This is a genomic window from Devosia marina, assembly GCF_009758415.1.
GTDB lineage: Bacteria > Pseudomonadota > Alphaproteobacteria > Rhizobiales > Devosiaceae > Devosia > Devosia marina.
The window spans coordinates 1-113388 of the sequence record NZ_WQRF01000001.1 but is presented as its reverse complement, the minus strand read 5'-3'; the positions used below and the strand labels follow the sequence as shown (position 1 = coordinate 113388).

113 protein-coding genes and 3 pseudogenes (1 of these 116 only partly in view) are annotated in these 113388 nt (G+C 61.0%); 61 read left to right on the top strand and 55 right to left on the bottom strand.

Features of this window, described 5'->3' with window-relative positions; translation table 11 throughout:
* The 8 genes in view from cobF to GO014_RS00545 are tightly spaced (at most 33 nt apart) and all read left to right on the top strand, a layout consistent with a single transcriptional unit that may run on beyond the window.
* Positions 1-673, top strand: partial view of a precorrin-6A synthase (deacetylating) gene (gene cobF, locus GO014_RS00580; protein ID WP_157288704.1) — the 3' portion only. The gene continues 56 nt to the left of window position 1, outside the view; the window shows 673 of its 729 coding nt (coding positions 57-729); its start codon lies off the left edge, out of view; it ends in the stop codon at positions 671-673.
* Between the two features lie 33 nt (positions 674-706).
* Entirely contained in the window at positions 707-1924 is a 1218-nt protein-coding gene (cobG, locus tag GO014_RS00575; protein WP_157288703.1) for a precorrin-3B synthase, read from the top strand.
* Entirely contained in the window at positions 1921-2553 is a 633-nt protein-coding gene (locus GO014_RS00570; RefSeq protein ID WP_157288702.1) for a precorrin-8X methylmutase, read from the top strand. Before cobG ends, GO014_RS00570 begins: the two co-directional genes overlap by 4 nt.
* The gene (locus tag GO014_RS00565) at positions 2550-3275 is read left to right on the top strand and encodes a precorrin-2 C(20)-methyltransferase (RefSeq protein WP_343030689.1); all 726 of its coding nucleotides are present in this window, start codon (positions 2550-2552) and stop codon (positions 3273-3275) included. Before GO014_RS00570 ends, GO014_RS00565 begins: the two co-directional genes overlap by 4 nt.
* Positions 3272-4027 (top strand): precorrin-3B C(17)-methyltransferase, encoded by a 756-nt coding sequence (locus GO014_RS00560; RefSeq protein WP_157288701.1) that lies wholly within the window; start codon positions 3272-3274, stop codon positions 4025-4027. The genes GO014_RS00565 and GO014_RS00560 overlap by 4 nt, the downstream gene beginning before the upstream one ends.
* Positions 4024-5235 (top strand): precorrin-6y C5,15-methyltransferase (decarboxylating) subunit CbiE, encoded by a 1212-nt coding sequence (cbiE, locus tag GO014_RS00555; RefSeq protein ID WP_157288700.1) that lies wholly within the window; start codon positions 4024-4026, stop codon positions 5233-5235. Before GO014_RS00560 ends, cbiE begins: the two co-directional genes overlap by 4 nt.
* Positions 5232-5993, top strand: a complete 762-nt coding sequence (cobM, locus tag GO014_RS00550) for a precorrin-4 C(11)-methyltransferase (protein WP_157288699.1) — start codon at positions 5232-5234, stop codon at positions 5991-5993. Before cbiE ends, cobM begins: the two co-directional genes overlap by 4 nt.
* Before the next feature lie 12 nt (positions 5994-6005).
* Positions 6006-6782, top strand: coding sequence for an SDR family NAD(P)-dependent oxidoreductase (locus tag GO014_RS00545; RefSeq protein WP_157288698.1), 777 nt, complete (start codon positions 6006-6008; stop codon positions 6780-6782).
* Between the two features lie 7 nt (positions 6783-6789).
* Here GO014_RS00545 and GO014_RS00540 read toward each other — a convergent pair whose 3' ends face one another.
* The 8 genes from GO014_RS00540 to GO014_RS00505 form a co-directional block, all read right to left on the bottom strand.
* Positions 6790-7605: an inositol monophosphatase family protein gene (locus GO014_RS00540; protein ID WP_157288697.1), complete on the bottom strand. Its 816-nt coding sequence runs from the start codon at positions 7603-7605 to the stop codon at positions 6790-6792.
* Positions 7602-8438, bottom strand: a complete 837-nt coding sequence (locus tag GO014_RS00535) for a glycerophosphodiester phosphodiesterase (RefSeq protein WP_157288696.1) — start codon at positions 8436-8438, stop codon at positions 7602-7604. Before GO014_RS00535 ends, GO014_RS00540 begins: the two co-directional genes overlap by 4 nt.
* A 1-nt stretch (position 8439) precedes the next feature.
* Entirely contained in the window at positions 8440-9474 is a 1035-nt protein-coding gene (locus GO014_RS00530) for an ABC transporter ATP-binding protein (protein ID WP_157288695.1), read from the bottom strand.
* 10 nt (positions 9475-9484) lie between these two features.
* Positions 9485-10321, bottom strand: coding sequence for an ABC transporter permease (locus tag GO014_RS00525; RefSeq protein WP_157289750.1), 837 nt, complete (start codon positions 10319-10321; stop codon positions 9485-9487).
* 28 nt (positions 10322-10349) lie between these two features.
* Positions 10350-11234 (bottom strand): ABC transporter permease, encoded by an 885-nt coding sequence (locus GO014_RS00520; protein ID WP_116589620.1) that lies wholly within the window; start codon positions 11232-11234, stop codon positions 10350-10352.
* Positions 11231-12382 carry an extracellular solute-binding protein gene (locus GO014_RS00515; protein ID WP_116589619.1) on the bottom strand — a complete coding sequence of 384 codons (1152 nt, stop codon included), beginning with the start codon at positions 12380-12382 and terminating at the stop codon, positions 11231-11233. The genes GO014_RS00520 and GO014_RS00515 overlap by 4 nt, the downstream gene beginning before the upstream one ends.
* Before the next feature lie 451 nt (positions 12383-12833).
* Entirely contained in the window at positions 12834-13847 is a 1014-nt protein-coding gene (locus GO014_RS00510) for a LacI family DNA-binding transcriptional regulator (RefSeq protein WP_157288694.1), read from the bottom strand.
* A gap of 66 nt (positions 13848-13913) precedes the next feature.
* A complete protein-coding gene (locus GO014_RS00505) occupies positions 13914-14402 on the bottom strand; it encodes an Lrp/AsnC family transcriptional regulator (RefSeq protein WP_281351113.1) in 489 nt (162 codons plus the stop codon).
* Positions 14403-14504: 102 nt separating this feature from the next.
* Between GO014_RS00505 and GO014_RS00500 the strand changes: the two genes are divergently transcribed.
* From GO014_RS00500 to GO014_RS00470, 7 genes are all read left to right on the top strand, one after another.
* Positions 14505-16874, top strand: coding sequence for a transketolase (locus GO014_RS00500; RefSeq protein ID WP_157288693.1), 2370 nt, complete (start codon positions 14505-14507; stop codon positions 16872-16874).
* Between the two features lie 215 nt (positions 16875-17089).
* Positions 17090-18691, top strand: coding sequence for a peptide ABC transporter substrate-binding protein (locus tag GO014_RS00495; protein WP_157288692.1), 1602 nt, complete (start codon positions 17090-17092; stop codon positions 18689-18691).
* Positions 18692-18763: 72 nt separating this feature from the next.
* On the top strand, positions 18764-20518 hold the full coding sequence (locus tag GO014_RS00490) for an ABC transporter ATP-binding protein (protein ID WP_157288691.1): 1755 nt from the start codon (positions 18764-18766) through the stop codon (positions 20516-20518).
* A 13-nt stretch (positions 20519-20531) separates the two neighbouring features.
* Positions 20532-21461: an ABC transporter permease gene (locus GO014_RS00485; RefSeq protein ID WP_104891669.1), complete on the top strand. Its 930-nt coding sequence runs from the start codon at positions 20532-20534 to the stop codon at positions 21459-21461.
* Entirely contained in the window at positions 21458-22354 is an 897-nt protein-coding gene (locus GO014_RS00480) for an ABC transporter permease (protein WP_116589615.1), read from the top strand. Before GO014_RS00485 ends, GO014_RS00480 begins: the two co-directional genes overlap by 4 nt.
* A 3-nt stretch (positions 22355-22357) precedes the next feature.
* Positions 22358-23557, top strand: coding sequence for an aminotransferase class V-fold PLP-dependent enzyme (locus tag GO014_RS00475; protein WP_210252399.1), 1200 nt, complete (start codon positions 22358-22360; stop codon positions 23555-23557).
* A gap of 65 nt (positions 23558-23622) precedes the next feature.
* Positions 23623-24351 carry a FadR/GntR family transcriptional regulator gene (locus GO014_RS00470; protein WP_179952895.1) on the top strand — a complete coding sequence of 243 codons (729 nt, stop codon included), beginning with the start codon at positions 23623-23625 and terminating at the stop codon, positions 24349-24351.
* Here GO014_RS00470 and GO014_RS00465 read toward each other — a convergent pair.
* Complete coding sequence (locus GO014_RS00465; protein WP_157288689.1) at positions 24348-25154, bottom strand: creatininase family protein; 807 nt, start codon at positions 25152-25154, stop codon at positions 24348-24350. The two genes, GO014_RS00470 and GO014_RS00465, sit on opposite strands and share 4 nt — an antisense overlap.
* 11 nt (positions 25155-25165) lie before the next feature.
* On the bottom strand, positions 25166-25555 hold the full coding sequence (locus GO014_RS00460) for a RidA family protein (protein WP_116589611.1): 390 nt from the start codon (positions 25553-25555) through the stop codon (positions 25166-25168).
* Between the two features lie 212 nt (positions 25556-25767).
* Between GO014_RS00460 and GO014_RS00455 the strand changes: the two genes are divergently transcribed.
* From GO014_RS00455 to GO014_RS00425, 7 genes are all read left to right on the top strand, one after another.
* A complete protein-coding gene (locus GO014_RS00455; protein ID WP_157288688.1) occupies positions 25768-26766 on the top strand; it encodes an ABC transporter substrate-binding protein in 999 nt (332 codons plus the stop codon).
* A 132-nt stretch (positions 26767-26898) separates the two neighbouring features.
* Positions 26899-27663: an ABC transporter ATP-binding protein gene (locus GO014_RS00450; protein ID WP_157289748.1), complete on the top strand. Its 765-nt coding sequence runs from the start codon at positions 26899-26901 to the stop codon at positions 27661-27663.
* A complete protein-coding gene (locus GO014_RS00445) occupies positions 27660-28526 on the top strand; it encodes an ABC transporter permease (RefSeq protein ID WP_157288687.1) in 867 nt (288 codons plus the stop codon). Before GO014_RS00450 ends, GO014_RS00445 begins: the two co-directional genes overlap by 4 nt.
* Before the next feature lie 2 nt (positions 28527-28528).
* Positions 28529-29842 (top strand): cytosine deaminase, encoded by a 1314-nt coding sequence (locus tag GO014_RS00440; RefSeq protein WP_157288686.1) that lies wholly within the window; start codon positions 28529-28531, stop codon positions 29840-29842.
* A complete protein-coding gene (locus GO014_RS00435; RefSeq protein ID WP_425482057.1) occupies positions 29836-31242 on the top strand; it encodes an FAD-binding oxidoreductase in 1407 nt (468 codons plus the stop codon). Before GO014_RS00440 ends, GO014_RS00435 begins: the two co-directional genes overlap by 7 nt.
* Positions 31242-31832 (top strand): NAD(P)H-dependent oxidoreductase, encoded by a 591-nt coding sequence (locus GO014_RS00430; RefSeq protein WP_157288684.1) that lies wholly within the window; start codon positions 31242-31244, stop codon positions 31830-31832. Before GO014_RS00435 ends, GO014_RS00430 begins: the two co-directional genes overlap by 1 nt.
* Before the next feature lie 130 nt (positions 31833-31962).
* The gene (locus GO014_RS00425) at positions 31963-32529 is read left to right on the top strand and encodes a diguanylate cyclase domain-containing protein (RefSeq protein WP_157288683.1); all 567 of its coding nucleotides are present in this window, start codon (positions 31963-31965) and stop codon (positions 32527-32529) included.
* A 113-nt stretch (positions 32530-32642) separates the two neighbouring features.
* Here the strand turns inward: GO014_RS00425 and GO014_RS00420 are convergent, their stop codons facing one another.
* On the bottom strand, positions 32643-33137 hold the full coding sequence (locus GO014_RS00420; RefSeq protein ID WP_157288682.1) for a hypothetical protein: 495 nt from the start codon (positions 33135-33137) through the stop codon (positions 32643-32645).
* A 12-nt stretch (positions 33138-33149) separates the two neighbouring features.
* The gene (locus GO014_RS00415) at positions 33150-35450 is read right to left on the bottom strand and encodes an LPS-assembly protein LptD (RefSeq protein ID WP_157288681.1); all 2301 of its coding nucleotides are present in this window, start codon (positions 35448-35450) and stop codon (positions 33150-33152) included.
* A 305-nt stretch (positions 35451-35755) separates the two neighbouring features.
* Here GO014_RS00415 and GO014_RS00410 point away from each other — a divergent pair, with 305 nt between their 5' ends.
* Positions 35756-36502, top strand: coding sequence for a glycerophosphodiester phosphodiesterase family protein (locus GO014_RS00410; RefSeq protein ID WP_157288680.1), 747 nt, complete (start codon positions 35756-35758; stop codon positions 36500-36502).
* 9 nt (positions 36503-36511) lie between these two features.
* Positions 36512-37297, top strand: a complete 786-nt coding sequence (locus GO014_RS00405) for a DeoR/GlpR family DNA-binding transcription regulator (RefSeq protein WP_157289747.1) — start codon at positions 36512-36514, stop codon at positions 37295-37297.
* Positions 37298-37310: 13 nt separating this feature from the next.
* Here the strand turns inward: GO014_RS00405 and GO014_RS00400 are convergent, their stop codons facing one another.
* From GO014_RS00400 to ytfQ, 5 genes are all read right to left on the bottom strand, one after another.
* Entirely contained in the window at positions 37311-38042 is a 732-nt protein-coding gene (locus GO014_RS00400) for a FadR/GntR family transcriptional regulator (protein ID WP_157288679.1), read from the bottom strand.
* 65 nt (positions 38043-38107) lie between these two features.
* Complete coding sequence (gene yjfF / locus GO014_RS00395; RefSeq protein WP_116589600.1) at positions 38108-39076, bottom strand: galactofuranose ABC transporter, permease protein YjfF; 969 nt, start codon at positions 39074-39076, stop codon at positions 38108-38110.
* On the bottom strand, positions 39073-40071 hold the full coding sequence (locus GO014_RS00390; RefSeq protein WP_157288678.1) for an ABC transporter permease: 999 nt from the start codon (positions 40069-40071) through the stop codon (positions 39073-39075). Before GO014_RS00390 ends, yjfF begins: the two co-directional genes overlap by 4 nt.
* Positions 40068-41585: a sugar ABC transporter ATP-binding protein gene (locus GO014_RS00385; RefSeq protein ID WP_157288677.1), complete on the bottom strand. Its 1518-nt coding sequence runs from the start codon at positions 41583-41585 to the stop codon at positions 40068-40070. Before GO014_RS00385 ends, GO014_RS00390 begins: the two co-directional genes overlap by 4 nt.
* 178 nt (positions 41586-41763) lie before the next feature.
* The gene (gene ytfQ, locus GO014_RS00380; RefSeq protein ID WP_343030688.1) at positions 41764-42735 is read right to left on the bottom strand and encodes a galactofuranose ABC transporter, galactofuranose-binding protein YtfQ; all 972 of its coding nucleotides are present in this window, start codon (positions 42733-42735) and stop codon (positions 41764-41766) included.
* Positions 42736-43095: 360 nt separating this feature from the next.
* Here ytfQ and GO014_RS00375 point away from each other — a divergent pair, with 360 nt between their 5' ends.
* The 6 genes from GO014_RS00375 to GO014_RS00350 all read left to right on the top strand — a co-directional run bounded on the left by GO014_RS00375 (position 43096) and on the right by GO014_RS00350 (position 49180).
* Positions 43096-44148, top strand: a complete 1053-nt coding sequence (locus GO014_RS00375; protein ID WP_179952894.1) for a LacI family DNA-binding transcriptional regulator — start codon at positions 43096-43098, stop codon at positions 44146-44148.
* Positions 44149-44269: 121 nt separating this feature from the next.
* Positions 44270-45544 carry an ABC transporter substrate-binding protein gene (locus GO014_RS00370; RefSeq protein WP_157288675.1) on the top strand — a complete coding sequence of 425 codons (1275 nt, stop codon included), beginning with the start codon at positions 44270-44272 and terminating at the stop codon, positions 45542-45544.
* Between the two features lie 68 nt (positions 45545-45612).
* Positions 45613-46509 carry a carbohydrate ABC transporter permease gene (locus tag GO014_RS00365; RefSeq protein WP_157288674.1) on the top strand — a complete coding sequence of 299 codons (897 nt, stop codon included), beginning with the start codon at positions 45613-45615 and terminating at the stop codon, positions 46507-46509.
* Complete coding sequence (locus GO014_RS19030; RefSeq protein ID WP_157288673.1) at positions 46506-47336, top strand: ABC transporter permease subunit; 831 nt, start codon at positions 46506-46508, stop codon at positions 47334-47336. The genes GO014_RS00365 and GO014_RS19030 overlap by 4 nt, the downstream gene beginning before the upstream one ends.
* Positions 47337-47341: 5 nt before the next feature.
* On the top strand, positions 47342-48385 hold the full coding sequence (locus tag GO014_RS00355) for a zinc-binding dehydrogenase (protein ID WP_157288672.1): 1044 nt from the start codon (positions 47342-47344) through the stop codon (positions 48383-48385).
* 21 nt (positions 48386-48406) lie between these two features.
* Positions 48407-49180 carry a hydroxypyruvate isomerase family protein gene (locus tag GO014_RS00350; RefSeq protein WP_157288671.1) on the top strand — a complete coding sequence of 258 codons (774 nt, stop codon included), beginning with the start codon at positions 48407-48409 and terminating at the stop codon, positions 49178-49180.
* Between the two features lie 21 nt (positions 49181-49201).
* Here GO014_RS00350 and GO014_RS00345 read toward each other — a convergent pair whose 3' ends face one another.
* The 7 genes from GO014_RS00345 to GO014_RS00315 form a co-directional block, all read right to left on the bottom strand.
* A complete protein-coding gene (locus GO014_RS00345; protein WP_157288670.1) occupies positions 49202-50275 on the bottom strand; it encodes an ABC transporter ATP-binding protein in 1074 nt (357 codons plus the stop codon).
* On the bottom strand, positions 50272-51099 hold the full coding sequence (locus GO014_RS00340; RefSeq protein ID WP_157288669.1) for a carbohydrate ABC transporter permease: 828 nt from the start codon (positions 51097-51099) through the stop codon (positions 50272-50274). The genes GO014_RS00345 and GO014_RS00340 overlap by 4 nt, the downstream gene beginning before the upstream one ends.
* Complete coding sequence (locus GO014_RS00335) at positions 51096-51998, bottom strand: carbohydrate ABC transporter permease (protein WP_157288668.1); 903 nt, start codon at positions 51996-51998, stop codon at positions 51096-51098. The genes GO014_RS00340 and GO014_RS00335 overlap by 4 nt, the downstream gene beginning before the upstream one ends.
* 87 nt (positions 51999-52085) lie before the next feature.
* Positions 52086-53318, bottom strand: a complete 1233-nt coding sequence (locus tag GO014_RS00330; protein ID WP_157288667.1) for an ABC transporter substrate-binding protein — start codon at positions 53316-53318, stop codon at positions 52086-52088.
* Between the two features lie 109 nt (positions 53319-53427).
* Positions 53428-54468 (bottom strand): LacI family DNA-binding transcriptional regulator, encoded by a 1041-nt coding sequence (locus GO014_RS00325; RefSeq protein ID WP_343030687.1) that lies wholly within the window; start codon positions 54466-54468, stop codon positions 53428-53430.
* A gap of 75 nt (positions 54469-54543) precedes the next feature.
* On the bottom strand, positions 54544-55446 hold the full coding sequence (locus tag GO014_RS00320; RefSeq protein ID WP_343030686.1) for a sugar phosphate isomerase/epimerase family protein: 903 nt from the start codon (positions 55444-55446) through the stop codon (positions 54544-54546).
* A gap of 12 nt (positions 55447-55458) precedes the next feature.
* A complete protein-coding gene (locus GO014_RS00315; RefSeq protein WP_157288665.1) occupies positions 55459-56493 on the bottom strand; it encodes a Gfo/Idh/MocA family protein in 1035 nt (344 codons plus the stop codon).
* Positions 56494-56658: 165 nt separating this feature from the next.
* Between GO014_RS00315 and GO014_RS00310 the strand changes: the two genes are divergently transcribed.
* The 3 genes from GO014_RS00310 to GO014_RS00300 all read left to right on the top strand — a co-directional run bounded on the left by GO014_RS00310 (position 56659) and on the right by GO014_RS00300 (position 60784).
* Positions 56659-57699 (top strand): LacI family DNA-binding transcriptional regulator, encoded by a 1041-nt coding sequence (locus tag GO014_RS00310; protein WP_157288664.1) that lies wholly within the window; start codon positions 56659-56661, stop codon positions 57697-57699.
* Between the two features lie 131 nt (positions 57700-57830).
* A complete protein-coding gene (locus GO014_RS00305; protein WP_157288663.1) occupies positions 57831-58844 on the top strand; it encodes a LacI family DNA-binding transcriptional regulator in 1014 nt (337 codons plus the stop codon).
* A 29-nt stretch (positions 58845-58873) separates the two neighbouring features.
* On the top strand, positions 58874-60784 hold the full coding sequence (locus tag GO014_RS00300) for a glycoside hydrolase family 127 protein (RefSeq protein WP_157288662.1): 1911 nt from the start codon (positions 58874-58876) through the stop codon (positions 60782-60784).
* Positions 60785-60892: 108 nt separating this feature from the next.
* On the opposite strand, the gene GO014_RS00295 is transcribed toward GO014_RS00300, so the two are convergent.
* From GO014_RS00295 to GO014_RS00270, 6 genes are all read right to left on the bottom strand, one after another.
* Entirely contained in the window at positions 60893-62650 is a 1758-nt protein-coding gene (locus GO014_RS00295; RefSeq protein WP_157288661.1) for a SulP family inorganic anion transporter, read from the bottom strand.
* A gap of 58 nt (positions 62651-62708) precedes the next feature.
* Positions 62709-63035: a protein tyrosine phosphatase family protein gene (locus GO014_RS00290; protein WP_157288660.1), complete on the bottom strand. Its 327-nt coding sequence runs from the start codon at positions 63033-63035 to the stop codon at positions 62709-62711.
* A gap of 116 nt (positions 63036-63151) precedes the next feature.
* Positions 63152-64045, bottom strand: a complete 894-nt coding sequence (locus GO014_RS00285; protein ID WP_157288659.1) for an MBL fold metallo-hydrolase — start codon at positions 64043-64045, stop codon at positions 63152-63154.
* A gap of 21 nt (positions 64046-64066) precedes the next feature.
* Positions 64067-64507: a DUF6691 family protein gene (locus GO014_RS00280; RefSeq protein ID WP_157288658.1), complete on the bottom strand. Its 441-nt coding sequence runs from the start codon at positions 64505-64507 to the stop codon at positions 64067-64069.
* Positions 64507-64935: a YeeE/YedE family protein gene (locus GO014_RS00275; protein ID WP_157288657.1), complete on the bottom strand. Its 429-nt coding sequence runs from the start codon at positions 64933-64935 to the stop codon at positions 64507-64509. The genes GO014_RS00280 and GO014_RS00275 overlap by 1 nt, the downstream gene beginning before the upstream one ends.
* Entirely contained in the window at positions 64935-65153 is a 219-nt protein-coding gene (locus GO014_RS00270; protein WP_116589573.1) for a YgaP family membrane protein, read from the bottom strand. The genes GO014_RS00275 and GO014_RS00270 overlap by 1 nt, the downstream gene beginning before the upstream one ends.
* 77 nt (positions 65154-65230) lie before the next feature.
* On the opposite strand from GO014_RS00270, the gene GO014_RS00265 reads away from it, so the two are divergent.
* Entirely contained in the window at positions 65231-65536 is a 306-nt protein-coding gene (locus GO014_RS00265) for an ArsR/SmtB family transcription factor (protein WP_104891716.1), read from the top strand.
* Between the two features lie 113 nt (positions 65537-65649).
* Here GO014_RS00265 and GO014_RS00260 read toward each other — a convergent pair whose 3' ends face one another.
* The 5 genes from GO014_RS00260 to GO014_RS00240 all read right to left on the bottom strand — a co-directional run bounded on the left by GO014_RS00260 (position 65650) and on the right by GO014_RS00240 (position 72809).
* Positions 65650-66417 carry a carbohydrate ABC transporter permease gene (locus GO014_RS00260; RefSeq protein ID WP_246204412.1) on the bottom strand — a complete coding sequence of 256 codons (768 nt, stop codon included), beginning with the start codon at positions 66415-66417 and terminating at the stop codon, positions 65650-65652.
* 110 nt (positions 66418-66527) lie between these two features.
* Positions 66528-67409 (bottom strand): carbohydrate ABC transporter permease, encoded by an 882-nt coding sequence (locus GO014_RS00255; RefSeq protein ID WP_343030685.1) that lies wholly within the window; start codon positions 67407-67409, stop codon positions 66528-66530.
* A 68-nt stretch (positions 67410-67477) separates the two neighbouring features.
* Complete coding sequence (locus tag GO014_RS00250) at positions 67478-68755, bottom strand: type 2 periplasmic-binding domain-containing protein (RefSeq protein ID WP_157288655.1); 1278 nt, start codon at positions 68753-68755, stop codon at positions 67478-67480.
* A 93-nt stretch (positions 68756-68848) separates the two neighbouring features.
* On the bottom strand, positions 68849-69931 hold the full coding sequence (locus GO014_RS00245; protein WP_157288654.1) for an ABC transporter ATP-binding protein: 1083 nt from the start codon (positions 69929-69931) through the stop codon (positions 68849-68851).
* 97 nt (positions 69932-70028) lie between these two features.
* Positions 70029-72809, bottom strand: a complete 2781-nt coding sequence (locus GO014_RS00240; RefSeq protein WP_157288653.1) for a glycoside hydrolase family 2 protein — start codon at positions 72807-72809, stop codon at positions 70029-70031.
* Positions 72810-72993: 184 nt separating this feature from the next.
* Here GO014_RS00240 and GO014_RS00235 point away from each other — a divergent pair, with 184 nt between their 5' ends.
* Positions 72994-74016 carry a LacI family DNA-binding transcriptional regulator gene (locus GO014_RS00235; protein WP_157288652.1) on the top strand — a complete coding sequence of 341 codons (1023 nt, stop codon included), beginning with the start codon at positions 72994-72996 and terminating at the stop codon, positions 74014-74016.
* A 4-nt stretch (positions 74017-74020) separates the two neighbouring features.
* Here the strand turns inward: GO014_RS00235 and GO014_RS00230 are convergent, their stop codons facing one another.
* Positions 74021-75103 carry a LacI family DNA-binding transcriptional regulator gene (locus GO014_RS00230; protein WP_425482046.1) on the bottom strand — a complete coding sequence of 361 codons (1083 nt, stop codon included), beginning with the start codon at positions 75101-75103 and terminating at the stop codon, positions 74021-74023.
* A 745-nt stretch (positions 75104-75848) separates the two neighbouring features.
* A pseudogene (locus GO014_RS00225) lies at positions 75849-76579 on the bottom strand (NAD-dependent epimerase/dehydratase family protein); the annotation flags it as partial.
* On the opposite strand from GO014_RS00225, the pseudogene GO014_RS00220 reads away from it, so the two are divergent.
* Positions 76579-77301: pseudogene (locus tag GO014_RS00220) on the top strand (NAD-dependent epimerase/dehydratase family protein); the annotation flags it as partial. The pseudogenes GO014_RS00225 and GO014_RS00220 overlap by 1 nt on opposite strands.
* A 68-nt stretch (positions 77302-77369) precedes the next feature.
* Here GO014_RS00220 and GO014_RS00215 read toward each other — a convergent pair.
* The 5 genes from GO014_RS00215 to GO014_RS00195 all read right to left on the bottom strand — a co-directional run bounded on the left by GO014_RS00215 (position 77370) and on the right by GO014_RS00195 (position 83064).
* The gene (locus GO014_RS00215; protein WP_157288651.1) at positions 77370-78242 is read right to left on the bottom strand and encodes a sugar phosphate isomerase/epimerase family protein; all 873 of its coding nucleotides are present in this window, start codon (positions 78240-78242) and stop codon (positions 77370-77372) included.
* Positions 78239-79261, bottom strand: coding sequence for a zinc-dependent alcohol dehydrogenase (locus GO014_RS00210; RefSeq protein ID WP_343030684.1), 1023 nt, complete (start codon positions 79259-79261; stop codon positions 78239-78241). Before GO014_RS00210 ends, GO014_RS00215 begins: the two co-directional genes overlap by 4 nt.
* Before the next feature lie 739 nt (positions 79262-80000).
* On the bottom strand, positions 80001-80999 hold the full coding sequence (locus GO014_RS00205) for a Gfo/Idh/MocA family protein (RefSeq protein ID WP_157288650.1): 999 nt from the start codon (positions 80997-80999) through the stop codon (positions 80001-80003).
* A 69-nt stretch (positions 81000-81068) separates the two neighbouring features.
* Positions 81069-82259: a mandelate racemase/muconate lactonizing enzyme family protein gene (locus tag GO014_RS00200; protein WP_343030681.1), complete on the bottom strand. Its 1191-nt coding sequence runs from the start codon at positions 82257-82259 to the stop codon at positions 81069-81071.
* Positions 82260-82281: 22 nt separating this feature from the next.
* Complete coding sequence (locus tag GO014_RS00195) at positions 82282-83064, bottom strand: IclR family transcriptional regulator (protein ID WP_157288649.1); 783 nt, start codon at positions 83062-83064, stop codon at positions 82282-82284.
* A 201-nt stretch (positions 83065-83265) separates the two neighbouring features.
* On the opposite strand from GO014_RS00195, the gene GO014_RS00190 reads away from it, so the two are divergent.
* The 14 genes from GO014_RS00190 to GO014_RS00125 all read left to right on the top strand — a co-directional run bounded on the left by GO014_RS00190 (position 83266) and on the right by GO014_RS00125 (position 95554).
* Positions 83266-83697 (top strand): VOC family protein, encoded by a 432-nt coding sequence (locus GO014_RS00190; protein ID WP_157288648.1) that lies wholly within the window; start codon positions 83266-83268, stop codon positions 83695-83697.
* A gap of 3 nt (positions 83698-83700) precedes the next feature.
* Entirely contained in the window at positions 83701-84855 is a 1155-nt protein-coding gene (locus GO014_RS00185) for an iron-containing alcohol dehydrogenase (protein WP_157288647.1), read from the top strand.
* Entirely contained in the window at positions 84852-86018 is a 1167-nt protein-coding gene (locus GO014_RS00180; RefSeq protein ID WP_157288646.1) for a mandelate racemase/muconate lactonizing enzyme family protein, read from the top strand. Before GO014_RS00185 ends, GO014_RS00180 begins: the two co-directional genes overlap by 4 nt.
* A 126-nt stretch (positions 86019-86144) precedes the next feature.
* The gene (locus tag GO014_RS00175; RefSeq protein ID WP_343030680.1) at positions 86145-87278 is read left to right on the top strand and encodes a mannonate dehydratase; all 1134 of its coding nucleotides are present in this window, start codon (positions 86145-86147) and stop codon (positions 87276-87278) included.
* Positions 87279-87336: 58 nt separating this feature from the next.
* Complete coding sequence (locus GO014_RS00170) at positions 87337-88551, top strand: ABC transporter substrate-binding protein (RefSeq protein WP_157288645.1); 1215 nt, start codon at positions 87337-87339, stop codon at positions 88549-88551.
* 59 nt (positions 88552-88610) lie between these two features.
* The gene (locus GO014_RS00165) at positions 88611-89471 is read left to right on the top strand and encodes a carbohydrate ABC transporter permease (RefSeq protein ID WP_157288644.1); all 861 of its coding nucleotides are present in this window, start codon (positions 88611-88613) and stop codon (positions 89469-89471) included.
* Positions 89468-90319 (top strand): carbohydrate ABC transporter permease, encoded by an 852-nt coding sequence (locus tag GO014_RS00160; RefSeq protein ID WP_157288643.1) that lies wholly within the window; start codon positions 89468-89470, stop codon positions 90317-90319. The genes GO014_RS00165 and GO014_RS00160 overlap by 4 nt, the downstream gene beginning before the upstream one ends.
* Before the next feature lie 25 nt (positions 90320-90344).
* Positions 90345-91160, top strand: coding sequence for an aldo/keto reductase (locus tag GO014_RS00155; protein WP_157288642.1), 816 nt, complete (start codon positions 90345-90347; stop codon positions 91158-91160).
* Positions 91161-91186: 26 nt separating this feature from the next.
* Positions 91187-92248, top strand: coding sequence for an ABC transporter ATP-binding protein (locus GO014_RS00150; RefSeq protein ID WP_157288641.1), 1062 nt, complete (start codon positions 91187-91189; stop codon positions 92246-92248).
* 12 nt (positions 92249-92260) lie between these two features.
* Positions 92261-93016 carry an SDR family NAD(P)-dependent oxidoreductase gene (locus GO014_RS00145; protein ID WP_343030679.1) on the top strand — a complete coding sequence of 252 codons (756 nt, stop codon included), beginning with the start codon at positions 92261-92263 and terminating at the stop codon, positions 93014-93016.
* Between the two features lie 37 nt (positions 93017-93053).
* Entirely contained in the window at positions 93054-93806 is a 753-nt protein-coding gene (locus GO014_RS00140) for an RraA family protein (RefSeq protein ID WP_157288640.1), read from the top strand.
* A 13-nt stretch (positions 93807-93819) separates the two neighbouring features.
* The gene (locus tag GO014_RS00135; protein ID WP_246204410.1) at positions 93820-94317 is read left to right on the top strand and encodes a 2,4'-dihydroxyacetophenone dioxygenase family protein; all 498 of its coding nucleotides are present in this window, start codon (positions 93820-93822) and stop codon (positions 94315-94317) included.
* Complete coding sequence (locus GO014_RS00130; RefSeq protein ID WP_157288639.1) at positions 94295-95065, top strand: SDR family NAD(P)-dependent oxidoreductase; 771 nt, start codon at positions 94295-94297, stop codon at positions 95063-95065. Before GO014_RS00135 ends, GO014_RS00130 begins: the two co-directional genes overlap by 23 nt.
* A gap of 45 nt (positions 95066-95110) precedes the next feature.
* The gene (locus tag GO014_RS00125) at positions 95111-95554 is read left to right on the top strand and encodes a heme-degrading domain-containing protein (RefSeq protein WP_157288638.1); all 444 of its coding nucleotides are present in this window, start codon (positions 95111-95113) and stop codon (positions 95552-95554) included.
* A 623-nt stretch (positions 95555-96177) separates the two neighbouring features.
* Here the strand turns inward: GO014_RS00125 and GO014_RS00120 are convergent.
* Positions 96178-97782, bottom strand: a complete 1605-nt coding sequence (locus GO014_RS00120; protein WP_157288637.1) for an EAL domain-containing protein — start codon at positions 97780-97782, stop codon at positions 96178-96180.
* Positions 97783-97880: 98 nt separating this feature from the next.
* On the opposite strand from GO014_RS00120, the gene nrtS reads away from it, so the two are divergent.
* Both nrtS and GO014_RS00110 read left to right on the top strand, forming a co-directional pair.
* Positions 97881-98138: a nitrate/nitrite transporter NrtS gene (gene nrtS / locus GO014_RS00115; protein WP_157288636.1), complete on the top strand. Its 258-nt coding sequence runs from the start codon at positions 97881-97883 to the stop codon at positions 98136-98138.
* Between the two features lie 110 nt (positions 98139-98248).
* Positions 98249-99025 carry a hypothetical protein gene (locus GO014_RS00110; RefSeq protein ID WP_179952893.1) on the top strand — a complete coding sequence of 259 codons (777 nt, stop codon included), beginning with the start codon at positions 98249-98251 and terminating at the stop codon, positions 99023-99025.
* A 7-nt stretch (positions 99026-99032) separates the two neighbouring features.
* Here the strand turns inward: GO014_RS00110 and GO014_RS00105 are convergent, their stop codons facing one another.
* The 5 genes and pseudogenes from GO014_RS00105 to GO014_RS00085 form a co-directional block, all read right to left on the bottom strand.
* Positions 99033-99473 (bottom strand): hypothetical protein, encoded by a 441-nt coding sequence (locus GO014_RS00105; protein WP_157288634.1) that lies wholly within the window; start codon positions 99471-99473, stop codon positions 99033-99035.
* Positions 99474-99489: 16 nt separating this feature from the next.
* Complete coding sequence (locus GO014_RS00100) at positions 99490-99990, bottom strand: DoxX family protein (RefSeq protein ID WP_157288633.1); 501 nt, start codon at positions 99988-99990, stop codon at positions 99490-99492.
* Positions 99991-100009: 19 nt separating this feature from the next.
* Complete coding sequence (locus GO014_RS00095; RefSeq protein WP_157288632.1) at positions 100010-100762, bottom strand: HvfC/BufC N-terminal domain-containing protein; 753 nt, start codon at positions 100760-100762, stop codon at positions 100010-100012.
* Positions 100759-101628, bottom strand: a pseudogene (gene bufB, locus GO014_RS00090) (MNIO family bufferin maturase). The gene GO014_RS00095 and the pseudogene bufB overlap by 4 nt, the downstream one beginning before the upstream one ends.
* 71 nt (positions 101629-101699) lie before the next feature.
* Positions 101700-101993, bottom strand: a complete 294-nt coding sequence (locus GO014_RS00085) for a BufA1 family periplasmic bufferin-type metallophore (RefSeq protein ID WP_157288631.1) — start codon at positions 101991-101993, stop codon at positions 101700-101702.
* Positions 101994-102172: 179 nt separating this feature from the next.
* Between GO014_RS00085 and GO014_RS00080 the strand changes: the two genes are divergently transcribed.
* The 3 genes from GO014_RS00080 to GO014_RS00070 all read left to right on the top strand — a co-directional run bounded on the left by GO014_RS00080 (position 102173) and on the right by GO014_RS00070 (position 103615).
* Positions 102173-102814 carry an NrsF family protein gene (locus GO014_RS00080; protein WP_343030677.1) on the top strand — a complete coding sequence of 214 codons (642 nt, stop codon included), beginning with the start codon at positions 102173-102175 and terminating at the stop codon, positions 102812-102814.
* A 100-nt stretch (positions 102815-102914) separates the two neighbouring features.
* Entirely contained in the window at positions 102915-103190 is a 276-nt protein-coding gene (grxC, locus tag GO014_RS00075; RefSeq protein WP_157288630.1) for a glutaredoxin 3, read from the top strand.
* Between the two features lie 5 nt (positions 103191-103195).
* The gene (locus tag GO014_RS00070; protein ID WP_179952892.1) at positions 103196-103615 is read left to right on the top strand and encodes a hypothetical protein; all 420 of its coding nucleotides are present in this window, start codon (positions 103196-103198) and stop codon (positions 103613-103615) included.
* A gap of 25 nt (positions 103616-103640) precedes the next feature.
* Here GO014_RS00070 and GO014_RS00065 read toward each other — a convergent pair whose 3' ends face one another.
* The 7 genes from GO014_RS00065 to GO014_RS00035 are packed head-to-tail and all read right to left on the bottom strand — an operon-like array spanning position 103641 to position 109478.
* Positions 103641-104477, bottom strand: a complete 837-nt coding sequence (locus GO014_RS00065; protein WP_157288628.1) for an ABC transporter permease — start codon at positions 104475-104477, stop codon at positions 103641-103643.
* A gap of 2 nt (positions 104478-104479) precedes the next feature.
* Positions 104480-105379 carry an ABC transporter permease gene (locus GO014_RS00060; protein ID WP_157288627.1) on the bottom strand — a complete coding sequence of 300 codons (900 nt, stop codon included), beginning with the start codon at positions 105377-105379 and terminating at the stop codon, positions 104480-104482.
* A complete protein-coding gene (locus GO014_RS00055; protein WP_157288626.1) occupies positions 105354-106703 on the bottom strand; it encodes an ABC transporter substrate-binding protein in 1350 nt (449 codons plus the stop codon). Before GO014_RS00055 ends, GO014_RS00060 begins: the two co-directional genes overlap by 26 nt.
* A gap of 27 nt (positions 106704-106730) precedes the next feature.
* Complete coding sequence (locus GO014_RS00050; RefSeq protein WP_157288625.1) at positions 106731-107789, bottom strand: ABC transporter ATP-binding protein; 1059 nt, start codon at positions 107787-107789, stop codon at positions 106731-106733.
* Between the two features lie 40 nt (positions 107790-107829).
* A complete protein-coding gene (locus GO014_RS00045) occupies positions 107830-108438 on the bottom strand; it encodes a CDP-alcohol phosphatidyltransferase family protein (RefSeq protein ID WP_157288624.1) in 609 nt (202 codons plus the stop codon).
* Between the two features lie 22 nt (positions 108439-108460).
* A complete protein-coding gene (locus GO014_RS00040) occupies positions 108461-109006 on the bottom strand; it encodes a peroxiredoxin-like family protein (protein WP_157289737.1) in 546 nt (181 codons plus the stop codon).
* Positions 109007-109037: 31 nt separating this feature from the next.
* Complete coding sequence (locus GO014_RS00035; RefSeq protein ID WP_157288623.1) at positions 109038-109478, bottom strand: DUF6789 family protein; 441 nt, start codon at positions 109476-109478, stop codon at positions 109038-109040.
* A 176-nt stretch (positions 109479-109654) separates the two neighbouring features.
* Between GO014_RS00035 and GO014_RS00030 the strand changes: the two genes are divergently transcribed.
* From GO014_RS00030 to GO014_RS00005, 6 genes are all read left to right on the top strand, one after another.
* The gene (locus tag GO014_RS00030; RefSeq protein ID WP_157288622.1) at positions 109655-110281 is read left to right on the top strand and encodes an RNA polymerase sigma factor; all 627 of its coding nucleotides are present in this window, start codon (positions 109655-109657) and stop codon (positions 110279-110281) included.
* A 90-nt stretch (positions 110282-110371) separates the two neighbouring features.
* A complete protein-coding gene (locus GO014_RS00025) occupies positions 110372-110608 on the top strand; it encodes an anti-sigma factor family protein (RefSeq protein WP_157288621.1) in 237 nt (78 codons plus the stop codon).
* Positions 110609-111286 (top strand): SDR family NAD(P)-dependent oxidoreductase, encoded by a 678-nt coding sequence (locus GO014_RS00020; protein WP_157288620.1) that lies wholly within the window; start codon positions 110609-110611, stop codon positions 111284-111286.
* Positions 111283-112041 (top strand): SDR family NAD(P)-dependent oxidoreductase, encoded by a 759-nt coding sequence (locus tag GO014_RS00015; RefSeq protein WP_157288619.1) that lies wholly within the window; start codon positions 111283-111285, stop codon positions 112039-112041. Before GO014_RS00020 ends, GO014_RS00015 begins: the two co-directional genes overlap by 4 nt.
* Before the next feature lie 42 nt (positions 112042-112083).
* On the top strand, positions 112084-112899 hold the full coding sequence (locus GO014_RS00010) for a sterol desaturase family protein (RefSeq protein ID WP_157288618.1): 816 nt from the start codon (positions 112084-112086) through the stop codon (positions 112897-112899).
* A gap of 1 nt (position 112900) precedes the next feature.
* On the top strand, positions 112901-113388 hold a 488-nt coding region (locus GO014_RS00005; RefSeq protein ID WP_179952891.1), incomplete at its 3' end, for a TVP38/TMEM64 family protein.

The following is a 113388-nucleotide window of genomic DNA, read 5'->3' as shown; positions in this document are numbered from 1 at the left end:
CGCCGCGATTGACGCCCTTAACCGGGCCGATGTGCTTTTCATTCCGGACAAGGGCGCCAACAAATCCGATCTGGCCGATGTTCGGCGCTCCATCATTGCCCGCCATGTATTCAGGCCGGATCCGCGCCAGATCGGTTACGCCGTACCCAGGCGCGACGCACAAAGCGCCGATTATGGTGAGGGCGTCGCTGACTGGCACCGGACCCTTGCTGACATCTACGCAATGCTGATTTCCGATGTCCCCGAGAATGGCACCGGAGCCTTTCTGGTCTGGGGCGATCCGGGACTCTACGATTCCACGCTGCGCATTCTTGAACATGTTGCCGAGCCTATCCGGGTTGAAGTCATTCCGGGCATTACCGCTATTCAGGCCTTGACGGCTGCCCACGGCATTGCCCTCAATCGCATCGGCGAGCCGGTGCTGATCACGCCGGGCCGCAAGCTTGGCGCCATCACCACCGACACTGTGGTCATGCTGGATGGGCAGATGGCGTTTCGCGATGCAGACCCCAATCTTGAAATCTTCTGGGGCGCCTACCTCGGCACGCCCGACCAGATCCTTGTCGCCGGACGGCTGGGCGATGTGTGCGAAACCATCGCCAACACGCGCACTCTGGCCCGTGAGCGCCATGGCTGGATCATGGACACCTATCTTCTGCGCAAGCCGGAGTAGTGCTGCCAAACGCGGGCTGATAATGATGGGTGCATGACTTTGGCACCAACGAGCAGCCCTCGCACATTGCTGACCGGGATTGTCGCGGAACCCGCTAGACGCGGCGCCTGTCCAACCCTTTACGCACCGATGCAGACCGGCGATGGACTCCTGGCGCGTGTCCGCGTTGCCCGAGCCAGACTGACACCCGCAGACTTGGCCGCTATTGCAAAGATGGCCGACCAGCATGGCAACGGTCTCATCGAGATCACCGCGCGGGGCAATCTCCAGGTCCGCGGCCTGCGACCCGATACGGCCCCCGCCTTCGCCGAGGCTGTTGCTGCCTTATTGCCTGTCGAAACCGGGCTTACAATCGACATCTCGCCCATTGCAGGCGATGATCCGGAAGAACTCGCAGATCCGCGACCCCTGGCAGATGCCATTGGCAGGGGCGCCGCTGGGATGGCCGAGCGGCTCGGACCCAAGGTCAGCGTGGTGATCGATGGCGGTGGTCAGATCTGCCTTGCTACGCTCAAGGCCGACATACACCTGCGGGCACAGCCCCGCATTGGCTGGGCCGTGACGCTGGGCGGCGGCAAGCCGCAGCATATGGACGACGAGGGCGCGGTGACGACGGCCTTGGCCGCATTGGGCGCGCTTGCCGCAATCGGTCCCGAGGCAAGAGCAACCGATCTATTCCCGGTACGGGATAAGGTCTCAGGCCCCGCCAGCTCTGCGGCCTCGCGCGTATTGGTGCGCTGGCGCTCCAGTCTCGACCTTGCTCAAGGCCATAGCCGGGCCATCGCCCTGCCATTTGGCGCGGCTCGCAGCGCCGAGATTATCGCGCTATGCGACGCGGCGATGGCCAGCAAGGTCACGAGAATACGGCTGGCACCGGAGCATATCCTGCTGCTCGATAACGCACCTGATGCGCTGATTGCACAGGCGGCCGAACTGGGTTTCATCACCAGGGCTGATGATCCACGCAACAGGATTAGCGCGTGTATCGGCAGCGGCGGCTGTGCTTCGGGTCATATTGCGGCGCGCGAACTTGCGGTTCAGCTCGCACCCCGCCTGCCGACCGGCCAAACACTGCATGTCTCGGGGTGTTCGAAGGGCTGCGCCCATCCGCACGCTGCTGACCTGACCCTGGTCGGCCAGACGGACGGGATTGGCCTTGTCTTTGCCGGCCGCGCAGGCGATACGCCTTCCAAGCTTCTGGATGCGGCTGCGCTTAGCGCTGGCGCTGTTCCTTTTCAGGGTGGGCGATGACCCAATATGACTACATCAAGGATGGCGAAAGCATTTACCGCCAGTCCTTCGCCATCATTCGCGCCGAGGCCGATCTGAGCCCATTCGCCGATGACGAGGCCGAATTGGCCGTACGCATGATCCATGCTGCGGGCCTTGTCGAGGCAGCGGAGCATTTCGCCTTCAGCCCCGGATTCGTCACTGCGGCACGGATCGCGCTCAACGCCGGTGCACCGATCCTGTGCGACGCCGAAATGGTGGCGCGGGGCGTAACCGCCGCCCGCCTGCCAGCCGACAATGCGGTCATCTGCACGCTGCGCGATCCGCGGGTGCCAGCGCTTGCGACAAGCATTGGAAATACGCGGTCCGCAGCGGCGCTGCATCTGTGGGACGAACAGCTCGAAGGCGCGGTGGTAGCCATTGGCAATGCTCCCACCGCTTTGTTCCACCTGCTCGAAATGCTGCGCGACGGCGCCCCCAGACCCGCCGCCATTCTGGGCATGCCGGTGGGCTTTGTCGGCGCCGCCGAATCCAAGGACGCACTGGCCCTCAATTCCTATGGTGTGCCCTTTGCCATCGTGCGTGGCCGACTGGGCGGCAGCGCCATTACTGCTGCCTGCCTCAATGCCTTGGCGAGGCCGGGCCTGTGAGCGGGAAACTCTATGGCGTGGGCACTGGGCCGGGCGATCCGGAATTGCTGACCCTCAAGGCAGTTCGCACGATATCGCAAGCGGATGTCGTTGCCTATTTTGCCAAGCGCGGCAATGCGAGCAATGCCAGGGCAATTGCAGTGGCCCATTTCCGTTTGGGCCAGATAGAGGAGGCACTGGACTACCCGGTGACCACCGAGATCGACCGGCGCGAGAATGGCTATAAGGACCAGATCGAAGCCTTCTATGCCGAGGCCGCCGGGCGCATTGCATCCCATCTCGACGCCGGGCGAAGCGTTGCGGTGTTGAGCGAAGGCGATCCCCTGTTCTACGGCAGCTACATGCATATGCATCTGCGCCTCGCTCCCCGCTACCACACTCAAGTCATTCCCGGCATCACCGCGATGTCGGGCTGCTGGTCGGAGGCGGGGCTGCCGCTGGTCCAGGGCGACGACATATTGACCGTGCTGCCTGGCACGCTGGAGCGGGACGAACTGGCCCGGCAGCTGGGCAATACCGAGGGCGCTGTCATCATGAAGCTTGGCCGCAATCTGGCAAAGGTGCGCGCCGCCCTCGCCGATGCCGGCCGGCTCGGCCAGGCGGTCTATGTCGAACGCGGTACGACCGCCAATGGTCACTCCATCCCCCTAGCCGACAAGAGCGATGACGTTGCGCCCTATTTTTCACTGGTGCTGGTGCCCGGCTGGAGCAATCGCCCATGACCGGCAAGCTCGTCATCGTCGGCACCGGTCCGGGTAATCCCGAACAGACCACGCCACAGGTGCGCGACGCCATCGCCGCCGGGGAACAGTTTTTTGGCTATGCCCCATATCTCGACCGGCTGAACCTGCGCCCCGACCAGCGCCGAATGCCTTCGGACAACCGGGAAGAGATCAGCCGGGCCCGCGCGGCGCTCGATGCGGCATCAAAGGGGGCCTCGGTCTGTGTGGTGTCGGGAGGCGATCCGGGCGTTTTCGCCATGGCCGCGGCCGTATGCGAGGCCATCGAGACCGGCCCTGAAACCTGGCGCCGGCTTCAGATCACCGTGCTGCCTGGCGTCACTGCCATGCTGGCCGTCGCCGCCCGCGCCGGGGCGCCGCTGGGCCATGATTTCTGTGCCATTTCGCTTTCGGACAATCTCAAGCCCTGGGAATTGATCGAGCGCCGCCTGCGCGCCGTGGCCGAGGCGGGCCTGGTCATCGCGCTCTATAATCCGATCTCCAAGGCCCGACCCTGGCAACTGGCCACCGCCTTCAAGATCCTGCGCGAGGCACTGCCGGTGACGACGCCGGTGATCTTCGGCCGCGCCGTGGGCCGTCCGGACGAGCATTTCGCGGTGGTCCCGCTCGGCGAGGCAGATCAGCAAAGCGCCGACATGGCCACCTGTGTCATCATCGGCTCGGCCGAAACCCGGATCATCGAGCGGCCCGGCATGGACCCGCTGGTCTATTCGCCACGCGGGGTGGGCATATGACCGGACGATGGCTTTCGGTTATCGGCATCGGTGAAGACGGGCTAGACGGGCTGTCGCTGGCGGCCCGCGCGGCCGTTGGCGAGGCCGAAATCGTCTTTGGTGGCGAGCGGCATCTGGCATTGGTAGCGCCTATCGTTTCGGGCGAGACGCATGTGTGGCAAACGCCATTCTCAGCGTCGATCGAGGCGGTGCTGGCCGCGCAGGGCCACAAGGTTTGCGTGCTGGCTTCCGGCGATCCGTATTATTATGGTGTCGGCGCCACGCTGAGCCGGCGGATCGACCCGGCGCAAATGCTTGTCATTCCACAACCTTCTGCATTCAGCCTGGCTGCTGGCCGGCTGGGCTGGCCATTGCAGGAGGTCGCTTGCGTGTCGCTGCACGGGCGGCCAATCGATCTGATCCGGCCGCATCTGCATCCGGCGGCGCAGATATTGGCACTGACGTCGGACCAGCATGGACCTGGGGCGCTGGCGGCGCTGCTGGTCGAGGCGGGATTTGGCCGCTCGATCATCACTGTGCTGGAGGCCCTGGGGGGGCCAGATGAACAAATCCGTTCGCAAATGGCGGATGGCTTCATGCTGGGCGACATCAACCCGCTCAATGTCTGCGCCATCACTGTCGCGCCGCTGCCGGGCGCGCGCGTACTGCCACTGACGCCGGGGCTTGACGACGCGCTTTTCGAACACGACGGACAGATCACCAAGCGCGACATCCGCGCGGTGACCCTGGCCGCATTGGGCCCGCGGCGGCACGAGCTGCTCTGGGATATCGGCGCAGGCTCGGGGTCAATTGGCATAGAATGGATGCTGGCCGATCCCAGCCTGCGCGCCGTGGCCATCGAGAGCGATCCAGACCGTGCCACCCGTATCATGCGCAATGCGCGCAAGCTCGGGGTGCCGGAGATGCGCGTGGTTACGGGCAAGGCACCACTTGCGCTCACCGGGCTGGACGCGCCCCATGCTATTTTCGTGGGTGGTGGCGGCACCCATCCCGGTGTGATGGACGCGGCAATCAACGCACTGCGGAGCGGCGGTCGGCTGGTTGCCAATGCGGTGACCCTAGAAATGGAACAGGTGCTCCTCGCCCTCTACGCCCAGCATGGCGGGGAACTGGTGCGGCTCTCGGTTGCTCACGCGGCGACGCTGGGCACGGTTACCGGCTGGCGGCCGGCCATGCCCATCACCCAATGGCGATGGAGCAAGCCATGACGGTGCATTTCATCGGCGCCGGTCCGGGCGCAGCAGACCTGATTACGGTGCGGGGCCGCGACCTGCTCGCGCGCTGCCAGGTTTGCCTCTATGCCGGGTCCATCGTACCAAAGGACATGCTCCAATGGTGTAGGGCAGACGCTCGGCTTATCGATACCGCTCCGATGTCGCTCGACGAGATCGAGGCCGAATATATTCGCGCCCGTGACGCTAATGAGGACGTAGCCCGGCTGCATTCGGGCGACCTGTCCGTCTGGAGTGCGGTGGCCGAGCAAATGCGGCGGCTCGACCGGCTGGGCATTGCCTATACGCTGACGCCCGGTGTTCCGGCCTTTTCGGCAGCGGCGGCAGCGCTGGGCCGTGAATTGACCATACCGGCGGTCAACCAATCTGTCGTCCTCACCCGCATCGGGGGCCGCGCGTCCCCCATGCCCGAGGGCGAAACGCTTGCCGCATTCGGCGCCACCGGAGCGACCCTCGCAATTCATCTGGCCATCCATTCGCTCGCGCGCGTGGTTGCCGAGTTGACCCCGCTCTATGGGGCGGATTGCCCGGTGGCCATCGTCGCCCATGCCAGCTGGCCAGAAGAGATAATCATCCGGGGCACGCTGGGCACCATCGAGCGGGCATTCGACCCGGCGATTGAACGCACAGCGATCATCTTTGTCGGCAAGGGGTTGGGCGCACAAGACTTTCGCGAAAGCGCGCTTTACGATCCCGATTACCAGCGCCGCTTTCGCGGACGCGACGGACTTTAGGAGGCTCATCCAATGGCAAATCTCACCCTTCCCGAACTCAACGGCAAGGCCGTGCTCATTACAGGCGCTTCCACCGGCATTGGCGCTGCCCTGGCCAAGGCCTTTGGCGCGCAAGGCGCCATGGTCGGCGTGCACTATAATTCGAGCGAGGATGCGGCCCGTGCGGTGGCAGATGCCGTCGAGGCTGCCGGCGGCAAGGCACATCTGGTACGTGCAGATGCCTCCAAGTCCGGGGCCATTGCCGGAGCGGTGGAAGAGACCGCGGCTGCGTTTGGGCGGCTGGATGGGCTGATCAACAATGCCGGAGGCATGGTGGCGCGCCTGCCCTATGCCGAGATGACGGACGAGCACTATGACGCGGTGATGGACCTCAATGGCCGATCCGTGCTCGCCGCAACGCGGGCCGCATTGCCGCATATGAAGACCGCGGGTGGCGGCTTTGTCATCAACACCACCTCCATCGCCGCCCGCAACGGGGCCAGCGGTGGCGCGGGGCTTTATGGCTCGTCCAAGGCCTTCATCGCCAATGTCACACGCGGCATGGCCAAGGAGTTCATTCCCTTCGGCATTCGCGTCAACGCGGTGGCACCGGGCGTGATCGAAACGCCCTTCCATGAGCGCTATTCGACCGAAGCCCAGCTCAAGGCCCAGTTGGCAACGGTGCCGCAGGGACGGCTTGGTGTGGCCGAGGACTGCGTCGGCGCCTATCTGTTCCTGGCCTGCGCAACTCTGTCCGGCTACATCATCGGCCAAACCATTGAGGTCAATGGCGGCATGCTGATGCCGTAAGGGCCGATCAGGCCGCCGGATTTTTACGCGGGACATCCTTGAGATGGTCGAGCAGATAGGCCTGGGTCGCCGCATTGGCGACGATCAGGCATCCTGTCTGCTCGTAGATGTCCGGCCCCCTGCCCCACCAATCGGTCACGACCCCGCCGGCCTCCTCGACCAGCAGGATGCCGGCGGCGGTGTCGACAAAGCCGGTTTCTTCGAAATAACCAGTCAGACGCCCGCAGGCGACCCAGGCACAGCTATTGGCTGCACTGCCCACGATCCGCACGGCCCCGATGGGGGCACGAATGGCGTCGAGCCGGGCATAGGCGCCCGGATGAAGCGACAGGTTCGGTGTGGGCAGACCCGTGCCGACGCACATCATGGCGACGTCGGTCGAGCGGCTGACATGCAATCGTTCGCCATTGAGAAAGGCACCGCCTCCCATTTTGGCGGTAAACATTTCGTCAGCGACCGGGTCATAGACGAGACCGCACAGGGTCCTGTTGCCGCGCCGCAGCGCGATGGTGATGGTGTAGTGCTGTCCATTGAGGAAGTTCGTGGTGCCGTCGATCGGGTCGACCAGCCAGCGATGCTCGGGATCGGATCCGTCCACGGGGGCGAATTCTTCCCCGGTCAGGCTCCAGGTCGGATCGATCTCCAAGAGACGTTTGCGGATCAATTGTTCGGACTCGCGGTCGGCGTCGGACACGAAGTCCCCGGGTCCCTTGATCCCGATTTCAAGCTCCCGGAAGCGCTTGAAATGGGCCTGAGTCAACGTGCCCGCCTCACGGGCGGCGGCAATCATGGCTTTAAGTATGCTGTCGTAATCAATGCTCATGGTGCAAGGGCCGCGTGCAGCCCCTCCGGATCGTCGGTTGTAATCTGGTCAACCTGGAGCGCCAGCAGGCGCTCTATCTGCTCGAGGCTGGCCGGGGTGACCTGGCGAATTGTCCAGGCGTCGACACGCTTGCCCACGGCATGGATGGGTCCGACGATGTCGAACCCGGCATCCTGGGCGGACAACACGATCTCATAGGCCAGGTAAATCATGTCGGCCTGTGGTGCAGCGGTCAGGGCGTCTCCGATAAAGCTGGCGAAGTCGCCGGTGGCTTGCAGCCGCGCCAGGGAGTCGCCGTAGCAGGGGTCATACCCCGTCTTGAGCGCAGGCACGGCGCTGGACAGTGTTCGAATGGCGCCGATGTCGCCGCCCGAGAGGATAAAGGCATCTGCGACCGGTCCGACGCTATTGGCGAAATTGGCGATGGTCCGATCATCAAGCGCCGCGATCTCTTCCTTGAAGTCGAGCTGGAGCAGTGCCCCCTCCTGGGGCGGTTGCTCGGTCAGTAGGGCGCAGAGGTCTTCGAGCAGCATCACCCGGTCGGGCAGGACGGCACCGGTATTGTCACGCAGATGCAGGCCACGCAGGACGTTGGCTGCAGTGTCGCGCACCTGCCCGGTGCCCGTGGTCTCCTTGTCCAACTCGAAATTGTGCAGCACAGCGCAGCCATGATCGGCATGGATGACCAAATCGACTTCGACGCTTGCGCCCAGCCGCAGGCCCTCGAGAATACGCGCGCCGGTAAACACCGGGTCGGTCGCCTTGCGGCGGGCGCGATGCCATTTGAGCCAGGTCCGGTGACCGTCCCGATCAAAGTAGAGCGGATCGACCATCCTAGCTCCGATAGACGCGTGCATTGTCACGATAGGCCGCCATGGCCTGTGGCTTGAGGTTGACCTTTTGCCCCTCGCTGAAAAGATCGGGGTGCGCAACCATGGCTTTGAGACGGGTGCCATCGCCGAGGTCGAGATCGACCAGGCCGTGGGTACCGTAATCGGTCACCCGGTGTACCTGGGCGACACCCGCTTCGGCGGCTTCCAGGTCCAGCGCTTCGGGCCGGATGGCCAGGGTGGCCGGGCCATCCGGGATCGGGATATCGATCCTGAAATCGGCCCGGGCGAAGCGGCCTTTGGACACCTCGCCCTCTATCAGGTTCATGGTTCCGATGAAGCCGGCGACAAAGGGAGTCTGGGGTTCGCGATAGACCACATCCGGGCGGTCGATCTGCTCGGTCCGGCCGTCGCGCATGACGACAATGCGATCGGCCATGGCCAGCGCCTCGTCCTGGCCATGGGTGACGAACAGGGTGGTGATCTTGAGGCGCTGCTGGATATCCCGAACCTCCTCGCGCAGCCGCTCGCGCAGATGCTGGTCAAGGCTGGCAAAGGGTTCGTCGAGCAGGAGGATCTTGGGCTCGAGCACGAGCGACCGGGCCAGCGCCACGCGCTGCTGCTGCCCGCCCGAAAGCTGATTGACACCGCGTGTGCCATAGCCCGCCAAGCCGACCAGTTCGAGCACGGCCTCGACCTTCTCGGTAATCTGTTCCTTGGGCAGACCGCGCAGCTTGAGACCGAAAGCCAGATTCTTGAACACGTTCATATGAGTCCAGAGCGCGTGGCTCTGAAACACCATGCCGGTCGGCCGGCGCTCAGGCGGAAGCTGGGTGATGTCGTCGCCATCAATGGTCATCAGGCCCGAGGTGGGCCGCTCGAACCCGCCGACCATGCGCAGCAAGGTCGACTTGCCCGAGCCGGAGGGGCCAAGCAGGCAGACTAGCTCGCCATCGCCCACTTCGAGCGAGAAATTGTCCACCGCGACGGTCGGGCCGGCGAAGATTTTGGAGACGTCGGTAATTTTCAGAACGGACATACTTGTTTCCCTAGCCGCCAAAACCGCGGGCGAAGGCGCCGCCACCAATAACGCGGCGGGCGAACATGAGAGCGATGAAGGAGGGCACCCACAGCATCACCGAAAGCACGGCGCCATATTGGATGACCATCTGGTTGTTGATGAAGGAGATCATCAGCACCGGCATGGTGCGAATGCCCGGCGCCCCAATCAGCCAGGCGCCTTCGGTCTCGTAGAAGGTACCGACAAAGCTGAGCAGAACGGCTGCGGCAATTGTCGGTCCGGCCTGTGGCAGGGTGATCGACCAGAACACCCGGAAGGGCCCAGCTCCAACGTCTCGCGCCGCTTCTTCCATGCGCCGGTCCACCGACTGGAAGGCGGCCACCGGAATCCAGATCATGAACAGCAGCGTGCCCACGAGCTGGATCAGCACCACGCCCCAGAATGTGCCGATCAGATTGAGTTGCAGGAAGATCGCGGCGATGGCGATCAACAGCCCGAATTTGGGGAAGGCATGGCCGGCCAGGAACGAGAAGAACAGCACATTGCGGCCCGGAAAGCTCAGGCGTGCGAAGGCATAGGCCGCCGGCAGACAGATGGCCGCCGAGAGCAGAGTAACCACGGTCGAGAGCTGCAGGCTGAGGGTCAATGCGCTCCAGACGTCGGCGCGGGTCAACGTCTGGTTCCAGAACCGCAGGCCGAACTGCTGCGGGATGACATTGGGGTAGCGCCAGACTTCGGTGAAGGCCCAGACCCCGACAACCAGCAGTGGCAGGATCACCGCAGCGGAAAGTACGACGGCGAAGATGATCCCGGTCCAATCCGTCGGAATGCGGACGGGGATGGACTTGCGCCGACCGGAGGCCATGACAAGTGCGGGAGCAAGCTGTTTCATCTCACTTCCCCTGATTGCGTGCGACCGAGCGCACATAGAACAGCCCGAAGGCGATGCAGAAGCAGAAGGTGATGACCGCCTGGGTAATCGCGTTGAGCGGGTCATTCACCTCGCGGAAGGTGCGGTTCATGAATGGCCCCATCATTTCGGGCGATGCCGGCCCCAGGAGATACGGGAGGGTGAAGGACGAGAAAATGCCCAGCACCGCAAAGGAAATGGCGACAAGCACCGAATTGGAGATGCGCGGCAGAATGATGTGCCAGAACACCTGGAGACGATTGGCGCCGACATCGCGCGCCGCCTCGATCGCCTGATTGGCGACATTGCCCAGGCCCGAGAGCAGGATCAGCACCGTCAGCGGGATATTGTCCCACACCAGCCCGATTACCGGCCCCCAGGGGGTGAGATAGGGCGTACGGATCTTTGGCAGGCCGACCGAATTGAGCAGGATATCGACCATGCCATTGGGACCCAGCACGCGGATGAAGGCATAGGCCAGGATGATCGAGGGCACGAACATGGGAAAGATCGCCATCGCCTGCACATAGGCTGGCAGGCGGCCGGCCGAGAAGCGCAGGTAGAGCGAAATGGGCAGGCAGATCACCAGCAGCAGGATGGCGCACATCAGCGTCGTCCAAAGCGTGATGGTCAGGTTGTTGATCGAGTACTGGTCGGAAAAGAAAAAGACATAGCTGTCGAGATTGAAGCCGATGGCACCGGATTCATCGGGGCGCCATAGGGTGCGCACAATGGCATTGATGATCGGCCAGATCACCAGCCAGCCAACCAGGAAAACAGGGATCGCGACGAGCAGGAGGCCGGTGGGCCTCCTGCTGTCATTGCTGTCGATAAGCGGCCGAGGTGCCGCCGGAGCCGCGTCGGTCACGAGTTGCGGTCGACGTTGGGAGCAACGTTGCGGTACCAGCCGTCATTGATCGGGCCGGACCAGTCGCCACCGGGGAAGGTCGGGATGGTTTTCGGCACGATGTCGGCGAAGCGCTCGCGCAGTTCGGGGGCGACATAATCCCAGCTCACGCCCGGGAAACCGCCAAGTTCGGTCAGGATGGCGCTCTGGATTTCCTCGGACAGGATGAAATCGGCCAGCTTGAGCGATGCGTCGCGATTGACACCGTTCTCGATGACGACGGAGCGGGTGAAGCCACCGGCCAGCGCCAGGTCCTGAAGCTGCACAAGGCCGGTATCGGCGGGCAGCACGCCCTGGTCGATGGCCTGGAGCACCTGGTCGGACCAGACCGGGGTCATGGTGACCACGCCCTGCGCCAGCAGTTGGATCGACTGGGTATTGCCCGAGGAATAGGCGCCGTTGTCATAAAGCGACGGGGCGATGTCCTGCAGCAGTTCCCAGGCTTTGCCGAGTGCCTCGTTGCCAAATTCCTCGGTATAATTGTCGACTGTGAAGGCCGAGGGATCGAGGCCATTGGCCTGGTGAATGGCGCGACGCACGAAATTGCCGCCCGAACCACCCTTGTCGGGACGGTTGTAAACGAACTGGCCGGGATTGGCCTTGATCCAGGCGACCAGATCATCCCAGTTCTTGGGCGCATCGGCAGCGCTGAGCTTGGTGCTGTCATACGCCAGGAGGACCTGCGACCCGCGATAAGGCAGCGAGTAATCGCTCTCGATGGCCAGGGGGTTGACCTTGTCGTAATTGGACAGGCCGGCTTCCTTGATATTGGCGTAGATGCCAGCCTCGATGGCGCCGGCCGGCAGTTCAGCATCGGCAGATTCGAAGAAATCGGCCTGCGGATCGGTGCCTGTCTCTTTCGCAGCCATGGCGCGCTCAGCGATCGAGATTATGCCGGCGCCATCGCCCGCATCGACCAGATTGATCGACACGCCCGGGTTGGCGGCCTCGAAAGCCGGCTTTACCGTATTGGTCCAAAAGTCGAGGATGTTGCTGTCCGAGCTGGTGTACCAGTCGATCACACCTTCGGCTGCGAAGGACATGCGGGGCAAAAGGGCCGAACCGGCCACAATACCCGCAGCGGAAATCATGAAGTCACGACGTTTCATGTTCTTTCTCCCATCATGGTGACCGGGGCGGCCACCGCGCATTAACATGCCGAATGCGGAGGCGGCGTATCGGCTTGTGGCCGAGATGACGAACCCGGATCGGCACCGGATCGCCCGCCTCATGGGCCTCCTCCCTCTTCGCTTTGACGGACGGAAGGCGGTCCCAATCTCAAGTCGGGTTGCACCTGCCGCGATACGCCATCGCAAGAACAAGACAACACCGAATAGCGATTGCACACAAGTGCATTTTTTCGCTCTAATGAGGACCTAAATAGGGGCATTACATAACGCTTTGATGACACAGCTTCTTTGCACAGCTGTGCAATAACTCGCGCATCGCGTTGCAAGCATGGGCGCAAACGGCAGAAAACTGCGGCTTTCGGCGTGGATCGCGGCGCCACGCAATAGCGCCGAAATGGGCTGGCCAGCGCGGTCTGCAGAAGGTAATCGGCTAGCGCTTGCCGGGGCGGACGGATCGCCGCCAGACCGGGATCGGCTCGATCATGCGGCGCTCCGAAACAGCGCGTTGCGGCTGCAGCAACAAGTCGACAACTTCGTCAGCCATGGGGTTCAAGGGCTGCCGGAATGTGGTCAATTGGTAAGATGCCCAGCCGGCCTGCTCGATGTCGTCAAACCCGACAACGCAGAGATCATCGGGAATGGTGAGGCCAAAATCCTGGCGCGCCACATCCATGAAACCCAGAGCCAGCAGATCGGTCACGCAGAACACGCCATCCGGCGCTTCGGATCGTCCGAACACCCGGCGGGCCGCCTCCTGACCGGACTCATAGCTGGTCGGCCCGGCTTCGGTCACCACCACCTGCACCCCCTTAGCGGCGGCCGCCTCGACGAACACGGTTTCGCGCTCAACTAGGCTGGCCGTGCGCGCGTTTGAGGTGATCAGCCCCAATCTCTCACACCCGGCCCGGCGCAAAAGGAACAGTGCCTCGCGCCCGGCCATGGCGTTGTCGACGCCGAGATTGCTCGAGCCCTGCAGCCGCTCGTCGCGGTTGATCAGGATCACCTGCTGGCCATTGGCGAGGCAGGTTTCAATCAACGAGGCGGGCGGCGTGCCGGAGAGCACCACGGTGGCGTCGGCCCGGTAGTTGAGGGTCTGGCGCAATGCGGCAGATACGCTTTCGGTATCGGTCTCGGTATTGATCACCATGGTGATCTTGCCCGAAGCCTGTAATTTGCGGGTGAGTACATCGACCATGCGGGCGCGGATGGGAGTCGTCATATCGGCCACCACCAGACAGACGATATTGCTGCGCTCCCGCAGGCCGCGCGCCAGATGATTGACGTGATAGCCCAGCGCATCGGCCGCCTCGAGCACCTTGCGCCGGGTGGCCTCGGAAACGCTGGCGCCATCTGTAAAGGTACGCGAAACCGCCGAACGCGACACGCCGGCCCGATCGGCCACCATTTGCGCGCTGACAAAGGACGGAAGTTTCAAATCGCTCATCGCCTAGCCCTGCCACAGGATGGCGGCGATAGTGAAGTGAAAAACCGGGGCGTCAAGCGTCGCCGCCTAGATCGGCAGGACCCGAGAGAATTTCACCGCGCCAAGCGAGAAGCTACTCTCGATATGCGCCACACCATCGAGCTGGGTGAGCCTTTCGCGCAGAAAGTGCTCGTAGGATTCAAGATCGGCACAGACGACACGCAGCAGGAAATCGAACTGGCCAGTCATCAGATAGCACTCCATCACCTCCGGCCAGCGACTGATCGCAGCACCGAAGGCATCCAGGTTGCGCGCCCGTTGCTGCTCGAGCTTGATGGAGATGAAAACCGAGACCGGCAGACCGACCGATTTCTGCTCGATATTGGCGCTATAGCCGGAAATGACACCGTCCCGCTCGAGCTGCCGCAATCGGCGCAGGCAAGGCGAGGCAGAAAGGCCGACCTTGTCAGCCAGAGCCTGAACCGTCATGCGGCCATCCTCCTGCAGTGCGCGGAGGAGCTTTCGGTCGATGGGGTCGATTCCGGACTTGGTGGTTTCCGCCTCAGATTGCGCCAATTTTGTCGATATCCTGCTCAGAATGCGAGATTGGCGATCAGATTAGACGGAAATCACCTTTGAGCAAGGCGTAATGTCAGACATATCGATTGGAGGAGAGGTATGGCAGGCAAGAGCATCGAGCGCATTGAAGCGATTGAGGCACTGACCAAAAAGTCACTTTGGCTGGCAAGCTGGATGGTGCACCACGCCAATCACATCCGGCCCAATCCCGATGGGGTCAAGGTTGGCGGCCACCAAGCCAGCTCCGCCTCGATGGCTGCCATGCTGGCCACACTCTATTTCGGCGTGCTGAAGCCTGAGGACCGGCTTGCGGTAAAGCCGCACGCCGCGCCGGTCTTCCATGCCATCCAGTATCTGATGGGCCGGCAATCCCGGCAGAAGCTCATTGATTTCCGCGCCTTTGGCGGCGCCCAATCCTACCCCTCCCGCACCAAGGACACTGAAGACGTCGATTTCTCCACCGGCTCGGTGGGGCTGGGCGTTGCTATGACGGCCTTTGCGTCCATGGTGCAGGATTATGTGCGCGCCAAGGACTGGTCCGGCAAGGCGCGGCCCGAGGGCCGCATGATCGCGCTGGCCGGCGATGCAGAGCTGGACGAGGGCAATATCTATGAGTGCCTGCTCGAAGGCTGGAAGCATGGATTGCGCAATTGCTGGTGGATCATCGACTACAACCGGCAGAGCCTGGATGGCGTGGTGCGCGAGGGGCTTTATGACCGCATTGAAGCGATCTTCAAGGCATTTGGCTGGAAAGTCGTAACGCTCAAATATGGCGCCTTGCAGCGCGCCGCGTTTGAGGAGCCAGGTGGCGAGAAGCTCAAAGCCTGGATCGATGCCTGCCCCAATGATCTCTATTCCGCGCTGATGTTCCGGGGTGGTGCCGCCTGGCGCGAGCGCCTCAATGACGAGATCGGCGATCAGGGCGATGTGTCTGCCCTGCTCTCGCGCCGCAGCGACGAAGAACTGGCGGCCCTGATGGCCAATCTGGGCGGACATTGCGTACAGAGCCTGCTCGAGCAGTTCGAAAATGCTGGAACGGACGAACCGACTGTCTTCATCAATTATACGGTCAAGGGCTGGGGCACGCCGCTGGCAGGCCACAAGGACAACCATGCCGGGCAGATGACCTCGGCCCAGATCGAACAATTGCGGGTCGCCCACGAAATCCGGGACGGGCATGAGTGGGATTTATTCGAAGGCCTGAAACAGGCCGATGCTCTGGCGGACTTCGTCCGAGATGTGCCGTTCAACACAGCCGAATCCCGTCGCCTGACCTCCCCGGCGGTGCCCACTATTGGCCCGCAATTCATCGGTACGGGCGCCACTTCCACCCAAGCCGCATTCGGACGCATTCTCGATGCGATCGCCAAGACAGATAGTGAGATGGCACGCCGGATCGTTTCGACATCGCCGGACGTGACCGTTTCGACCGGGCTCGGAAGCTGGGTCAACCGGCGCAACCTCTTTGCGCGCAAGGAAACAGCCGACCTGTTTCAGAAAGAGGCAATCCCCTCAACCCAGAAATGGCGTTTCACGCCCGATGGGCAGCACATGGAGCTGGGCATAGCCGAGATGAATTTGTTCCTGATGCTGGGCGCGGCGGGGCTCAGTCACTCACTGTTCGGCGAACGCCTGTTGCCCATTGGCACACTCTACGATCCGTTCATTTCGAGGGGCCTGGATGCCCTCAACTACGCCTGCTACCAAGACGCCCGCTTCCTGCTGGTCGGCACCCCATCCGGCGTATCTCTGGCCGGTGAAGGTGGCGCACACCAGTCAATTGCCTCGCCGCTGATCGGCATGTCGCAGGATGGCCTGGCCAGCTTCGAACCGGCTTTTGCCGACGAATTATCCGTCATCATCGACTGGGCGTTTGACTATATGCAGCGCACGGGAGATGCCCGGCCCGACCTCGCCGACTGGCCGCGCGACGTCACCGGCGGCTCGGTCTATCTGCGCCTCTCCACCCGCACGCTGGAGCAGGTGCCGCGCGAGATCGCACCACCGCTGGTCGCCGACATCATTCGTGGCGCTTATTGGCTGCAACCGCCGACCCCGCAATGCGAAGTTGTCATTGCCTATCAAGGGGTCCTGGCCAGCGAGGCCATCGCGGCCGCAGCACGCATCGGCGGCGACCGGCGCAATGTCGCCGTGCTCGCCGTGACTTCAGCGGACCGGCTCAATGCCGGTTGGCAGGCCGCCCAGCGTGCAAGGCTGCATGGCAACTTCGAGACCATCAGCCACATTGAGACCCTGCTGAAAGGCGTTCCGCACCGCGCCGGGCTCGTGACCGCAATTGATGCTCATCCTGCGACCCTAGGCTGGCTTGGTAGTGTGCTGGGGCATCGCACCATGGCGCTCGGCGTCGAGCATTTCGGCCAGACTGGCACGGTTTCGGACCTCTACCGCCATTTCGGCATAGGTGCCGAGACGATCGAAACCACCTGCCGGCAGATTTTCGGGCGCTGAGCGGGGCCGAAAACAACACCCACGTTGAAAAGGAAAAGGAGAAATGCCGGGGTTGCCAAGCTCAAAATGATTTGTCAGACATATGTCATATGGCAGATTTGGGAACAATCTGCCGGACCGCGGCACCAGCCGCGCCAAAGCAAAGTGACCAGACCCGAGGGGAAGGGCCTGGCGCATCAGGGAACGCCTACTGCTCTGCAACAAGGAGGGAGCTCATGCATATCACACGGAAACTCGTCGCTGCGCTGGCCGTCGCCACCGCATTGACACTGCCAGCAATGGCGCAGTCGACCATTACGGCACCCGGTCAGTCCACCTCTGGCACCTATATGGACTATATGAAGACGGTCTATGACCGTGCGACCTTTGCCGAATTGCTGCAGGTGCCGATCGCAACCTTCGACAAGGAATTCGAACTCACGCCGATGGCGGCGGAGAGCTGGAGCCAATCGGAAGATGGCCTCACCTGGAGCTTCAAGCTGCGCGATGGCCTAGTCTGGTCCGATGGCGAGCCGCTGACGGCGGAAGACTATGTCTTTGCCCTGCAGCGCGCCGCAACAACCGGCTACGACTTTGCCTGGTATTGGGATTTTGCCGGCGGCATCAAGGGCTGGAAGGAAGTCACGGAAGGCACTGCCGACGTGTCCACCCTCGGGCTTGAGGCAGTCGATGACCTGACAATTGAAGTCACCACCACTGCACCCAAGCCATATCTGCCGTCTGTCACCAGCCTCTGGTATCCTGTTCCCAAGCACAAGGTCGACGAGCTCGGCGATGATTGGGCGCTCAATGTCGACACCATCGTGTCCTCTGGCCCCTTTGAAATCGAGAGCTGGGAGAAGTCGAACAATTCCGTCGTCTTCACCAAGTCCGAGAGCTATACCGGCCCCTGGCAGGCCCAGGTTGACCGTCTCGAAGTCGACCCCAGCCTTGGCGCCCCTGAAGTCGGCCTGCCGGCCTTTCTCGCTGGTGACGCAGACTACTCCTTCCTCAATACTGGGCAGGTTCCGGTCGCCATGGCAGCCGATCCGGATGGCATCCGCCGCAATGCGGTGTTTGCCACTTCCTACCTCTCCTATGACCTGGAATCCGAGCCCTTCAACAATGTCGATGTGCGCCGGGCCTTCTACCACGCTGTTGACCGCGATGAGCTGACCTCAACGGTGCTGCGGGACATCGCCATTCCGGCCGGGTCGATCCTGCCGCCCGGCTATCCTGGCTACAATCCCGATGTCGTGGGCCAAGCTACCTTCGATCCGGAAAAGGCCCAGCAATTCATGGCCGATGCAGGCTATCCGAACGGCGAAGGCTTTCCGGAAATTGAAATCTGGATCCGCGAGGAAGGCGGCTACAATGGCGCCATCGTGCCGGCCATGGCGCAGTATCTGCAGGCTGAACTCGGCGAGCACCTCGGAATTACTGTAAGCATCCGTCAACTTCCCGGCGCGGACTGGATGGATGGTCTGCGCGGTGCGAAGAACAACATCTTCATCGCTCCGTACGAATACGACTATCTCGATCCGTCCAACTTCTATGGCATCTTCTACGATGGCGGTCGGCACAACTACCATGTCGACGAATATGATGCGCTAGTTGCCCAAGCTGACTCCGAAAGCGATTGGGATACCCGCTATGCGCTCTATGCCCAGGCCGAGCAGGTGATGATCGATCAGGGGCTGATCGTGCCGCTGGTACACCCGATCACCACCGCCATCATCTCCAGCGAGCTGGGCGGCGAGGCAACCGAGCCCAATTCGCTTGGCTTCACCCCACTGGATCGTCTCGGTCACTACTTCTTCACCCATTTGACGAAGTAACCCAGCGATCCATCAGAGGCGCCTCCCGGGCATTCCCAGTCGGGAGGCGCCGCCAGTTTCGGGGACCAGCTTATGGCTTTGGTAGAAATCGCAGATCTCAAGGTCAGCTTTCGCCAATATGGCGGAACCATCGATGCGGTGCGCGGCATCAGCTTTACGGTCAATGAAGGTGAAAGTCTCGGCATCGTCGGGGAAAGCGGCTCGGGCAAGTCGGTGAGTTGCAGCGCCTTGCTCCGCCTGTTGCCAGCAACAGCAGAGGTCAGCGCCACCAAGCTCCAGCTTGATGGGATTGATGTTAGCAAGGCGCGCAAGGACGATCTGGCGCGGTTGCGCGGTCGCTCCGCTGCGATGATTTTCCAGGACCCGATGACGGCATTCGATCCTGTCTTCACTATCGGGCACCAGATCACCGAGACCATCCAGGCCCATCGCAATGTTGCCAAGCGCGATGCGCTCAAGGAAGCCGAAGACTTGCTGCTGCGTGTGGAGATCAAGAACGCCAGCGATGTTCTCAACTATTTTCCGCACCAGCTCTCGGGCGGCATGTTGCAGCGCGCCATGATCGCCATGGCTCTCTCGTGCCGGCCCAAGGTGCTGATTGCAGACGAGCCAACCACCGCGCTCGACGTCACCATCCAGGCGCAAATACTGCAGCTGATCAAGAAGGTGCAGGCCGAATTCGGCATGGCGCTGATCATGATCACCCACGATCTGGGCGTCATCGCCGAAACGGTCGACCGTGTGCTGGTGATGTATCGCGGCGAGGTCATGGAAGAAGGGCCGGTGCAGCAGATCTTCGATGCTCCGCAGCACGCCTATACCAAGCAGCTTCTGGCCAGCCTGCATGCCAGTTTTGAACCCTCACGCGGTAGCGACAGCAAAACCCCTGCCCTTGAACTCAAGGGGCTGGCCAAGGCCTACCGCATCCGCCGCCGGCGCGGGCTGTTCACCGACTATTCCGACTTCCACGCCGTGCGCGAGGTCAATATCGCCCTGCCCAAGAACCGCATTGTCGGCATTGTGGGCGAGAGTGGTTCGGGCAAGACGACGACCGGGATGATGGCCCTGCGGCTGACCGACGTTAGCCGCGGCCAAATCCTGGTGGATGGGCAGGACATATCGGCCCTTTCGGCAGAGGCGCTGAAGCCTTGGCGCAAAAAGATGCAGGTCGTCTTTCAGGACAGCTATTCGGCGCTCGATCCGATGATGACGCTGACCCAGACCATTGCCGAGCCGCTGCATATTCATGGCATTGGCAGTGCCAGGGAGCAGGAAGAGACGGCGCTGGACTGGCTGGAGCGCGTCGGCCTTGACCGTACTTACGCCAATCGCTATCCGCACGAGCTTTCCGGCGGTCAGCGGCAGCGCGTGGCCATTGCCCGAGCCCTGGTGCTCGAGCCCGATGTGCTGGTAGCCGACGAGCCGACCTCGGCACTCGACGTCACCGTCAAGGCGCAGATCATCGGGCTGTTGAAGAAACTTCAGGCCGAGATGGGTCTTTCGATCCTGTTCATCAGCCATGATTTGTCGACGGTTAAATCCCTCACCGACAGCGTTGTTGTGATGTATCGCGGACGTGTGGTGGAAGAAGCGCCGACCGAGCGGATTTTCTCGGACCCGCAGCACCCCTATACCCGCGCGCTGCTTGATGCGGTTCCGGCAACCAATCCCAAACTCAGGCGCGAGCGCACATTCCTGACTGCCGAGCAGATCGCCGCCCAGACACCGCGCCTGACCACGTTGCAGGCGGGCACCGCCCCGCACAGCGACCCGCAACTTGTCGCCATCGCCCCGGACCACCGGGTCGAGGCCTATGTGACCAATTGAGGGGAACGGTCTGATGCTCGGCTACATCCTGCGCCGCCTCGTTTCGGTTGCTTTCACCTTCATTGCGGTGTCGCTCATCATCTTCCTGATGATGCATGCTGTGCCGGGTGGACCATTCGACGCCAATGACATGCCGGTTTCCGAGGCCGTGCGCGCCAAGCTGATGGCCCAGCTCGGGCTCGATCAGCCGCTTTACGTCCAGTACCTCAAATATATGTGGGGCGTGCTGCATTTCGATTTCGGCGTGCCCTATCAAAGCCCCGGCGAGAGCGTGTTGCAGCTCCTCTCCCGTGCCTGGGTGCCGAGCCTTGTGCTGGGCGGGCTCGGCGTGCTCATCGGTGCCCCACTTGGTATCCTGCTGGGCATGGCGGCCGCGCTCAACCGCAATAGCTGGATCGATTATCTGGCTTCCGCCGTTGCCACCATCGGCCTCACCATTCCGGTTTTTGTCACCTCGATGCTACTGATCCTGGTGTTCGCCGTCTGGCTCAAATGGCTGCCCGCCAGCGGCTGGCCCAATCCGGAACGCTGGATTCTGCCCATCATTGCTTACGCGGCAATCCCCGTGGCCACCTATGCCCGCTATACGCGCTCGGCCATGCTCGACACCATGAGCCGGCCCTTCGTTACCGTGCTGCGGGCCAAGGGTCTTAGCGAACGCCGCATCGTCTTCCAGCATGTGCTGCGCAATTCGGCCATTCCGCTGGTTACCGTGTTTCTGCCCATGTTCATCGGCACCGCCACCGGCTCGATCTTTGTCGAGGCCATGTTCCGCGTGCCGGGCCTTGGCGCTTACTTCGTCTCATCCATCGAGACACGCGACTACCCGCTGGAAATGGCGCTGATGCTGATGATCACCTTCATGTACTGCATCGCCTATCTTCTCTCAGACATCGTTTATGCGCTGATCAATCCGCGTATCCGCGTGGGAGGCGCAGAATGACCGATACAATCGCAACGCCAATTATCGAGCCCGCCCCGCCGCGCCAGCGCAGCCCGCTCTGGTTTGCCTGGCAGCGTTTCCTGTCCAACAAGGCGGCTGTCGCCGGCGGCATCGTGATGAGCATTCTGATCCTGATGGCGGTTTTTGCGCCGCTGATCACCCCAGTACCGCCCGAAGCGCAATTGTTCCTCACCCAATCGCTGGCCTTCCCCTCAGCCGAGCACTGGTTCGGTGTCGATAATCTGGGCCGCGATTTTTATACACGCATCGTTTATGGCGCCCGCGTCTCGCTCTCCATCGGCTTTATCGCCGCCGGCTTCTCGGTGCTGATCGGCATTCCGCTGGGGGCGCTCGCCGGCTATTTCGGCGGCCGGACCGACTGGGTCATCATGCGCATCATTGAATTGTTCTCGGTGGTGCCACCGCTTCTGGCAGCCATGCTGCTGGGCACGCTCCTACGCGGCGGCTACATGTCCATTGTTGCCATTGCGGCTCTGTTCGGCTGGGTGCAGGTGTGCCTCCTCGTCCGCGCCCAGGTGAAGGCGTTCCGGGAGAAGGAATTCGTCCGGGCCGCGCAGGCGCTGGGCGCCTCGCCCTGGTACATCATTCGCCGTCACCTCATACCCAATTCGATCAGCCCGATCATTGTCGGTTTCGTGCTGGCCATCCCGCTCGCCATGATGCTTGAAGCCTCGCTCAGCTTCCTGGGCATCGGTGTGCCGCCGCCCACCGCCACCTGGGGCCAGATGATCAATGAGGGCATCAATTTCATGTTCTACTACTGGCACCTGGCTGTCTTCCCGACGGCAGCGCTGGCCATCACCGTGCTCGCCACCTCGCTGTTTGGCGACGGATTGCGCGATGCCCTCGACCCCACCCTGAAAGGCCGCTGAACCGTGTCCGACAATCTCGCCCGGCACTTCCTCCTCCGCGAGGATGTCACCTTCCTCAATCACGGTTCTTTCGGCGCCTGCCCGCGCCCGGTGTTCGAGGCTTATCAGGGCTGGCAGCTCGAACTGGAGCAGGAACCGGTCGAGTTCCTGGGCCGTCGCCTGCACGATCTGCTGCGCGTGCCTCGCGATGCCCTGGCGGCCGAGCTGGGGTGCAACGCCGATGACATTGTCGGCGTGCCCAATGCCACCAATGGTCTCAATATAGTGGCGCAATCACTCGATCTCAAACCCGGCGACCAGATCCTTACCACTGACCACGAATACTCTGCGCTGGAAAAGACCTGGGCTTATGTCTGCCGCAAGACTGGCGCCGAGATCGTGGTAGTCAAAGTTCCCATGCCATTGGTCAGCGAGGCGGCGTTCACCCAGACCATCATCGACGGCATGACGGAGCGGACGAAGGTCCTGTTTCTCAGCCACATCACCTCGCCCACCGCTCTGCTATTCCCAATCGAGAATGCCATCGCCGAGGCGCGCAGGCGCGGCATCTGGTCGGTGATCGATGGCGCCCATACGCCAGGCCATATCAAGCTCGATCTCGACGCCATCGGGGCCGATTTCTATGCGGGCAATTGCCACAAATGGATGATGACGCCCAAGGGATCGGCGTTCCTCCACACCCGCCGTGAGATGCAGGGTCTGCTCAACCCGCTGGTGATCAGCCATGGCTGGACCAAGGATTCCAAGGCGCCCGGCGCCAAAGGCAATTTCGGCAATTCTCCCTATATCGACGAACTGGAAATCCGCGGTACGCGCGATCCGGCGCCCTGGCTGACCGTTCCGGCCGCCATCGTTTTCCGCAAGGAGAACGACTGGTGGGCCATTTCCGAGCATTGCCATGCCCTGGCACAGGATACCGCACGACGCCTTGGCGAACTGACCGGTCTTGCGCCTCTGAGCAGTGCAGCGTTCTGCGCCCCGCAAATGGTCGCCATGCCCATACCCGAATGCGATACGCTCGCGGTCCACACGACGCTGTTCGAGAAATACGGCATCGAGATTCCCGTTTTCAAATGGCAGGACACCTGCATCGTGCGTTTGTCGGTGCAGGGCTACAATTCTCGCCCGCAAATGGACCGGCTGGTCGACGCACTCACCGAGTTGCTTGAGCTCAAGCAGGCGCCACTGGCAGCGCAAGGCTGACAAATGCGCCAATATGTGGTGTGAGTGGCCAATAACGGTCCGCCGCATCTGGAGGAATGGGCCCCATGAGTCGGGAAGCCGCCCTGAGTTATCTGGAACCGCTTGAGAATCGCACACGCAATGTGGCGGTGCTGGATGCGCTTGCCGAAATGGTCGAGCGCGCCGGCCTCAAGATCGGCGACCGCCTGCCGCCCGAGGTGTCGCTGGCGGCCTCGCTGGGCGTTGGCCGATCGACCATTCGCGAAGCCCTCAATCGCTGGGAGGGCCTCGGCATCATTCGGCGACGGCGCGGCGACGGCACCTATCTGGCCGCGCGCGTGCAAACCTCGCGTGGCCTTGTCCCGACCATGGTGCGGCTGGAAGGCGAGGCCCTGCTGCGGCTGCTCGAAATCCGCCGCACGCTGGAAAACGACGTTGTGCGCAAAGCAACCCTGCATGCCACAGCCAAACAGCGGGCGGAAATCGCGCGGCTATGCGATGAGCTGCTGGACGATGTGCAGGCTGGTCGATCATGGCGCAAGGCAGACCATGCCTTTCACAATGCAATCTATGATGCCTCGGGCAATCCGATGTATGGGCAAATCCTGGTAAATCTGGACCATGCGTTGGAGCGCGGGGACATCTCGCCTTTCAACCGAGACGCGTTCGGCCTCGAATCCTTCCCGCTGCACCGCGATCTGGCCGACGCTATCGTGGCCGAGAATGCCGATCTGGCGGTGGCCGCCATCAATCGCATTCTGGATTCAGTCGAGGACGAAGTCCGCGCGATCATTGCGGACGGCAAGCTCGTTTAGCCAAGCTGCCAGCGCTCCGTCCCAGGCAGGGGTATACGCTCGACTTCGCGCAGCACCTCGATCATGCCCGCAACATTGCGCTCGGCCATAGCCCGCCCCTTTTCGGCGGTTGCCAAGGCTGCTTCGCCTACCGCGCCAGATGGATTGATATCGGAAGCAACCCAGGCATAGACATGCCCGAAGGCACCAGTGGGCCGGAGATACTTGAACTTCTGCTCGTCCCTTGTGGCGATCGAGGGAAAGTTCTCGGCTCGATCCATATCGACCAGGTCCGGCCGGAAATGCAGGATCAATGAGGTTTCAGCGTCGCCGCCATGGATGCCGTGGCGCCGTTCCAGATCGCTCAGAACGCCTTCCGGCGCGCCGAAACGCCAACCGCTCTTGACCGCCAGCATGCCGGCTTCCACGCGCAATTCCCGCGCGACAATTCCCATGACTTCTTCATTGCCGCCATGGGAATTGACGAAGACGATTTTCTTCACTCCCGCCCGTGCGACCTCAAGGCCAATTTGGGTCCAGGCGTCAATAAGGTTGGTAGCCTTGTGAGTAATCGTGCCTTTGGCCCAGATGTGCTCATTGGATTTGCCGACGGCCTGCACGGGCAGAATGCGGATATCGAGATCGGCGGGCACGCGCTCGGCCAGCAGGTTCATCATCGATTGATTGATGATGGTATCAGTGCCCACAGGCAAATGTGGCCCGTGCTGTTCCACCGCCGCAATTGGCAGGATGGCGATCGTCTTGTCCGGGTCGAGATTGTCGAATTCGCGGGCAGCGAAATCGGTCCACCAGATCTTTCTCATGGTCTTTTTCCTTAGGCGGGGCCGGCAGCGATGGCTTCGATTTCGACCACAAACTCGGGGCGGGCAAAGCCAGAGACGATCATCAGGGTCGAAGCAGGATAGGGCTCGGCAAACAGTGCATTGCGCACCGCCATATAGTCCGCCAGGTGCTCTCGTCCTGTGACATAGGCGTTGATCCGCACGATATCGGCCAGCTTCAGTCCGGCCTCGGAGAGAATGGCTGCGATATTGCCGAAGCAGAGCCTCGTCTGAGCCGCGCAGTCCGGCGGGATCATCGCATTCCCATCGATGCCCAATTGTCCCGAGCAAAACACCAACCTTTGCCCCTCGGGCACAACCACGCCGTGGCTATAGGGGGCGAAGGGGGGATGGATGGCCGCCGGGGCGAGGGGTGTGAACATGCAAACTCATTTATTTTGATGGGAATGCTAGAGGCCGGGGCTCGTCCTGACCAGCCCAACAGCCACCCACTGCACGCATAGCAGGCATTCTTGCACTTTGCCTATTTTTTAGCTTCACAGATGCGACTGCATGTCGAAAGGTATGGCCAGGGCGGCCTCAGCCGTCAGAGCAACAGGCCGTGGCGAGGGGCCGCGGCACAGGGAGCGCATTGATGCAGATTTCGACCAAAACCATTCTTCTGGCCGCACTGGCGCTGGCCAGCAGCCCGGCAGCAGCGCAGGAGCTCGACGCAGTCACCTTCGCCACCAACTGGCTCGCCCAGGCCGAACATGGCGGCTACTATCAGGCCATTGCCGATGGCACCTATGAGGAATACGGCCTCGACGTCACCGTGATGCAGGGTGGGCCACAGTCACCGGGCCGACCGATGCTGGTGAGTGGTGGCGTGCAATTCTACATGGGCGGGGTTTCGGGCGCGATCAACGCGGTCAAGGAAGAGATTCCAACCATCACCCTGGCGGCAATTTTCCAGAAGGATCCGCAGATCCTAATGTCGCACCCAGACCAATTTGATACCTTTCCGGAGCTGGCCGGGGCTTCGAAATATATCTTAAGTGCGGACGGATTCACCTCGTACTTCTCCTGGATGAAGACCGAGTGGCCTGACTTCGCTGAAGACAAATACGAGCCCTATCAGTTCAACCCGGCTTCGTTCCTGGCCGACGAAATGGCGATCCAGCAGGGTTATCTGACTTCCGAACCACTCTCGATCGAGCGCGAGGCCGGCTTTGCGCCCGATGTCTGGTTGCTGGCCGACCAGGGCTACACCCCCTACTCCACCACCATCGAGGCGATGAAGCCCTGGGTTGAAGCCAACCCGGATATCGCAAAGCGTTTCGTCGAAGCCTCGATCATCGGCTGGTACAACTATCTCTATGGCGACAATGCCGCGGCAAACGAGCTGATCAAGGCCGACAATCCGGAAATGACCGACGACCAGATCGCCTATGGGATCGCCAAGATGAAGGAATACGGCATCGTCGTTTCTGGTGATGCCGAGACCCAGGGCATCGGTTGCATGACCGACGCGCGCTGGACCGAATTCTACGACAGCATGGTGGACGTAGGCGTCTATGAGCCAGGCCTCGACATCACCACGGCCTATACCACCGAGTATGTCTGCCAGGGCCTCGGCATGGACCTGATGTAACTACCCTTACGACCGGTGCGGGCAATCCTGCCCGCGCCGCTTTGCCCCAAATCGGGTTCTAGTATTTTGACTGATATTCTCGAAGCGGCCCCAGAGACGGCCGAAACGACTCCAGAGCGCACCGTTGTCTCGATGCGCAATGTGAGCAAGCTATTCTCCAACGGCACGCTGGCACTCAAGGACATGAGCCTCGATGTGCGGCGCGGCGAGTTCCTCAGCCTGCTCGGCCCCTCGGGCTGCGGCAAGTCCACCGCCTTGCGCATCATCGCCGGGCTGGGCGCCGCGTCCACAGGGGTCATCGACTGGCCCAGTTCGCGGATCAATGCCAAGGGCCTGCCCGAGGGCGATGTCGGCTTCGTGTTCCAAGAGCCAACGCTGATGCCTTGGGCGAGCGTGTTCGACAATGTCTATTTGCCGCTGCGTCTCAATGGCATGAGCAAATCGGGTGCCCGGCCCCGCATCATGGAGGCGCTGGCCTCTGTTGGCCTCTCCGACTTCGAGAAGTCTTATCCGCGCGAGCTCTCGGGCGGCATGAAGATGCGCGTTTCCATCGCGAGGGCGCTGGTCACCAAGCCGCGCCTTTTGCTGATGGATGAACCCTTTGCCGCGCTCGATGAGATCACCCGGCAAAAACTCAATGACGACGTGCTGAGGCTCTGGCGCGAGACCGGCATCACAGTGATATTCGTGACACATTCGGTGTTCGAAAGCGCATTCCTCTCCAACCGCATCGTTGTCATGCGCGCCCGACCGGGCCAGGTCTGCGCCGACCTCGCCATTGAAACCACGGGCGAGCGCGATGCCAATTATCGCACGTCCGAAGAATATCGCGCGACGACCGACCGGGTGTCTCGCGCCCTTCAGGAAGCTATTATGCTGGGAGCGCAGGGACAATGACCGACGCCGTCCAGACTGCCAATATTTCTGAGGCCGGCACCGACAGCGCCGTAGCCATCGCCGTGGCGCGGACCGGCACCGCTGAAAAGTTTCTGCGCATCGTCATTCCGTTCGTCATGGTGGCCCTCGCCATCGGACTTTGGCAGTTGCACATCACGGTCAATGAGGTGCCGCGCTACATCATGCCAGCCCCTGGCGATGTGATTGCCGCGCTCTATACCGACTGGGGTACACTCTCCCCATCCCTGCTGGTGACGCTGCGCATCACCTTCCTGGCGCTGGCCATCGCGCTGGTTGGTGGGGTCGGGCTGGCCATTATCCTGGTTCAGAGCAAGTGGATTGAGCTGGCGATCTTCCCCTTCGCCGTCATCCTGCAGGTGACGCCGATGATCGCCATCGCGCCGCTGCTCATCATCTACATGCCCGATACGCAATCGGCCCTGCTGACCTGTGCCTTTGTCGTCGCTTTCTTTCCAATCCTCTCCAACATGGTGGCGGGGCTCAAGAGCGTCGACCACAATTTGCTCAACCTGTTCGAACTTTATGGCGCAAGCCGCTGGCAGACGCTGCTTTATTTGAAGCTGCCGGCCTCACTGCCCTATTTCGCGGCGGGTCTGCGTATCGGCGGCGGCCTATCGCTGATCGCCGCCGTAGTGGCCGAGTTCGCAGCTGGTTCTGCGGGCAAGGGCGCGGGTCTGGCCTTCCGTCTGCTTGAGTCCGGCTACCGCCTCAACTACCCGCGTCTCTACGCCGCTCTGATCCTCCTGATGGTCACAGGCGTCGCCATCTTTGCGGCAACCTCGCTGATTGCCTGGCTGCTGCTGCATCGCTGGCATGAAAGCGCCATGAAGCGGGAGAACTGAGGATGAACCGCATCATCCCCGACGGCGGGCACTATGTGCTGGCCAATGCCGCCGTGCCTGCATCACTTATGGGCGATCCGACGTCCGGCGCATTGCGACTAGTCGATATCACGATTGCCGATGGCGCTATCGCGGCCATCGACCCGGCCGGGTCGGTCAGCCTGCCTCAGCGGATCGATCTGCGCGGTGATATCGTGCTCCCTGCTTTTGTCGATCTGCACACGCATCTCGACAAGGGACACATATGGCCGCGCCAGCAGAACCCCGACGGCACCTGGACGGGGGCCCTGCGGGCTGTGCTGGAAGACCGCGAGGCCAATTGGGCTTCTGACGACGTTGAGCGGCGCATGGATTTCGCCTTGCGGTGTGCCTATGCCCACGGCACGGCTGCCATCCGCACCCATCTCGATATGGCGCCACCTCAACATGAAATCAGTTGGGACGTGTTCGAGCGCGTACGCGAGCGTTGGGCCGGACGCGTGGAGTTGCAGGCGGCGGGCCTGATGGGTCCCGATACCATACTCGACGACACGGCCCTCCGTGCTGTGGCGACCCGCACCAAAGCCGCCGGCGGCATTCTGGGCGGCTCGACCGCCCTGCACCCGGAAAACCCAGCAATCATGCGGCGCCTGGTCGAGATCGCAGGAGAGCTTGGTCTCGATATCGACCTGCACACAGATGAATCGCCGGACCCAGCGGCCAATGCGCTTGAATGCCTGGCCGATGCCGTCATTGATAGCGGCTTCTCCGGTTCGGTCGTTGCCGGGCATTGCTGCTCGCTGGCGGTGCAGAACGACAGCACAGCGAAACGCGTGATCGATAAGGTCGCCCGGGCAGGCATCGCCGTGGTCTCACTGCCCATGTGCAACATGTATCTGCAGGATCGCGAAAACACGGCCGGTGTACGCACGCCGCGCTGGCGCGGCGTGACCTTGCTCAACGAACTGAAATCCGCTGGCGTCCCGGTGGCAATTGCCTCGGACAATACACGCGACCCCTTCTATGCCTATGGTGATCTCGATGGTTTCGAAGTTCTCCGCGAGGGCGCGCGGATCCTGCATTTCGATCACCCACAGACAGATGCCTTTGCCTGGACGCGCTCGGTTACCGCCGATCCGGCCGCCATCGCCCGATTTGCCTTTAGCGGCGCTCTCAAAGCCGGCGTGGCCGCCGATCTAATACTGTTCAAGGGCCGCAGCTGGACAGAACTGATGTCGCGCGCCCAAGCCGACCGCACTGTAATCCGCGCCGGCAAGGCCATCGACACCACCCTGCCCGACTACCGTGAACTTGACGACCTGATGGGACCATCATGAGCATTGCAGAATTCCGCGCCGAACTGGGTGATATCCCGCAGGAAGACAATCCGCGCATCGTGCAGCAGCGCAGCCGCGACCATTATTGGTATTCGCCGGTCCTCAAGGCCAAGCTCGACCATGTCACCGCAGAAGTGGTGGTCTCGCCACGCTCGACCGAAGAGGTCAAGACCGTGCTACGCGCCGCCTACAATCATGGCGTGGCCATCACTCCGCGCGGGGCCGGCACAGGCAATTATGGCCAGGCCATGCCACTCTCCGGCGGCGCGATGCTCAATCTGATGAACATGGACAAGGTGCTCGAGATCAAGCCGGATCGCGTGCGCGCCCAGGCCGGCGCCGTGCTTGAGGCCATGGACCATGAAACCAAGGCGGCCGTAGGCGGGGAATTGCGCTTTCACCCCTCGACCTACCGCATGGCCTCGCTAGGCGGCTTTATTGCCGGGGGCTCAGGTGGCGTCGGTTCAGTGCGTTGGGGCGGGCTGCGCAATCTGGGCAGCATATTGGGCCTCAAGATCGTCACCTGTGAGGCCGAGCCGCGCGAACTTGACCTCAAGGGCGAGGACATCCTTAAGGTTGCCCATGCCTATGGCACCAATGGCATAATCGTTGAAGCCGAAATGCCATTGGCCCCGGCCTATGACTGGGTCGACATGATTGTTGGCTTCGACCAGTTCATGGATGCGGCCACCTTTGCACAGGCTGTTGCGTTGCAGGATGGCTTGCTGGTCAAGGAGGTTGCGCCCTGCGCAGCGCCGATCCCTGAGGCATTCTTCAACCGGCACAAGCCTTATCTCAAGGATGGCCAGTCGGTTGTCCTTTTGATGGTCGCGCCGGTATCGGTCGATGCGATGGAGCTGTTCGTCACTCATCACAAGGGTGATCTGGTCTATCGGGCCGACCAGGCAAGCGATGAAGAAAAGCGCCGCCTGCCGCCGGTCTATGAGCTGGCCTGGAACCACACGACGCTGCGAGCGCTCAAAGTCGACAACAGCATCACCTATCTCCAGACGCGTTATCCGAGCATCGAGCATGTTCAGAAAATGTACGAATTGCTGGGCGACGAACTGCCCATGCATATCGAAATCACGCGCCAGGATGGGGAGGTGACCTTCGCTGGCCTGCCGCTGGTGCGCTACACGAGTGAAGAACGCCTCGAAGAGATTATCCGCCTCCATGAAGACAATGGCTGCGATGTCTTCAACCCGCACCGCTATACACTTGAGGAAGGCGGCATGAAGCGGACCGATAAGAAGCAACTTGACTTCAAGCGCGAGGCCGACCCCAAGGGCATGCTCAACCCGGGCAAAATGGTCGCGTGGGAGAATCCGGACTTCGATTTCAATGCCGGCAAGGTGTGGCTGTTCGACGGGCTCAATGCAGTCCGGCAGAGCGCCTGATGCGGGTCCATGTCATCCACGCCCACCCAGTCGAAACCAGCTTCAACCGGGCGCTGTTCAGCGCGACGGTCGAAAGCCTTGAGAAGGCCGGGCATAAGGTCGACGCGCTCAATCTCTATGAGGAGGACTTTCCTGCCGTCCTCACCCGCGAAGAGCGCCTGGGCTATCACGACATTCCCAACAACCTGACCCTTTTGACGCTGCCTTATGTCGAGCGCCTCAAGGCGGCTGACGCGCTGGTCTTCGTGCATCCGGTCTGGAACTACGGCTATCCGGCCATTCTCAAAGGCTATTTCGACCGCATCTTCCTGCCCGGCGTTTCCTTCACCATGGAAGGGGGCGGCGATCGCGGCAGGCTCAAGCCGGGTCTGGGCAACATCAAGAAGGCTGCCTTTGTCACCACTTATGGCGGGGACCGCTGGCGCACATTCCTCATGGGCGACCCGCCCCGCCGCATCGCCATGCGTTGGGGCTGGGTTACCTTCCAGACCAGACCGAAATATCTCGCGCTCTACGACATGAACAATGTCACGCAGGAACAGCGGGAGGCGTTTCTAGGGAAAGTGAAGGCGGAGATGGGACGGTTCTGAAAGAGCATTTTGCCGGGAGCAGGAACTATTGCCAGGCCGCCATATAGCTAAAATTACAGCCATCACCCTTAGCGCAAATTGAGACTTGGTCTGGCATGATTTGCGCTGTGTTGGACTTGAGGACATGCAGATGAGCAAGTCGTGGTTGGACTGGTTCACCGGCAAGAGTGCGGGCGATTGGGATCGACGCACCAAACCCGCCCCGGAAATGCCCCAACTGGAACCAGAGGATTTCGATCCGGTCACCGGGGCAATCCATTGGGCCAAGTTCACCAGGATACTGGAAGCGGAGCGGCTCCAATCTGCGGGCGCCTTGCTGGTCATTGATCTGGACGAACGGTCGACCGAAATCGAAACCCTCGCCGAAGAGAGACGCAAAAGCGTTTTGCCCTGGCTGTCCCAATCGATCCGACATGCGGTTCGCGCCGAGGATCTGGTGACCCACCTTTACGATTATAGGTTCGCCGTTCTCTTGCGCGGCGCGGCACAGGAGGTCGCGGACACGGTTGCCAAGCGCATCCGGGCATCGGTGGATGACACGATATTCATGACAAATGAGGGAATCTCCCGCCTGGGCGTCGCCGTCGGTGGGGTGACCTATGATCCAGCTCGCGAAAAAGACAACGACATTATCAAGGCAGCCTTCGACAATCTCGGCAATGCCGCCAAGAGCGAGCCATTCATCCTGATCTCCTGAAGTGAATTTGCGCGCGCGTCTGTTTAGCGCCTGGCCTGAGAAACCGAACTGGCCGGGACCACGCTTCCGGGCACGGAACTTGCTGTTCTGGAACGATCGGAGACCCGGTCAGTCTAGCGGCTATAACCGGCCAAAATAGCTGCCCTGAGGGCTTCCGCCGTGCTCCTTGCTGCCGTTTCACGTGCGCCGGCGGCCGAGGCAATATCCGTCGGTGTCAGCTTTCCGCTCTGGTATGCCGTGTCGGTAAAGCGAGTGGCTTCGAAGATCGTTTCTTCGCCATCCATGATCGTCACCGTAGCCTCCACCCGTACATTGACCGGCCGCGCGACCTCATAGGCATTGGACATCGATCCCTGCGGCGAGCTGGTGCTGGCAGCAATATCCAGTACCGGATCGCTCAGCAGCGCAGGCCCCGGAAACGCAACCTTGAGGCGATTGAGGATGATCTGCTCGATATGGCTGTCGGGCGGGGCAAAGTTGAACCGGACACTGCTCACGTCCCGACCGGACGCAGGATCGCCATAGACCGGCGCAAGGCTGGTGCATCCGGCCAGGGTCACGGCCATCACGGCGAAGGCGAAGGCAGATCCAAGGAGGCGGTTTGTCATGGCTCCCCTTCCCTATTGCAGCAGATTGCCGACCGGCACGGCACCGGAATAGCCGACATCAAAGCCCGCTGGAGCGAGCAGGCGGAAAGTGGCCGTGGCGCGAAGATCATTGGGCGAACTATGCGTGGGCCCGGTGCGCGTGACATTGCCTGACACGACGAGATAGCCGTCGTTATAGGTCAAACCGCCGCCCACCTGCAAAAAGCTGTTGGCACTCAGATCCCAATAGGCACTGCCGTTGGCACTCCAATATTCGGCCACCGGAACGCTCGCTTCGATACCGATTTCGTGCATATCCTTGACATTGCCCGTCGCGGGAGTGGCGGCAGCATAGCGGTAGTTCAGAGCTCCGGACCATCCGTCCTGCCCGTAACTCACACCCAGACCTGCTCGTGCAATATCGAAGCTCGTCGTATCAACCTGCAGCTTGCCGCCGGCCTTGAGGGAATTGGCCAAGGCCCCATAGGCGCCGACGACAGCGTAGGAGGCTGCATTCTCCAGACCCGAGCCGACACCGACCTGCTGCTGATTGCCCAGGGCAAAGGCGTTGGTGCCTGCCAGCTGGAAGGATTGTCCGCCCACCAGCTCAAGATAGCTGCCGTCCATCAGGCTGGCGAGATAACGCCCCCCCAGATTGACCCGCAACCCGGTTTCCTGCCGATCGATGCCGGAAAAGCGATTGTAACTGAAGATGTTGGTGTCATCGAAGACTAGACTCTGGGAGTCTTCATTGGTGATCCCCGGCGCAATATTCGAGGCGCCGCGATAAACGATCTGGCCAATCGGCTCGACGAGATGGGTCACGCCATTGCCATAGGCAGCCATGGGGTAGCGGATATCGAGCGCCGCAATGGGCGTCGCGCCCAGAAGCGTCTGGGCAGCCGGCGCCGATACCAGGCCGCTGCCCCCATCATAGCCGGCCGCGTCCAGCCGCAATCCAAGGAATGGAGTGACCACGGCGCCGCTCGCGATCCATTGGTTCTGCCAGCTCGCCTGTGCCATGCCGTGCACCCGGTTGCCGGCATAGCCATAGTCGTAGGGGATGCCATTGACCGTTGTGGTGTAGTCCAGCTTACGCGTAATGCCGAGCAAGCGCGCTTCCACCTCGACCCGGCCCGCCCCAGGAGGCAAGGTGAAGTTGCGCTCAACCCGTATATTGGGGAGCGCGATGCCCTGCTGGTCACGAACAGAGTCCGGGTTTTCGCCCAACATGTTGAATTGCTGAATGCGGCCGTCGATATAAGTGTCATCGCTCAGATGGGTCGCATAGACCTCATTAACCGCCGAGCGGCGCGGATCGAGCATGTAGTCGGCAAAATAGGCGCTGTCGGTGAACAGCGAATAGGCGGCACCAACCGTCCAGTCTTCGACGGGCTTGAACTCGCCGGCGGCCTGAATGGCGCCACGCCAATCGGTCTTGGCATCGGCAAAGGTGAAGGCGGTCTTGTCGAACTGATAGAGACCGGACGCCTTGATGTTGAACGAGCCGCGATCGAAGCGCTGGATCCACTCGGCGCCCATCAGGAAGCCCTGCCGGCTCAAAAGCGTCGGCGAGAGGATGACATTGGTATCGCGCGTCGAATAGACCGTGAAGGGCACCTCCGCCTTGACCCCAGTCTTTTCGCTATAACCTAGAGTCGGCTTGGGGATTGTATCGAGCGCGTCATTGCTCAGGTCCGGCAGCCAGAGATAGGGCAGCCAGGCGACGGGGACACCGAGCAAGGCCAGGCTCGGCTGTTCCAGGGTGAGGGAATTGTCCTCGGCGTTCTGTACGATCCTGGCGGCGCTGATTGACCAGCCAATGCGCTGGCCAGATGGCCCAACGCAATCGCCGCATGGGGCATATTGCGCATTGGTCAGGATAGAGTTGAGCACCTGATCGAATTCGGCGTCGTCTGCGGTGACACGCGAGCCGTCGCGCCCGGTCAAGGTCATGCTCTCCAGCACAACGCGCTTAAGGCCTTCGGTGAGGTCAAGGCGGTCGCTCTGCGAGGTGTTGCCGGCCGGATCGATCACCACGACATTGCCAATGAGTTCCATTGCCCCGTCGGCCCGGCGATAGACCAGACGGTCACCCGAGAGGGTGTAGCCGCTGACGCGCAGCACCACGTCCCCACGAGCCGTAATCTCGTTGCGAACGGAATCGAAGACAAGTTCTTCGGCCTCCACGGCCGTTGGTGCAGCCGGGTCGATTGGCGCTGTGAAGAAATCGTCGGGCAAGAGACCCTGGGCGAATGCGGGCGCAATTGCCGTAGCGGGCAGCAGGGCCAGTGCACAAGCCCAGCCCAGAATCGCGCCCTTACCGGGTCTCATCAATGAGCACCCCTGAGGTTCGATGCTTTTGAGCTTCGGGTTGCCATGACCGCACTACGCCAAACTGAACAATTCGCAACGCCGTCCCAAGCCGATACGCCCGCTGACGACAAACTAGCCACCAATCTAGGGGCGGGCAATGAAGAATGTACAAACTCCTGGGCAATGTGACCGTTGCGCAATGCTCCATCGCAAGTATCAGACATGTTCATTTGAGCACGTCGAAGCGCCAAACCCGTCCATTTGTCGCAAATCTGTAGCAAAATCAGCCTATGGGCGTGTTCAGATTACCAAGGACGCCGTCCATGACACTTTCTACCCTTCCCGGCCCCGCCCGCAACGAAGTTCAGGCGCATCGCGGCGCCTCCGCCATTGCCCCGGAAAACACGATTGCAGCCTTTCGCGCGGCCGCAGAGGCCGGTGCAAAATGGGTGGAACTGGATGTTGCGCTGAGCGCCGATGGGCAGTTGATCGTCATTCACGACGATAGCGTTGACCGGACCAGTTCGGGCAGCGGGTCGCTCGGCGCGCTCACGCAGAGCGAAATTGCGGCGCTTGATGCGGGGAGCTGGTTCAGCCAGGACTATCAAGATGAACGGATTCCGACGCTGGCAGAGACCATTGCCGCATTGGGCGAATTGGGCCTGAGCGCCAATGTCGAGATCAAGCAGCACAAGCATCACAAATCGCTCGACCAGTTGGTCGGTGCCGTGCAGGCCGATATTGCGAAACGCTCGGGCGGCACCGAGATCATGATCTCCAGCTTCGATCCCGAAGCGCTCAAGGCCATGCATGCGCTCGAACCCGAGCTGGAAATGGCCATGCTCTGGGGGCGTCCTCCCGAGGACTGGGCCGAGCAACTTGCGGCCGTCAAGGCAAGCACAATTCACATGCACTTCAAGGCGCTCTCGATCGGCCTGCTCGAAGAGACGGCCAGGCGCGGTATCAAGGTCAGAGCCTGGACCTGCAACGACCCGATGCAACTGGTGTCATTTTGGGATGCGGGCCTCACCGGCGTCATTACCGACAATCCCAAGCTCTTTCTGGGATAAACAGGGATGATGGGGCAAGATACGCTGTCGGATCGGCAACGCGACATCCTGGCCCTGATCGAGGCGGATGGCGCCCAATATATCGAGCAATTGGCGGCGCGTTATGCGGTGACAACCCAGACCGTGCGACGCGACATCAATGCCTTGTGCGACCTGGGCTATGCCCGACGATTCCACGGTGGCGTCGATGCGCCCGTTACCGTGCGCAATATCTCGATCAATGCTCGAGCGACCCTTAACAGCGGCGCCAAACAACGCATAGCGCGCCGTATCGCGGCCGATATCGAGCCGGGCTCAACCGTGTTCATGGGTATTGGCAGCACGGTGCAGTTCGTGGCCGAAGCGCTGCGGAACCGGGACGATCTTCGCGTCGTCACCAACAATATCGATGTGGCTCTGGCCCTATGCAATGCGCCAAAGGTGGAAGTGCACATGACGCCGGGGCTGTTGCGCCACAATGACCGGGATGTGGTGGGGTCAGATTCGCTGGCGTTCTTCGAGAAATTCTATGCCACCCATGCTGTCGTCGGCGCCGGGGCGCTCGACCCAGAAAAGGGCATGCTCGACTTCAGCTATGCCGAAGCCCAGACAACAACCACGCTGATCGCCAATTCGCGGGTGCAGTATCTGGCCGCCGATGTGAGCAAATGGACGCGCGACGCCTCCGTGCGCGTTGCGCCGTTCAGCCGCATCACCAGCTTCTACACCGATCAATTGCCCGATGATGGCATGGTTTCTGCGGCTATCCAGGCTGCCGGGACCAATGTGGTGCTTTGCGGCACGGACGCGGACTAAGCGTTGGTCCTGTTCAGGCCAGTACCTGGGCACGATCCAGTGCCCGGATCGATTCAAACAGGATGGCGGCCTGATCTGCATCACCCTGTTCAACCGCGGCGATCAGTGCCTGAAACCGGCTTACCGAGGCTGCACGGTAGTCCGGGCTACTGAGGGCGCCATCGCGTGTCAGGGCCAGGGCCAGAGTGAGCTCAACCACGCCGATGACCGAGCGCAGCAGCGGATCGCGGCTGGTCTCTGCCAGGACGCCATGGATTTCGAGGCAGGACAGGCCGAATTGCTCGATCGATTCACCAGCCGTTTCCATCTGGTGACACCAGTATTTGAGCAGACGCACCTGTTCGGAGGTGCGCTGCCGGGCAGCCAGCGCGATCATGGGCGTTTCCAGCGCGGCTCGAGACCGGAACAGGCTTTGGTGAAATTCCGGATCGGCCGGCGCATCGAAATGCCAGGCCAGCACCTGTGGATCGAAGAAGTTCCAGCGGCTGCGTGGGGACACGCGTGTGCCCACCTTGGGCCGGGCCTCCACCAGTCCCTTGGCCTCGAGGGTCTTGAGCGCCTCGCGCAGCACCGTGCGGGAGACGCCATAGGTTTCCATCATCACCGCATCGCTGGCCAGCACCGAGCCGATCGGGAATTCCCCGGTGACGATGGAATGGCCAATCTCGTTGATGACGAAGGTGTGGAAGTTCCGTGCGGCCCGGCGTCCGGAAAGCGAGCGGATCAACCCGCCAGTCTCGATCATGTTGAGAGCTTTCGAACACGCCCGGCGCGGCGATCATTCCGCCCCGCCCTCTGCCAGCCACACATTCAGGACGCTTTCTCTCCCTGCGTAGAAGCAGCAAAAATAAGCCGCTGCAACACGATGAACAGGAACAGCAAAGCCCCAATTACAATCTTGGTCCACCAACTCGACAGGGATCCGTCGAATATGATGTAGGTCTGCACCAGCCCCAACAGCATGACCCCGATAAAGGTGCCAAGCACAAAGCCGTAACCACCGGTCAGCAGGGTGCCGCCGATGACTACTGCGCTGATCGCGTCGAGCTCGACGCCCACGGCGGCCAGCGGGTAGCCGGCAGAAGTATAGAGGGAGAAGACGATTCCCGCCAAGGCGGCGAGCGTGGACGATACCATGTAGACGCCCACCGTGGTCCGGGCCACAGGCACGCCCATCAAGGAGGCTGAAACCGGATTGCCTCCAAGAGCATAAACGTAGGAGCCAAAGCGTGTGCGGTGCGCAACCAGGGCCCCGATGATGAAGACAGCGACCATCAGCAGGCCGATAAAGCTCAACCGTCCTCCGCCCGGCAGGCGAATGATGAGATCGGAGATCCAGTCATAGAACTCGTGGTTTACCGGCACAGAGTCCTGCGTGATGACGGAGGCGCCACCACGGGCCAGGAACATGCCTGCCAATGTGACAATGAAGGCCGGTACCTGCAGGTAGTGGACCGCGAGGCCCATCCCGGCGCCAAAGCTGGCAGCGACGGCAAGGGCCAGGGCAAATGCGGCAAGCGGATGCCACCCGGCCCATGCGATCAACACCGCGACCAGCACGCCGGTAAAGCCGATGACCGCGCCGACTGACAGGTCGATACCGCCTGAGATGATGACGAAGGTCATGCCGACCGCAGTAATGCCGAGAAAGGCATTGTCGGTCAGAAAATTGCCCAGCACGCGCGTGGAGAACATGGACGGGAACTGCATGACCGCCAGAGCATAGGCGATGGCGAAAATGACGGCCGTGGCGACCAGCGGACGAAGGCTGCGGCTCATTTGCTGGCCTCCCGGACAGGCATGCGCGTTGGCATAATGCGGCTTGCCAAAGGCGACTGGATGATGAGGACAAGAAAGATCAAGGCAGCCTTGACGATCAGGTTGAATTCGGGCGGGAAGCCGGAGACCAGAATGCCGGTATTCATCGCCTGGATGATGAGCGCGCCCAGTACTGCAAGGGGGACCGAGAAACGCCCTCCCAGGAGCGAAGTGCCGCCAATGACCACGGCCAGAATGGCATCGAGCTCGAGCCAAAGGCCGGCATTGTTGGCATCGGCCCCACGAATGTCGCCGGCCACGATAATGCCGGCAATTGCCGCACAAACGCCGGACTGGCCATAGACATAGAGCAGCAGCATGCGGCTGCGAATGCCCGCGAGGCTTGCGGCCGCCCGGTTGACGCCGACCGCCTCGATAAAGAGCCCCAGGGCGGTCTTGCGCACCAGCAGCGTCACCAGCACCAGAAGGGCCAACGCAATGACAGCCGCCATGGGAAATCCGAGGAACGAGCCTGTGCCAATAAAGATAAGCACGGGGTCGGTGAAGGTGACGATGAACCCTTCGGTGATGAGCTGGGCGATACCGCGCCCGGCCACCATGAGCACCAGAGTTGCCACAATGGGCTGAATGTCGAGCACAGCGACGAGGAAACCGTTCCAGAGGCCACAGGCCAGGCCAACCGCGAGCGCGGCGGCGACAGCGACGGGTGCTGGATAACCGGCCACCACCAATGTCGCGGCCACCGCGCCCGCCATGGCCATCACCGCGCCGACCGAAAGATCGACACCCTTGGTGGCGATGACACCCACCATGCCGATGGCCAGAATGGCCACGGGCGCGCCCCTGTTGAGCACATCGATCAAGCTGCCAAACAGCCGACCGTCCTGCCAAGTTATGCGGAAAAAATTTGGGAACAGCAACCAGTTAATCAGCAATACGCCGAGCAGGGCCAGCAATTGCGGATTGGCGAGGCGAGACAGAAGACGCCGCGTCATGCGAGTTCCTCATCGTGGTGATTGGCGATCGCCTGCACGATGACGCCAGGATTGATATTCTCGCCGTTGAGTTCGGCGACCATTTCGCGATCCCGCATCACCACGATGCGGGTGGAATAGGCGACGACCTCGTCGAGCTCGGAGGAGATGACGACAAGGGCCATTCCCTCGTCGCGCAGTCGGTTGATCGTGCGCACAATCTCGGCATGCGCCCCGACATCGATTCCGCGGGTCGGTTCGTCCAGAATGAGAAAGGCCGGATCGGTGGCCAACCAGCGCGAGAGGATGACCTTCTGCTGATTGCCACCCGAGAGCAGCTTGATCGGCATATCGAGCGAGGCGGCGCGAATATCCATGGACTCGCCGAACCGGCCGGCAATCTCCATCTGCTCGTCGCGATTGAGCGCGCTGAACCAGCCCAGCTTGCCCTGCAGCGCAATGATGATGTTCTCGCGGACCGACAATTCGCCAAAGATGCCTTCGGCCTTGCGGTCTTCGGGACAAAAGCCAAAGCCATGCCGGATGGCATCGGTGGGGCGGGCAATTGTCGTCCTGACGCCGGCGATGGCCACCTCGCCTTCGTCGGCGGCATCGGCGCCAAACATGATGCGGGCCATTTCCGTGCGGCCGGAACCCAGGAGGCCCGCGACGCCAATCACTTCGCCCTTGTGAATGGTGAGATTGAATGGATGCACGCTGCGCTTGCGCCCATACTGCGAAAAGTCGAGCAGGATATCGCCCATGGGACGCGCATCCTCGACGCCGGTTGCGCCGGAAAAGGCGACGTCCTTGCCCAGCATCAGGCGGACCACGTCGGTGCGGCTCATTGCGTCCAGCGCCCGGGTCTCGATCAGCTTGCCATTGCGCAGGATGGTCACCCGGTCGGCGACAGCAAAGACCTGGTCCAGAAAGTGGGTGATGAAGACAACAGCAAGACCGCGCGCCTTGAGGTCGCGAATGATCTCGAACAGGCGCTCGACCTCATAGCGGTCAAGACTCGCAGTCGGCTCGTCCAGGATCAGCACCTTGCCCGAGAGTTCGACGGCGCGGGCAATGGCGACAATCTGCTGTACGGCGACCGAATAAGCCCCCAGTTCGCTCGTTGGGTCGATCTCAAGGCCGTAGCGCTTGAGAATGTCGCGGGACTCCCGCTCCATCTTCCGGCGATCAACCAGACCAAAACGCGTGGGTTGATGGCCCAGGAAGAGGTTTTCGGCCACGGACCGGTTGGGGAGGAGATTGACCTCCTGATAGACAGTGCCGATGCCGAGGGTCTGAGCCTGTTGCGGATTGTCCATGTGGACCGGCTGACCGTCGGCAAGCACCTGCCCCCCATCGGGCTGGTAGGCGCCGGTGAGAATCTTGATCAGGGTCGATTTTCCGGCGCCATTTTCGCCCAGGAGCGCATGGACCTCACCGGCCCGCAGGCCGAAATCCACCGCGTCGAGCGCCACATGATTGCCGAAAATCTTGACGATGCCGCGCGCTTCGAGCGCGTATTGCTCATCAGGCATGTGCCCCTCCCCTGCCTGTGGGCAGTCTGCACTAAACTTTCAATGACGTCATGGCCCGCCATGCTGGGCCATTGCCATGCCGGACCACCCGGCCCGCGAGATTGTCCCAGGATTGGGCCGGGTGGTGAGGATGGTGGAGGTTCAACGGGCCATCGGCTGCGCCGAGTTATCCCGCCTCTTAATATCCGAGATCCTTGCGGCGCTCATATTCACCCTGCGGATCATCGGCGGCCGTATAGAGCTTGGATTCGGTGATGATGAACTTCTCGGGCATGGTGCCATCGGCCCAGTAGGCGCCCAGGGCATCAAAGGCTGGACCGGCCATGTTGGGGGTCAGCTCGACCGTGGCATTGGCTTCGCCCGCAGCTATGGCGGTGAAGATATCGGGCACGGCGTCGATGGACACGACCAGAATATCCTCGCCCGGTGCAAGGCCAGCGTCCTTGATGGCCTGGATGGCGCCCACGGCCATGTCGTCATTATGGGCATAGACCGCACAGATGTCGGCGCCGCCATTTGACGATTTAAGGAAGGCTTCCATCACTTCCTTGCCCTTGGAGCGGGTGAAGTCACCCGTCTGGCTCTGGGCGATGGTGACGTTGGACGCATCGGCGATGGCTTCTTCAAAGCCCTGCTTGCGGTTGATGGCCGGGCTCGACCCGACCGTGCCCTGCAGCTCAACGACATTGCAGTCCTCACCAGCCACTTCATCGACCAGCCACTGGCCGGCCACGCGGCCTTCAAGCACCTGGTCGGAGGCGACGGATGTCAGATAAAGATCTTCCGGTGCGTCGATGCCACGATCGAGCAGCACCACTGGAATTTCGGCTTCCTTGGCTTCGCTCAGCACGTCTTCCCAGCCGGTCGCCACAACGGGCGCCACCAGGATGGCGTCAACGCCCTGGGCGATGAAACCGCGAATGGCCTTGATCTGGTTTTCCTGCTTTTGCTGCGCATCGGCGAATTTGAGGTCGACACCGCGCTCTTCCGCCTGCTGGCGGGTCACGGATGTCTCGGCGGCGCGCCAGCCGGATTCAGAGCCGATCTGCGAAAAGCCAATGACCTTGCCGGAAATGTCCTGCGCCATGGCACCCGAAGACAAAGCGGTAGCGAGGCCTGCCGCGAGGGCAAGCTTGGTTATGATGTTCACAATGAAGTCCTCCCAAATTCCGCCCGGCGTATTCGCTTCGGGCGGTGTGAGGACGCTATATAAAGTACTATTATATGTAAAGATGAAATTTCAGATGGGACGAACGACCCTGGCGACTGCCTTGTCAAAACGCCCAAAATCCCCGGATTTCCGGGGCCAATGCGCTGTTGGGACGACCCTGCGCGGCACCGCTCCAAAAAAGCAAAAACACTGTTCCATTGTGCGCGCATTGGCTGCATTCTTGGCCCGACTTTGGGGGGGAAATCGGGAAGTTCCAAGCGAGGCGCGCCAGGCGGCGCGCGACGGGTGCGGGGGCGCCGTCCCCATTGCGCACGACTTCGGCGAGGACAGGGAATTTCATTGATCAGCAAAGCTGCAACGCTACTGGAAGTCGCCCGGCTGGCTGGCGTGTCCACGGCCACGGTCAATCGCGTCCTCAAGCAGCAGGGCTATATTTCCGACGATGCGCGCCAGAGAGTGCTCGCCGCCGTTGCTGCCACCAATTACCGCCCCAATGTGGTGGCGCGCGGACTGCGCACGCAGCACACTTATACGATCGGGTTGATGCTGACGGCCATTACCGTCAATCCTCTGTTTGTGGGCGTGGCCCATGCCGTGGAGGCCGCCGCGATTGCTGCGGGGTATCGCGTGGTGATCTTCAACCATGGCGGCAGCGCCAGCCATGAGCGCCACGGCATCGAGACCTTTATTGCCCAACGTGTCGACGCGGTGCTGTTCTGCACCACGGCCAGTCCGGATAACGTGGAGATACTCGTCGATTCCGGCATTCCGGCCATCGAGATCGAACGCTCGCTGACCGAAACGGCCCGATCCGTTCGAGTCGACAATTATGTGGGCGCACGCGCAGCGGTGGACCATCTGGTGGGCCTTGGTCACCGGCGCATCGCTTTTGTCGGCGGGGATCCGGCGATTTATCCGCGCGACCTGGCCCGCCAACGATCAGTGGAAGACGACCGGCTGTCCGCCTATCTCGACGGCATGGCCGCCCACGGTCTCAAACCCATGCCAGACCATGTGCGGTTGGGCACCTATTACGACCTCGACGCAGAGATATCCGGTACAGAAGGCCAGCAGCACACGAACGCACTCATGGCCCTGCCCGAACCGCCGACCGCAATCTTTGCGACATGCGATATTCTGGCCACCGGCGTCCTGCAATCGCTCTACCGCATGGGCAAGCGCGTGCCGCAAGACGTTTCCGTGGTCGGGTTCGACGACACGATTGCGGCCTATCTGGCACCCGAGCTGACCACGGTGGCGCAGCCCATGACCGCCTTGGGGCGACATGGGTTTGACATGGCCCTGGCGGCTATCGAACGCCGTAAAGTGCCCGATGAAATCGTTCTCGAAACAAGCTTGGTGATCCGAAATTCAACAGGCCCGGCACCTTAGGGTGAGACAGTTTGACACACCTTATAACGACATGTTAGCAATCTTCCATGTCAACGATGACACACCTACCACACGGGACATGGCGCTGCGCGCGACGGACGAGTTCAAAGGGAAGATATTCATGCGGCACGTTTTGCTAGCGGCGACAGCATTCGCCACCACACTAATCAGTGTGCCGGCATTTGCGCAGACGGTGACGTTCTGGCAGTTCTCCACCAATCCAAATGACATTGCTGCTTGGGAAGGGATCATAGAGGCCTTTGAGGCCGGCCATGAAGGTATCGATGTGGTTATGGAGATCGTACCCTGGTCCGAGCAGCAGCAAAGGCTGGTTACCGCACTGACGACCGGCGGCCTCCCCGATGTGTCGATGCTGGGCAATAATGTGGTGGCGCAGTTCCAGGCTATCGGCGCATTGGCGCCGCTCGACGACGCATTTGCCGCCTATGACGCCGAACATGGCACTGACGTTGCTGCGGACATCTGGCCGGGGGACAGAGGCTATTACAATCTGGGTGGCCAGTGGTGGGCCTCGCCCATCGCAGTGGAAACCCGCGCCCTCTACTATCGCAAGGATCTGTTCGAGCAGGCCGGACTGGATCCCAACGCACCCCCCGAAACCTGGGAGGAGTTGCGCGCCACGGCCAAGACCCTGACTGAGGGAACGCCGGACGGCACCTACGGCATTGGCCTGTCCACGAGCCTGGACTATTTCACCATCCACAATTTCATGAGTGCCTATCTCGGTTATGGCGCCCGCATGCTGGCCGATGACGGCACTTGTGGCTTCGACTCGCCTGAATTCAAAGACGCCCTGTCAGTTTACACCGGAATTGCGCTCGACGGCTCGACCCATCCCGATGCGGCCAGCATGGACGGCAATACCTTCCAGCGCGGCTTTCTCGACGGTCGCTATGGCATGATCCTCATGCACCCGAGCCTTTATCGTGACCTGGTCACAGAGCAGCCCGAATGGCTCGATCAGGTCGATATTGCCAAGGTGCCGGCTGGTCCCGCCAATCGCTCCGGATTCCTGGGCGGTTGGCCCTTGGTGATGTGGGATGCGTCGGATGCAAAGGAAGCGGCCGGACAATTCATCATGTTTGCCACCCATGGCGAGGCCTTCAAGGAGCTGGCCGTGGCCGGTGGCTTCATTCCGGGCAGTATTTCGCTGGCGCAGGGAGAGCCCTGGACCGAGTTCCCCTATCCGCTCTTTGTCGACCAGCTGCAGGATGCACGACCCTATCAATATCCGAGCGAGGCCATTGCGCAGATGGGTCAGCTCGAAGTCGACACGATCCAGAAGGCCGTCCAGGCCGTTGCCCTGGGTCAGAAGGATATCGACCAGGCGGTGAGCGACCTATGCACTGACATCAACACGGTCCTCGCGCGGTAAAGGCATTCCCCGGGCGGAGCCGACCTCCCACCGTCCGGGGCTTTTTCTTCCTCAGTCAAGACCGGTCCATGTCCACAACCGCACAAGTGCACGTGCCCCGGGCGTTTGGTAAAGCAGCCCTGCCCTATGCACTCGTCGCCCCCGCCATACTCGTGGCCCTGGGCATCGCCGTGCTCCCCCCGCTCTACGCGCTCTGGCTGTCATTTCAGGACTGGTATCTGCTGCGCAATCCGCAGCCGGTGTGGGGTGGGCTGGTCAATTTTCAGGCCCTGCTGACTGACGGCGCCTTGTGGCGTGCTTTCTGGCGCACCTGGATCTGGACGTTGGGTACCGTGGCGGTGGAGATCGCACTGGCGCTACCCCTTGCCCTGCTGCTCAACCGCGACACGACCGTTGCGCGCCTGGCCTCGGCGCTGATCCTGCTGCCCTGGGTGATGCCCTTTATCGTGCTTGGCTACGGCTGGCGCTTCCTGCTCGATAGTGAGGTAGGGGTGTTGCACGCTCTGCTTCAGTTCTTCGGCATTGCTGGCAACAGCTCCATCCTCAATGATCCAAACCTGGCATTGGCCGTCATCACCTTCATCTCGGGCTGGAAAGGCATGCCGTTCATGGTGCTGGCGCTCCTGGCCGCGCTCAAATCGATCCCGGATGAACTCTATGAGGCAGCAGCCATTGATGGGGCCGGTCCCTGGCAACGCTTCGTCAGCATCACGCTGCCCTCGATACAGAACACCATGCTGATCATTGGCCTGGTGCTGGGGATCCTCGCATTCTACAGCTTCGACCTGCCCTGGATCATGGCGCGCGGCGGTCCTCAGGACGCTACAACCATTCTTGGCATTACCATGTTCAAAGCGGTCTTTACCGACCTCAGGCCAGCCTACGCGGCTGCCATCAGCGTTGTCATGCTGGTGATCCTGGCTGCAGCGTCCTTCCTGACCCTGAAATTGGGGAGGCGCCCGTGAACCGCGGCAACTCGCGCCTGCGCAATGGGCTCCTCGACCTCTTGACCATCTTGCTCCTGGGGCTGGTGCTGCTGCCCATCATTTGGGTGTTTGTTGCCTCGATCCGCCCCGATGCCGACATCATGTCCCGCAGCCTGATCCCAATGCAGATCACCTTCGATCATTTTGCGGAGATATTTTCGCGTGGCGACTTTCTTGTGGCCTTGCGAAACAGCCTGATCGTGGGCGGTCTAGTGGCCGTCTGCACCGTTCTCATCGCGGTTCCCGCCGCTTATTCGCTCAGCCGCTTCACCTATCATGGGCGCGACTTCATCGGCTTTCTGATCCTGGCCACACAGATGCTGCCGGCCGTTGCCGTGCTGGTGCCCCTGGTCGTGATCATCCGTTCGCTGGGCCTGGCCAATACGCTGACAGCGCTAACGGTTACGCATCTGGCGCTGGGCCTCCCCATCGCGGTCTGGATGCTCAAGGGTTACATCGATGCCGTGCCGCGCGAGCTTGAAGAGGCCGCGGTCATCGACGGATCATCGCAGCTGGGCGCCATGGTCCGAATTACCTTGCCACTGATCCGACCGGCAGTGGTGGCCGTAGGTACTTTTGCATTCGTCCTGTCCTGGGGAGAGTTTCTGCTGGCCCTGGCGCTGATCACCAGCACCGAGGTCAAAACGCTGCCACTTGCGCTGCAAACCCTGTTCGATCCCTACTCATTCAGTTGGGGTGTGGTGATGGCGGGGGGCGTGGTCATTGCCGCGCCGACGGTGTTGCTGTTCCTGCTGTTTCGTAATCAACTCGTCGGCGGACTGACCGCGGGCGGTATCAAAGGGTGACAAAAGTGTCGTTGACGACCCAATCGCTCTATTTCACCGGTCCGCGCGCTGTCGAGGTGCGCCCCGAGCCACTCGACGGGCCAGGTCCTGGCCAGGTGCTGCTTGAACTGCTGGTGTCCGGCATCAGCGCCGGTACCGAACTCAACGTTTTCCGCGGCCTTGCGCCGCAATGGCGGCAGGCCATGGATCCCTGCACACGACTCTTCTCGGACGCCCACGGCTCCGAATGGCACTGGCCGGCACGGTATGGCTATGCGGCGGTCGGCCGGGTCGCTGCACTTGGCGAGGGTGTTGCGCGGATCAGTATAGGAGACATGGTTTTTGCCTATGCGCCACATGGACGCCACGCTGTGGTCGACGCCAATGCGGTGGTTCCCCTCAGCACAATCGAAGACCCCGAGATCGGCGTATTTTTTGCCAATCTCAACACCGCCTATAACGGTCTGCTTGACGCCAATATCGCGCTTGGCGCCGACGTCGTGGTCAGCGGACTGGGGGTGATCGGGCAACTGGTCACGCGGTTGCTGACCCGTAGTGGGGCCCGGCAGATCATTGGCATTGACGGCATCGAGCAGCGCCGCCAGGCGGCACTCAAAGGCGGCGCAACCTCGGTGATTGACCCGGCTTCCGGTGAAGTGGCCGAGAGGGTTCGTGATCTCACCGAAGGGCGCGGCGCCGACACGGTTATCGAGGTCTCGGGGGCGGCTCCCGCACTAAACGAAGCCATTCGCACGGTGGGCTTCAACGGCACGGTGGTTGCCATGTCGTGGTATGGTGGAAGCTTTGAAAGCCTCAGCCTATCTGGGGAATTTCATCACAACCGGCCACGCATCATTTCTTCGCAGGTGGGTACCGTAAACCCATTCCTCGGGCCGTTGTGGTCTGTGACACGACGCGGCAACATCGCGCTCGAATATCTCTCTGACCTCGGGACAGACCTCAAGGAATTCGTCACCCACCGTGTGCCGCTCGCCGAAGCGGAGCGCGGCTACAGCTTGCTCGACCAGGGATCGCCCGAAGTCATGCAGGTGCTGATCGACTATCGCTGAACTCGAACCGAATGGTCCACGATGAAACTTTCTGCCTGTATTGAATGGCTGTTTGCCGATGCCAGCGTCGATTTTGCCGACCGTATTCGCCTGGCGAAGGCGGCAGGTCTGGACGCAGTCGAATTTTGGCTCTGGTCCAACAAGGATCTGGATGCCATCGAGGCCGCGCTCAAGGAAACCGGCATGACTCTGAGCGGCTTTGTTGCCGAGCCGATGATCGCCCTGACCGATCCGGCCAATCACGCCGCTTTTCTCTCCGGGCTTGCCACCTCGGTGCGGACGGCGCAGCGGCTGGGCGCCAAAGTCCTGATCGCCCAGGCCGGCGACGACCTACCCGGACGATCCCGCGAAGAGCAGCACAAGGCATTGGTGGATTGTCTCAAGGCCGCAGCCGATGTGCTGGAAGGCAGCGGGGTGCGCCTGGGCGTCGAACCCCTGAATACCCTGATTGATCACAAGGGATATTACCTGTCCTCCACCCGCGAGGCGCTCAACATTGTCGACGAGGTGGGCCGCACCGAGATCGGCATCGTCTATGACCTCTATCATTCCCATGTGATGGGCGAGCGGATCGAGGACGTGCTGCAGCAACGCGTCTCACGTGTCATTCATGCCCACGTGGCCGATCATCCCGGCCGCAACGACCCGGGCCTGGGCGAAATCGACCTCGGCCATCGGCTGGCCTGGCTTTACGCCAATGGCTATAGCGGCGCGGTGGGGCTTGAATACCAGCCGGAGGGCAGCACGTCAGAGGCTCTCGATCGCGTCCGTGCGGCACTGAGCGTGCCTGCCTGAGCCTCCGGTCAGGCGGATAGTTCAAAGCGCGCGTTCGGTCTCCGCATCGAAAATGTGCACCCGTTCGGGCGCGATGTTCAGACCAACCGTGTCCCTGGATCTGATGTCGCTGCGTCCGGTGATGACCACGGTCAGCTCCGGTGCACCGTCCGTCGTCAGATAGGTCAATGACCCAGTCGATTCCACGACGGAGACGGGCAAGACGATCTGCCCGCTTTTGCCTGGGGTCGCCTCGATATGTTCTGGACGCAATCCGACAATGACCTTCCGGCTTGGCTCCAGGCTTCGGCCAATGGGCAAGGCCGCGACCCCCTCAAGTTCCAAGGTCACATGCTGGCCGTCGTCAGCAATGGTCCCGGGGATGAAGTTCATCGCGGGTGAACCGATAAAACCGGCGACAAAGCGGGTGGCCGGGGTGTCGTAAAGCGCGAGCGGGCTGCCCTGCTGTTCGATGACACCATCACGCATCACCACCACATGATCGGCCATGGTCATGGCCTCGATCTGGTCGTGCGTGACATAAACAGAGGTTGCGCCGAGCCGGTCGTGCAAGGCACGGATTTCCTTGCGCATATGCACGCGCAGGGCGGCGTCCAGATTGGACAGCGGCTCGTCGAACAGGAAGGCCTTGGGGTGGCGGATGATCGCCCGCCCCATGGCCACCCGCTGGCGCTGGCCACCGGAGAGCTCGCGTGGATAGCGATGCATCAATTGCTGCAGGCCAATGGTCTTGGCAACTTCGTCTGCAGCTTTCCTGGCCTCTGACCTGGGCACGCGCTTCAGGCGCAAAGAATAGGTCAGGTTCTGCTCAACCGTCATATGCGGATAAAGCGCATAGGACTGGAACACCATGGCGACATCGCGCTTGCGCGGCGGCACACCGTTCATCACTTCGCCGGCGATCTTCATGGTGCCGCCGGTGATGCTTTCCAACCCAGCAATTGATCGCAGAAGTGTCGACTTGCCGCAGCCCGAGGGCCCGACCAGAGCCACGAACTGGCCCTTGGGAATGATCAGGTCGATGTTCTTGAGCGCGTGGAAGGTGCCATAGTGCTTGTCGATGCCGACGAGTTCGATCTGGGGTTGGGCACTCATTTGAGGGCTCCCGAGGTTAGGCCGGACACGATGCGGCGCTGCAGGATAACGAAGACGAGGATGATTGGGGTCACATACATCGCGGCATAGGCCATGATCCCGTTCCAATCGGTGGAGTTCGGGCCAAGGAAGCCCGACAGGCCGACACTGGCCGGCTGAAGCGACTGCGTCGTGATGATTGATTTCGAATAGATGTATTCGCCGAAGGCCTGCATGAAGGTGAGAATGGCCAGCACGAGGATGCCGTTTCGCGCCAGTGGGAGCACGATGAAGAAAAAGGCACCCCAGCGCGAATTGCCATCGACCAGCGCCGCTTCCTCGAGCTCGCTTGGCACGCTCATGAAGGTGGCGCGGACGAGCACGATATAGAACGGGATGGACTTGCCCGCGGCGGCAATGATGACCGCCGTTCGCGGATAGTCGAGCAGGCCGAGCTGGTTGAAGCCGACATAGAGCGGCGTGATCATCACCGAGGCCGGCAGGACCTGCAGCATCAGGATGGCGAACAGGCCAATATCGATCCAGGGGTTGCGGTAACGGGCCAGCACATAAGCGCAACCGGTGCCGAGCAAGACGGTGAGGGTGGTCACGCCGGTGGCGATGACCAGGCTGTTCCAGAGGAACGTGTCCATGGTCCGCCGCTCCCAGGTCGCCGGAAAAATGGAGAAATCCGGTTCGCGGGGCCAGAAGGTCGGCGGATTGGCAAAGATCTCCGAAGCGCCCTTGAGGCTGGTGGCATACATCCAGTAGAGCGGGAACAGATAGACTGCCGCCAGCGCCAGAGCGAGGATCAGCAGGAGTTTTGGTGCAGCAACCCGGGTCATCCGCGCACCTCATGGCGGGTCGAGCGGACATAGACGATCGAAGCGACCAGCACGAAGATCAGCATCATCATCGAGACGGTGGCGCCCTTGGCAAAGTCGAAGAGCTGGAACGACCACTGCCAGGCCCAGTATTGCGCCACATTGGAGCTATTGGCGGGTCCGCCTTCGGTGATGGCGGGGAACAGGTCGAACTGCTGCAGGGTGTAAATCAGGCCGAGGGCAAGGACTGCGCCGATGGTCGAGCGCATCATGGGCAGGGTGATGGTAGTGAAACGCTGCCAGCCATTGGCACCGTCGAGTTCAGCCGCTTCGTAGAGGTCACGCGGAATGCCGGCGAGACCGACCGATAGCAGCATCATGTTGAAGGCCAGACCGAGCCAGATATTGGCGATGGTGACGGCCCAGATCGACAGGTTCGGGTCGGATTTCCAGAACATGGTGCCATCGATAATGCCGAGCCCGCGCAGGATCGCGTTGAGCACGCCGAAATCGCCGGCCAGGATCCAGCCCCAGAGCGCGCCGACCACAAGGCCGGGCATGACCCAGGAGACGAGGAACAGGCCACGGATTGTCGAGGCAAAGGGGAAGCTGAGCATAAAGAAGATGGCAAGTGCGAAGCCGAAAATGAACTGCCCGGCAATCGAGCCGAAGACGAAAATTGCTGTATTCCGGATGACCAGCCAGAATTCGGGCTGGCTGACAATCGCCACATAGTTCTCAAATCCGGCAAAGGGCCTGGAGAACGTGTTGAGATTGAACATATCGACTTGCTGGAAGCTCATCACGACGTTGTAGACGAGCGGTACGCCGGCAAGGGCGAACAGAAAAAGCATCGTCATGCCGACCATGATGAGATCGAAGCCCTTCCCATCGGTGATGCTGGACAGAATGCGGCGCATGGTCCGACCTCTTCCCGTATTGGTTTGTTGAAGTGCAGGGTCTTCCCGGATGCGCTGCGGCCCCGGGAAGACTTGTGGCCATCAGGCTCAGTTGAGGATCGTGTCGATCGTCTTCTGCGCCTGACTCAACGCCTCGTCAGGCGTCATCTGACCGGTCAGGGCCGCCTGCTCGGCGTCGTAGATCGCCTTGGAGATCTTCTGCCATTCAGGATGGGGACCGCGCGGCTGGGCGTATTGCAGCTGTTCCTGGAAGACAGCGAGCGCGGCGTCCTTCTTTTCGATACCGGACAGCGGCAGTTCGACGTCGGACCGCGTCGGCAGATAGCCGAATTCGGGGAAGAGGCGGTCGTCCTGGCTGACGAAATATTCAAGGACCTTGAAGGCTTCCTCCGGATGCTCGGTCGTGGACATGATGCCGAGATTGAAGCCGCCGAGCGCCGAGGAACGTTCATCGCCTTCGCCAAAGGTCGGCAGCAGGGTTACGCCCCAGTCAAAGTCAGCGTCTTCGACCATGCGGTCGATTTCCCATGGGCCGGAGATCGCCATTGCGGCGTTGCCCGAGTTGAAGGTACCGGTGGAATCCCACTGGCCGAGCGAGAGAACGTCCTGGCTCAGCACGCCATCATCGATCATGCCCTTGACCATGGACAACCACTCGCGGGCACCCTCGGTGTTGACGTTCTCATAGCCGCCGCCGGACATCTGGATGACGGGCAGGAACTGAAAGGTACCCTCTTCATTGCCACGGGCCGAAAGCGTGGCGCCGTATAAGCCCTGATCAGGCTTGGCGAGCTTGCGGGCGTATTCCTCGAACTCCGCCCAGGTTTGCGGCGGGTTCTCGATACCGGCTTCGGCGAACATGTCCTTGTTGTAGAAGACACCGATCGTGTCAGTGTACTTGCCGACGCCATAAAGGCGTCCGTCCCAGCTCACCGAGTTGAGCGGCCCCTCAAAGTAAACCTCGGGATTGATGACGTCGCTTTCAGCAGCCATGTCCGTGATGTCGAGGAACGCCCCACGCGACGAGAACAGGGCGAAGTCCGGGTTATCGAGGCTGACGATGTCAGGCGCGTTGCCAGTGGCAAAGGCGCGCAGTGTCTCGTTGACGATCTCGTCAAACTGCAGGATCCGGTATTCGACATTGATGCCATTATCCATCTCGTCGAATTCCTTGGAGAAGGTATCGGACGGCCCGACCTGGTTGGCGCCGTCAATCGACCAGACAGTGATGGTCACCTCGTCCTGCGCCTGAGCCGGCACCGCTGCGACCAATGCGCCGAGCGCAAGCCCGGCCAATAGACCCCGTTTAGCAAACTGCATTATATCCTCCCTTTGCGGCCCTCGGGCCGCGACCATGCCGCTCGGGTTTCCTCTTTCCCTTGCGGCCTTCCTCGCTGCCATGGGCGGTGCAAACGCCCGTGGCAGCATCTCAACTCTCCTGCAGCGCTTCCCCCTGGTTGCGGGCGGCGATTGCATCACCGCCACAGGATTGGCGCAGCACGAGCTTGCAGGGCAGCTTGCGGATGCCCGGCTCGACTGGCTTGCCTTCGGCAAGTTCCAGGATCAGGCGGCCCGCTTCGCGGCCAATTTCCTTCAAATTCATGTCGACCGTTGTCAGCGGCGGTCGCGTGGCCGCCGCTACGATTTCCCAGTTGTCGAAACCGATCACCGAAACATCACCCGGCACATCGACCCCGCGCTCACGCAGGGCATCGACCACGCCGCGGGCGATCTGGTCATTGCCGCAGAAAATCCCATCCGGGCGCGGTGCATCGCCGTTCCAGAGCTTTGCGATCGCCTCGTGCCCCCAGGCTTCGGACCAGGACCCATGCAAAACCTGCGCCCCCTGCCCCGCCACCGCGCGGAACGCACCGGCGCGCGCCGAAACCGAGGCGAAGCTTTCCGGCCCGGTGACATGCACCAGTGTCCTACGCCCAATATTTGCAAGCCATTGGGTTGCCTCGCGCGCACCCTGCCCATCGTCCGACACCAGCGTCACCGCATCGTCCGGACCTTCGGTGAAGGCATAGACCACCGGAACCGACAGGTGGGACAGATCGACAGGCAGACGCCTATCGATGCGCTTGCCGGTGGCAATGATCCCATCCACCTGCTTGTCGAGCATGGCGTCGAGATGGAGCTTGGCCAGCGCCGCATCATCCTCGATGCCACACAGGAACACCGACACGCCCTGATCCACCAAGGCCTCGGACACGCCGGCCATGACCGGCAGCGTGAACCGGCCATAGGTGTCGTTGGTCAAAAGGCCGATGGTAAAGCTGCGCTGCTGGGTCAGGGCACGGGCCATCGCATTGGGCCGAAACCCGAGCGCCGCCGCCGTCTGCTTAACCCGCTTGCGGGTTTCCTCGGTCATTCGACCGGTATCGTTGAGAGCCTTGGAGGCCGTGGCAACGCTGACGCCAGCGACGCGGGCGACGTCGTAGATGCGAATGCGTTCAGCCTTTGACACGTCCACACACCTCAATGGAAAACCCTTTTCTCAATATTGGTAAAACGGTTTTTCATTCCCGGTCAATCGTCAAATTTATCCAGCAAGGGCGAGGTAGTCGCCACCGCGCGCCTGCTTGAGATGGTTCAAAGCATGGATCTGGCCGGTCATTTCCAGCGCATCGCGATAGACCGGGTCATGCCAGCCTTCGATATCAATTGAGCCCGTCCAACCGGCCAGCCGCAGCTCGGAGATGATGTCGGTCCAGTTGCTGTCCCCAAAGCCGGGCGTGCGCATAAAGACGAAGGGCTCCTTGCCAAAGATTCCATGCTCGCGGATCACATCCCAGCGAATGGTGGCGTCCTTGCCGTGCACATGGAAAATCTTGGGCGCCCATTTGCGGATCTGCGGCAGCGGATCGATGAGATACACCATCTGATGGCAGGGCTCCCATTCGAGCCCGATATTGTCATCGGGCGTCTCGTTGAACATCAGTTCCCAGGCATCGGGGTTGTGGGCAATGTTCCAGTCGCCGGTCTGCCAGTTGCCGTCCATGGCGCAGTTTTCAAAGGCGATCCTGATGCCCTTGTCGGCGGCGCGCTTTGCCAGCTCCGACCAGACTTCGCGGTATTTGGGCAGGCTGTCGGTCAGCGGCTTGTTGCGAATGCGGCCGGTGAAACCGGCGACGCAGGAGGCGCCGAAATGGTGGGCGTTGTCTATGCAGTCTTTCCAGCCCTGCAACGTCTGGCGGTCCATCTCCTGGTCTTCGAGCACATTGCCGAACATGCCCAGGGTGGAAATGGTGATGTCACGGTCCCCCACGGCGTCCCTGCAGCGCTTGCCCAGCTCGGCGATGTCCTGCCCATTGGTGGTCTGCCAGAAAAATGGCTGGAAGCTTTCAAAGCCCAGATCGGCGATTTCGGCAATGCGCTCAGCGGCCTTGCCGGCCGAAGCCGAAACCATGGTGCCGATGCGGATGGAATTTGCGGGGTCACTCACGTTCAAATTTCCTCAAACTGCAATGGGAATGCGCTGCCCGGTTCGCGCGCTCTCAATGGCGGCGAGGACCATGGCCAGGCTGTTGATATTGTCGCTGCCCGCGGTTTCGGGCTGGGCACCAGACTCGATGGCGGCGAGAAAGTCGGCGATGACGCTGGCGTGCCCGTGAATCTGGTCGCCATTGGACGGTGGTGGCACCTCGATATCCCTGAGGGGGCGAAAGAAGCCACTGCCGCCGTCGACAACGCGCGCCTCGAACCGGTCTTCACCGTCCCAGAGCAATGTGCCTTTGGTGCCGACAATGCGCCACGCACTCTCCCAGCTCGTATTGGCGCCTTCAGCGCACCAGGAGCCGCGGTAGTTGAAGACGACATTGTCTTCGAACTCGAAGATCGCGTTGGCTGCAGCACCATGGCGATACCAGGAGCCGGGCGGGTTGGTCTCAAGGCAATAGACCGCCCTTGGCGCCTTGCCGGCCATGAAGCGCGCGGCGTCGAGCGTGTGAATGGCCATGTCGAGCAGCAGGACATTGTCCATGTCCTCGCGGAACCCGCCGAAATGCGCACCAATAAAGAAGTCGCAATTCAAGCTGGTGATCTGACCCAGCGCGCCACTCTCGATCAGGCGCCGAATGCGGCGGACGCCGGAGATGTAGCGGCGGTTTTGCACCACCGCGTGGACGCGGCCTGCCGCTTCGGCTTGGGCAATCATTGCCTTCGCCTCCGGGAGGCTCGTCGCCATGGGCTTTTCCGTCAGCACGTGGCAGCCATGGCGCAGCCCGGTCTCGACCAAGCCAGCGCGAGCAGTTGGCACAACTACGTCAAACAGCAGGGCGGATTTCGTCTCGGTCAGGACAGCGTCGAGATCGGTGCCGATGACAACATCGGCCAGGGCAAATTCTTTTGCGCGCGCCTCCGCTGTTGGCCGGTCGAGATCGACGAGGCCGTCAATCCGCACCCTGCCCTTGAGCAGGGGATGCTCGGAAAGTGCCGTCAACCAGCCCTTTGACATGCTGCCGCAACCGGCGAGCACCGCAGAATAGACCAAGATGTCCTCCCTCTGGACTTTAGACCGCCCTTGCCATCTTGTGCGGCGTCAGGGCAGAAAGTCCCGTAAACGTTTACGACGTTACATTTGACACGTTTCGGCTGTCAACTGGATTTCGTAAACGTTTTTGTTGGCGATTGGGGCTGTGGGAAAAGTACGGAAAACATGACTGGCATCAGAGAGTTGGCGCAGCGCCTCAACCTGTCCATCGGCACCGTTTCTCGTGCCCTGAATGGCAAGCCCGATGTCAACGAGCAGACGCGGCGGCGTGTTCTGGAGGCTGCCAATACGATGGGCTATGTGCCCAACCAGGCCGGTCGCTCCCTGCGCAAGGGCGCTACAGGCGTTATTGGCTTCATGATGCAGACTGGCGCGCAGATCACCGGCGAGGGCGATGTGTTCTTCATGAGTGTGTTTGACGGGGTGCAGACCGTTTTCGCGCGGCACCAGCTCGATCTGGTGGCTCTGCTCTGTTCGTCGGAGGAAGATCCGGATGCCTATATGCAGCGCGTCGTGGCCCGTGGTTTTGCCGACGCCCTGATGATTTCAGCGACCAAACGGGAAGACCACCGCATCGAATATCTGGCCAGCCGCAATATTCCATTTATTGCCCTGGGCCGGTCGCAGACCGATGCGGGTCACCCCTGGCTGGATCTTGATTTCGAGGGCATGGCCGAAACCGGCGTGGCCAGGCTGGTATCCAAGGGGCACAAGCGTATCGGGATCTTCGCCCCGCTCGACGACACCAATCTGGGATATGTGTTCATCGAGGCCTATCGCAAGGCGCTGGAACAGCGCGGACTGCCGTTTGATCCCGACCTGATCTTCCGGGCCCACCCCAATGAACGCGGCGGCCATGACATTGCCCATGCCATCGCCGCCATGCCGGCGAAAAAGCAACCGACCGGCTTCATCCTGACCAATGAATTGATGACTCTGGGTTTTTACAACGGTCTGTATGAAGTCGGTCTGACGCCAGGGCAGAAATTTGCCGTCATCAGCCGGGACAGTCCGCAGGCGCATTTTCTGGTCCCCAAGCTGACCAGTTTCCGGCTGTCGCTGCGCGATCTCGGAATTGCCCTGGCCGAGGCGCTGCTGGCCACGATGCCGGCCTATGCCGCACATTATCCGCTCGGAGTCGTGCGCAAAATCGTGCCGCTGGAGCTGGTCGAAGGCGACAGCGACATGCCGGTTGCAAACAACTAGTCGGCGACCAATTCCCAACGACCGCCTTGACACGGACCACGCCTGAAGTGATGCTCTCGTGAATCGGAAAAGCTTTTCCGAATGATTTCTGACCCATTTTCACGCAATGTTCCGCGCCATTTGAGACCAGCATGTCCCAGGGAAAATCGCCAAATCGCTACACCCTGCGCGATGTTGCACGGCATGCCGGGGTCAGCCTGGGCACGGCATCCAAGGCGCTCAACAAATCGGGCACGCTGCGGCAGGAAACACGCGACAAGGTGCTCAAGGCAGCCGATGAACTGGGGTTTCGGCCCAACGATCTGGCCCAGGCCCTGCATCGCGGCCAGAGTTTTACCGTTGGCCTGATTTCCAATGACAGCTTCGGGCGGTTCACCATGCCCATCATGGAGGGCTTGGAAACCGTTCTGCACGCAGCCGGCATTGCGCTGTTCATGTGCAACGCCACGGACGATCCGGAACGCGAAAAGCGCCACATCGACCAATTGCTGGGCAAACGCGTCGATGGGCTGATCTTCACCGGGCGCCGGGCCGACCGCCGCCCCGTCCCCGGCCTGGCACTGGGCAATCTGCCGGTGCTGTACGTCTTCTCGCAAAGCGACGAGCCGGGTGCTGCCTGTCTTTTGCCCGATGATGAGGGCGGCGCCCGCCTTGCCACCGCGCATCTGCTTTCGCTTGGGCGAACGCGGATTGCCCATGTGACCGGCCCGGAGGATTTCGAGGCTGTCCGCTTGCGCCGGCGCGGATATGAAGCGAGCCTTTCAAAGGTCGACCCGGCATTGATCCTGCACGGCCCCTGGTCGGAGGCTTGGGGCCGGGAGGCGGCAACGCGCCTGCTCGCCATGCCGGTGCGGCCCGACGCGATCTTTGCCGGCAATGACCAGATCGCGCGCGGCATTGTCGAGGCGCTGCGCGACAATGCCATTTCCGTACCTCGGGACATTGCCGTGATCGGCTTTGACAACTGGTCGGTGATGACAGAGGCGAGCCGACCGCAACTGAGCAGCGTCGACATGAATCTCAAATTGCTCGGCGAGGAAGCCGGGCAGCGGCTGATCCGCATGATCCGCGGCGAAAGGGAAAGCGGCACAAGCCGCCTGCCCTGCACGCTAGTTCCCCGCGCCAGCACCGTTCCAACCCCATAACCAGGCCAATAATGGCCGGAGGAGACCCTATGCGCCGCTATTCCCCAGTCGATTTCACCCGTGTGCAACTGACCGGCCCGTTCTGGTCGGAGCGGCTTGAAACCGTGCTCACACGCACGGTGCCCAGCCAGTACAAGAAGCTCGACGAAAACGGCATTCTCGAATCCCTGGAGCTGAAGGATCCGCCACCGCCGCTGCGCGTACCCTTTAACGAACATGGCTTCACCATGCAGTACTTCTGGGATTCGGACATCGGCAAATGGATCGAAGCGGCAGGCTATGCGCTGCGCCATCGCCGCGATGCGGAAATCGAGCGGCAGGTAGACGAGATCGTCGACAAGCTTGAAGCCGCGCAGATGCCCGACGGCTATCTCAACCTCTGGTACCAGGGCCACGAAATCGAGAACCGCTGGACCAATCTGCGGGACCGGCACGAGCTCTACAATATCGGGCACCTGCTCGAGGGCGCGATCGCCTACTACCAGGCGACAGGAAAGCGCAAATTCCTTGAGGTTATGGAGCGCAGCCTGGACCATATCCGCAACACGTTCGGGACCGGTGACGGCCAGAAGCGCGGCTATCCCGGCCACCAGGAAATCGAGATCGCGCTGATCCGGCTCTACCAGCTTACCGGGGAGCGCAAGCAGCTCGATCTGGCCGCCTATTTCATCGACGAACGCGGCCGCCAGCCGCATTATTTCGATGAAGAAGCGATTGCGCGGGGCGATGACCCGACCAAGTACCACTTCTTCAACACTGGCAATTACGAGTATGGACAGGCCCACAAGCCGGTGCGCGAGCAGGACAAGGTGGTGGGGCACGCCGTGCGCGCCATGTATATGTACACCGCCATGGCAGACCTGGCGGCGGAACTGGACGATGACAGCCTGCGCCATGCCTGTGAAGTGCTGTGGAAAGATGTGACCACCACGCGAATGTATGTCACCGGTGGCTTTGGCCCCTCGGCCTCGAATGAGGGGTTCACGACCGACTACGACCTGCCCAATGACACCGCCTATTGCGAAACCTGCGCGTCCATCGCTTTCGTGTTCTGGGCCCAGCGCATGCTTAACCTTGAGCTCGACGGGCAATATGCAGAGGCCATGGAACTGGCGCTCTACAATGGCGTGCTGTCCGGTCTTTCCAGGGATGGCGAGCTCTATTTCTACGAGAACAAGCTCGACAGCGATGGCAGCCATCGCCGCTGGCCCTGGCACCCCTGCCCCTGTTGCACGATGAATGTGTCGCGCCTGGTGGCCTCGGTCAGTGGCTATTTCTATTCAGTGGGTCCGGGTGCCATTGCGGTCAATCTCTATGGTGGCAACAGCGCGGAACTCGAACTCGATGGGCGTCGCGTCCGGATCGAGGAACAGTCGGACTATCCCTGGTCTGGCAAGATCAAGGTCAGCGTGCATCCCGATGGTCATGGCGTGTTCGCGCTCAAGCTGCGCATTCCGGGCTGGGCACGCGATGGTGTGGCGATGTTGAATGGCAATCCGCTCGATGTGCCGGGCCAGTTGCAGAACGGCTATCTGGTGATCGAGCGGGACTGGATCGAGGGCGATGTGGTCGAACTCGACCTGCCCATGGCGCCCCGCCGCATCTACGCCAATCCCAAGGTCAAGATGGACCGGCACCGCGTTGCCCTGGCACGGGGCCCCCTGGTCTACTGCGCCGAGCAGGTGGACAACGAGACGCCGGTGCCGGACCTGATCCTGTCGCGAGATGCGGCAATCACCGAAACGCCGCGGGCAGATCTTTTCGATGGCATCGTCACCCTGACCGCGCCGGCACAGAGCATTGGCAGCGATGATTGGGGGCCGGACCTTTATCGCACGACGCCGCCGGCACCCGCTGATACGACGCTGACCGCCATACCCTATTATCTCTGGGCCAATCGAGAGGCGGGGCCGATGCAGGTCTGGATTCGCGAGGGCTAGGCTTCTCGATATTGATTGGAAGCTGGTGGCGCCATTCGGCGCCACCTTGCTATTCTGGCTCATAATCGCGTCAACAAGGCGGCAGCCCAAGACGTTGAGGCGCAACCGCTATTGCGCGGCGCGAAGCGTCGGATCGCTTGGGGGCGGCGAAGCGGCGCGCCCGTCCAGGATGGCCCGGATCGCCTGATGCTGGCTGAGATGCACGCTGCCCGAAAGCTGGGACAGGAAATCGGTATTCTTGAGCTTGTCCATGACTGGGCCCTTGACCTCGGAGAGGTGCAGGCGCGCGCCGAGATCCGCCAGGCGATGTTCGATGGCTTCCAGGCTCTCGAGCGCAGACATGTCGATGGTGTTCACGGCCGAACACATCAGCACGACGTCAGTGAGGCCGGGATTGGCGGTCGCCTGGTTGATGACCAGATCCTCCAGATAGCGTGCATTGGCGAAATAGAGGCTTTCATCGACGCGGATTGAGAGCACGCCCGGCACGGTGTCGACCTGGTGGCGCTTGATGTTGCGATAGTGCTCGGTGCCCGGCACCTGACCGACAATGGCCGCGTGCGGCTGGGACGAGCGATAGAGAAAGATGAGGATGGAGGCCCCGACGCCGAGGGAAATGCCGACCTCAACGCCCAGCAGCAGCGTGCCCGCAAGGGTAAAGGCGACGGCAGCGAAATCGGCCTTGGAATAGGACCAGGCGCGCTTGAGGATCGAGAAATCCACGAGGGTCAGCACGGCAATGACGATGGTTGCCGACAGGGTCGCCTTGGGCAGGATGGCGAGGAACGGGGTGAGCAGCAGGGTTGCCGCGGCAATGCCGATGGCGGTGAAGGCTCCAGCGGCTGGGGTTGCCGCGCCGGCGTCGAAATTGACCACTGAGCGGGCGAAGCCACCAGTGACCGGATAGCCGCCACCCAGGCCAGCAGCGATGTTCGAGGCGCCCAGGCCAATCAGTTCCTGATTGGGCGAGATGCGCTCGCGGCGCTTGGCGGCCAGGGTCTGTGCCACGGAGATGGATTCGACAAAGCCGACAATCGAGATGATCAGGGCGGGCACGGCCAATTGCTGGATGGTGTCGAGATTGAGGCTGGGCAGGGACAGCATGGGCAGGCCCTGCGGCACCTGACCCACCAAAGACACGCCTCTGGCGCCCAGATCCATGCCGACCGACCAGACCATGGTGAGAAAGACCACCAGCACCGGACCGGCGCGTACAATGATGGTCGCGAGGCCCTTGGGCACGCCAAAGCGGGCCAGCCAGTTCTTGAGGTCGAGCCGTATCCAGAGCAGCAGGCCCACGGCGACCATGCCGACGGCCAGGGTGTAGACATTGACCTGCCCGATATTGCCCAGGATCGACATCACCAGCTCGGGCATGGCGTGCCCTTCGGTTTTGATGCCGAGGAGGCCACCAATCTGGGAGGTGGCAATGATGATGCCAGAGGCGGTGATGAAGCCGGAGATGACCGGATGGGAAAGGAAGTTGGCGATAAAGCCAAGCCGGAAAAGTCCCATCAACGCCAGCATGGCGCCCGAGAGCAGGGCCAGGATGATTGCCGCGCTGGCGTAGTCTGCCGTCCCCTCGGCGGCCAGCCGGCCAACCGCCGTCGCTGTCATCAGGGACACCACGGCAACCGGCCCGACCGCCAGCGCCGATGAGGTGCCGAAAATGGCGTAGGCGATCAGCGGCAGGATGGAGGCATAAAGACCCACCTCCGGCGGCAGGCCGGCCAGTAGCGCATAGGCCAGTGATTGCGGGATCAGCATGATGGTGACGATGATCGCGGCAATCAGATCGCTGGTCAGCGTCTGGCGATTGTAGCGGCTGCCCCAGTCAAGGATCGGGAAATAGGTCTTGATGTTCATGGTCGGTCCGGTTGCCCACGACCCGCCGCCAGGCGGGCAAAGGCCGATGCAATGAGGGTCAGCGGGTCAGTGTGGCATGAAGGCTGCCGGCGCGGGCGCCGGAGCGGCAATATCCGAGGACGGGCTTGGGCAAGTTCTCCCAGGCGTCGTGAAAGCGAATGATCTGGCCTTCGCCCAGGGGGCCCGAGACCGGAATATGGACGATCTGTATCCCTTCGGCCTCGGCGGCGCGGGCGATCTCGTCAAAGCCGGGCTGCCCGAATTCCTCATTGTCGGGGCGGGCGCAGACAATGGACTTATAGCCGGCCTCGGAGACGGCCTTGACCTGCTCCGGCGTGATCTGGCCGGTCACGGAAAAATTGTCGTCAAGCTTGCGGACATTCATGGTGTTGGCTCGTGATTTAAAAAAGGAAAACATGGGGTGCCATGCTGGGCTGTGCCCCTCCCCCCGTTGCGGTCGGGAGGAGGAGCCGGCCTGCGCGCGCAGTTTTGGGGGTGCGCCTACAGACCGTTGAGGGGGACCTTGAGGAAGCTCTTGCCGCTCTCGTCCTTGGGGGGGAGCTGGCCGGCACGCATGTTGACCTGCAGCGAAGGGATGATCAGCTTGGGCATGGCCAGGGTGGCGTCGCGCTCTTCGCGCATCTTGACGAAGGTGTCCTCGTCCGTGCCCTTGCCGACATGGATATTGTGGTCGATCTCGTCGCCGACGCTGGTTTCCCACTGGATGTCGCGGCCGTTCGGGCCATAGTCGTGGCACATGAACAGGCGCGTCTCACGCGGCAGGGACAGGACTCGCTGGATCGAGCGGTAGAGCGTGCGGGCGTCGCCACCGGGGAAGTCGGCGCGGGCCGAACCACCATCGGGCATGAACAGGGTGTCGCCGACAAAAGCGGCATTGCCCACGACATGGGTCATGCAGGCGGGGGTGTGTCCGGGCGTGTGCATGACATGGGTGGTGAGACCGCCGATCTGGTAGCTGTCGCCATCAGTGAAAAGGCGGTCGAACTGGCTGCCGTCGCGCTGGAATTCGGTACCTTCGTTGAAGATCTTGCCGAAGGTGTCCTGAACGATGGTGATGTTCTCACCGATGCCCAGCTTGCCGCCGAGCTTGCCCTGGATGTAGGGCGCAGCAGACAGATGATCGGCGTGGACGTGGGTTTCGATCAGCCATTCAAGCTTGAGATTGTGCTTCTCGATGAAGGCAATGATTTCATCGGCCCCCTCATAGGAGATACGGCCGGCGGCGTAATCGATGTCCATGACCGAGTCGATGACGGCACAGGACGTCGAATTGGGATCCTTGACGATATAGGAGATGGTGTTGGTCGGCGCATCGAAGAAGGCGGTGACCTCCGGCTTGACCGAGAGATCGGGGGTGAACGGAATTGTGCTCATGACGAACTCCTTGAGTTGAACTCACGCGTTTTGCGTGGCGCGCTGTCCGAGCGCGAAGCGGATGGAGCGGGCGGCGAAGATGCCGGCGAGCATGGCGCCGACAAAGGCCCAGGCCGAAACTTCACCCAGGCCCAGCGCCGGAATGGCACCACCGGGGCAGAAGCCGGAGATGCCCCAGCCGACACCGAAGACTGCCGAACCACCGAGCAGTGGCAGGTCAAGCTTGCGGCTGGTGGGCAGATGGAACCGGGCCTCTAGAACGGGCTTGTCGCGCTTGAGAACGAAACGATAGCCGATGGCCGTCACCAGCAATGCACCACCCATAACGAAGGCCAGGGAGGGATCCCAGGTTCCTGCCAGATCGAAGAAATTGAGAACCTTGGCGGGGTTGGCCATGCCCGAGAGGGCTATGCCGGCGCCGAAGACGAGGCCGATCATGCCGGCGAAAAGTGTGCGCTGCATCAGAAGCCCCCGAGGAGATGGCGAATGACAAAGACAGTGAGAAAGGCCGCGACCATGAAGGTGGCGGTGGCAGCCAGCGAGCGCAGCGAGAGACGCGCCATGCCGCAGACGCCGTGGCCCGAAGTGCAACCGGAGCTGAAATAGACACCGCCGCCAACAATCAGGCCGCTGGCGATGACCCAGGGCATGGGCACGGGGCTGTCATAGCCAATGGCGGTTTCGGACACGCCCAGAATGAGTATGGGCGCCACGATTGCGCCGGCGACAAAGGCTGCGCGCCAGGTCCAATCACTGGACATGGGCGGCAACAGGCCGGACAATATTCCGGTCATGCCGGCAATGCGGCCGTGAAAGGCCATGAGAAGAACGGCAGACAGGCCGATCAGGGCGCCGCCGAACAGCGACGCCACTGGGGTAAACTCAGTCATCAATGGGAAACCTTGCGGGTTGAGAGACCAAAAAGCGCATAGAGCGGGCAGAAGCGCACCAGGGCGGTGACGATCAAAACGGCGCCAATGATCACCGCGCCCCATTGCAAAATGGGGGACGCAGCGAGCGGCAGGGCCGGTACAAAGGCCAGGACGACAAGCAGGAGGCCCAGAATGATTCGAGCGATACGGTCGGCAGACCCAAGATTGATGCGCATCTCAAACTCCTTGAAAACCGCCCGAAAAAGAGCGATAAGTCTTTTAGACGAATATTCGTATATACGAGATCCCTAATATGATCAAGATGGAAATGGAGAAGATGGAGCAGAATGCCGAACGGGCATCTCAGCTCCTGACGGCGATGGCCAACCCGAAGCGGCTACTGATCCTGTGCAACCTGCTCGACAAGGAGCTCAATGTCAGTGATCTGGCCGAGCGCGTCGATCTGGGCCAGTCGCCGCTGTCCCAGCATCTGTCCAAACTGCGCGCCTGGGGCCTGGTCAGCACGCGGCGCGAGGGTCAGCAGATCAATTATACGCTGGCGTCAAACGATGTGCGCCGGGTGCTGGTGACGCTCTACGATATCTATTGCGCCTGCTAGGACAGCAAGCGACCAGGCGGTGGACCGTGTTGACGGCACCATGCCCACCACCAGCAGCGTCTTGAACAGATCCAGCGCCGTTGAGCGCCGGACCGGGGTGGCTGTAGCGTGCGTCAACCCTTGACGCCTGCCGAGAGCATGATTGCCTGGGTCACGCGGCGCTGGAAGATGAGATAGAGCACGGCCACCGGCAAGCCAGCCATGACGGCCGAGGCCATTTGCCGGGCATAGACGATGCCATAGGCGTCCTTGACCTGGGTAATACCGACCGGGACCGTCATGGTCGCTTCGCCGGTCGCCGCAAGGAATGGCCAGAGAAAGCTGTTCCAGGCGCCGATGAAGGTGATGATCGCCAGCGCGCTGGTGATGCCCCAGTTCATGGGCAGGTAGATGCGGAACAGCGTCTTGAAGTGCCCTGCCCCATCCATCTGCGCAGCTTCGCGGAACTCACGCGGCACATTGTCGAAGAACTGCTTGTAGACAATGATGGTCACCGGCACGATCAGCTGCGGCAGGATGATGCCGGCCCAGCTATTGAGCAGCTTGAACTGCGCCATCAGCACGAAATGATTGATTATGAGCGCCTGCATCGGAACCATGAAACAGGCCAGGATCAGCACATAGATCAGCCGCCGGCCCGGGAAGTCGAGCTGGCTGAGCGCATAGGCGCAGCCTGCCGAGGAGACGATTACGCCGGCGGTGATCAGCGTGGAGGTGACGAAGGAGTTGATGTACCAGATGCCGATATTGGTATTGGTCCAGATGTGTTCATAGGCCTCGGTATTGATCCGCGAGGGCCACAGGGCAATGCCCGAGGCGATCACCTCGGTTTCCGATTTGAACGAGGTGACGACGGCCCAATAGACCGGGAAGATCGCCATCAGCGCAAAGCCCAGCGTCACGATGGTCAGGGCCAGCCCACCGAAATCGATCAGGCGGTCGCCCTTGAGGCGCGCAGCACTTTCGGCCGGACGGGTGATTGCTTCGGAGCTCATTTCTCCCCCCTTGCGCGCAGCGCCTGATATTGCAGGACACTCAGAATGATGATCATCGCGAACAGCAGGGTCGCGGCGGCAGCGCCCTCACCGCCCTTGTTCTGCTGGAACGCCAGCTTGTAAATGTATTGGACCAGCACGATGGTGGGATCCTGTCGCCCGCCGATCGAGAACAGATAGACCTGATCGAAGATCTTGAGCTGGGCGATGAGCTGGATGGTCAGCACCAGCGCGGTCACCGGCCAGATCAGCGGCCAGGTGATCTTGCGGAACTGGCGCCAGCGTCCGGCGCTGTCGAGCGAGGCCGCCTCATAAATCTCGGGCGAAATGTTGCGCAGCCCGGCGATGAACAGCAGCACGTTGAAGCCCAGCGTCCACCAGATGGTGACCACGGCGACAGTCGGCATGAAAAAGGGAATGGTGCGGGTCAGTGACATCGGCTCGCCGCCATTGAAGGGGCGCACGATGTATTGGACCAACCCATATTGCACGTCGATGATCCAGTTCCAGGTGAGATAGACCACCGAGACGGGCAGAATATAGGGCAGGAAAAAGCAGGCCATGACGAAGCCCTGCTGCCAGCCCTTGAGCCGGTTGACCGCCATGGCAATAGCCAGCGACACGAGCGTGTTAGGCACGACCGTGAGCAGTACGAAATAGGCCGTGTTCCAGGTCGCGTTGCGGAACAGACGGTGGGTGAGGATTTCGACATAATTCTCGATGCCGACCCACTCTCCCGGCCCGATCAGGGGGGCGTCGGTGAAGCTGAGCATCACCATCTGGATGGTGGGCCAGACGAACAGCAGGCCATAAATGACCACGAAGGGCCCGACCAGGATCAGGGCCGCCAGATATTCCGAGCGCTTGTCGCGGATCACGTCGGTTCTCCTCCCACAATAACCGTTTGATGGCCGGCGCCCATGGGCGCCGGCCGAAGTCACAAGCTCTAGAGCTGGCTGTTGAGGTCGTCGCGCATTTCCATGGCGGCATCGGCCGGGTCGAGTTCGCCGGTGGTGGCCGGATTGATGAAGTTGGACCACGCGTCGCCCAACGGCGCGGCAGGACCGGCCAAAACGGTGCGCGGATCGAAAACGGCGGTATCGGCGAAACCGGCATAGTCGGACTGCGGCTTCATCGAGGCGAAGCCCTCGCTTTCGCGCACCTCGTTATAGGCCGGGATGTGACCGGCACCGGCCCAGTCGAGCGAGTTCTTGTCCATCCAGGCGATGACTTCCATCACCGCAGCGCGCTTTTCGGGATCGTTCTCCTTGCCGCCATTGGCCGGGATGACGAAGGCATGGGAATCCGACCATGCGGCCGGCTGATCGAACAGCACGGGCAGTTCCACCGCGCCCCATTCGAACAATTCGCCCTTGGCGGCGAGATCGGTGAAGGTGGGGACTTCCCAATTGCCCATGATGAAGAAGGCGGCCTGACCCGAGGTGAACTGGGCCAGCGCGGCCGGGCTTTCGATCTGGGCCGGGGTCCAGCCATTGTCCACCCAGCGCTTCATCGTCTCGGTGGCGGTAGCAAGCTTGTTGACGTCGTCATCGGTGGGGAAGAACCCGCCCGCCTCGGCGTCGAACATGGTGCCGCCCTGCTGACCGAAGAAGGAATAGACAGCGCGGTAGCGGTCGCCAGTGGGCATGGAGAGGCCGTATTTGCCATCGTCCGTGGTGAACTGGGCAAGCGCCGCCTCAAAATTCTCCATGCCATCGAGACCTTTGGGCATGCCGCCTTCATCGAGCATGCCGGCTTCGCCGAGCATTTCCTTGTTATAGTAGAGGATCAGCCCATGCTGATCGAAAGGTACGCCATAACGGGTGCCGTCCACCTTGGCGGCCTGGGCTGCGGCAGCGGTGAAGCTGTCGTCGGAGAGACCGACCGAGGCCATGTCCTCGTCGCTGATCTCGGCCAGCGTGCCGCTATCGACCGCCAGCGGCATGCGGCTGAGGTGATAGGTCGCGATATCGGGGCCCTCCCCGATCGCGGCCGAGGTCTGCAGCTTGGTGTAGAAGGGTGTGCCCCATTCCAGGGTCGTGCCCTCAATTGTGATCTCGCCCGCATGCTCTTCATTGAAGGCGTCGATCAGTGCTTTCATGCGGACGCCGTCGCCGCCGGCCAGAAAATCCCACCAGACCACGGTCTGCTGAGCGGCTGCCACCGATGTGAGGGCCATCAGGGCCGTGGAAACCAAGGCAAGACGCTTGATAGTCTTGTTCATGTCGCTTTCCTCCCAAAAAAGCTCAATGCGAAAAATGTGTCGGCCGATGTGGTGCATTGAGCCATTGGCCGCACCGGCCGAAATCGCCGCCGCCTAGTCCGCGTGGTACGCCAGACCGGATGCGTCGAAGAGATGGGTGGCTGTTCCGTCCACCTTGAGCGACACCGGGCCTCCGGCCGCGAGCGTGCTCTTGCCTTCGTCCTCGGCGACGACATTGGTGCCGTCGGGAAGGGTGACATGCACCAGCGTGCGGTCTCCCAGCCGCTCCACCAGGGCAATCTGTCCGGTGATGTCGCCGGCCCCATCCTGCGCGACGCGCAGGGATTCCGGGCGAACGCCCAGGGTCAGCTCGCCTTTGTCTTTCGGCTGCTGGCGGATTGTGGTGGCGAGTAGTGCGCCCGCCACGTTGATCCTGAGACCATCCGCGCCGGTTTCGATGCCGGTGACGGGAATGAAGTTCATCGAAGGCGAGCCGACAAAGGCAGCCACGAAGCGGCTGGCCGGGCGCGAATAGACCTCCATCGGGGTGCCGATCTGCTCGACCTTGCGGTTGTTCATCACCACGATGCGGCTGGCCAGGGTCATGGCCTCGGTCTGGTCATGGGTAACGAAGATCATCGTCGTGCCGATGCGCTGATGGAGCTGGGCCAGTTCCACCCTGGTGCGAACTCGAAGACCCGCGTCGAGATTGGACAGCGGTTCATCGAGCAGGAAGGCCTGCGGCTCGCGCACAATGGCACGGCCGATGGCGACGCGCTGACGCTGTCCGCCGGAAAGCTGGGCCGGGCGCCGATCGAGCAGTGGCCCGATTTCGAGCATCCGGGCTGCATCGTCGACGCGCCGGGCAATTTCGGCCTTGTCGGTGCCGATATTTTCCAGCCCGAAGCTCATGTTCTGGCGCACGCTCATATGCGGATAGAGCGCATAGTTCTGGAACACCATGGCCACGCCGCGCTGATTGGGCGGCAGATTGTCCACCCGGCGCTCGCCAATATGAATTTCGCCGGCGTTGACTGCCTCAAGCCCGGCAATCATCCGCAGCAAGGTCGATTTCCCGCAGCCCGAGGGGCCGAGGAAAACGATGAACTCGCCCGAACGAATATGCATGTTTACCCGCTCGAGCACCTCGACGGCGCCGTAGGACTTGCTCACGTCCTTGAGCACGATATCGGCCATGTTGTTCTCCTCCTTGGTTAGGCGGCGCGTTTTCGCGTCTCACCCAAATCGTCGGTAGCTCATTCACCTTCCCGTCAGGGAGAAGTGAGCGTTTCGGCTAGATATTCCCCTCGTCCACTGGCAGGTCAGCGGCCGTTGCCACCAGGGCATCGAACAAGGCCGCAGCAACCGGATCGGCACCGGGCACCTCGCGGGTCAGTCGGAAGGTGGTGGCGACAACGCCGCCGCGTCCCACGCGCTTCTGACCGACGATCGCCGCCGGCTTGTGAACCCAGCCGCAGACCATGCCCGCGATGACATTGCTGCCGAACTCCCAGGGCCGGAACCCGGTGAGCAGATGGTGCGGCACCACATCGGAAAAGCTGAGATCGAACAGCGGGCCGCCCGGAATGGCAGCAAAATGGCCTTCGCGCCGTACCCAGGAGAAACCGGCAATCCAGTCGCCGCGCCAGATGGTGCCATCGCGTTCGACCAGGCTGATACCGGGCAGATGCTGATCCAGGCTCGGACGGAACTGCTTGCCATCGGCCACGATGGAGCGATGCGGCAACTCCCCATCAGGCATGTCAGTGCGCAGGTTCCTGTTGGTCTCGACGCTGCCATCGGCAAGGATCACATATCGCGCGCCAGCCTTGATGGTCTCGACATCGGCACCATTGACTGCATGGCAGAGGATAATGTCGGCCTCGGCTGCCGGAACGACCGGATAACCAAGGCCGCTGGCGTAAACTGCGAGATCGGGATCGGCAGTTGCTATGGAGGAAAGCCCTGCCGTCTTGCGCTGGGAGTAAAGCGCGATCTCACAGCTATTGCGCGCCAGTACCACACCGTTGGCTTCGAGAATGAAGTCAAGGCGCAGCGTGGTATTGTCGGAAACCGCCGGCATTGAGAGGCTTGTGGTTCCCAGATCTGCAACCGATACCGGACCGGTCGCGGGCACATCGAGCGATCCGGTGACATCGCCGGTCCAGCTTAATTTGGCCCCGGCCGGGATCGACCCGCCGCCGGTGGCGATCCTGAGTTCGACTGGCAGCGCCTCGCCCGCCCAGGCCGAGTAGCGCGCCGGACGCGGCACGATGACGATATCGGCGTTGATAGTGGCAAATACATCGTGGAAGACGCGCGGATTGCGCTCGATATCGAGAAGGCCGTTGGCTTCCCAATGCACATCCGTCAGCTCGGTGATGACGTAGCCCATGATCGTGGGATAGCGGCGCATTTCCTCGATCTGGTAGCGCAGGTTCATGAACTGGTACCACTGCACCTGCTCGATGAACCCTTCGAAACTGCCGAAGGTGCGGGCCATATCCAGCGCGCCGAAACGCTGCTCGATGCCATGGGGCAGCGCCACGCCGTCGCCCCAGAGCGAACCGGTTTCGAACCAGTCCGGCTCCGAGCCATCCTCTTTGCGCAGCTTGCTTGGATCAGGCAGACCCCAGACGCCGAATTCGGACACGATCAGCGGTTCATCGCCACGGCGTTCGGCATCGCCCAATGGCGAGAAGGTCCAGTCGGCGCCGGCGGCGAACTGGGCAGTGATGTCGTCCCATTCCTGCCGGCGTTCGGGGACCGAGCGATAGTAATGATAGTCGTTGAGGTCGGTCTTGACGTGAAAGTTCGGGAAGCAGGCCGAATTGTCGACCACGAGCCGCGTCGTGTCCTCGGCCTTGAGCCAGTCATAGCTGTCCTTGAGCCACTGCCGGTGTTCTGCATTTTCCACCAGCCGCGTGCCCCAATCCTCATTGATCAGCGTCCAGGCGATGATCGAGGGATGGTTGCGGTCACGCTTTAGGATGCCCATCATGGTTTCGCGCATGCGGCGCGCCGAGTCAGATGTAAAGCTCTGGACATTGGGGACTTCGGTCCAGACCAGCAGACCATAGCGGTCGGCGACATCGTAATAGCGCGGGTCCGGCACCTTGATGTGGCAGCGCAGCGTGTTAAGGCCGAGCTCGATGGCCTTTTTGGCCTGGTCTTCAAGAAATTCCAGCGAAGGCGGCGTGTAGATGCCGTCGGGGTAATAGTCCTGATCCAGCGCGCCGCGCATATAGACGGGCTTGCCGTTGAGCAGGATCTGACCATTGGCCGTGGTGACGGTGCGAAAGCCAAAGCTTTCCTCGACCGCATCGACGCCGCCGTCCAGGGTCACCGCAAGGGTATAAAGATTGGGCTGACCGACATCCCAGAGCTTGGCGCCTGGAACTTCGAGCGTCACACCAACGGCTTCGGCTGCCGAAACCTCGGTTGACGCAACAACGGCTCCCTCGCCGTCCCGAACCTGCAGTTTGACCGGCAAGCCATTGGCCGCGGCAGTGAAAGCCAGGTCGGCCCGGACAACGCCATCCATGCCTGCCTCGATCACCACATGGTCAAGGCGGCGCGCATCACGCGCCAACAGCGAGACCGACTGCCACAGCCCGCCAATGCGGCCATACCAGGAAATCTTGCCATGCGGGATTTCCGAAAAGGGAAATTCGGGAAAGGCGGACTGGTCGGCCGAAGGCATGGTGACCCGCACCTCGACTTCATTGGTCGGCCTTAGCTTTGCGTTGTCGATTGTGACTTCGAAGGGCAGGAAGGCGCCTTCATGGCTGCCCAGCTTCTCGCCATTGAGGAAGACCTCGCAGGCGTAACTGACGGCGCCAAAATGCAGCGCCAGGTCCCGATCTTCCCAGCCGGCCGGAAGGATGAAGCTGCGCTTGTAGGCGGCGTGGCCGAAGGTATCGACCAGATCGGAAAATTCAGCCTGCCAGGGCTGGGGGACATGGGCCTGGCGCCAGGGCCCATCCTCATGCCGGAACTGCCAGACGCCATCCAGCGACAGGCTGCTGCGCGACGCGCTGATCGCCTCGGAAGTCATTGCCCGACCCAAATTCATAATCTCCACCCTAAGCAGTATTAGTTATATTATTATCACCATATGACCGAAGCGAAGGGTTTGGCAAGGGGGTTGCGAAGGGTCTGCACAAATGGGCAAGTTGGCACGTGAGCTACCTTCAGGCGACGCTCAGTGCTAACAGTCTGCCAACCAATTCGCCTGAAAAGAAAAACTGGGGAGACGGTTGGAAAAGCGCGCGACCATGCATGAGGTGGCTGAACTGGCCGGGGTCTCCCAGGCCACGGTTTCGCTGGTCCTCAATGGCGTTCCCAATGCCCGGGTATCCAAGGCCACGCGCCGTCGCGTACAGGAGGCAGCCGAGCAGCTGGGCTATCGCCGCGGCAAGACCCATCCTGTCCCCGCTGGACGGACGCGCGTTATCGGCCTCTTCATCGATGAAGTCTCGACCACGCCCTTTGCCGCTCCGTTCATCGAGGGGGCCCGGGACGAGGCTGCGCTGCAGGACGTCACCATCGCCACCTTCTGCACCGGCAATGATCCGGCACTTGAGCAGGCGGGGCTCGACATGCTGGTCGCCCAGAACGCCATCGGCGCCATCTACTGCACCCTCATTACGCGGCAAGTCACTGTTCCCGAAGCATTTTCGCAGCTCCCACTGGTGCTGCTCAATTGCTATGAAAAGAAAGTGCGGCACCCCTCAGTGGTGCCCGGCGACATTGTCGGCGGCTTCACCGCCACGGACGCCCTGCTCCGCGCCGGACACAGGCGCATTGCCCATCTGGCAGGCGAACATATTGTCGAGGCAGCCGTCGACCGTGAGCAGGGCTTCCGACAAGCCATGGAAAAATGGGGCGTCCCGGTGGACGAAAGCCTGGTCACCCTGGGGGGCTGGACCATACGGGCCGGGCGCGAGCGCGCATTGGCGCTACTCTCGCAACCCAACCCGCCGACCGCCATTTTCTGTTTCAATGATCGTATGGCGATTGGATGTTATGAAGTGGCGCGCAGCCTGGGCCTTTCCGTTCCCGGCGATCTGTCGATTGTCGGTTTTGACGATGAGGACATTGCCGCAAACATGGATCCGCCGCTGTCCACAATGGTGCTGCCGCATGATGAAATGGCCCGCTGGGCCGTGGGCCAGTTGCTGGACGGCTTCGATGGCATCGACGCCGATGAGCGGCTGCAGAAGCTCAAGATCGAGTGCGAACTAGTGGATCGCGATTCAATAGCGCAACCAAAGGGTTAGCGGCCTAACGGGGCTTATCGACGGAATCGCGCTCGACCAGTGGACATTCCAGCTTGGTCAACGGATAGCGATCTTCGACCACGCCATCGAGCATCTGTTCGAACACCCATTGCCCCATGGCGCGGTGCGGCAGCACCGTTGTGGTCAGGCGCGGATGCAGGTGGCGGGCAATTTCCTCGTCGTCATAGCCAATCACCGACATGTCGCGGGGGATGTCGAGGCCGGCTTCTTTTAAAGCCTCATAGCAGCCAATGGCCATGCGGTCGTTCTGGCAGAAGATGGCGGTGGGCCTTTCGGGCAAAGCGAGGATCTTGCGCGTGGCGTCATAGCCGGCGCTGGCCGACCAATCGCCGTTGAAAACCAGGTCCTGATCGAAAGGGATATCGGCGGTCGCCAGCGCGCGGCGATAGCCCTTGAGCCGGTCCTGCGCCGCCTCCATCCAGATTTCGCCGGTGATGGTCGCGACCCGCCGGTGCCCCTTGCTGACAAGATAATGCGTGGCCCTTTGCCCCCCCGCAATCTCGCTGGGCACAACGGCCGGACGGGCCAGGCCCGCAGCGTAGCAATTGAGCAAATAGACCGGGGTATCGAGGCTTTTCAGCTCGAGCGGCAGGTCCACCTCACGCGTGAAGATGGTCATATAGACCAGCGCCGAAACGCCCTGATCGACAAAGGCATCGATCAGCGCGGACTCGATCTCGGCGTCATTGTCGCTCTGGCCGACAAACACCAAATCGCCTTGCGCCCGCGCCGCCTGCGTCAACCCTTCGATCGCCTGCACCGCTTCCGGGCTGGTCGCAAGCTGATCGACAATAAAGCCAATCCGCCGGTTGCGCTTTCCCGCCTGCTGCTTGGGTTCGGCTTTGCCCGCCGGCACGCTATAGCCCAGGCGCCGGGCAGCATCGAGGACGCGGCGGCGTGTTTCATCGGACAAGCGGATGCCTGGCGCGTTGTTGATGACAAACGACACCGTCGCCTGGGAGCAGCCCGCCTCACGCGCGATATCGGTCATGGTGACGCGTCGCACGCGACGATCAGGCCGGCGCATGGCGCGCGCTACCGATGATGTTGTCTTGGTGCCCGTCATTAGCAATCATAAATCCAATTACTAATGGCATTAGCAGATTTGATTTGCCGTGTCTCGCATCAATGATGAGGATCACAGGGCACCTCGAAGTCGGTTCGAAACGGTCCAGTCAGACCGTACGGCACCGGACGGAAATGCGGTTCAGGCCCGTTCCTAGGGCCGGGCGGGTAGCCTGAGTAGAAAGATGCCAAGGGAAATTGTTGGCTGGGGCGCCAGAATTCGGAGCCAGGATTGTGGGTGCGACTAACCTCTTGAGAAAGCTCACTAGGGCAACAAGCCTGTACCCACTCCTGTACACCAGGTCGGTAGCCCCGTCCAGAAGGTGGCGCACCACTCAGCCTGGCAGGCGCACCAGAGGTCTAGCCGGGAGGGTCGTCAGGGCGGGCTCCTGCTGCATTTCTGTTCATAAGGAGTACAAAGGGCCTCCACTCTGCTGCCACCGCGGATACCGGGCACTCGGGCACGGGCCCGATCAGCTGAAGCCACCCGACCCTTACAAAAAGCGCGGCTCGCTATTCGCGCCCCAGCGGATCCCCCTACAGCCAGCGGCCGTACGATGTGCCTGTGGAGCATTTAGGCCGAGCCGAGCAGGGAAGGCGACTGCCGCTTTCCCAGCTCCCAGCAGGCGTTGTGAAGTTCGAGAGGTCACGCAGGAAGCCGTCCGCAGAAGCCGGGCCGGTTGCCCGCACTACGTAACACTCCCTAGCCTCAGCCTTTAGGGTGATTGGGGCGTTCTGATCTGCACCTATCCAAGACTGGATTGCTCCCGGCAAATCCAATCTACAAGCGCATCCAACTCGGCTCTGGGTGGACGTTGTGCTGCAAGGCGCTGTTTGAGGTTAGTTATTGGCTCAGCCAAGATGTCCTCGAGCCGCTCCGCGCAACTGAAATCTCCTACCACGCTCTTGATCTTGGAGTTGTCGAAGATGGCAGTCCAAGCCTTGTCTCCGACCAGAGGACCAGTCCATTCGGGATTGTATCGGATCAGCGTATCGGTCGGAACATGGACGATGTTCGCTTCGACCTTGAGCATGCTGGCGATGGTATTCTGGATGTCGTCCCAGATATGAGCACAGTCACTGGTGATATGGAAAATGTCGCGGTAGGCGGCCGTGTTGCCGAACAGTCCGACAAAAGGCACTGCGAAATCAGCCGAACGGGTGAGCGTCCAGGGAGTGTGGCCGTCGCCGGCGACAATGGCGGGCTCGCCATCGAGTATGCGGCGAGCCATGACGTCGCTGTCACCTGTCATGATGGGCAGCCCGGTGCGTACCGTATGGCTGGGGCGCACGATGGTCCACTCCAGATCCTGCGTATTCGCCAGCGACTTTTCGCAGGCAATCTTGGCCTGGCTGCAGGGCCAATAGGGATTAATGGCCGGAGCTTCCTCGGTGATCCATATTGGCGTGCAGTTTTCTTATAGACCGAAGCAGAGGAGATTAGGATGTACTGCCCGCAATGACTAGCAAAGGCTTCCCGGGGTGACCACGCTGAACGTAGATCTGCGCGACAGCGGCCAGGTGTTCAACGCCCTGTCCATGCACTTCGATTTCGAGGGACTGGAAAGCGGCTACGGTCCGGCCCGGGTGGACGACGTGGTCCACTTTGCTGCCGTCCCCAGAATCCTGCTGCAGCCAGACAACGTCACTTTTCAAGCCAATGTCGTCTCCACCTACAATGTCATCGAAGCGGCGGTAAAGCTGGGCATCCGCAAAGTCATCATCGCTTCCAGTGAAACGACCTACGGCGTCTGCTTTGCCGAAGGGGACAAGGACTACCATAACTTCCCGCTGGACGAGGATTGCGATGTCGACCCCATGGATAGCTACGGGCTTTCCAAGGTGGTCAACGAGAAGACCGCCCGGGCCTTCGCGATGCGATCAGGCGCGGACATCTATGCGCTGCGCATCGGCAATGTCGTCGAGCCGCACGAATATGATCGATTCCCGGACTTCATCGCGCACCCGTCATCACGCAAGCGCAACGCTTTGAGCTATATCGACGCGCGGGACCTCGGGCAGATCGTGAACCTTTGCGTTGCCCACGACGGTCTCGGGTTCCAAATCTTCAATGCGGTCAATGACGAGATCACTGCCGACGAATCCACTGCGGAGTGTCTCGCCAAATGGGGACCCGGTACCCCGATTACGCCTCCCATCTCCAAGCAAGAAGCGCCCATCTCGAAACCCGCTATGTAGATCTGGGGCGTTGATTTACATGGTATCGCAGAGGATGAGTTTCACGCCCCTCCCTTGCTCGGCTCGCCTCAAGCAATCCCCTCCGCCTGCGCCACCGACTTGATGTGGGCAAGCCCTCGCCGATAGGCCGGCACGTCGAAGTGCTCCAGCATCAGCGGCACCTCGCGCCCGAGCCGAGAGATTTTGGTAATATAGGCGGCATAGTCGAGATTGCCGTCGCCGGGCGGCACCTCATCGAAATGGAACGAGATCGTTCCTGGCCCGCCCTGCATGACGATGTCCTTGGCATGGCACGAGACCACCCAGGGTCCCAACAGCTCGAACGCCTCCCGGATCATTCGTCCGGTGTTAAAATAGAGCCGCGGCGTGATGACCATGTTCACCGCATCGATATGGGCACCGAACTGTGGCCGATCGATCGCCCTAAGGAGCTTGAGGTAGTTCTCAGGCGTGTCTGTCACGAGCCACGGGACCATTTCGAGCGAGAACTTGGCTCGTGTCGGCTTGACGGCATCAATTACATAGCGGGCGGTTTCGACGGCTCGCTCGAAGCCGGCTTCCGTCTGGTTGTCCGGATGGGGACCATAGTCGTAATTGTCGCTGAGCTGCCAGGGGTCGCCCGCATGGCCGACCGTGCCGTGGAACGCAACGCAGGCCCGTGCACCCATCTCATCAGCCAGTGCAAGCTGATGAACGGCATAGTCCAGATTGGCCTTTCGCACCTTCTCATCATGGGCGATGAGGTTGCGCCACGCCCCGCCCTCCGCGATCACCACGTCCGCATCGGCCATCGCCTTAACGATGGCAGCGATCTCGTCACGGTTTTCGATGCTGATGTTAGGCATGTAGCCCGCGTTGTAGCCGAACTCTACATGCGCCCTCGCATAAGCCTCCGGGTCACCGGTGTAGTCGATGCCATATCCACCGATCCTGAACGTCATAGGGCTGGCTCCGCTTTGGCTGTGCCCATCGCGGGCATCCGGTCGGGCACCCCTGCTGGATAAAGGAGCACCTTACCGCATCTGCCTGTCGCCTGAAGGGCGAAGGCATCCGCAACATCGGCAAGAGCAAAACGGTGTGTGGTCAGCTTGTCCAGCAGCGGGCGGGCATCCCGCACTCGCTGCATCATGCGATCGCCGAATTGTTCGTGGTTCCAGTGCCAGCTACCGAAGATCTCAAGGCCCTTGCCCGTGATGCGCTTGACGGGGAGTTCGCCCGACCAGGTGACGAATGCCAACCGTCCCCGCGCCCGCAACAACTCGAGGACCACCGGCGGGGCTGCCGGGTTGTTGCTGGTTTCGATCGCGGCATCGGCACCATAGCCCCCCGTGAGTGCCCTCACCTGCTCGATGAGGTCGGGCGCACGCGGATCGAGAACATGTTCGGCACCAAGAGCGCGGGCGAGGTCGGTGCGATAAGGATGGAGCTCCACTGCAATCACCCGAGCGCCGATGGTGCGGGCATTGATGATGGCTCCGAGCCCCACTGCGCCGCATCCCGACACGAGCACCGTGTCGGATGGGGTAACCTGCATACGTTCCATCGCCGTGAAACTCGGCCCTAGTGCGCACACCGCCATGGCAGCGTGATCGGTCTCGATGTCGTCAGGCACGGGATGGAGCAGATAGTCGGGCTTGAGCAGGTATTCTGCGTAGCAACCGATCCCGCTGGAGGATCCGGTCTCAGCCAAAAGGTCGCGTTGATCCGTGCAGTGAATGTGCTCACCCGCAAGACATGCCGGGCAAGTTCCACAGCCGGCATGCGGCATTACCACAACCCGATCACCGTTCTTGAGGCGCTTGGATTGAGCAGCATCGACCACAACTCCGACAGCCTCATGACCGAGTTCGCAGGAGTGCTTGCCCTCTCGCCAGGACTGCCACTCCGTGCACATCGGCGCAACCAGGACCCGGACCTTGACGACATCTCCTGCCGCCTGCGGGTCTGGGCGCTCCGACACTACGGCTTCATGGGCACCCTTGATCTCTACGCTTTGAATTGCTTCCTCCTCACAATGCCAACTCGCTCTCCCGGTGAGTCACTCAAAAGGTAGCGCGCTGAGGTACGTAACACAATCGGTGGCATGAACTCGGTGGTTTGCGGTCGGTCTGGTTCTGGCGGTCACATGATCAAATTCAGCCGTTCAGTGGGCGGCCATCCGGGTGGCGCCTTTGAGCAACTGCGACCGTGCAAAGAAACAAGGTGCCCGAACTGTCCTCCATGCCCCACGCCGACGAAAACGGTGGCTATTTAATCGCGTCGCACTGAACCTTCGAGCGATATCCCTCCGATGGCATTGACCAAGAAACTGAGCGATTGACGGAGTGCGGAATATTTGTGCCCGGATGGGGACGACGATAGCTTTGATCTGGCGCCCATGGCCCGGAGCCTTCCGCAGGAAGCCATAATCAACCTAACTAGAGCCGAAATTGCCTAATGGTTTTGTGTTCGGGCTGAATTCTTGCCGGACGCTGCGATCACACTCATTGTTGGAGAGCTTGAGAGAGTGCCCTTCCATGCCCAGCAGACGAGCTCGGCGACCGCCTGAGTGAGCGCACAAATCGCCTCCAAATGCCAACGACATGGCAATCGTCCAACAGTTGGCGACAATGGATCTGTCTCGGCACAGCAACTCACCCGCGGATTTTGGGCTAAACGTTTCATCCATCGTCGCCGACGCAGAACATTCGGCTACTAAACTAAACCGTCACCCAGCCCCCTGTCTTTTCACTAGCGACAATTGCATCGAGGACCTTCATAGAACTAATTGCGTCCTCGATGCCCCAGGGCAGGAACTTCTCACCCAGCACGGCCAGCGCAAAGGCTTCAGCTTGTTCAGTATATTGATCGCAGGCCGGAAGTATTTCCCGTGCCGCCAGGGAGCCATCAAGAGGAGCGCCGATATCCACGCTTAGTGCGGTGCGCTCATTGGCCGGGGCATTGAAGGGAATAGACAGGCTCACCTTCGCCTTAGTCCCCAGCACCTGAACGCTTTGCTCGGGCGTTGCCTGGGTCGAGCAGATGAAGCTGAGCTGTCGCCCATTCCCAAAATCCATCAATACGCTGGCAAGTCGGTCCGTGCCGAACTTCACATCGCGCTCAACCAATGCCACGACACGCTTGGGCTCACATTCAAAGAGGAACCGTCCTGCCGTGACCGGATAGCAGCCGATATCCATGATGCCACCACCGCCAATATCGGACTGGTTGCGCACATTGGCAGGATCGTCGTTGAAATAGGAGAACACCGCATTGATGGCCCGCACTTCGCCCAATTCACCGGAACGAATAAGGTCTCGCGCACGCAGCCACTGCGGGTGGAACCGGATCATGAAGGCTTCAAGGACAATGCGGTCCGAGGGGCATTCGCGCAGTTTCTCCGCTTCCGCCGCGGACAGAGCAATCGGCTTCTCGCAAAGCACGTGCTTGCCTGCCTTGGCAGCGGCAACGGTCATAGGCACATGCAAATGATTGGGCAAAGGGTTGTAGATCGCGTCGATCTCAGGGTCGGCAAGCAACTCTTCATACGAGCCATAGGCCCTGGCAATGCCGAGTTTGGTGGCTGCTGCCTGCGCTTTACCCAGATCGCGCGAGGCAATTGCCACGACCTCCGAATGCGGGGAGGCCATAATGGCAGGCGTCACTTTTTCCATGCCGATATTGGCGGTCGACAGTATACCCCAGCGAACCTTTTTCATGGCAACTCTCCTAGGCCTATTCTGTTAAATGGTGCGTTGAACGGCAGGCTTGCTAGGTCCTGCACGGTGTTAGCGGAAAAAGTCTTGATCATCGGGGCCGAGATAGCGCTGGGCGCGTTCTGGCAAGATTTCCACACCCATTCCTGGCCGGTCAGGGACGGTAATCATGCCGTTTTCGACGGCCGGTAGCCCCTCAACGATGTCGTCCCACCAGTCGGGATCGCCATGCGTGTATTCGAAGGCGATGAAGTTGTTGGGCAAAGTTGCAGAGACCTGCACCAGAGCACCCAGGCCGAGGACGCCATTGGCGGTGCCGTGAGGGGCCATGGTAATGCCATGCAGATCGGCGTATTCGGCGATCCACTTCAGTTCCGCAATACCGCCCACATCAGCCGGATCGGGGCCGACGACATGTACGGCCTGGGACTCGATGAGTTCCTTAAAATTCTGGCGCAGGTAGATCTGCTCGCCGGTATGGATCGGGGTCGTTGAGGTCCGCGTGAGTTCGCGATAGACGCCGGCATTGACCCAGGGGGTATAGTCGCCGGTGAGCAAATCCTCGATCCACATCAGGTTATAAGGCTCCAGCATGCGGGCCAGCCGGATCGCATCGCCAAGCATCCAGCCGGGGCCGCAATCGAGCGCCAGACCCACTGAATCACCGGTCACTTCCTTCATCGCCGCGACGCAATCGACGAAATGGTGCAGGCCCTTTTCGGTAATTGGACCGCGATCGAGTGCCCCATGGAACGCGCCGGCTCCAGGTTCACCATAGTAGAAATCGGGCACTTCGCGCTTCATTGCGGAGTGGAAGCCTATGGGTTGCTTGAAGATGGTGAAGCCCTGTGGCAGGGCCATCATCTTCTTCATGTCTTCGGCATAATCTTCGGGGCGATAGCCGGTAAATGGGAAGCGCACCGATCCATTGTAGACCCGGACCTTGTCGCGAACCTTGCCACCGAGCAATTTGTGCACCGGCAACCCCGCCGCCTTTCCAGCCAGGTCCCACAGGGCCATTTCGATCACGCTGACCGCCGTTCCCCAAGGCTTGAAGCCGCCACGCTGGCGGATCTTGAGCATGACCCGCTCCACCAAGGTCGGATCTTCGCCGATCAGGGCATCGCGAAATGCCAGGATGTGCGGCTTGAGATAGGGCTTCCAAGTCTCGGCCTGAGCATAGCCCGAAATCCCTTCATCGGTCACGATGCGCACGATTGGGCTCTTGCCAATGATGGCGCATTTCAAGTCAACGATTTTCACGTGGGTTCCTCGGTATCGTGATCTAGGCTTGCAGCGCTGTGCTGATTGCGGCAGCTGTCGTTATTGCCGCCATTCGAATGGTTTCCATTCGTGCCGCTTCGGTTCCGCTAAGAAAAGGGACGCTTAGGGCCGCGATCACCTTGCCGTCCTTATTAATTACGGGGGCTGCAAAGGCATGGATGGAGGGGGCATTCTCCCCCTTGTCCTGCGCCCAGCCCAGGCGACGGATGCGGGCCAGCTCAGTACGCAATCGCTTGGGATCTGTAATCGTCTTGCCGGTGTAGGCGCTGAGGGGCCGGTTGATCCAATATTCTTGCTCCTTGGCGTCCAGATAGGCCAGCAACAACTTACTTGCGGCGCCGGCGTGGATAGGCATGCGCTGCCCCGGCGCTACAGTCAGGGCATACTCGCGCCGCCCCTGCGCGGCGGCTAGGACGAGAATGCCTTCATTGTCGATGACGCTGAGTTTGACACCATCGCCAAGCTCTGCCGCGAGCTGATCAATATGTGACTGCGCTACGGCGACGAGGTCGAAGTCACTTGCGCGCGTGGCGACATGAGACGCCAGGGTCAGCAATCGAGCCCCAAGGTGATAGGCGCCGCTGTCGTCCCGGCGCACCATGTCGTGCAACTGAAGCGTATTCAGAATTCGGTACACAGAAGTCCGAGGCTGGTTCAGCACGACGATCAGATCGCTGATCGTCATCCCGGCCTCTCTTTGCTCGAGCGCCTCGAGCAATTCCATCATGCGATCAATCACCGGAATGGTGTGCTTGCTGGCTGTGTTCGGATCGATCGACGCCATGTTGGTCCGCAATCTGGAGTTGACAATTATAACGTCTGAACTAGCATAAGTTTATGAACTGTCAAAGTTCATATTTGGATTGTTGTGCACAACAGCCATTCAGCGCAACGCCGCTGCCGAGGACCTGCATAACCCAAACGCATTGCGACAGACCGCTGACTGGCGGGTTTGCCGTGGTCGCGGCCAACAGAGTTTTTCCACATGCTCACAGTTTCTTCCATTACCCACGTCGCCATTCGGGCAAAGGATATTCGTCGCACCCTGGAGTTTTACGTCAACAAACTGGGCTTCGCTGAAATGTTTCGGCTGGATCGGGATGACCGGCTTTGGCTGGTCTATCTGCGCATTACCGACGACCAGTTTCTTGAAGTTTTTCCGGAGGGCGAAGGAGAAAAAGCCAGCGAGCGAGAAGCTGTGGGCTTTAACCATCTCTGCCTGCAGGTGCCGGACATCGAACAAACGGTTCGGGAACTCGCCCAGATGGGCGTGGAGCTGATCCGTCCAAAGGTGCAGGGTGCCGACGGCAATTGGCAGACCTGGATCGAAGATCCGGACGGACACCGGATCGAGCTGATGCAGATGGCCGAAAATTCCATGCAGGCCCAAGCCGTGGCCCGGATCAAGGCGAAATAGCACATGGCCCGCATCACCTATCTGACGACGGTCGATTTTGGCTTTGGAGAATTGAAGAGCCTGCCTTCTGCGCTCGTTGAACTCGGCATAACCAAGCCCCTTCTGATATCCGATCATGGCATTGCTGCATCGGGCTTGCTGACCAGGGCCGAAGCTCTCTTGCCCGCCACCAATGCGGCATTCCTCGAAACGCCGCCCAACCCGACCGAAACAGCCGTGGAGGCCGCTCTTGCAGCCTACCGCAGCAATCAGTGCGACGGTATCGTGGCGCTGGGCGGCGGCTCACCAATCGATCTGGCAAAAGGGGTGGCGCTCCTCGCCACTCACAAGGGCAGTCTGGAGCAATTCGCAGCCATTTATGGTGGCATAGAGCGAATCACGCCGGGTGTAGCGCCATTGATCGCAATCCCGACGACCGCCGGAACTGGTGCTGAAGTGGGCCGCGCGGCTCTGCTCACCCTGACGGATGGCCGCAAACTCGGGATTATCAGTCCCCATCTGATCCCGCGCCGCGCCATTTGCGACCCCGAATTGACGCTCGGTCTCCCGCCATATCTTACGGCTGCGACGGGCTTGGATGCTCTGTCTCATTGCATCGAGACCTTTTTCTCACCACGGATCAATCCGACCGCGGAAGCCATTGCCCTGGATGGTGCAGGGCGGATCTGGCGCAATCTGCCACGAGCCTTTGCCGATGGCAGAGATAGCGACGCGCGCGAGGAGGTCATGCTGGGAGCGCTGCATGGCGGTCTCTCCTTCCAGAAAGGACTCGGCGCCGTGCACTCGCTCAGCCATGCGCTGGGCGGACTACAGGATCTGAAACTGCATCATGGCACTCTGAACGCCATTCTCATGCCTCTGATCGTGCGCTTCAACGCGTCTGCCGTGGGCGACAAGCTCGGCCGCCTGAAGGCAGCCATGGGCCTCTCGACCAACGATGATCTCGCTGCTGCTCTTGAAGCGCTCAACCGGTCATTTGCCCTGCCATCGGGTCTAGCTGCGATGGGCGTGACGCGCCAGCACTTCGACTGGATCATCGATCGTGCACTTGCCGATCACAGTCACCCTACCAATCCGCGCCCCCTCTCGGCCGAGGACTACCGCGCGATTCTGGAAGCGGCAATGGCTGACACTCCTTCACCGGAAACCGCAAAATGAAAATAGTCGCTCTCAAGACATTCGTCGCCAATGTTTCGCGAACCAACTTTGTCTTCGTCAAGCTCTACACCGATGAAGGCATCGACGGCGTCGGGGAAGCCACACTGGAGTGGAAGACCAACACGGTGGTCGCTGCCCTTGAAGAACTCGAGCGAGTCCTGATCGGCAAGGATCCGTTTGCGGTTGATGCCATTCTCGAGCAATTGCACCGCGATAGCTATTGGCGGACTGGCGCGGTCTTCCGCACCGCCTTGGGCGGAATCGAAGCCGCCTTGCTCGACATCAAGGGCAAAGCGCTGAACGTGCCGGTCTTTGAACTGCTCGGCGGCAAGTACCGCGATCGTGTCGCCTGCTACGCCAACCATTGGTTCTTCGGTGCGACCACCCCTGAGCAATACGCAACCAACGCCCGACAGGCCGTGGCGATGGGTTATAATGCGCTGAAGTGGGACCCTTTCGACATAGCCGATCTCGAGATGGATCGGAAGCAGCGCCGACAAACCATCGAGATTGTCGAGGCCGTCCGAGACGCGGTTGGGCCCGACGTAAATCTGATGCTCGATGTGCACGGACGCCTGAACGTACCCACGGCTATTGCAATGTGCAAAGCTCTGGCACGCTTCGATCTGACCTGGATCGAGGAGCCAACGCCGCCGGAAAGCATAGATGCATTGGCCGATGTCCGCGCCAACAGCCCAGTGCCCATTGCTGCGGGCGAGCGCTTTTACGAGCCCGCTCGCTTTCTCGAAGCCTTGTCAAAAAAGGCCGTGGACATACTTCAGCCCGATGTGTCCCACGCCGGCGGCATGGGCGAGACCAAGCGCATCGCGCACAATGCACACACGCATCTAATTCCAATCGCTCCCCACAATCCGGTCGGCCCGGTTATGAACGCCATGACCCTTCACATGTCCGTCGCTATCCCGAATTTTTCAGTGTTCGAGACGGTCTCGGTGGATGTGCCGTGGCGCAAGGAACTGGTTAGGGAAACGCTCAAGTTCGAGAACGGCTACATGTTGGCGCCGACAGCACCAGGCCTCGGCGTAGAGCTGATTGAAGATGCCTGCGCGCGCTTCCCCTACGAAGCGACCAATGTGCCGCTGTTTGATGGCTCGATGAATACGAGCGGCGTTGCAACGGGCAAGCAGACGTTCGGCAAATAGTCAGCGACCAATTGCAGGATGGCGGTTGACTCCGCCGTCCCAATTGCGCAAAGTTAACATACGAATTGCTTAAGTTCAAATGTGAACTACGCCGAAAACGGCAGGGCATGTGGGGGGAGCGGTCCGGTGCGAGTCGGAATCAGTTTGCATGGGGAGATGCTGAGCGAGGCCGGTGCGCGGTTTGCGCGCCAGTTGGGCGTTCAGGATGTTGTCGTGCATCTGACCGACTATAGCCGCAACGCCGATGCTGCCGCTTATCGCGCTGGTGGCGTTGGGCCCATCAACGGTGATTGCATAGACGTGCCTCTCTGGACAGCCGATCGGCTCGGGGAAGTGGTCGCCATGCTCGCGCGGCACGACCTGCGGGTTGCCGCGATAGAAAACATTTCGCCAAACTTCTGGTCCGACATTCTGCTCGACGGCCCAGCCAAGCTGGAACAGATGGATGCCATGAAAAGTCTGGTCCGCGCCTGCGGGCAGGCTGGCATTCCTGTCATTGGCTACAATTTTTCTTTGGCGGGAGTATGGGGTTGGCAGCGCAAGCCTGTCGCCAGAGGCGGAGCGGTTACCGCCGTCTTCGCCATGGACGAGATCGATGCGCAATGCCCCATTCCTGATGGCATGGTTGGCAACATGCGCTATCGGCCGGCTATCGCTGGGGCAGAACCCGCCGAGGTGGACGAGGCAACGCTCTGGAAGCGCGTCGAATGGTTTCTTCGTGAGCTGGTGCCTGTTGCCGAGGAGGCCGGCGTGCGACTGGCCGCCCATCCAGATGATCCGCCCGTCGAGCGTCTGCGCGGCGCGGCAAGACTGGTAAACTCTCACGCCAAATACGATCGGCTTCTCGCGCTGATGCCCAGTCGCGCGAACGCCCTAGAATTTTGCGTGGGATCACTCGCTGAAATGGCCGAGGGCGACATTTACGAGACTACCCGGCGTTTTGCTCGGAACAAGGCCATCGCCTATGTCCACTTCCGCAACGTCCGGGGCAAGGTACCCAGCTATGTCGAGACATTCGTGGATGACGGCGATGTCGACATGGCTGAGATCGTCAAGGTGCTGCACGAGGAAGGCTATGACGGGGTTCTAGTCCCCGATCATGTGCCCGAGCTCGCCTGCTCTGCGCCTTGGCATGCCGGCCACGCATATACAGTCGGTTATATGAGGGCGCTGGTCGCTCAGACCGAGACTCTGTCTTCAGCCTCACAAACTTATTCGCCGGCCCGTGGGCCGGAAACACGCATCGCCACAAGGCGGTAAACCAGTCCGGCTTCGGCCGGGAGGAACCCGCGATATGTTCGCATTTAGGGAGGAAGTTATGAGAGTATTCAAAACAGCAGCTATTCTGGGTCTGACTGTGTCAGGGCTTGCCCTGTCCGCTGGATGGGCCAATGCCGGTGAGGTCACCTGGTGGACACCGAACTTCAATGAAGCGCGTGCGCGTGAGCTGGCGGAGAAATTCCAGGCCGCCAACCCCGACATCACGATAAATCTAGAAATCACCACCACCGACGGCTTGCCACAGCGTATTCTGACCGCACTCCGGTCGGGCTCTGCTCCCGACATCATTGACGTGCAGCATGGTTGGGTGAACGGCTATGCCCAAAACGATCTGGTTGTGCCGCTGGATGATGTCGTCACCGAGAGGGAAGATTACGTCCCGGCCGCACTCAATTATGTCACCTGGAACGACCAGCTTTGGGCCCTTCCCTACCGCATCGAAACCCACGCCATCATCTATAACAAGGGCGACTTCGTGGCCGCCGGCCTTGATCCGGCAAATCCGCCTCAGACTTGGGAAGAGTTCATCGCAGCCGCCGAAGCGATGACCAAAGATGGCAAGTCGGGCTTTGCCGTTACCGGTGGCGGTGAGGTCGGAAACACGATCTTCCGGTCATTGCCGTTCATCTGGATGGCCGGCGGGGCAATCATTTCCGATGACGGCACTGAAGTGCTGGTCAACAGCCCCGAGACGGTCCGGGCCGTTCAGTTCTACACAGACTTCTACAAGAATGGTATCTCACCTTCCTCGACGCTCGAGAACGACGGCACAGCCAACCGCCGCCTTTTCATCGCCGAAACGGTGTCGATGTACCAGTCGGGTCAGTTCGATATCAACTCGATCCGTCAGGAAAACCCCGATATCGATGTTGGCGTCATGACTATTCCGCATCCGGAAGGCGCTGACACCGCCGCTATCCTGGGCGGTTGGAGCCTGGTGCTGCCGACCGACGCCAAGAACCCAGAAGACGCGAAGAAGTTTCTTGCCTTCCTGGGCGAAACTGAAAGCCAGGCGGTCCTCACCGACACTTTCCCGGCTCGCGTTTCGGCCATGAGCGCAGAACGGTTCAACGACCCGATCCTGGAAGTGTTCAAGGAAATGCTGCCCTACGGTCGTCCGGTGCCATCGCATCCGAACTGGGTGCAGATCTCGCAGGCCTATTTCGACGGCATCCAGCGCATCCTGCTGGGTGATGAAGACGTGCAGACGGCGATGGATGGCGTTGCCGCCGATATCGAAGCCCTTCTCTAAACGCCTCCCGGTCTCCGGCTGCATTTGTGTAGCCGGAGACACTTACTCCCGGTGACCTGATGCATAGAAAATCCACTGGCTACCTATTTGTCCTGCCGGCGCTCCTGGTGCTGGGCATGCTTATCGCCTATCCCGTCGCCTATACCGGATTGCTTAGCGTCACTGACAATCAGGGTAACCTGGTTGGCCTCGACAATTTCAGGGCCATTCTTGGTGCCCGGGCTACGCCGACGGCCTTCTTCAATACCCTGTGGTGGGTAGTGGGATCTATTGTCTTTCAGGTGGTCCTCGGTGTCCTCACAGCCATCCTGCTCAACCAGAAATTCCGCGGGCGCGCCATTGTGCGGTCGGTCACTCTGATCCCCTGGGTGGTCCCTGGCATCGTTGCCGCCACGACTTGGGCCTGGATGCTGCACACCGAGTTCGGCATCATCAACTATATGCTGACCGCGCCGGGCGTGCTGGAGGAACCTGTCGGCTGGCTCACCAATGGTAGTACAGTCCTGCCAGTCATGATTGCCATCAACGTGTGGAAGATGTTCCCGTTCGTTGCAATCATGGTTCTGGCGGGCCTGCAGTCAATTTCCAACGACCTGTATGAAGCGGCGCGTATCGACGGAGCCAGCTTCTGGGAAGAGGTGTGGTACGTCATGCTACCCCAGGTGCGACCTGTCATCGTAGCAGTGACCTTGCTGCTGGTCATCTGGGCACTCAACCACATCACCATCATCTACGCTATCACGCGTGGTGGCCCGGCAAATCGCACGCTGATCACCCCAATCCAGATCTTCCGAACGGCGTTTGAGAGCGTCCAGTTCAATCAGGCCGCGGCTCTGTCCGTGATGTTCTTCGCCGTCGCGATTACCGTGGTCTTCTTCTACATCCGCACCACTGCGGGCAATGCTGGAGCTTCGAAATGAGCGACACCACCCTAAAGCTCAAGCGCACCGGCATGCCAATGCCGCTGGTCATCGTCGGATCAGCCTTGCTGGTTCTCGTGTGTCTCTTTCCGTTCTGGTGGATGGGGCTGTCGTCTATCAAGACGCTTCGCGAGCTCTACACGATCCCGCCGATTTGGTGGCCCAGCCTTCCGACCCTGGACAACTATCGGACTGTTCTTTTTGAATCGAACATCCCTCGATACTTTCTCAACAGCGTGGTGATCTCCGTTGGCTCGACCGCCTTGGCGCTAATCCTCGCAATCTTCGCCTCTTATGGATTTGCCCGCTTTGACTTCAAGGGAAAGCCGGCACTGCAGTCCTTTGTGCTCATCGGTCAGTTGTTGCCCACAGCGGCAATCATCGTGCCCCTCTTCATCACCTTACGTGTGCTCGGACTGGTCAACAGCTATTGGGGTCTGATCCTGGTCTACATGATCATCACCCTGCCGCTGTCGGTGTGGATGCTGACCAGCTATTTCCGAGCCATCCCGGTCGAACTCGAAGAGGCGGCAATCATCGACGGAGCCAGCCGCATTGGGGTGCTTTTCCGCATTACCCTACCGCTCTCCGTCCCCGGCCTCGTGTCGGTATTAGTCTACGCCTTTGTGACCACCTGGAACGAGTTCATCTTCGCGCTGTGCTTTGCCACCGACAGTTCGGTCAAGACGCTGCCGATCGGGCTGGCGGAGTTCTCGACAGAGTTCAATACAGATTGGGGTGCGGTCATGGCCGCGTCCATGGTCATGACCCTGCCCATCGCTATCCTGTTTCTGTCCATGCAGCGCCTCTTCGTTGGCGGCATGACTGCCGGTGCCACCAAGGGCTGAGCCCAGAATTTCAAGGACCAGTCATATGGCCAACCACTCTGCAATTCCACAGCTTGGCCTGGGCACCTTCGGGCGAACCGGCGACAACGGCATCCAGGCGATCGAGCTGGCACTCGAGATCGGCTACCGCCATCTCGATACAGCACAGAGCTATAACACTGAGCAAACCGTCGGCGAGGCCGTACGCCGCTCGGGACTAGCCCGTGACGAGGTGTTCATCACGACCAAGGTGGCCGACACCCACCTGGCGCCTGCCGACTTCATGCCAAGCGTTCGCAGCAGTCTCGACACTATTGGCGTCGATCAGGTGGACCTACTCCTCATTCATTGGCCGGTGCCAAACGACGTCGTACCCTTTGAGAGCTACATGACGGCTCTCAAGGATGCGCAAGACAAGGGTTATGCCCGCCTGATCGGTGTTTCGAACTTCACCATTGATCACCTTGAGCGCGCAGCAAAGCTTCTCGGTCCGGGGTCTCTGGTAACCAACCAGGTGGAAATTCATCCCTGGCTGCAGGTACCGACCATGCGTGATTATGCCCGGTCTGCCGGCTTGAGGCTGACGGCCTACCAGCCCCTCGTCAAGGGTCAGGTGGCGCAGGACGATGTGCTCAAGGCGATTGCCAACGAGCTTGCCACTACTCCGGCAGCGGTCGCCTTGGCCTTCCTTATGGCCGAGGGGCACATCATCATTCCCGCGTCGAGCAGCCGCCGCAATCTCGAGAACAATCGCGCGGCGACTGCTCTGTCGCTTTCCGCTCAACACATGGATGCGATCCGTCAGCTTGATCGCGGCTACCGCCACATCAATCCGACAAAGTCCCCCCATTGGGACGACTGACGCGGCGCTTCGAAAAGGAAATTCAGATGGGATCAGTCTCAATTCGCGATGTCCGTAAGTCCTACGGATCAATGGAAATCCTGCACGGCGTCTCAATCGACATCGCCGATGGCGAGTTTGTCGTTCTTGTCGGGCCCTCGGGATGCGGCAAGTCAACCTTGCTCCGCATGTTGGCAGGGCTGGAAGAAATCACCGGTGGCGAAATCGCCATCGATGACAAGGTCGTCAACGCGCTCCATCCCAAGGAGCGCGACATTGCGATGGTTTTCCAGAGCTATGCGCTCTACCCGCACATGACTGTTGCCCAGAATATGGGCTTTTCGCTCAAACTTGGCCGCGCTCCCAAAGAGGAAATCGGAAGACGTGTTGCCAAGGCTGCTGACATGCTGAGCTTAACTCCCTATCTCGATCGCTATCCGCGCCAATTGTCCGGTGGGCAGCGCCAGCGTGTCGCCATGGGCCGGGCAATGGTGCGTGATCCCAAGGTCTTCTTGTTTGACGAGCCTCTGTCCAACTTGGATGCCAAGTTGCGCGTCCAGATGCGCTCGGAAATCAAGCAAAACCATCAGCGCCTCAAGACAACGACTGTGTATGTGACCCACGACCAGATCGAAGCCATGACCATGGCTGACCGGATAGTAGTGATGCACGACGGGGTGGTCGAACAGATCGGCACCCCGCTCGAGCTTTATGATTTCCCTCGCAACTTGTTCGTAGCTGCCTTTATCGGCTCGCCATCCATGAACATCCTGTCTGGCAAGCTTTCGGGCAACAGCTTCATCACGGCTGACAGCAGTGCGATCAACCTGCCGTTTATCCCTGCTAGCACGAACGATGAAACCGTCAGCCTAGGCATTCGTCCGGAGCATTTCGCACTCGATCCCAACGGCATGGCAGCCGAGGTCATCACAGTGGAACCGACCGGATCGGAGACCCAGGTTGCTATGCTCCTGGGCGGTCACGAAGTGGTCGCGGTGTTTCGCGAGCGCATCACTACCCGCCCAGGAGAATGCCTGACGGTAAAACTCGATCCGGAACGCATCCATTTGTTTGATGGGCAATCCGGCCTTCGCCTGGGTCAGGACTGATCGGAGCCGACCGTGGCAATCTATCCCGATCTCTCAGGCAAAGTAGTAGTGGTCACGGGCGGCGCCACGGGCATAGGCGAAGCCATTGTACGCGCCTTCGCTGCGCAAGGGGCACGGGTGGGCTTCCTCGACATAGACGAGGCAGCGGGATCCGCCTTGATGACCGAGTTGTCTGCAGATGGACATGCGGTTCATTTCGAAGCCTTGGACCTGCGCAATATTTCGGCGCTCCAAGCTGGCATTGCGACAATCCGGAAACTGTTCGGCCCGGTGGGTGTGCTCGTCAACAATGCCGCCCATGATGAGCGCCATCCGGCGCTCAAGGTGACGCCCGAGTATTTTGATGAGCGGATTGCCGTCAATCTGCGGCATCAGTTCTTTGCCAGCCAAGCCGTGCTTCCCGACATGCAGGCATCAGGTGGTGGAGCCATCATCTGCATGAGCTCGATATCCTGGATGGCCGGTTTTGGCGGCATGCCTATTTATACCGCGTCCAAATCCGCGGTTCTCGGCATGGTGCGCTCGCTGGCGCGCGATTTTGGTGGTGACAATATCCGCGTCAATGCCATCACGCCCGGTTGGATCATCACAAAGCGACAGCTCGAACTCTGGCTAACACCGGAAGCCGATGCGGAACGCAGTGCCCGCCAGTCGCTGAAGCGTCGCATTTACCCCGACGACATCGCCAAGCTCACACTCTTTCTTGCCTCCGAGGATGCAAGTGCAATCACCGCGCAGAACTATGTCGCCGATGGCGGCTGGGTCTGACCTGAATTCTTTATACCTGCTTTCCAGAGGCTTCATAATGCAGTCACCTTCAGACATCCGCGACATCAACCGTCCCCCGCGGGCCCACTGCGACGCCCTCGCCCAGATCGGCACGGCCACTGCGAGCAGCGAGCTCAGCCTGATGGGGATTCGCGACGCGCAAATACGTGGTCCCCGACCACTCAAGACCGGCCGCTCGGTGGCAGGGCCCGCCCTGACGCTGCAGATGATGCCCAAGCGAGAAGATTTATACGGCTCGAACGAGTACGAAGAGCCGGAACGTCAGTTGCACCGGCACGTGCTTTACCCGGCGCAGGCAGGAGACATGGTGGTGGTGGACGCCCGCGGCGACATGGCCAGTGGAATCTTTGGCGAAATGATGCTGACCTATCTGGCCGGACGCGGCGGCGCCGGCGTCGTCGTTGACGGCTGCATTCGCGACTCCGCCAAGGCTGCAGAGCTCGACCTGGGCATCTGGGTGAAGGGCGTGAGCCCCAACTACCACGCGCAGACCAACCTCATTCCATTCGCCGTGAATATTCCGGTCGCCTGCGGCGGCGCTCTGGTCATGCCCGGCGACATCATCGTAGCTGACGATGATGGGGTCGTCGTTGTTCCTGTTGGCATGGCTGAAGATCTGATCAGGGAGGCCAGCAAGCACGCCGAATGGGAAGAGTTCGCGCGCTTCAGGCTTTCTCAGGGTGCAGACTTGCGAAAATACTACCCTCTGACGGCAGAGGTTGAAGACGAATATCAGGCTTGGCGCGCCTCCCAACCCGCTGAGAACTGAGGCAAAAATGAGTATGTATGAGGTCATGAACGGATCTGCTCATGCGCTCGCGCCGCCCGAAATCGCAGTCAAGGCGGTGCCGGACGATGAGCGTGTATGGGTGCCCCAGGCCGAAGGAGTCTGGTTCCGGCCACTGATGCTGAACACGCTGGTCGGTCAATGGTGCAACCTCCTGCGGGTTCGACGCTCGGGCATATTGTCCCGTCACCTCCACCCCAACCCTGTCCATGGCTATGTCATCAAGGGGCGTTGGCACTATCGCGAACATGATTGGGTAGCCGAAACCGGCTCCTACGTCTTCGAACCGCCGGGCGAGATCCACACGCTACTCGTGCCCGAAGACGTCGAGGAGATGATCACCTTCTTCAACATTACCGGCTCGATGGTCTACCTTAATGAAGCCAACCAGCATGTCGGCTATGAAGATGTGTTCACCAAGATAGACATGTGCCGTGCCCATTATGAAAGCATTGGCCTGGGAGGCGACTATGTCGACCAGTTCATCCGCTGACCCTGCTGACTATGCCTGGGCGAAGGCGTGGTACGCAGGCAAGCGCATCCTCGTGACGGGCGGAACCTCCGGCATTGGCGCCGCAGTATCGCGGGCCTTTCTGCATGCCGGTGCGCAGGTAACGGCGACGGGCGTTGCCCAGCACGAATTGGATGCACTGGCGGGTGACGAAGACTTCACCTCTGCAAGTCTGAGGCTGCTGGACGTGCGCGACGAGCAGGCCATTGACGGCCTGCTCTCTGGCCTCGATGGCCTCGACATTCTGGTCAACTGCGCCGGCATGATCCGGCGCGGTGAGGAACTCGACCTCGCGGTGTTCGAACAGGTGGTTGACGTCAACCTCAACGGCACGATGCGCATGTGTGCGGCCGCACGGCCGCTTTTGACGGCGAATGCCAGCAACATCGTCAACTTAGCCTCAATGCTGTCGTTCTTCGGTGGCGGCCTGGTGCCCGCCTATTCGGCCAGTAAGGGTGGCATAGCCCAACTCACCAAGTCGCTGGCCATTGCATTCGCAGCGGACGGCATCCGGGTCAATGCCGTCGCTCCGGGTTGGATTGCCACGCCCCTGACGAAGCCTCTGCGCGATGATCCTGAGCGGGCCGAATCCATTCTTTCGCGTACACCCCTCAAACGTTGGGGTTTGCCCGAGGATGTGGCAAACGCCGTGCTTTATCTCTGTTCGCCCGCGGCGTCTTTTGTCACTGGGGCAACCCTCGTCGTCGATGGCGGGTACTCGATCACCTAAATCTGCAGAATCTCAAGGAGCTTGCACGTGAGCACTACGCCCACAATGGAAGAGTTGCTGGACGAAGAAACCGGCTTGATCCTCAATCGATTCGATTATGCCTCGGCCTGGCAGGTTGGAGCCTATATCCAGTCTGTAGCCGCCGAGCGCGAGTTGCCAATCGGCATTGAGGTGTCGCATGGCCATACCCCGGTATTTTTGGCCTTGATGCCCGGCGCAACCCCCGACAATGTGGACTGGGTTCGGCGCAAACGCTCTGTAGCCCTGCGATTTCACCACAGCTCGCTCTACATGCGGCTGTTGTGCGAGAGCAAGAATGTCAATTTCCACCCTCGTTACCGGCTCCCGGAAAGCGACTATGCAGCAAGCGGCGGAGGCGTGCCCATCCATATCAAGGGTGTGGGAGTCGCGGGGGCGGTCGCAGTGAGCGGCCTGCCGGACGTTGAGGATCATCGGTTAGCGGTAGCCGCACTGCGCTCGCTGATGTGAGCAGGGCTGAAAGCGCTGCTCGTCATATCGGTGATGCTATATCCTGATGCTGGCGTGCGGGCCCTTAGCGAGTGGGGTTCGCGCTAGCTCGAGGTGTTCCATTTCTTTCGCGACGACACCATGCCAAAAAGGGATCTGATCGACGACCGGATGGACTTTCCAATGCCGCTCGACTGGCGTCAACGGCTGGATGACGAACTGGCACGCCGTAAAGCGGGGTAATAGGCGCCTCCGATTTCTAACGACCGATACCGCAATACGAAAGCTCCGAAGACGCCGAAGCAGAGGTAACCCGCGGGTCGGTCCTGCAAACCCTGATGGGCGTAGGGTCACTCACCGCCAAATGTGATTGGGGAGGCCCGATAAGAGCCTGACCTAATTACCGGCGATCCGAATGTCTGCTCTTGGGCACGCGTGAGGTTAGTTTCAACGGCCGAATGGGGGCGCGTTGCTGATCGGCGGGTTATGGAAGTCCCCTGCCCCACAATTCTCCACGCCTGCGCCTTAAGCGGGGCCGGTAGTAGCCTGACTGGTTTTGGGTGGACCTACGGCCAAAGCTGACAATGACGACGAAATAATGTTGGTCAACGACCGCTCTGGAAAACTCGCATGGGCCGAGAGCGCTAAGCCATTTGCGGATCGTTGGCGGCCGGTTGCGCGACAAGTTCGTGGTCGCGAATCAAGGTGCGGAACCGGGCCAGAGGCACCGGTCTGGATATGAGGTAACCTTGGCCCTGGGCTACGCCAGCGTGTGCCAGCGTAGCCCTTTGGTCTTCGGTTTCGATGCCTTCGGCGACCACGACCGCGCCCATGCGCTGCCCCAGATTGACCAGCACCTCTATGATGGCATCCGCGGCTTCAACCGTGCCAGCGACGCCAACAAACTTCTTGTCTATCTTGATGATGTCCGGGTTGAGGTCTTGAATGTGTCCCAGCCCGTTATGGCCAGCGCCGGTATCGTCCAGCGAAATGCGGTATCCGCGCGTGCGGGCCTCTTTGGTCACTGCGACAGCCTGCTTCATGTCAGGAAAGGCGTTGCGCTCGGTTAGCTCGAGAACGATGCGGGTATTGGGCCATCCGGTCTGAGCGACTATTTGATCAAGTGCGTCGAGAAACCCTTGCTGCACGAAATGGGCCGGGTCGATGTTGAAGGCAGTCTTGAATTCTGGCCGCCCGGATAGAAGCGGCGCCAACTCGGACAGCGCCTGCTCGACCAGCCGCTCCGTCATCGGGACGATAAGGCCGCTCGCTTCGGCAATGGGAATGAAGCGATCGGGAAAGACCAATTCGCCGTCCCGCCGGACCCAGCGCACCAAGACCTCGCAGCCAACGATCCGGGCCGTCGCCAGCTCAAAGATCGGCTGGTAGTAGGGAACAAGTTCACCCCGGCGTATGGCAATCCGAAGTGCATCCACCGGGCCTGGCGGCCGCATGCTGGATTGGGCAAGCAGCAGCCCGACCAGGGTGCCAGCAATGGCCCCGACAGCGAGAACCGGGGCAAGCGGCCAGGGATTCCAGTTGCGAAAGCTGCTATCGCTCACCGCAAGGGCCACGCTGACCGGATAGCGATCCGAGGCGGACTCAAATGCGCGAGCCGTTTCCCCTGCCTCCTTGCTCGCCATATCCCCAAATCGCGCCACCACATCGCCGGTCCCAATCCGAATTTCAGCCAGCGCCTCATCCCGCAATTGGGCGGGGAAGATGTCAAACATCAACATATCGATATTGAGGGTGGCGGCGACCAAATGCGTGTCGCTGACGCGCCAGATGACTCGGAAGAGTCCACTGCCCTCGGCATGGCTTGGTTGCAAAACTATCGAAGTGTTCCGCGATTCATATTCGGCAATTGGGGCGCTTCTAGAAGACAGCAGGTCGAACTGAACCGGGGCCGTAGAGCACATCGGTTGGCCATCGGACGCCAGTACGGCGATGTCCTTGATGGCGCCGCGGGCATAGGTCTGACGACGAAGGGTTCGGAGCGCGTCGATATTGCACAGGTCGTTGCTCGGCGCCGCGTAGTCGCCCAGCGTGATGACGGCGTAATCAACGGCCAGTTCGGCGCGCTGCAGCAGCTGCCCGCTGAGTTCTTCGAGCTGCGCCAGGTTTCGCTGGGTCCGCAGCCCTTCCAGTCCAGCCCATCCCACCCAGGCAAAGGCCAGCGCCGAGCCCGCCACGATCAGCGTTCTCAGAACGGCACGATAACCTTTTTCCGCTATCGTGACCGCCACGGCGAACTCCGTACTCTTGAAACAAAGAGTAGGCGGCAGAGACTTTTAATCGGTTAACCAGCACGACAACGTGAAGTGGCTGGCACTAGGGACAGGGCATGTCTTATCGCAATGAACGGCAAGCGACGCCGCTACAGCTTGCCCTAAGCAAGCGGGTTGTGAAGCAGTCTGTCATCGTCGCCATCGTGGGCGGAACCGCGCTCAATCTCATAAATCAAGGCGACGCCATGCTGGCGGGCACGGCGCTCAATATCCCCAAGCTCCTGTTGACCTATGCGGTGCCATTCCTCGTCTCCACTTATGGCGCCTGGAGCATGGCCATGGCCATGCGCCGAAAAAACGGTGTCGGCTCGTAACAGCACCCATGCCAGCAAGACAAAGTCCAGTTGCCTAGACCTGGTCTAGGATCTACACGGCGACTTTGCGAAAGGCCCATGCGGTGCAGTCCACAACCACTCCCCAGCTCATGCCGACTGAAATTTTCACCTCGCGCCGCGCGCGCACCATGGTCCTTCTCGCCGGAACCGGGGTGCTCATCGCCGCCCTGAGTGTTCTGGAACAGGTTTCGATTGTTTTCATGGACCATTGGATTCCCCTCACCTCCATGGAGCAAGCCGAGTGGTTGACCGTTGCGATCTCGACCCTGGCAGAAGTCATAAAGGTTGCGATCCTGGGTGGATCGATCTGTCTGATCATGCGCCCGACGGTCGGTAAGCATGTGCGCTGGGGTCGTTTCCTTGGCCTGTGGGGCGGTGTCGCAGTGCTCTTGGGCGCCTTGCTGCTGGGCTTCGACTCTGCCGGCTACTTCCTGCAGTTCGGTGGGATGCCAATGGGAGGTGAGAGCTTCCGCGCAGCGTTTCTTCTTCTGATCTACGCCAAGACGGCCGTCTATTTTGTCGTCCTGCGCGGGCTGTTCGGCGCCGGACACTATGCAACCGGCCAAGCCACCGGCCTGTTCTCTGCCTGGCGCAGCACCCCACTGGGGACCAGCCTGGCCTTGACCGCGATCTATATTGCGCTCTGGCTGTCCATCGAAGGCGTGATCATCCCCATGCTCAGCTATCTTCCCGCCATCGCGCCCTTCTGGTTCATCCCGGGTGAGGCTGCGTCCCACCGTTTTCTGGTCGGCCAGGGGACGCGACTTCTGGGTGAAGCAATCGGGGCGGCTCTATACGTTCTCGTGTGGATCTGGGCGCTTGGCCACGCCCTGTTGCCGAAGGCGAGCGAGACGTCCGGTTCCTGAGAGGCCGCTACACGGACCTGCGACGCATCAACTCGACCACCAACAAAGGAATGACCACCCATTGCGCCAGCGGGCTCGCCCCGGTCCCGAAAGGCGGCACGAGGGGCATGATCTCCGAATAGCTCCAGCGATGCGTAACTTGGGTGTAGTAGAACTCAAAGGCGATGGTCAGGGCCAGCCCCACCAGCAGGAACAGCGCAATGCTGGACCTATCGGGCTCCAGCATCCAGCCTCGCGATCTTTGGAAAAGGGCGGCCGCCCAGAAAGCGATCAAGGCAAATCCGACATCGCCCAGGGTCGCTTGCGTACAGACCAGCACGCCTTCCCAATGCGGCAGGTCGGCCATCCCCTGATATGTGGGGACCTGAAGCATCTCCCAGACAAAATGGAAGGCAAAGGAAAAGAACGCCACTCCGGCTTCTGGCAGTTTCGCAAAGATCCTGATCATGCCTTTGACGCGCCTGTCACGAGGGATGCGGGGCTTGTCGAGCCGGAGTCTGCCCTAGCATCATCATTGCGAGGGAGTCTATCGACAACCGCCCGCCCCCGAAAGCCATCAGACACAGTGCCATGGCAACCCAAGGCAGGTGGAAGTTGATCAGACCATCCGGAATGGTCAGTTGAATGACCAGTGTCATGAGCAGAATGCCTGTCGCGGCAAATCGGGTGCCCAGGCCCAGCACGAGCAACACGGGTAGCACAATCTCGCCCACGCCGGCCAGAAAGGCGGCAGTCAGCGGAAAAGGATAGGCAATGGCCTGCCCAAAGATGTTGAGCTTGAACTCCTGCTGGAACAGGTAGCGCGCGCCGCTTGAGAGATTGAAAAATCCATCCCATTTGGTCATGCCGGAACGCCAGAATGGGATGGCGAGCGCCACGCGCAGGGCCAGGAGGCCGATGGAATGCAGGATGGCCGCAATCAGCCGGTCCGCAGCCTGACAGAGACTTCCAATTTTTTGCAGCATGATGAGCCTGCTTTCTAAGTCAAACCGGTTGGGAAAACGCGCCAAGGGAACAAAGCCCCACCAGCGCGCGTCCGAAATCAAATTCGGATTGGCCGATCAGCACCCGCTCAATGGCATCTCCAACAGCCGCGCCTCGCAACAGGTCCTGCGCGAAGGCAGCGTCTGCCGTGGGAATTACTGTCACTTTGACGTCCATTGCAGGGCGCGTGACCAGAATGGCCTCAGCGCCCGAGCGAACCTTTACCCCCGGCGCCTGATGCGCGGCCCAGATGGAGCCTGTCGGGTAGTCCGACCGGAGCAGGCCGGATGCTGGATGGGGTGTCAGGGTCAGATCTGGCAAATTGTCCAGATCGATTGCGGCGATCTCAGCCAAGGTGACCGGGCCGGCATCGGCCGCATTGTAGGCGACGCTCCATGCCTGCTCGAGCGCTGCCATGTCCGAAAGATAAGGCACCGAACGTGCGCCGACGAAGTCGCTGATAAATGCGGGGAACTCGGCCCCGTAATGCATCATGATCGGCGAGGTGGGCTTGCGGTCGGCCACATAGATGCGCGCCATGGCGGTGAAGAATTCTTCGCCCACCAGTTGCGCGCAAACCGGAAACTTGGCGGCTAGCACACCAACCAGTCCGACGTGGACATTGTTGCGATAGACCGCGAAACGCTTTGGATCGCTGTCGCAGCGATAGGAGACGATGCCGGGCGGCACGGCTCGTGCCGGGTCGACCAGAGCGGCGGCAAAGTCTGTCTGACGCACGGGCTGGACTGTCATGCGACATGCTCCCGACGGTCGCCACGCGCGGAGACTTCCGCAATGGCGAGGTCGACAATGCGCGCCTCGTCCGCCAGCACTGAAAAGGCGGGCACGTTATTGTCCCATTCCACCAGCGTCGGCACCGGCCCTGTTCGGCCGAGCGTATGCCGAAAGAGCGCAAAGACATCCTGGCTGACCCGCGACGCATGTGCGTCGATCAGGAGCCGCTCGCCAACGGCGTCGGTGGTTTCGTCATAGCCGGCCAAATGAATCTCGCCCACGGCATGCACCGGAAAGCGATCGATATAGGCAAATGGGTCCATGCGGTGATTTACCGAGGAGACCATGACATTGTTGACGTCCAGCAGCAGTCCGCAGCCGGTCCGGTCGGCGATGGTCGCCAGGAAATGGATCTCGTCGATCGTGCTTTCGGCGAACAGCACATAGGTGGACGGGTTTTCGAGCAGCATAACACAGCCCAGTACCTGTTGGACCTCGTCGACATGGGCGACTACCCGGTCCAGCGTCGCATTGGTATAGGGCAGCGGCAGCAGGTCGTTGAGGTTTGTCTCCTCATGCGATGATCAGGCCAGATGCTCGGAAAAGGACTGCGGCCTATAGCGGTCGACCAAGGACCGCAGGCGCCGCAGATGGTCCCGATTGAGCGGAGCCTCGTCGCCGATCGACAGGCCCACGCCATGCAGAGAGAGCGGATAGTGCTCAACGATCGCTGCCAGGTACCGATGTGGTGGTCCACCGTCGCCCATGTAGTTCTCGGCATGCACCTCGAAGAATCCGATATCGGGGCGCTCCCCAAGTATCTCGGCATAATGCTGGGGCTTGAGACCCAGACCAGCGCGAGGAGGAAGATGCGGTGCGTCCATTCTCGATCTCCCTTTGGGGAAGGCCGGAGATCCGAGGGGACGGATCTCCGGTGCTTTGGAGGCGGCGTCGATCAGGCCTGTGGCAGGTCGCGATCGAGGGCTTCAAGCGAACCGGTGCGACCACCTTCCAGCGAAATGGTTAGGCAGGTCCCTGCCGGAACGGCCTTCCAGGCATTTCCTTGATAGTCGATGACGGACGTTCCGGCGCAGGTGGTGCCGGGGCCGGCGGCGCAGTCATTCTGCCCGGCAAGAGCAACGCCGTAGCACTTCTCGGTAGCATCCTGGGCAACAGCGCCTTGGACGGAAAGGCCGGAAACGGCGGTGAGCAGTGACGCGGCCAGAGCGAGCGAGGTCCGACGGTTCATGATGAGTTCTCCCTTTCAGAGGCGGAACCGAAGTGGCTCCGTGCTCAGTAGTCGGATCGACCCGTTCGACCGTTACGACCCTGCTCTTCACAGAACAGTGAACGGGCAGCTGTCGGACGACGTAACGAAATCGCCATTGGCGGCACGAATATGTTGTAGGCGGGCGAAAGGATGATGCCGTGGCCATCAGGAACTGGGACGCACTGATAGACGCGCTCGTTGCCGACCTCGACCGGCGTCCCCTCGGACTGGCCACAGTTTTGATGCTCGCCACACTCATCGCCGTCATTACCGCGATCGCTGGCCTTTACCTGACGATTGGACCTCGCCCCGACGCCGTTGCTTCGCTCGGTTCAGTTCGCTTCGTCGCGAAATTCGTCTTTACCTTCAGCCTGTTCGGATTTGGCCTTGTTGTCTTAAAGGCTTCTCTGGTCCCGGGAAGAGGCTTGCCAGTCGTCTGGCTACTGGCCCCAGTAGGCGTCATCATTGTCGCGGCCGTTCTCGAACTCATATCCATCCCGCGAGAACTTTGGCCCGGCGCTCAAATTGGGCAGAACAGCAGGGTCTGCATGACCTTCATTCCGCTTTTGGGACTGGCGCCGCTCTCGGCATTCATGCTGGCCCTGAGGAAGGGGGCTCCCACCTCATCAACCGGCGCCGGTGCTCTCGCCGGGCTTGTCGCCGGCGGCATATCGGCAAGTGTTTACGCAGCGCACTGCACCGATGATTCACCGCTATTCGTGGTGACCTGGTATCCAATCGGCATTGCCCTCCTGATGGTCGCAGGCGCCGTCCTGGGGCGGTTTCTGGTGCGGTGGTAAGCCACCAAGACTGTAACAGCGCGCCAGGGCCGACGACTAAGGCTGCGGACAGGTGCGGTACTAGTGCCGAAGCTGTCGCTACCTGAAAGGCGCCCGACCGATGAGCAATCCATCACCCCAGGTCACTATCTATACCAAGCCCGGCTGCCCCTATTGCGCCGATGCCAAGCACCTCCTGACCCGCAAGAAGGTCGACTATGTCGAGATCGACATTTCGCGCCACCCAACGGAGCGTGCCGCCATGATCGGCAGGGCGAGAGGCAGAAGTACGGTTCCGCAGATCTTCATTGGATCTACCCATGTGGGTGGTTGCGACGACTTGTACGACCTTGACGGTCAGGGTCGGCTGGACCCGCTTCTGGCGTCTGTCGGCTAATTGGAGTGTTGCTGCTTAAGAAATCAGGTCCGGGAAATTCGATGTTAGCCAAACGACTGGCCGCACTGGCCGCAGCAGCAATTTTCCCTGTTCTGCTTGCCTATTCAGGCGCGACCACCTGGCTCGGCGCTCATCCATGGTGGTCAGTCAGTATCGCCTGGATTGGCGCGCCTATTGGCCTTGCCCTGGCGATAGTTGCGGTGGCAATGGGCTTGCGACGCCCGCTAACAATTATCGCGGCAGCCATGCTCCTCATATTGGCTGGCTTGAGCGCGCATTTCGGGAAAGCGGAATTTGCGGCCAGTTTCGCTGAGAACGGGTTGGCAGGCCGTTTCTGGTATTTCGGCTGGATTGGCGTGATGGCTGCATTGTCCGTCATGCTGGCACTCGTCTTGTGGCCTGGCCGACCCCACGCTGGCCGGTGATCAACCCCAGGCCTGGCGCCCGGCATCATCGACCCGTCAATTGGTTGAGGCCATTCAGGTAGCGTTCGGAAATCAGCAGCAGGACTATTCCCGGTAGCGTTGCCACCAACGCAATGCCTGCGGCCGAAGCGTCGAGCGATCCGCCGGATATCTTGGCGAAGAGCAATGTCGGCAGGGTGATGATCTTGCCCTGTCCAAGCAGGAAGGTGAGCAGGAACAGATTGGTTGAGACAAGGAAGGTGAACAGGCATCCTGCGAGAATTCCCGGCAGAAGCATCGGTATGGTGACCAGGCGCAGCGCCTGCGATCGGCTCGCCCCCAGAACCCGGGCCTGTTCCTCAAAGCCTCGATCCAGCCCCTGATAGACGGCCGTCAGCATGCGCACCATATAGGGTATGGTAGGGATAAGGTGGGCAATGATGATCCCCGCATAGCTTCCCGCAAGACCCACTCGGACAAACATCACCGAGAGCGCCAATCCGACTGCGGCTTCCGGCACGATCAGCGGCATGGACAGATAGAACTCGAAGGCACGTTTGCCGGCAAAGTCCTCCCGCGCGAGGACGCGCGCTGCGGGAAGGCAGATTGCGAGGCAAATCAGCGTCGTGGCGCTCCCGATCAGAACCGTATTCAGAACGGCCTCGCCCAACCGGCTATAGGGTGACAGAACATAGTCCCAGCCCAGAGGCAGGCGAGCGCGATCCCGCGCGGTGAACCACCACTCGGACGGCAGAAGATTGGGCCAGTCCCATTGGAAGGCGAAGGATTGGACCAGCAGTGGGACAAATGGTCCAACCATGAACAGCACAATCAGAACCACATAGAAGCGAGCTGCGTGGGGAGACGCTTGCGATCGCGCCATGGTTAGACCCGACCCAAGCTGCGTTCATAGCGCCGATAGGTCGCAAGATAGACGGCAATCATCATGCCGGCAACAAGGCCGATCGAGACCACGACCGCCATGCCCTGAAGCTGAAGCGTGTAGTCGGCATCGTTGAAATAGCGCCAGGCCATGACCGGAAGCGTGTCCGGAAATCCGCCTCCAAGGATAAAGGGCGCCTCGAACGCGCCCATGTTGAAGGCAAAGCAGATCAGCGTGGACGAGACGATGCCGGGAACAATCTGGGGCCAGGTGATCTCGCGGAAGATCTGACGCCTGTTGGCGCCAAGCACAGCGGCGGCTTCTGCCTGCTCGCGACCGGCACTGATCAGCACGGCATGGATAGCAAGGGCCATGAAGGGTAACTGCTTCCAGACATAGACGGCAATGACGCCCCAGCCCGCATTGGTAGTAAGCAGCAGCGGGAACTGGGCTGGGTCATCGATCCAGCCCAGAGCGAAGGCCAGGCGGGACAGCACGCCGCCATTGCCCATCATGATGACGGCCAAGGCAATACCGACGGCATAGGGCACAACCAAGGGCAGCTTATAGAGCGAGCCGAAAACCGCACGGCCTGGAAAAGCCCGCGTGAGACCCAGGGCGAGGAGAATGGCCAGGACCAGCGCGATCACTGTGGCCGCCAAACTGTAGTAGAGCGTGAACCACAGCGACCACCAGAAGCTGGCACCGCCCCAGAGCGCAATGAAATAACTCACATCGGGGAAACTGTTGATCCCGAGCCAGGGGGCAAAGCCGAGGCTCTGCAACAACGCGAGCGCCAGGGCTCCGCCAAACAGCACAATCATCACGACGCCCAGAGGCAACAGGCCTAAGACCTGTTGCCTCTGCAGGGTGGGCCTACGGCGCCAGATTGGCGACGGCATTGGCAACGATCTCCTCCAGCGGCAGGCTCGAACCGCGCTCTATGTATTCGAGCCATGTTGCCTCGATCACCTCCACCAGCGAAGCGTTTGTGTCTGGGGCGATATTGTCATCCAGCTCATCCTGGGTCACGCCGTAATGGGCGGGAGCTGCCGCTTCGAGCGCGGCGGCATCAGCCGGATCGAGCTTCCAGGGGTCGATGCCTGCCGGGTAGCCAACAAGGTCGAGCTTGGTGACCTGCGCCTCGACCGACGACATATAGTTGGCAAACACCAGTGCAGCCGCGGGGTTCGGAGCGTTGGCCGGAATGGCAAGATAGTTCTTGTTCTTGATCATGTTGCCGGCCGGGAAGATGATTTCCTCGGCGGTCTGTGGGTAGCTGCCATCGGCGCGCTTTGTTGCCACCGCATAGAGCCCGAAGCCGCAATTGATGTGGATCTCGCTATTGCGAAACAAACCCTCGGCAGCGGCAGCGTCTTCAGGATAACGCACGGCGCCCTGCGGTCCGCCAAGCAGGAGCGGTTCAATGTCCTTGAGGTATTCAAAGCCCGGCGCAGCAAGTCGCGCCAGTTCGGCCGCACCAAGGCCCTCAATGGATCGCTGGAAAGGCGTGGCACCGGTCCCATCTGGATTGAAGGCATAGAGCACCTGCTGGACAAAGGTATTCCCCAGATAATGCGGCGGCTTGATATAGGCGAACTTGCCTGGATTGACCTCCAGATAGGCCTGCAAATCTTCAAACGTCCGCGGCGTCTGCTCCACCGGAAGGACCGCGCGGTTGGCAGAGCAGACATATTGCTCGCCGGACCATGGCATTTCAGCGCCATCGGTGGGCGTGCCGAAGTCCCTGAGGTTGAGCTGCGAACGCGGGTCTGCTTCGTCCCATTCGAAGTTGGCGGCATTGGGGAGCAACTGGGCGAATGAACCGAACAACAGATCCTGCTGCTTGAGGGTGTAGAAGTTCTCGCCATTAAGCCAGATGGCATCGACGCTACCTTCGCCGATGGTACGACCGGAAGCCGCATCGGCGATCACCAGGTCAACGGCATCCTTGGTGCCGGTGATGCGGTTGGCGACGAGCGAAATGCCCAGTTCGGCCATGGCTGGCGCGACCACACTATCCATCCAGACATTGAGGTTGTCGTCGCCGCCCCAATAGAAGAACTGCACCTCTCCATCCACGCGCGCCTGCGCCAGGACGTCGTCCCAGCTCATGTCACCGGCCAGGATCTGATCCTGAAAGCCCGCCGCTGCCTCGTCCGCCATGACAGCGGTTGTGGAGGCAAGAAAGGCCGCGACGAATAGGACGGATCGACAAAGGTGCATCTGATACCTCGAGAAAGTTGGAGCTGGTTAAGCCTGGTTATTTGCAGGGGGAAAGACGGACACATGAGCGGGATCGACCCTCATCAGGACGGACTGCCCATCGACAAGGCGTCGGGTGGACACCGCATCAACGAGGAAGGTGTTGGGGCCTGCTGTAATGGAGTAGCGGATGGACTGGCCCATGAAGGCGCTGGACTGTATCGCGCCATGGCCATCACCCGGATCAACTGGCGTAATGGCAATGGCTTCGGGGCGTATCAGTGACAGGACCTTGGTCCCCGGCGTAAACCCGTTTTGGCGCAGCGGAACCGGGCCGAATCCAAGTTCGACGCCCAACGCATCGCCCAAGCCGACCACGCTACCGGGTACCAGATTGGCCTCGCCGGTCATCCGGGCGACCACTGCGGATACGGGCCGATGATAAATTGTCTCTGGTTGGTCCACCTGAAGGATGCGTCCGGCCTGCATCACGGCGATGCGGTCTGAAATCTCCATCGCTTCGGCCTGGTCATGGGTCACGAAAATCGTGGTCAGGCCCAATCGCTGCTGCAGATCACGCACAAAGCTGCGCATCTGCCGGCGCAGGTCGGCGTCGAGCGCTGCGAAGGGTTCATCGAGCATGAGCAGTCGCGGCCTGGTGATCAGTGTACGGGCCAGGGCCACCCGCTGCATCTGTCCGCCTGAAAGCTGGTGGGGGAACCGCTCTCCAAGCTCGCCAAGCTGGACAGTGTCCAGGGCTTCGTTGACGCGGCTGTTGACCTCTGTGTCCGGTGTACCCCGGACGCGCAGGCCGAAGGCAATGTTGCGTCGCACTGTCATGTGCGGAAACAAAGCGTAGCGCTGGAAGACCAGCCCGACATTGCGTTCACTGACCTCAAGACCGGATATGTCGTGTCCGTCAAACAGGATCGCGCCCTGATCACGTTCGTCCAAGCCGGCGATCAGCCGCAGCATCGTCGACTTGCCACAACCAGACGGCCCTAGAAGGGTGACGAGTTCCCCGGGCGCTATAGTCAGGTCGATACCGGCCAGCGCTGTGGCCCCTGGAAAGGACTTGGCAAGACCCTGGAGCGCGACCGAGGTCATGGCCGGCACCCGACGCCAGGGCCTCGACAGAAAACGGCTCTCACTCTGCAAAGGCCTTCCAGCCCCACCACCAACGGACCAGCGTGGTCACGAAAGCAAGGGCGGCAAACACGGTAGCTATGATGGCAAAGTGCTCGGGGAAAAGGCAGATCAGAGCGAACAAGGCGATGGTTTCGGCGCCCTCGGTGATGCCACCAAGATAGTAGAGACCCTTCTTGGGCATTTTCAGCGAGGTCAGGCCCCGGCGCTGCGCAATCACGGCAAACGCCAAAAAGCTCGACCCCGTGCCGACGAAGGAAAACAACAGTAGCGATCCGGCCAGCCCGTTCACCGCGGGGTCGACCAAGACAAAGGCAAATGGAATGGCGGCGTAAAAGAAGAAGTCGAGCGCAATGTCGAGGAAGGCGCCGCGGTCAGTCGGACCGGCCAGTCGTGCCACTGCCCCATCAAGCCCGTCGAAGATGCGGTTTAGCGCGATGAGCACCAGGCCGAGCGTAAACTGACCGCCTGCAATAGCCGGAACAGCTCCAAGTCCAATGACAAACCCGACAAGTGTTATTCGGTTCGCGGTGGCACCATGCGCCAAAAGCCATGCCGCCAGAGGGCGCAGAAGCCGTTCTTGTGTCGGAATGATGTAGCTGTCGAGCATCTGTTCGCCTTTGCGGTTCGCCCTAGATGACGTCGCCGCGGGGCGGGTAATCATTCTTTTTGATGAAGTCGATGGCGGCCAGCATGTCTTCCGCCCGAGGGCGAACAAACGGCATGCTCTGGACCGAGGAAAAGAAGAGCGTCAGGTCCGGCCTGATCAGGAACAACCCCGGCTCCGAGAATAGAGCGGGCTCATCGAGCCCCAATGAGGTTTTGCCGCGCGTCGCCGTTATGAACAGGCCCCATTGTCTCGCTTGTTCTGGCGTCAGATCGTAGGCGATGCGGAGGTCGGGCAGGTTCCAGTCCGCTACCGCAGATTCTGCACGATCTTTGGTGTCGCACGATATCGCCGTCACCGTGACCCCGCGCTCGGCAAATGCGCCCGCCTGGGCCTGCAATGCACCAAGCTGGGTCTTGCACACCGGGCAATGTCGCCCTCGATAAAAGACAAGCAGATGAAAGCTCTCGGCCTGCATGCCGGACAGGTCAAATTCTCCCCCGCCGGCAAGCGGCAAGATCAATGAGGGAACAGGCTGTCGAGGGAAGATGGTCGTTCGAGGCGGCAACATGGCTATTCTGAGGTCAATGAGAAATAGAAGTCTAGGCCACCGAGTGCCGCGAAGCTGATTCGGCAAGGGCCTGATAGACTGCGCCAAGTACGGCGCCGAAGATGGCATGAAGCATGAAGGTCATGATCGGCGCCATGATGCCCATATTGATCCCAAACAGACCTGCGCCGACCATGGGGATGACGACGATCATCATCAGCCAGGCGGCCGTGCCAAAAAGGACGCCGGACCAGATGGCACCACCCGGCAGGTGGGGCCGCAGCAGGGCATAACCGATACCCCAGGCAATCGTGCCGATCATGAAGTGCACGAGCCAGCCAAACGCTACGGAGGGAAGGGAAAGCATCGATGTCAGCATGGTAACGACATCCAGCTCGGGCATGAGGCTCACCGCTTGTTTCATCACCATAAGCGCCGAAAGCACCAGCGTTGCGACAAAGCCCGCAATCAGACCTCTTACTACCTTGGACATAGCCAGCTCCTTTCCGAATTCGTCCATCGACCACCCCGATGCTCATATGTCTGCCGGCTGCCGCCTTCGTTACATTCACATGGGCGGCGACTGTAACTTTCGGTCACAATGATGCGAATGGGGAGGGAATCCGAGAAAAGACTGCTAGTCACGCTGCTGGGGATTTGGGGGTTTGTATGGTTTTGGGAGTGGCGAACTCCAGGCGCGACGAGCGCGCGTTGATCCAGGCGTTGAAGCGCGGAGACGAGAAGGCCTTTCGCCAATTGGTGGCAGAACAGCAGAGGTCGATGCTGGCTTTCGCGCGGACATTCCTGCGCGATCCCTCGGCGGCGGAAGAGGCCGTGCAGGATACCTGGATAGCCCTCATTTCCGGGATCGCCAAATTTGAGGAACGATCATCCCTCAAGAGTTGGACGTTTGCCGTGCTGGCCAACATCGCCCGCACAAAGGCCAAGCGCAACGGCCGATCGGTGTCCTTTACGGACATGGGTTACAATGACCCCGCCGTCGATCCGGATCGGTTCCTGGGCGACGGCTCCTGGCTATCCCCGCCGGGGCGATGGTCGGAAATCAACCCGGAACGCATCGTAGGCGGCAAGCAATTGTTGGCCCATGCCATGTCCATTCTCGAGACACTGCCGCCCAATCAGCGCGCCGTCGTCACACTTCGCGATCTCGAAGGTCTATCGCCTGAGGAAACCTGCTCGATCCTTGAGGTCAGCGAGGCCAATCACCGCATTCTGCTGCACCGTGGACGCTCCCGTATTAGGGCGGCTCTCGAAGAGCTGATGGGAAACTCCTGAAGCCGAGCGTAACAGTTGGCGCCTTGGACTTACTCACCTACATAAACGATCAAGATTGGGTGCCGCCATTTGTGCCCTGGAGACCAGATCATGCTCAGTTGCCGCGAACTCAGCGAGACCGCGACCGACTACCTCGAAGGCACGCTGACCTTGCGCCAGCGCGTCGGCGTCAAGATGCACCTGCTCATGTGCAAGCATTGCCGCGCCTATGTCGACCAGCTCGCAAAGACAGTAGCGCTCCTGAAATCAGCCCAGGCCGGGCAGGATAACTCCGAACCAGACCCTCGCGTCATTGAGGTCTTCCGCAATGCCGCGGGCAAACCATAGGTGCAGCAGCATGGTCGCCGACGTTACTTCGTAACCGGGGCGAGCTCCGGCATTGGCCTGAGCATTGTGCAATCGCTGGCAGGCCAGGGCCATGACGTCACCGCTACCGGGCAGCGCGCCTCCTCGGACTTGCCCTCGGATTTTCCAGATATCGCCTATCATCAGCTAGACCTGTCTAGTTCGGCCGAACCTTTGATCGATCTTGCAAGTCCCGCCGATCGCATCATCCTGGCTGCCGGGGCAGGTTTCTACCGGCCGATGGAGCGCGAGGACCAAACAGCGCTGGCCCAAACCATGGCCGTCAATTTCAGTAGCGTGGTCCGCCTTCTGCACGGACTCTATCCTTCACTTGCGCGTCAATCCGGTCGCGTTGCCCTGCTTGGGTCTGTGGCTGCCAAGGGGGCGGCGGGCATGCCGGTTTACAGTGCCGGGAAGGGCGCTCTTGCCGGGCTTGCCCGATCCCTTGGGTCCGAGTGGGCAGATCGCATCACTGTGCGGCATTATCGCTTATGGCCCACAAGAACACCTATGCATGGGCGCGCCGGCTATGACGCGCGCAAGATCGACTGGTTGCTTATGGATCCGGACCGGGTGGCCCGATTTGTGGTTCGCAATCTTGAAACGCGGGGGCCCGCAAGCCTATCGATCTCACCTCTCACGCTGGTTGGACGTCAATGAACAAGCGCGCTCTGGTCACCGGTGGATCGGCGGGGCTTGGCGCCGCCTTGGTCGCCGAATTGTTGGCAGAAGGCCTTGAGGTGATCAGTATTGATCGCGATCAGCCAGCAGGTGAAACGCCTGGTCTCCATCACCTTCAGGCCGATCTGTCTAACATCTCAGCTCTGCGTGAACTGCTTGCCGCCCTCGTCGATGGCGACCCCTTCGAGGTCGTCGTTCTCAATGCGGGTATCAGCGCAGTAGGGGCTTTTGAGGAGATTGACCCGAAACAGCTCGACAAGGTGCTTGCTGTCAATCTGCTGGCCCCGATGGAACTGACCCGCTTGCTTGTGACAAAACAAATGGTCGCCAAAGGCGGGAGCCTGATCTTTGTCGGCTCGCTGTCCAACCGGCTGGGCTATCCTGGCGCTGCGGTCTATGCCGCCACCAAACAGGGCCTTGAATCCTTTGCGGCGTCGCTGCGCAAGACCGGTGCCTACCGTGTGCTTTTAGTTCTGCCTGGCCCGCTCGATACCGAACACGCCAGACGGTATGCGCCGTTGGGCAGCAAAGGCCGGAAGCGGCAGTCCCCCTCCGTTCTGGCCAGACGTGTTGTCAGTCGGCGGCACCGCCCCGGAACCGTATACGGAACTGTGGCCCAGGCCCTGGTGGGGCTTTTAGGCATTGCTGCGCCATCGCTGATGACCAGCCTCATGCGGCGCGGCCTGTTCACAAAACTGCGCGCAGCGCCGTCTATCACGGACGAGCGTACGTAATAGTCAGAAGGCCAGACTTTAAATGCAAAGGCAGAGCCCACAATGAATGATGCACTCTTTCTGCCCGAACCGGTGATTCGGTTTGGTTCCTTCGTGCTGATCTTTGGAATGCTCGCCATCATCGAACTGACTCATCCACGGCTCGAACGCCCCGAAATGCTTGCCGCGCTCAAGACGCGGCGCTGGCTGACCAATGTGGGCATGCTGGTGATCTCGTCCGTGACGCTGCGCGTTCTCTTTCCTGCGGCTGCCGTGGGCACTGCCCTGTGGGCTGAAAGCCTGGACATCGGGGTTTTCAACCAGTTCGATGTTCCGCTCTGGCTGGCGGCGCTGATTTCCATCATCGTGCTGGATTTCGCGGTCTGGCTTGAGCACCTGTTGAGCCACAAAATCCCGATCCTGTGGCGCATTCATCGTATGCACCATGCCGATACCGGCTTCGACGTCACCACGGCACTGCGTTTCCATCCGCTGGAAATCGTGCTGTCCATGGTATGGAAGGCGGCCATCGTGGTGGCGCTCGGCGCGCCGGCCTGGTCGGTGCTGATCTTCGAAGTGGTGCTCAACGGCGCAGCCATGTTCAACCACGCCAATATCAGCCTGCCTGCCCGGGTAGATCGCGTTGTGCGCCTACTGGTGGTGACACCGGACATGCACCGCGTCCACCACTCTACAGATCGCCGCGAGACTGACAGCAATTATGGCTTCAATCTGGCCATCTGGGACCGGATATTCGCGACATATACGGATCAGCCCGCCAAGGGACATCGGGACATGGATATCGGTCTGGCGGACTATCGCGACACCGCGCCCACGCGGCTTGGATGGTCGCTGCTGCTGCCGTTCCGGAGACGCTGATATGCGCTACCCTGAACCATCGTCCCAGGGGGGCAAGTCGCTGCTGCGTTTCGCACCGTTGGCTCTGATCTTGGTGTTGCTGGCCACCGGCCTTTTGCTTGGCTGGCACCGATATCTGACGCTCGACTATCTGGCCGAAATCCGCACCACCCTCAAGGCGTTTGCCGCAGACCATGGCTGGCTGGCCGTTCTGACCTATGTGCTTGTCTACGCCATTGCAGTGTCGGTGGCCTTCCCCGCAACCTGGCTGCTCACGCTGGCGGGTGGCTTTCTCTACGGTATCTGGATTGGTGGTCTGCTGGCAGCCACGGGTGCCACCATCGGCGCGACATTGCTGTTCTGGGCCGCACAGACGGCCTTCGGGGAGGGGCTGCGTTCGCGCGTGGACGGATTTGCCGGCAAGGTTGCGAAAGGTTTCGAGGCCAATGCCTTCAGCTATCTTCTGGCGCTGCGGCTCGCGCCCGTATTTCCCTTTGCCGTCGTTAATAT

What these genes read in the sequence shown, in the direction of transcription:
- GO014_RS00180 (WP_157288646.1), top strand. Translation starts at nt 84,852, where the DNA reads ATGAAAATAGTCGCTCTCAAGACATTCGTCGCCAATGTTTCGCGAACC.
- GO014_RS00285 (WP_157288659.1), bottom strand. Translation starts at nt 64,045, where the DNA reads ATGAGCACAATTCCGTTCACCCCCGATCTCTCGGTCAAGCCGGAGGTC.
- GO014_RS00560 (WP_157288701.1), top strand. Translation starts at nt 3,272, where the DNA reads ATGACCGGCAAGCTCGTCATCGTCGGCACCGGTCCGGGTAATCCCGAA.
- GO014_RS00485 (WP_104891669.1), top strand. Translation starts at nt 20,532, where the DNA reads ATGCTCGGCTACATCCTGCGCCGCCTCGTTTCGGTTGCTTTCACCTTC.
- GO014_RS00100 (WP_157288633.1), bottom strand. Translation starts at nt 99,990, where the DNA reads ATGCTGCAAAAAATTGGAAGTCTCTGTCAGGCTGCGGACCGGCTGATT.
- GO014_RS00045 (WP_157288624.1), bottom strand. Translation starts at nt 108,438, where the DNA reads ATGCTCGACAGCTACATCATTCCGACACAAGAACGGCTTCTGCGCCCT.
- GO014_RS00035 (WP_157288623.1), bottom strand. Translation starts at nt 109,478, where the DNA reads ATGTCCAAGGTAGTAAGAGGTCTGATTGCGGGCTTTGTCGCAACGCTG.
- GO014_RS00105 (WP_157288634.1), bottom strand. Translation starts at nt 99,473, where the DNA reads ATGATCAGGATCTTTGCGAAACTGCCAGAAGCCGGAGTGGCGTTCTTT.
- GO014_RS00055 (WP_157288626.1), bottom strand. Translation starts at nt 106,703, where the DNA reads ATGCACCTTTGTCGATCCGTCCTATTCGTCGCGGCCTTTCTTGCCTCC.
- GO014_RS00305 (WP_157288663.1), top strand. Translation starts at nt 57,831, where the DNA reads ATGTCCCAGGGAAAATCGCCAAATCGCTACACCCTGCGCGATGTTGCA.
- GO014_RS00310 (WP_157288664.1), top strand. Translation starts at nt 56,659, where the DNA reads ATGACTGGCATCAGAGAGTTGGCGCAGCGCCTCAACCTGTCCATCGGC.
- GO014_RS00415 (WP_157288681.1), bottom strand. Translation starts at nt 35,450, where the DNA reads ATGAGACCCGGTAAGGGCGCGATTCTGGGCTGGGCTTGTGCACTGGCC.
- GO014_RS00405 (WP_157289747.1), top strand. Translation starts at nt 36,512, where the DNA reads ATGGGGCAAGATACGCTGTCGGATCGGCAACGCGACATCCTGGCCCTG.
- GO014_RS00135 (WP_246204410.1), top strand. Translation starts at nt 93,820, where the DNA reads ATGTATGAGGTCATGAACGGATCTGCTCATGCGCTCGCGCCGCCCGAA.
- GO014_RS00240 (WP_157288653.1), bottom strand. Translation starts at nt 72,809, where the DNA reads ATGAATTTGGGTCGGGCAATGACTTCCGAGGCGATCAGCGCGTCGCGC.
- GO014_RS00170 (WP_157288645.1), top strand. Translation starts at nt 87,337, where the DNA reads ATGAGAGTATTCAAAACAGCAGCTATTCTGGGTCTGACTGTGTCAGGG.
- grxC (WP_157288630.1), top strand. Translation starts at nt 102,915, where the DNA reads ATGAGCAATCCATCACCCCAGGTCACTATCTATACCAAGCCCGGCTGC.
- GO014_RS00160 (WP_157288643.1), top strand. Translation starts at nt 89,468, where the DNA reads ATGAGCGACACCACCCTAAAGCTCAAGCGCACCGGCATGCCAATGCCG.
- GO014_RS00190 (WP_157288648.1), top strand. Translation starts at nt 83,266, where the DNA reads ATGCTCACAGTTTCTTCCATTACCCACGTCGCCATTCGGGCAAAGGAT.
- GO014_RS00110 (WP_179952893.1), top strand. Translation starts at nt 98,249, where the DNA reads ATGCCGACTGAAATTTTCACCTCGCGCCGCGCGCGCACCATGGTCCTT.
- GO014_RS00275 (WP_157288657.1), bottom strand. Translation starts at nt 64,935, where the DNA reads ATGACTGAGTTTACCCCAGTGGCGTCGCTGTTCGGCGGCGCCCTGATC.
- GO014_RS00330 (WP_157288667.1), bottom strand. Translation starts at nt 53,318, where the DNA reads ATGCAGTTTGCTAAACGGGGTCTATTGGCCGGGCTTGCGCTCGGCGCA.
- GO014_RS00430 (WP_157288684.1), top strand. Translation starts at nt 31,242, where the DNA reads ATGCGGGTCCATGTCATCCACGCCCACCCAGTCGAAACCAGCTTCAAC.
- GO014_RS00270 (WP_116589573.1), bottom strand. Translation starts at nt 65,153, where the DNA reads ATGCGCATCAATCTTGGGTCTGCCGACCGTATCGCTCGAATCATTCTG.
- GO014_RS00530 (WP_157288695.1), bottom strand. Translation starts at nt 9,474, where the DNA reads ATGTCCGTTCTGAAAATTACCGACGTCTCCAAAATCTTCGCCGGCCCG.
- GO014_RS00060 (WP_157288627.1), bottom strand. Translation starts at nt 105,379, where the DNA reads ATGCCGTCGCCAATCTGGCGCCGTAGGCCCACCCTGCAGAGGCAACAG.
- GO014_RS00525 (WP_157289750.1), bottom strand. Translation starts at nt 10,321, where the DNA reads ATGGCCTCCGGTCGGCGCAAGTCCATCCCCGTCCGCATTCCGACGGAT.
- GO014_RS00500 (WP_157288693.1), top strand. Translation starts at nt 14,505, where the DNA reads ATGGCAGGCAAGAGCATCGAGCGCATTGAAGCGATTGAGGCACTGACC.
- GO014_RS00010 (WP_157288618.1), top strand. Translation starts at nt 112,084, where the DNA reads ATGAATGATGCACTCTTTCTGCCCGAACCGGTGATTCGGTTTGGTTCC.
- cbiE (WP_157288700.1), top strand. Translation starts at nt 4,024, where the DNA reads ATGACCGGACGATGGCTTTCGGTTATCGGCATCGGTGAAGACGGGCTA.
- GO014_RS00245 (WP_157288654.1), bottom strand. Translation starts at nt 69,931, where the DNA reads ATGGCCGATATCGTGCTCAAGGACGTGAGCAAGTCCTACGGCGCCGTC.
- GO014_RS00535 (WP_157288696.1), bottom strand. Translation starts at nt 8,438, where the DNA reads ATGGTCGATCCGCTCTACTTTGATCGGGACGGTCACCGGACCTGGCTC.
- GO014_RS00230 (WP_425482046.1), bottom strand. Translation starts at nt 75,103, where the DNA reads ATGACGGGCACCAAGACAACATCATCGGTAGCGCGCGCCATGCGCCGG.
- GO014_RS00095 (WP_157288632.1), bottom strand. Translation starts at nt 100,762, where the DNA reads ATGACAGTCCAGCCCGTGCGTCAGACAGACTTTGCCGCCGCTCTGGTC.
- GO014_RS00365 (WP_157288674.1), top strand. Translation starts at nt 45,613, where the DNA reads ATGTCCACAACCGCACAAGTGCACGTGCCCCGGGCGTTTGGTAAAGCA.
- GO014_RS00140 (WP_157288640.1), top strand. Translation starts at nt 93,054, where the DNA reads ATGCAGTCACCTTCAGACATCCGCGACATCAACCGTCCCCCGCGGGCC.
- GO014_RS00425 (WP_157288683.1), top strand. Translation starts at nt 31,963, where the DNA reads ATGAGCAAGTCGTGGTTGGACTGGTTCACCGGCAAGAGTGCGGGCGAT.
- GO014_RS00300 (WP_157288662.1), top strand. Translation starts at nt 58,874, where the DNA reads ATGCGCCGCTATTCCCCAGTCGATTTCACCCGTGTGCAACTGACCGGC.
- GO014_RS00410 (WP_157288680.1), top strand. Translation starts at nt 35,756, where the DNA reads ATGACACTTTCTACCCTTCCCGGCCCCGCCCGCAACGAAGTTCAGGCG.
- GO014_RS00460 (WP_116589611.1), bottom strand. Translation starts at nt 25,555, where the DNA reads ATGTTCACACCCCTCGCCCCGGCGGCCATCCATCCCCCCTTCGCCCCC.
- GO014_RS00545 (WP_157288698.1), top strand. Translation starts at nt 6,006, where the DNA reads ATGGCAAATCTCACCCTTCCCGAACTCAACGGCAAGGCCGTGCTCATT.
- GO014_RS00185 (WP_157288647.1), top strand. Translation starts at nt 83,701, where the DNA reads ATGGCCCGCATCACCTATCTGACGACGGTCGATTTTGGCTTTGGAGAA.
- GO014_RS00350 (WP_157288671.1), top strand. Translation starts at nt 48,407, where the DNA reads ATGAAACTTTCTGCCTGTATTGAATGGCTGTTTGCCGATGCCAGCGTC.
- GO014_RS00540 (WP_157288697.1), bottom strand. Translation starts at nt 7,605, where the DNA reads ATGAGCATTGATTACGACAGCATACTTAAAGCCATGATTGCCGCCGCC.
- GO014_RS00345 (WP_157288670.1), bottom strand. Translation starts at nt 50,275, where the DNA reads ATGAGTGCCCAACCCCAGATCGAACTCGTCGGCATCGACAAGCACTAT.
- GO014_RS00205 (WP_157288650.1), bottom strand. Translation starts at nt 80,999, where the DNA reads ATGAAAAAGGTTCGCTGGGGTATACTGTCGACCGCCAATATCGGCATG.
- GO014_RS00265 (WP_104891716.1), top strand. Translation starts at nt 65,231, where the DNA reads ATGATCAAGATGGAAATGGAGAAGATGGAGCAGAATGCCGAACGGGCA.
- GO014_RS00570 (WP_157288702.1), top strand. Translation starts at nt 1,921, where the DNA reads ATGACCCAATATGACTACATCAAGGATGGCGAAAGCATTTACCGCCAG.
- GO014_RS00015 (WP_157288619.1), top strand. Translation starts at nt 111,283, where the DNA reads ATGAACAAGCGCGCTCTGGTCACCGGTGGATCGGCGGGGCTTGGCGCC.
- GO014_RS00480 (WP_116589615.1), top strand. Translation starts at nt 21,458, where the DNA reads ATGACCGATACAATCGCAACGCCAATTATCGAGCCCGCCCCGCCGCGC.
- GO014_RS00515 (WP_116589619.1), bottom strand. Translation starts at nt 12,382, where the DNA reads ATGAAACGTCGTGACTTCATGATTTCCGCTGCGGGTATTGTGGCCGGT.
- GO014_RS00335 (WP_157288668.1), bottom strand. Translation starts at nt 51,998, where the DNA reads ATGCGCCGCATTCTGTCCAGCATCACCGATGGGAAGGGCTTCGATCTC.
- GO014_RS00290 (WP_157288660.1), bottom strand. Translation starts at nt 63,035, where the DNA reads ATGAATGTCCGCAAGCTTGACGACAATTTTTCCGTGACCGGCCAGATC.
- GO014_RS00040 (WP_157289737.1), bottom strand. Translation starts at nt 109,006, where the DNA reads ATGTTGCCGCCTCGAACGACCATCTTCCCTCGACAGCCTGTTCCCTCA.
- GO014_RS00030 (WP_157288622.1), top strand. Translation starts at nt 109,655, where the DNA reads ATGGTTTTGGGAGTGGCGAACTCCAGGCGCGACGAGCGCGCGTTGATC.
- cobM (WP_157288699.1), top strand. Translation starts at nt 5,232, where the DNA reads ATGACGGTGCATTTCATCGGCGCCGGTCCGGGCGCAGCAGACCTGATT.
- GO014_RS00470 (WP_179952895.1), top strand. Translation starts at nt 23,623, where the DNA reads ATGAGTCGGGAAGCCGCCCTGAGTTATCTGGAACCGCTTGAGAATCGC.
- GO014_RS00495 (WP_157288692.1), top strand. Translation starts at nt 17,090, where the DNA reads ATGCATATCACACGGAAACTCGTCGCTGCGCTGGCCGTCGCCACCGCA.
- GO014_RS00295 (WP_157288661.1), bottom strand. Translation starts at nt 62,650, where the DNA reads ATGAACATCAAGACCTATTTCCCGATCCTTGACTGGGGCAGCCGCTAC.
- GO014_RS00155 (WP_157288642.1), top strand. Translation starts at nt 90,345, where the DNA reads ATGGCCAACCACTCTGCAATTCCACAGCTTGGCCTGGGCACCTTCGGG.
- GO014_RS00050 (WP_157288625.1), bottom strand. Translation starts at nt 107,789, where the DNA reads ATGACCTCGGTCGCGCTCCAGGGTCTTGCCAAGTCCTTTCCAGGGGCC.
- GO014_RS00195 (WP_157288649.1), bottom strand. Translation starts at nt 83,064, where the DNA reads ATGGCGTCGATCGATCCGAACACAGCCAGCAAGCACACCATTCCGGTG.
- GO014_RS00370 (WP_157288675.1), top strand. Translation starts at nt 44,270, where the DNA reads ATGCGGCACGTTTTGCTAGCGGCGACAGCATTCGCCACCACACTAATC.
- GO014_RS00440 (WP_157288686.1), top strand. Translation starts at nt 28,529, where the DNA reads ATGAACCGCATCATCCCCGACGGCGGGCACTATGTGCTGGCCAATGCC.
- GO014_RS00420 (WP_157288682.1), bottom strand. Translation starts at nt 33,137, where the DNA reads ATGACAAACCGCCTCCTTGGATCTGCCTTCGCCTTCGCCGTGATGGCC.
- GO014_RS00465 (WP_157288689.1), bottom strand. Translation starts at nt 25,154, where the DNA reads ATGAGAAAGATCTGGTGGACCGATTTCGCTGCCCGCGAATTCGACAAT.
- yjfF (WP_116589600.1), bottom strand. Translation starts at nt 39,076, where the DNA reads ATGAGCCGCAGCCTTCGTCCGCTGGTCGCCACGGCCGTCATTTTCGCC.
- GO014_RS00455 (WP_157288688.1), top strand. Translation starts at nt 25,768, where the DNA reads ATGCAGATTTCGACCAAAACCATTCTTCTGGCCGCACTGGCGCTGGCC.
- GO014_RS00065 (WP_157288628.1), bottom strand. Translation starts at nt 104,477, where the DNA reads ATGGCGCGATCGCAAGCGTCTCCCCACGCAGCTCGCTTCTATGTGGTT.
- GO014_RS00490 (WP_157288691.1), top strand. Translation starts at nt 18,764, where the DNA reads ATGGCTTTGGTAGAAATCGCAGATCTCAAGGTCAGCTTTCGCCAATAT.
- GO014_RS00510 (WP_157288694.1), bottom strand. Translation starts at nt 13,847, where the DNA reads ATGAGCGATTTGAAACTTCCGTCCTTTGTCAGCGCGCAAATGGTGGCC.
- GO014_RS00250 (WP_157288655.1), bottom strand. Translation starts at nt 68,755, where the DNA reads ATGAACAAGACTATCAAGCGTCTTGCCTTGGTTTCCACGGCCCTGATG.
- GO014_RS00165 (WP_157288644.1), top strand. Translation starts at nt 88,611, where the DNA reads ATGCATAGAAAATCCACTGGCTACCTATTTGTCCTGCCGGCGCTCCTG.
- GO014_RS00445 (WP_157288687.1), top strand. Translation starts at nt 27,660, where the DNA reads ATGACCGACGCCGTCCAGACTGCCAATATTTCTGAGGCCGGCACCGAC.
- nrtS (WP_157288636.1), top strand. Translation starts at nt 97,881, where the DNA reads ATGTCTTATCGCAATGAACGGCAAGCGACGCCGCTACAGCTTGCCCTA.
- GO014_RS00215 (WP_157288651.1), bottom strand. Translation starts at nt 78,242, where the DNA reads ATGACGTTCAGGATCGGTGGATATGGCATCGACTACACCGGTGACCCG.
- GO014_RS00450 (WP_157289748.1), top strand. Translation starts at nt 26,899, where the DNA reads ATGCGCAATGTGAGCAAGCTATTCTCCAACGGCACGCTGGCACTCAAG.
- GO014_RS00390 (WP_157288678.1), bottom strand. Translation starts at nt 40,071, where the DNA reads ATGACGCGGCGTCTTCTGTCTCGCCTCGCCAATCCGCAATTGCTGGCC.
- GO014_RS00340 (WP_157288669.1), bottom strand. Translation starts at nt 51,099, where the DNA reads ATGACCCGGGTTGCTGCACCAAAACTCCTGCTGATCCTCGCTCTGGCG.
- GO014_RS00130 (WP_157288639.1), top strand. Translation starts at nt 94,295, where the DNA reads ATGTCGACCAGTTCATCCGCTGACCCTGCTGACTATGCCTGGGCGAAG.
- cobG (WP_157288703.1), top strand. Translation starts at nt 707, where the DNA reads ATGACTTTGGCACCAACGAGCAGCCCTCGCACATTGCTGACCGGGATT.
- GO014_RS00125 (WP_157288638.1), top strand. Translation starts at nt 95,111, where the DNA reads ATGGAAGAGTTGCTGGACGAAGAAACCGGCTTGATCCTCAATCGATTC.
- GO014_RS00280 (WP_157288658.1), bottom strand. Translation starts at nt 64,507, where the DNA reads ATGCAGCGCACACTTTTCGCCGGCATGATCGGCCTCGTCTTCGGCGCC.
- GO014_RS00150 (WP_157288641.1), top strand. Translation starts at nt 91,187, where the DNA reads ATGGGATCAGTCTCAATTCGCGATGTCCGTAAGTCCTACGGATCAATG.
- GO014_RS00400 (WP_157288679.1), bottom strand. Translation starts at nt 38,042, where the DNA reads ATGATCGAGACTGGCGGGTTGATCCGCTCGCTTTCCGGACGCCGGGCC.
- GO014_RS00085 (WP_157288631.1), bottom strand. Translation starts at nt 101,993, where the DNA reads ATGAACCGTCGGACCTCGCTCGCTCTGGCCGCGTCACTGCTCACCGCC.
- GO014_RS00385 (WP_157288677.1), bottom strand. Translation starts at nt 41,585, where the DNA reads ATGCCTGATGAGCAATACGCGCTCGAAGCGCGCGGCATCGTCAAGATT.
- GO014_RS00025 (WP_157288621.1), top strand. Translation starts at nt 110,372, where the DNA reads ATGCTCAGTTGCCGCGAACTCAGCGAGACCGCGACCGACTACCTCGAA.
- GO014_RS00260 (WP_246204412.1), bottom strand. Translation starts at nt 66,417, where the DNA reads ATGGCGATCTTCCCGGTCTATTGGGCCGTCGTCACCTCGTTCAAATCG.